Below are 112,199 nucleotides of genomic sequence, written 5' to 3' on the forward strand. Positions count from 1 at the left end.
TGCCGGCGCCGGTGAAGGCATTGGCCTCGTGGCCGAAAATTTCGCTTTCGAACAGGTTTTCCGGCAGGCCCCCGCAGTTCAAGGCGACGAACTGATGGGAGTGGCGTCGGCTGAAATCATGCAGGCAACGGGCAACCAGCTCCTTGCCAGTGCCAGTCTCACCTTCGATCAGCACGTTGGCCGACGTGTCGGCGACGTTGGCGATCAGCTCGCGCAGGTTCTGCATCGCCGGCGAGCGGCCAATGATGCGGCCTTCCAGCGAATCACGCTCGGCCAACTGGCGGCGCAGTGACCAGACCTCTCGCGCCAGCCCACGCTGCTCCAGGGCGCGACGGGCAACATCGACCAGGCGCTCGGGAGAGAAGGGTTTTTCCATGAAATCGTAGGCGCCGTTGCGCATGGCGCCGACGGCCATGGAAATATCGCCATGCCCGGTAATCAGGACCACCGGCAGGCTTTTATCCAACGCCTTGAGGCGGGTCAGCAGCTCCAGACCATCGATGCCCGGCAGGCGAATATCGCTGATGACGATGCCGGCAAAGTTTTCGCCGATACGTTTGAGCGCTTCTTCGGCGCTGCCCACGCCGACGCTGTGGATGTCTTCCAGCGCCAGGGCCTGTTGGCAACCGAGCAGCACGTGGGGATCATCTTCGACGATCAGCACGGTCAGTTCTTGGGGATCAGTATTCATGTCGACTCAACTTTTTTAGCGCCCGCCAGCGGCAGGTTAAGGACAAAGGCAGTACCACCACCGGCCGGGTGTTCCACGGCCAGGCTGCCACCGGTCGCGGCTGCGAGGCTCGCGGACAGGGTCAGGCCCAGGCCCAGGCCTTGTTCGCCGGGCTTGGTGGTGAAGAAGGGTTCGAACAAATGCTTGCGTGCCTCAGGGGCGATGCCGTGACCATTGTCGCGTACCAGCAGGCGGTATTTGCCCTCGGTACTCTGGCCCTCCAACCACAATTGCGGCGCCGGTTGCGTCTGCATCGCGTCCAGAGCATTACCGATCAGGTTGACCAGAATCTGTTCCAGGCGTGTCTGGTCGATCTGCAACTGGGCGGGTGCGAAGTCGCGGTGCAAGGTCAGTGGCAAACCGTCCAGGCGTGCGCCCAGCACCTGGAACGCAGCGTCCACGGCCTTGCCCAGGCTGGCTTCGCCCTGGTCATCGCCGCGCCGGGCGAACGAGCGCAGGCTGGCGGTGATACGGCCCATGCGGTCGATCAGTTCGTTGATGGTCTTGAGGTTGGTGCTGGCGGTGTCCAGGGCGCCGCGCTCAAGGAAGCGCACGGTATTGCCGGACAGGGTGCGCAGCGCGGCCAGCGGCTGGTTCAACTCGTGGGCGATGCTGGTGGACATCTGGCCGATGGCGGCGAGTTTGCCGGCCTGCACCAGTTCGTCCTGGGCGCGGCGCAGGGTCTCTTCGGCCTGGCGCCGTTCGCGGATCTGGCCCTTGAGCCGTTCGTTACTGGCGCGCAGGTCGGCGGTGCGTTCGGCGATCCGCCGCTCCAGTTGGCTGTTGGCTTCCTGCAGGGCTTCCCGAGCGGCGAGGCGGGTGGCGATGACCTTGCGTCGCTCGTTCCAGGCAATCAGCAGGAAGGCGACAAGGCCGAAGGCAACTGCCACCAGGATGCCCTGATTGATCGCGGCACGGCGCAGATCATTGAGCGGGGTGAGCAGGGTGAAATTCCACGGCGTGTCGTTGAGCGGTCGGGTTTGCGCCAGGTAGCTGACGGCGTGCTGGTCGTTGACCACTTCCGAATTGGCCGGGAAGGTCAGTTTCTCGGTGCCTTCGTTCAGGCGCTCGCGGGCCAGGGGTTGCAGTTCATTGAGCGTCGCCCAGTAATATTGCAGGCTGTGGGCCAGGCGATCCTTGGTGTCATCGCTCAGCGGGCGTACAGCCTTGAGGCGGCGCGCCGGGTCACTGGACAGAATGATGATGCCGTTCTCGTCGCTCACGAACGCCTCGAGACGGGCGCGCTGCCAGCGTTCTTCGAGGGCTTCGAGGCGCACCTTGACCACGGCGACGCCGATGATCTTGCCGTGCTCTTCCAGGCCATGGGCCAGGTAATAGCCGGGTTCGCCGTTGGTGCTGCCGATACCGTAGAAACGGCCGGGCTGGCCGCGTACGGCATTCTGGAAATAGGCGCGAAAAGACAGGTCCTCACCCTGGTAACTGTCGGCATCGCGCCAGTTACTGGTGGCCAGCACGCGGCCGGTGGTGTCCATCACGTAGATGGCGCGGCTGCGACTGCGACGATTCAGGCCCTCAAGGTAGTCGTTGACCGTTTTGCGGGTTTCCTGGTTCGGCTCGGCCAGCAATTGCGACACGCTGGACTCCAGCTCCAGCAGGCTGGGCAGGTAGGTGTATTTGCTCAGTTCACTTTCGACGGTGCGGGCGTGCAACTCCAACTGGCGTTCGCCGTTGTCGCTGAGGGTGCGGATGCCATAGTACTCGCTGACCCAAAAGCCGATATAACCCAGGCCGATCATCAGGGCGATGATCAACGGCGGAAGGAACAGTTGGCGTATCAGACGAGGCTTCACGGCAAGTGATGGCGGCGCGGCGCGATATTGATTGGGGTCGCATTTCATCACAGATGCCTTGGGTCAACCAGAGCTGCCAGCCTGTGCGATCCAGTGTGGGAGGGGGCTTGCCCCCGATAGCAGTGTGTCAGTCGATACATCTGTCACTGATCCACCGCTATCGGGGGCAAGCCCCCTCCCACATTGGCCATATTCCTACAGTGGGAGCTGTTTAGTACTTAGTGCTGCAGGATTTTCTCAAGGAAGTGCTGTGCGCGTTCGGAGCGTGCGCTGATGTCGCCGAAGAACTCTTCTTTCGGGCAGTCTTCGATGATCTTGCCGGCATCCATGAAAATCACGCGGTCGGCCACTTTGCGGGCGAAGCCCATTTCGTGGGTCACGCACATCATGGTCATGCCTTCATGGGCCAGTTGCACCATCACGTCGAGCACTTCGTTGACCATTTCCGGGTCCAGCGCCGAGGTCGGCTCGTCGAACAGCATGACGATCGGGTCCATGGCCAGGGCGCGGGCAATCGCCACACGTTGCTGCTGGCCGCCGGAGAGCTGGCCAGGGTGCTTGTGGGCGTGTGCCGACAAGCCCACGCGGTCGAGCAGTTGCAGGCCCTTCTTGGTGGCTTCTTCCTTGCTGCGGCCCAGCACCTTGATCTGCGCGATGGTCAGGTTTTCAGTGATAGTCAGGTGCGGGAACAGCTCGAAGTGCTGGAACACCATGCCAACGCGTGAACGCAGTTTTGGCAGGTTGGTCTTCGGGTCGGCGATGGAGGTGCCATCGACCACAATGTCGCCCTTCTGGAACGGTTCCAGCGCGTTGACGCACTTGATCAGGGTGGACTTGCCCGAGCCGGAGGGCCCGCACACCACGATCACTTCGCCTTTTTTAACCTCGGTGCTGCAATCGGTCAGCACCTGGAAGTCGCCATACCACTTGTTGATGTTCTTGATAGAGATCATACGGCAAACCTTTTTTGCAGACGCTTGACCAGCAGCGAGGCGGAAAAGCTGATGATGAAGTAGACGACACCGGCAAAGATCAGGAACTCATTGGAGCGGCCGATGATGTCGCCGTTGGAGCGGGCGGAGTTGAGGAAGTCCACCAGGCCCACGGTGTAGACCAGGGAGGTGTCCTGGAACAGGATGATCGACTGTTGCAGCAGCAACGGCGTCATCTTGCGGAACGCCTGGGGCAGGATGATCAGGCGCATGGTCTGGCCGTAGGTCATGCCCATCGCTTGTGCCGCTGCCATCTGGCCCTTGGGGATCGACTGCACGCCGGCCCGCACGATTTCGCAGAAGTACGCAGCCTCGAACATCATGAATGCCACGACGCAGGAAGTGAACGCACCGATCGGCGTGTCTTCGCCGGTGATCCAGCGCAGTACGAACGGCACCGCCAGGTAGAACCAGGTGATCACCAGCAGCAGCGGGATCGAGCGGAAGTAGTTCACATAGGCGCCGGCCACACGCGACAGCAGTTTATTGGACGACAAGCGCATCAGGGCCAGGATGGTCCCGATGATGATGCCGCCGACCACGCCCATGACCATCAGCTTCAAGGTCATGACCATGCCGTTCCACAGGCCCGGGATGGCGGGGATGATGCCGCTGAAATCGAAGTCCATTATTTACCCCCCACGGAGATCAGGCCGGGCACTGCGACTTTCTTCTCCACTACGCGCATCAGCAGCATCAGGCTCATGTTCAGGGTGAAGTAGATCAGCGTGGCCAGGGTGAAGGCTTCAAACAGGTTGGCCGAAAACTCGGCGGTCTGTTTGGTTTGCGCCAGCAGTTCCATCAAGCCGATCAAGGACGCCACGGAGGAGTTCTTGAACACGTTGAGGAATTCGGAGGTAAGCGGTGGAATGATGATGCGATACGCCTGGGGCAGCAGCACGTTCCAGTAGATCTGCGGCAGCTTGAAGCCCATGGCGCGCGCGGCGGATTCCTGGCCACGTGGCAGCGCCTGGATGCCTGTACGTACTTGCTCACACACACGGGCGGCGGTGAACAGGCCCAGGCACACCACAACGCTCAGGTAGGCCGAGGTGGTCGGGTTCAGGTCTTGTTTGTACCAGTCCTGCAGGTTTTGCGGCAGCATGTCCGGTACCAGGAAGTACCAGATGAACAGCTGAACCAGCAGCGGCACGTTACGAAACAGTTCTACGTAGCAGGTCGCAATGCCCGACACGAGGCGGTTTGGCACCGTGCGCATGACCCCCAGAATGGAGCCCAGCAGCAAGGCGATAATCCATGCCACGATGGCGATGGCGATGGTCCAGCCCAGCCCGGAGAGGTACCAGTCGAGATAAGTCTCGCTGCCCACGCCGGTGGACTTGAAGAACACGCCCCAGTCCCAGTTGTAATTCATTAGGGTCTCCCCTCGAGATCGATCGATGTACAAGCACCCGCTTGGGAAGATCCTTTTCCGCCCGACAATGAATGCCAGGCACACGCGATCGGCTCGAAAACCGCCAGGTCGAGTGTTCCAAGTTGAAGCTAGCAGGTAATTACAGACGCCTGAGGGAGGGTTGGCTCCCTCAGGAGATAAGCTTAGTCAGGTATCAGATTTTTACTTCTGGCGCTGGTTTGTCGCTTGGGTTGGCGATCAGCTCCTTGACCTTGTCGCTCATCGGGAAGTTCAGGTTCAGGCCCTTCGGTGGGATTGGGCTTTCGAACCATTTGGCGTAGATCTTGTTGATCTCGCCGGACTTGTACAGGGCGACAATGGCGTCATCCACGGCTTTCTTGAAGTCCGGGTCGCCTTTGCGAACCATGCAAGCATAGGCTTCGAAGGACTGCGGAGTGCCGGTGATAACCCAGTCATCCGGCTTCTTGGCCTTGGCTTCTTCGCCGGCCAGCAGCGCGTCGTCCATCATGAACGCAACGGCACGGCCGCTTTCGAGCATCTGGAAGGATTCGCCGTGGTCTTTGGCAGAGATAACGTTCATGCCCATCTGCTTGTCGGCGTTCATCGCCTTGATGATGCGCTCGGACGTGGTGCCGGCGGTGGTCACGACGTTCTTGCCTTTGAGGTCGGCAAAGTCAGCGTAGGACGGCTTGCCTTCCTTGTCTTTCTTGACCAGCAGGCGGGTGCCGATTTCGAAGATGTTGACGGTGAAGTCGACTTGCTGGGCGCGTTCGGCGTTGTTGGTGGTGGAGCCGCACTCCAGATCCGCGGTGCCGTTCTGGATCAACGGGATACGGGTTTGCGAGGTCACCAGGTTGTATTTGGCTTTCAGGTCGGGTTTGTTCAGGTCTTTTTTCAGTTGTTCAACGACGGCCAACTGAATGTCGTGGGAGTAGCCCACGGGTTTGCCCGAACCATCCGCAATGTAGGAAAACGGAATAGAGCTGTCGCGGTGAGCGAGAGTGATGGTGCCGGAGTCGTTGATTTTCTTCAGCGTGCCGGTGAGTTCTGCGGCGAAAACTGGAGTGCTGATCAGAGCAGCAGCGATAGCTGCGCCCAGGATATGGGGAACGATACGCATCAATACTTCCTCGACATTTGTTTTTTTTATGAAGCCAGGTGAACGGCTCTCTTGTATAGCGAATGCCCGTGACGGCTCCTAAGGCGCCTCAGGTAATCGTCAGAGAGTGTAGAGCATGAGTCGTGCCATACCGAAAATAAAAGGGTAACTACATGATTTATATGGAGATTAACTTTTTGTTTCGGCGATATTTTCAGGCGGAGGTCCGGCAAACCGAATAGGGTGGAGGGGTGTGTTCGGAAAACCGAATAGTCCGTAGGGGCGAGCTTGCTCGCGAAAAACGCAAAAACGCCGCGTTTATGCTGAATAAACGCGGCGCTCTCAGGTTTTTCGCGAGCAAGCTCGCTCCTACAATTGGGCGGTCAGGCCGCTTCGATCTTGCTGCGGCTCTGCTCGACCTTGGACAGGTAACGCTGCAGGTTTTCCTGCTCCTGAGGTGTGGTGAACAGGCCAAGCTTGGTACGGCGCCACAGCACGTCCTGCGGTTGGGTCACCCACTCTTCGGCGCACAGGTAGTCGACTTCGCGGGTATACAGGCCGCCACCCAGGTGGTCACCGAGGTCGGCCAGCGATTGCACGCCTTCCAATAGGCGCCAGGTGCGGCTGCCATAAGTGGTGGACCAGCGACGGGCGATCTCGCTCGGCACCCAGTCGAACTTGTTGCGGATGGCTTCGGCCAGCGCTTCAGGCGTGCTCATGTTTTCGCCGCCGGGCAGGCTGGCGGTGGCGGTCCAGCTTGGGCGCATCTGGGTAAAGTACGGCGCCAGTTGGGCCATGGCCGATTCGGCCAGCTTGCGATAGGTGGTCAGCTTGCCGCCGAATACCGACAGGATCGGCGCTTCGCCGGAGCCGCCGGACAGCGACAGGGTGTAGTCACGCGTAATGGCCGATGGGTTGTCCGACTCGTCATTGCACAGTGGGCGCACGCCGGAATACGTGTGGACGATATCCTCGCGGCTCAGCTGCTTCTTGAAGTGCGCGTTGACCACTTTGAGCATGTAGTCGGTTTCACCTTCGGTAATCGCTACTTTAGCCGGGTCGCCCGTGTATTCGCGGTCGGTGGTGCCGATGATGGTCAGGTGGTTCAGGTACGGAATGGTGAAGACGATGCGTTGGTCTTCGTTCTGCAGGATATGCGCGTGGGCGCCCTCGTACAGTCTTGGCACGATCAGGTGGCTGCCCTGGATCAAGCGGATGCCGTAAGGCGAATCCAGCTTCAGGTCGTCCCTGATGAATTTGGCTACCCACGGGCCGGCGGCATTCACCAGCGCGCGTGCGCGGATCGAGAACAGGCTGCCGTCGGCACGTTCCATGTTCATTTCCCACATGCCGTTGCTGCGCTTGGCGCTGACGCAACGGGTCTGCGTGTGGATGTGCGCGCCTTTTTCGCGGGCAGCCATGGCGTTGAGTACCACCAGGCGGGCGTCGTCGACCCAGCAGTCGGAGTATTCAAAGCCCTTGGTGATTTCGCTTTTGAGCGGGCTGTCGGCGCCGAACTTGAGGCTTTTGGAACCTGCCAGCTTTTCGCGCTTGCCCAAGTGGTCATAAAGGAACAGACCGGCACGAATCATCCACGCCGGGCGCAGGTGCGGGCGGTGTGGCAGTACGAAGCGCATTTGCTTGACGATGTGCGGAGCCTTGGCCAGCAGTACTTCACGCTCGGCGAGGGCTTCACGCACCAGGCGAAATTCGTAATGTTCCAGATAACGCAGGCCACCGTGGATCAGCTTGCTGCTGGCCGAAGACGTGTGGCTGGCCAAGTCATCCTTTTCGCAAAGGAATACCGACAAACCGCGCCCGGCTGCGTCTGCTGCAATGCCGACGCCGTTGATCCCGCCGCCAATTACGGCAACGTCATAGACTTCGGCAAGCGGTGGAGCAGGCAAGGTGGAAGGGTTCATCGGCTAGCCTCGCGATCTTTTCGTCTTGGAATTCGAACATTAATGTTCATTTGCGAAAATGGTAGCTTATAAATGCGGGCACAGCCAGCTGACTTCGATTGAAAAAACTCATCGAAGGGCAGGAAAAGGAAAATTTGTGAACATGAGTCGGGGGAAGACTCAAGAGGTTGAGTGCTGGATAGATCGCCATCGGGAGCAAGCCCCCTCCCACTTTGGTATGTGTTCACAGCTCAAAATGTGGGAGGGGGATTGCTCCCGATGGCGGCAGTGCAGGCGCTACACGACCTCGAGCCGCACCTTATGCTCATTCAACACTTGCACCAATGCGGGCACTGGCTGTTGATCAGTCACTAGGCAATCCACCAGGCTGATCGGCCCCAGGCGAATCATGGCATTGCGCCCGAATTTGCTGGAGTCCGCCGCCAGGATCACCTGCCGCGCATTGGCGATGATGGCCTGGGAAACCCGCACCTCCTGATAATCGAAGTCCAGCAGGCTGCCGTCCTCGTCGATCCCGCTGATACCGACCAGGGCAAAGTCGACCTTGAACTGATTGATGAAATCGACACTGGCCTGGCCCACCACGCCGCCGTCGCGGCGCACGTTGCCGCCGGTCAGCAACACATCGAAGTCGTCCTTGGCACTGAGCATGGTGGCGACGTTGAGGTTATTGGTGATGATTTTCAGGTGGCTGTGATTGAGCAGCGCACGAGCGATGGATTCGGTGGTGGTGCCGATGTTGATGAACAGCGAGGCATGATCGGGAATCTGAGCGGCGATCGCTTCGCCGATGCGTTGCTTCTCGTCACGCATCTGATCGGCCCGCATGGCGTACGCGGTGTTCTCGACACTGGAGTCATAGGCCGCGCCGCCGTGGTAGCGGCGCAGCAGATTGGCGTCCGCCAGTTGGTTGATATCGCGGCGGATGGTTTGCGGGGTGACAACGAATAGCTGCGCCATTTCCTCGATACTGACGTAGCCGCGTTCGCGGACCAGTTCGAGGATTTGTTGTTGGCGGGGAGGCAGATTCATGGGGCGTCCTTTGGGCTGCCATACAAAAGTGGCCCATGATGACGCAGGAATCCGCTCCCTGCCAGTTACAACCTTATTCAGCGCCTTCGTGCGGTTCCCAGTCACGGGTGCGGCTCACCGCTTTTTGCCAGCCGGCGTAGAGTTTCTCTTTGGCCGCTTCATCCAGCTGTGGTTCGAACTCGCGCTCGATCACCGCCTTGCCACGCAACTCCTCCAGGCTGCCCCAGAAGCCACACGCCAGGCCAGCCAGGTAGGCGGCGCCGAGGGCAGTAGTCTCGCGCATTTGTGGGCGTTCGACCTGAGTGCCGAGGATGTCGGCCTGAAATTGCATCAGGAAGTTGTTGGCGACCGCACCACCGTCCACGCGCAGGGCCTTGAGACGTTCGCCCGAGTCCTGCTGCATGGCGTCGAGTACGTCGCGGGTCTGGTAGGCAATCGACTCCAGCGCCGCACGAATGATGTGGTCCACGCGTACGCCTCGTGTCAGGCCGAACAGCGCGCCACGGGCATACGGGTCCCAGTACGGTGCGCCCAGGCCGGTAAAGGCGGGTACCAGATACACGCCGTTGCTGTCCTTGACCTTGCCGGCGAAGTATTCGGTGTCGTGGGCGTCGTTGATGATTTTCAGTTCGTCACGCAGCCATTGCACAGTGGAGCCACCATTGAATACCGCGCCTTCCAGAGCGTAAGCCACTTCACCGCGGGGGCCGCAGGCGATGGTGGTGAGCATGCCGTGCTTGGATTTCACCGCCTTGTCGCCGGTGTTCATCAGCAGGAAGCAACCGGTGCCATAGGTGTTCTTGGCCTGGCCGGCTTCGACGCACATCTGGCCGAACAGCGCGGCCTGTTGGTCACCGGCAATACCGCCAATGGCGATGCCACTTTTGGTGCGGCCGTAGATTTCGGAGGACGACTTCACTTCGGGGAGCATTTCCCGCGGGATGTCGAGAATCTCCAGCATCTTCGCATCCCACTCCAGTGTGTGGATGTTAAAGAGCATGGTGCGCGACGCGTTGGTGTAGTCGGTGACGTGGGTCTTGCCGCCGGTAAATTTCCAGATCAGCCAGCTGTCGACGGTGCCGAACAACAGCTCGCCATTGCGCGCACGTTCGCGGCTGCCTTCGACGTTGTCGAGGATCCACTTGAGCTTGGTGCCGGAGAAGTACGGGTCGGTAACCAGACCGGTAGTGTCGCTGATGTACTGCTCATGGCCGTCTCGCTTGAGTTGCTGGCAAATTTCGGTGCTGCGTCGGCACTGCCAGACGATGGCGTTGTAGATCGGGCGACCGGTGATTTTATCCCAGACCACGGTGGTTTCACGCTGGTTGGTGATACCGATGGCGGCAACCTGATCATGGTGCAAACCGGCCTGGGCCAGCGCCTCTACCATCACCGCGCTTTGGGTGGCGAAGATTTCCATCGGGTCATGCTCAACCCAGCCGGCCTGCGGGTAGTGTTGGACGAATTCACGTTGCGCGGTGCACACCACGTTGGCGTCGCGATCGAAGATGATCGCCCGCGAACTGGTGGTGCCCTGATCGAGGGCAATGATGTAGTTCTTATTCTGAAGGTCGGTCATGTCAATTGCCTTGAACGAAATAAGGAAGTCAGAAATCAGCCTGGGCCGTGAAGGGCAGGGGACCAGGCTGGCGCTTTCAGGAAATACGAGTCTTGCCGTCGACAGCCGTGTCAGGTGTTTCAGCTATAGCAGGTGCTGCGCTCGGCAGGTGGCGAGCGATCAGCCCGCGATAGGCGGCAGCACCGAGGCAAGCACCGACAATCGGGGCGAATATCGGTACCAGGAAGTAAGGAATATCGCGACCGCCAGTAAAGGCCATTTCACCCCAACCGGCGAAAAAGGTCATCAGCTTGGGCCCGAAGTCCCGTGCCGGGTTCATCGCAAAGCCGGTCAGCGGGCCCATGGCGCTACCAATCACGGCGATCAATAAACCGATCAGCAGCGGGGCCAGCGGGCCGCGAGGCAGGCCGTTGTTGTCGTCGGTGAGGGCCATGATCACGCCCATCAATATTGCGGTGATGACCATTTCCACCAGGAATGCCTGGGCCGTGCTCAGCAATGCATGGGGGTAGGTGGAGAACACCGACGCCAGTTCCAGGCTGGCCTGGGAGCCACGGACCATCTGGTGGGTTTGTTCGTAATCGAAAAAAAGATTGCTGTAGAGCGTGTACACCAGTGCGGCGGAGCAGAATGCGCCGGCGACCTGGGCGAGAATATAGAAGGGCAGTTTGCGTTTTTCGAAGTCGGCAAAAAGGCACAGGGCGATACTTACCGCCGGGTTGAGGTGAGCCCCGGATATACCGGCACTCAGGTAGATCGCCATGCTGACACCGATCCCCCAGATGATGCTGATTTCCCATAACCCAAAGCTCGCACCCGCGACCTTGAGCGCAGCGACGCAACCGGTACCGAAGAAGATCAGCAGCGCAGTGCCCAGGAACTCGGCCATGCATTGGCTCGAAAGTGAAGGCTGTTGAAGAGCAGTTGTCATGGAAAACCTCAGTTGTTGTTCTTGTCTGGCGCACTGCCTCAACGGGCGGTTGCGCGATTTTCACCGTGACGAGGATCCCCATCCTTAGCCGCGGCTTACTGCTGGAGCACTGATGGACTATTCCTACAGTATTCGGAAACGAAAAAATATAGACAAGAATGACCGCTGTCAAAGGTCGAAAGTGAACCATTGGTCACTTTCGAACTATTGGTCTGGTGAATGATCACGCCCTTTATACCGAGCTTGTGACCCAGCAGTGCTTGGACTAGAGCGTTTTGCCGGCGCTTGGCCTAGAATTGGGCACCTGTTTTCCCTGCCGGAGACGCCATGACGCCCGCACTGGATTTGTTGAAAAAAGTTCGCGCCGAACATCGCATTCACAGTTATGAACATGACCCCAAGGCGGCGTCGTATGGTCTGGAAGCTGCGGAGAAATTGGGCCTCGACCCGGCGCAGGTGTTCAAGACGTTATTGGCGAGCAGCGAGAAGGGCGAATTGTTGGTGGCGGTGGTGCCGGTCGTCGGAAGTCTGGACTTGAAGGCGCTTGCCCATGCGGCTGGCGTAAAAAAGGTCGAAATGGCAGACCCGGCGGCAGCGCAGCGGTCTACTGGCTATCTGTTGGGCGGTATCAGCCCGCTGGGGCAAAAGAAGCGCTTGCGCACGTTTATCGACGAAACTGCGCAACCCTTTGCAACGATTTTTGTCAGTGCCGGGAGGCGAGGGCTGGAGGTGGAATTGCCCGCCGCGGTGCTGGCTGAACATACCCAAGCCAAATTCGCGGCCATCGGTCGGGCCTGATGATCAGCCGTGTGGAGATCTAATGGGGGAGGGGGCTTGCCCACTCCCACATGTATAACCGCTTACGCCTGGAACAGCACCAGATGCTCGGCCGCCACTCGAATCCCCACGTCCGTCCCCACCTGTTGATCAACATGGCTGGGGAAAATCGATTCCAGCTGAGCGCCCGTTGGCAGTTGCAACCGGTACAAGGTCGAGGCGCCCTGGAACGTCTTGCCGACGATCCGGGCTTTCAATGCGCTGTCCGGCGCGTAGACGATGTCGTCCGGGCGTAGCAATACATCCACCGCGCCACCTGTGGGCCAGGTATAGGCGCGATTGCCGCGCAGGTCTCCCAGTTCGGTGCTCACTGACTCCGGTGAGTTCAAGCGACCTCGAATGAAGTAACCCTGCCCGATAAAGCTGGCGACATAGGGCGTCTGCGGTTCGTGGTAAAGGTTGTAGGGCGTGTCCCATTGCTCCAGACGACCTTCCTTGAACACGCCGACATGGTCGCTGACCGCGAAGGCTTCTTCCTGGTCGTGGGTCACCAGGATCGCACTGGTGCCGCGTGCCTTGAGGATGTCGCGCACTTCATGGCTGAGCTTGCGGCGCAATTCGCCATCGAGGTTGGAAAAGGGTTCATCCAATAGCAACAGTTGCGGCTCTGGCGCCAGGGCGCGGGCGAGCGCGACGCGTTGTTGCTGGCCACCGGAAAGCTCATGAGGGAAGCGCTTGCCCAGATTCTTGAGGTTGACCAGTTCCAGCAGCTCGGCGACCACACGATCCTTTTGCGGATGTTTGCGAATACCAAAGACGATGTTGTCTGCCACGCTCAAATGCGGGAACAGTGCGTAGTCCTGGAACACCATGCCAATACGCCGTTTCTCCGGTGCCAGGGTAAAACCTGCACTGGAGATGACTTCGCCCGCCAAGCTGATTTCGCCTTCGTGTACCGGTTCAAAGCCGGCAATGGCGCGCAAGGTGGTGGTCTTGCCGCAACCGGACGAGCCAAGCAGGCAACCGATGTCGCCAGCGTTGAGGTGCAGGTTGAGGTTCTGCACCACCCGTTGATCTTGATAGCCGCATGCCAGATTGCGCAGGTTCAGCAGTAATGGCTGGCTCATGCGTGGTGGTACGACGGTGGGACGAGAAACTCGAGCAAGGCTTTTTGCGCATGGAGGCGGTTTTCGGCCTGGTCCCAGGCGACAGAGCGTGGGTCATCGAGCAGGTCGAGGCTGATTTCCTCACCTCGGTGAGCAGGCAGGCAGTGCATGAACAGTACGTCCGGCGCTGCGGTATCGAGCAGGGCACGTGTCACCTGGAAAGGTGCGAACTGGGCCAGGCGCTTGGCCGTTTCGTCTTCCTGGCCCATAGAGGTCCAGACGTCGGTGCTGACCAGGTGTGCGCCGACCACCGCATCCTTCGGATCACGCAGCAACTGCACGCGGCCATCGGCCTTGGCCATGAACTCGGCGCTCGGCTCGTAGCCTTCAGGGCAAGCGATACGCAGGTGGAAGTCGAACTGGATCGCCGCTTCTATATAGCTGTTGCACATGTTGTTGCCGTCACCGATCCAGGCCACGGTCTTGCCCTGGATCGAACCGCGGTGTTCGAGGAAGGTTTGCATGTCGGCCAGCAACTGGCAGGGGTGCAGGTCGTCGGACAGCCCGTTGATCACCGGCACGCGCGAGTTGGCGGCAAATTCGGTCAGGGTGCTGTGGGCGAAGGTACGGATCATTACGGCATCGAGCATCCGCGACATGACAATGGCGCAATCGCTGATCGGCTCGCCACGGCCCAGTTGGGTATCACGCGGGGACAGGAAGATCGCCTGGCCACCCAGCTGGATCATGCCGGCTTCGAAAGACAGGCGTGTACGAGTCGAAGACTTCTCGAAGATCATCCCCAGTACACGGTTTTTCAAGGGCTCAAACAGTACGCCGCGGTTACGCAGGTCTTTAAGCTCAATGCCTCGACGGATCACGCTGACCAGCTCTTCGGGCGTGCAATCCATCAGGGAGAGAAAGTGCCTTGCGCTCATCATTAACTACCTTTTTGCAACAGACCGCAGATACTCAAAGCCTTGTTTATTGTGACAACGGGCGAGACCTGCGGCGAAAGCCGCACGGGGCGACGAAATAGGGGAAGGCGCGATATTGACATTAAATGTCGCGTCTTACCAATAGGGCTACGGTTTTTAAGAGTGTTCAAGCAGGGCGCTGACGCGCGTTTGAAGACGATTTCCTGACAGCAGCGGGCCATTTGTACACTGGCGCCGAGACCTTTTGCAATGCGCGGGGGCGGGCCCAGGCCAGGTTGTGTCGGTTTTAGTCGGTGCGCGGGAGGCTTCTGAAACATTTGCTCATGGTTAGCCATGCCTTTGCCTATGCCCGTCGATTCACAGCGCGAAGGTTGCTGGCGCCCTGGGCGGTCGCGGGCCATAGTTGGCCAAAGCCCTTATAAAGAGACTGGCCATGACCAAGACTCTCCATCACCGTGCCTGCCACCTGTGCGAAGCCATCTGCGGCCTGACCCTGGAAACGACTCAAGCCGAAGACGGTCGCCTGGCGATCACCTCGATCAAGGGCGACCCCCTGGACAGCTTCAGCCGCGGACACATCTGCCCCAAGGCGGTAGCGCTGCAGGATATCCAGAATGACCCGGACCGCCTCCACCAGCCCATGCTGCGGGTTGGTAACGAATGGCAGCCGATCTCATGGGAAAGTGCCTTTGCGCTTGTAGCCGAACGCCTTGCGGGTATCCAGGCCCGGCATGGCCAGAACGCGGTGGCGGTTTACCAAGGCAACCCCAGCGTGCACAACTATGGGCTGATGACGCACAGCAATTATTTTCTTGGCCTTTTGAAGACGCGCAACCGGTTCTCTGCAACCTCCGTCGACCAGTTGCCCCACCATCTGACCAGTCACCTGATGTACGGCCATGGCTTGCTGCTGCCGATCCCGGACATCGACCACACCGACTTCATGCTGATTCTGGGTGGCAACCCGCTGGCGTCCAATGGCAGCATCATGACCGTGCCCGATGTGGAGAAACGCCTCAAAGCCATCCAGGCACGGGGCGGTAAAGTGGTGGTGGTCGACCCTCGACGCAGCGAGACGGCGGCGATTGCCGATCAGCATTTGTTCGTACGCCCCGGCGGTGATGCGGCGTTGTTGTTCGGGGTGCTCAACACCCTGTTTGCTGAAGGGCTGACCCGCGCCAGCCATTTGCCGGTTGAAGGCCTGGACGACGTACGCCGGGAGATCGCCAACTTTAGCGCCGAGGCCATGAGCCGCCAATGTGCAGTGCCTGCCGAGCAGATCCGTCAATTGGCGCGAGATTTTGCGGCCGCCGATAAAGCGGTGTGCTACGGACGCATGGGCGTCTCGACCCAGGCGTTCGGCACGTTGTGTCATTGGCTGGTGCAGTTGATCAACCTGGTGACCGGCAACCTGGATCGGGTGGGAGGTGCGTTGTGCACCACACCAGCGGTGGACCTGGTGGCGTCGACTGGCGGTGGGCATTTCAATCGCTGGCAGAGCCGCGTGTCCGGGCGTCCCGAGTACGGCGGGGAACTGCCGGTGTCAGCCTTGGCCGAAGAAATGCTCACCGAAGGTGAAGGGCAAATCCGTGCCCTGGTGACGGTGGCCGGCAACCCGGTCCTGTCGACGCCCAATGGCCGTCAACTGGAGCAGGCGCTGGATGGGTTGGAGTTCATGGTCAGTGTCGATCTCTACATCAACGAAACCACGCGTTATGCCGACCTGATCCTGCCGTCCACATCGGCATTGGAAAATGACCACTACGACACCACCTTCAACATGTTCGCGGTGCGCAACGTCACGCGCTTCAACCGCGCGATCCTGCCCAAACCCGCAGGCGCGCTGCACGATTGGGAAATTTTCGTCGGCTTGGCCAAAGCCTTTGCGGCGCAGACCGGCGTGTCACTCAAACCCACAATGCCGCCCGCGCAAATGATCGATTTCGGGCTGCGCGCCGGCACTTATGGTGATGCGTCTGTACATAAGCTGTCGGTGGCGATGCTGGCCGATCACCCCCACGGCGTAGACCTGGGCCCGCTCCAGCCAAACCTGGGCGCGCGGCTGAAAACCGCCGATGGCAAGGTGCAGGCGGCACCGCCGGTGATCCTGGCGGACCTGTCGCGTTTTGCCGCGCAACCGGTGCCTGCGGTGGACGAACTGCTGCTGATTGGTCGCCGTCATGTGCGCAGCAATAATTCGTGGATGCATAACTATCACCGGCTGGTGAAGGGCAAGCCGCGCCATCAACTGTTGATGCACCCCGACGATCTGGCCAGTCGGCAGTTGAGCGATGGCCAGCGAGTGCGAGTGAGTTCGCGCATCGGCATGATCGAAGTGGAAGTCGTGGCCAGCACGGACATGATGCCGGGTGTGGTCAGCCTGCCTCACGGTTGGGGTCATGATCGTCCGGGCGTGCAGATGAGCATCGCAAGCGGCCAGCCGGGTGCGAGTGCGAATGACTTGACCGACGAGCGGCAACTGGATGAGTTATCGGGTAATGCGGCGCTCAATGGGGTGCCGGTGCAAGTGGCGGCTGCGTGAGGTGCCCGAGCACTGCGCTGGGATTTTGCGTTACAATGCGCCACCGTGCCGACCTGTGAGTCGCAAAGTTCCAGCCGAGGTGTTCCATGGATATCATCGAAACGATCAAAGACCAGATTGCCAACAACACCATTCTGCTCTACATGAAGGGCGCGCCTAACGCTCCTCAGTGCGGTTTTTCCGCAAAAGCCTCCCAGGCCATCATGGCGTGTGGCGAGAAGTTCGCCTACGTGGATATCCTGCAGAATCCGGAAATTCGCGCCAACCTGCCTAAATACGCTAACTGGCCGACTTTCCCGCAACTGTGGGTAGCCGGTGAGCTGGTTGGCGGCAGCGATATCATCACTGAAATGGCAGCCGATGGTTCGCTGCAAGCGCTGATCAAAGACGCAGCGGAAAAAGCGGCAGCCAAGACTGAAGCTTGATTGACCTGCATTAAAAAGCCCCGCTTCTCTGACGAGAGCGGGGCTTTTTTGTATGTAGGGGTTATTCACCCATCTGCGATTGCAGGTAGTTCTCCAGGCTGACCTTGTCTATCAGGCCCAACTGGGTTTCCAGCCAGTCGATATGCTCTTCCTGGTCTTCCAGGATGTCTTCCAGCAGCTCACGGCTGCCGAAATCGCCTTTGGTCTCACAGTGGGCAATCGCTGCCTTGATGTCGCTGTGGCTTTTGCGCTCATAGCCCAGGTCACTGCCGATCATTTCCTGAGTGTGCTCGCCGATGTTCAGCTTGCCCAGGTCCTGCACGTTCGGCAGACCTTCCAGGAACAGGATGCGCTTGATCAGCGCGTCGGCGTCCTTCATGGCCTTGATCGATTCTTTGTATTCACGCTTGCCGAGCTTTTCCAGGCCCCAATCGTCGTACATGCGCGCATGCAGGAAGTACTGATTGATCGCGACCAGTTCATTGGCAAGGATTTTGTTGAGTTGCTGGATGACTGAGATGTCGCCTTTCATGACTGGGGTCCTGCCCTGTAATAGCTGTGTATAAGGGGGAGTCTGAGCGGTGAAAATCCCAGTGTCAAACCTAAGTTATTGAATAATAAATGAAAATTAATCGGAATAAGAATGTTTGTGTTCCGCGTCTTGGCGCTAACTAATTGAATTACAGGCATAAAAAAACCGGACACAAGGTCCGGCTCTTTAAAACATGCCTATCAGGCGTGTGTAAATTCTGTCGAGTAGGGGATCGCGGCCTGGGCTGTTTGCAGCTGCGTCAGGGTTTCCCGTACCACTTGCTTGGCGAGGCAGGCGCATTTGCCGCACTGGCTGGCAACGCCCGTGGTTTCACGCACTTCTTTGTAGCTGCAGCAACCTTCGTAGATCGCTTCGCGGATTTGTCCGTCGGTGACGCCAGTGCAGAGGCAGACATACATAAGTGAGAACCGTCGCGGGTTTATGGCTTAAGTGCGATGGATCTTAATGTTAACGAGAATGATTGTCAAAATAGTTTCAGCAGCAATCCGAGAGGAATTGCCCGTGCGCTGACGAACGGTTTTTTCGGTGTATGATGGTCGGTCTTCACGAAGCGTAATTGCGTCATATTTCTGTCTGCTTCCACAGGCAGACTCGACCGGTCCTTTTACTTCAATCGTCACCCCCTATATCAGGAGATATCCAATGAGCGTACTCGTCGGTAAACAAGCCCCGGATTTTGACGTTCCAGCCGTCCTCGGCAATGGCGAAATCGTAGACAGCTTCAAACTGTCTGAAGCCATCAAAGGCAAATACGGCCTGGTATTCTTCTACCCGCTGGACTTCACTTTCGTCTGCCCTTCGGAGCTGATCGCCCTGGACCACCGCATGGACGATTTCAAGGCGCGCAACGTAGAAGTGGTTGCCGTGTCCATCGACTCCCATTTCACCCACAACGCCTGGCGCAACACCGCCATCAACGACGGCGGCATCGGCAAAGTCAAATACACCATGGCTGCCGACATGAAGCACGACATCGCCAAGGCCTACGACGTTGAGTCTGAAGGCGGCGTCGCTTTCCGTGGCGCGTTCCTGATCGACGACAAGGGCGTCGTGCGTTCGCAGATCATCAACGACCTGCCGCTGGGCCGTAACATGGAAGAGCTGATCCGCCTGGTTGACGCCCTGCAATTCCACGAAGAGCACGGTGAAGTCTGCCCTGCCAACTGGAAAAAAGGCGACAAAGGCATGAACGCTTCGCCAGAAGGCGTTGCCGCTTACCTGACCGAGAACGCCGGCAAGCTGTAAGCCTGCGTCAAGGTACAAAAAAACCGGCCTGAAAAGGCCGGTTTTTTTATGGGAGGGGCGGTGCAGGCTCAGTCGTTGAAGTCTTCCCAGCCACCCATCTGTTTCCAGCGGTTGACGATGCCACAGAACAGGTCGGCGGTCTTTTCGGTGTCGTAGCGCGCCGAGTGGGCTTCACGACCATCAAAGTCGATACCCGCTGCCTGGCAGGCTTTGGCCAGTACGGTCTGGCCATACGCCAGGCCTGCAAGGGTGGCAGTGTCGAAGCTTGAGAACGGGTGAAACGGGTTGCGCTTCATGTCCAGGCGCGCCACGGCGGCATTCAGGAAGCCCAGGTCGAAGCTGCTGTTATGGCCGACCAGGATCGCGCGTTTGCAGCCATTGGCCTTCAGCGCCTTGCGCACGCCACGGAAGATATCGGTCAGTGCTGCTTCTTCACTGACGGCCATGCGCAGCGGGTGGTCGAGCTTGATCCCGGTGAACTCCAGGGCCGCGGCTTCGATATTGGCGCCTTCGAACGGCTCGACACGGAAGAAGTGGGTGTGTTCCGGGAACACGAAACCCTGTTCGTCCATGCCGATGGTGGTTGCGGCAATTTCCAGCAGGGCGTCGGTGGCGCAGTTGAAGCCACCGGTTTCTACGTCGATGACAACCGGCAGATAACCGCGAAAACGCTCGGCCATCGGGTGGCGCGAGCCGCCGCCACTGTGCTCTTGTTCGTCATCGTAATGGTCTTCACTCACTTGCTTTCCTCCAGCAGGCGCCAGCGCAGTGTTTCACCGGCGCGCAGCGGGATAACGGTCAGCTCGCCAAACGGCAGGCTGGCGGGGGCGGTCCAATCTTCACGGACCAGGGTAATGCGGTCGGTATTCGTCGGCAGGCCGTAGAAACGCGGACCATTGAGGCTGGCAAAACCTTCGAGTTTGTCCAGGGCATTGCGCTGTTCGAATGCTTCGGCATACAGCTCGATGGCGGCAAACGCCGTGTAGCATCCGGCACAACCGCATGCGGCTTCCTTGGCGTGCTGGGCGTGGGGCGCCGAGTCGGTGCCCAGGAAGAACTTCGGGCTGCCGCTGGTGGCGGCATCCAGCAGTGCCACCTGGTGAGTGTTGCGCTTGAGGATCGGCAGGCAATAGAAGTGCGGCCGAATTCCGCCCACCAACATGTGGTTGCGGTTGTAGAGCAGGTGGTGAGCGGTGATGGTCGCGCCAACGTTAGCCGAAGCTTCGGTGACGAACTGCACGGCATCGGCGGTGGTGATGTGCTCGAACACTACCTTTAAAGTCGGGAACAACTCGACCACACGACGCATGTGTTCGTCGATAAAGATTTTCTCGCGATCGAACACGTCCACATCGCCACGGGTCACTTCCCCATGGATCAGCAACGGCATACCAACTTCGGCCATGGCTTCGATCGCCGGCAGGATCTTGTCGATACTGGTCACGCCGGAATCAGAGTTGGTGGTCGCGCCGGCCGGATAGAGCTTGGCAGCGTGGACGAAGCCGCTAGCCTTAGCCTGGCGAATCTCTTCAGGCTGGGTGCGGTCGGTCAGGTAGAGCACCATCAACGGTTCAAAGCGGCTGCCGGCCGGTCGTGCAGCGAGAATACGCTGCCGATAGGCGTCGGCTTCTGCGGCATTGCGCACCGGAGGTACCAGGTTAGGCATGATGATGGCACGGCCAAACGTGCGCGCCACATCGGCCACGGTTTGGGGTAACGCAGCACCATCGCGAAGATGAATATGCCAGTCGTCGGGACGCAGCAGGGTCAGGCGGTCGGACATTGGGGATTCCAGGCGGGTCAATCTGGTGGGAATGCTACCGGAAAAGACTCTTGCAGGCACTCGCTATCAAGTTTTGCCGGATGCGACCGATATCCCCGGGTATGCCTTAACGATGTATGACGCTTTGAAGTGTTGTAGAAACCAGTGGAGCCTCCCGTGCGCCAGCATTATCTAGCCCTGCTCAGTGTGTTCGCCAGCCTGCCCGCTATGGCCCTCACGTTCCAGACCCGTCTGGAGAATATTGAGTGGAAGGTAGAGGGCGACCAGTTCGAGTGCCGCCTGACGCAGCCGATCACCGACTTTGGTTCCGGGGAGTTCGTGCGCCGGGCCGGCGAGCAGGCGACGTTTCGCCTGAAAGCCTATAACGGTGCGTTTGGCGCAGGCTCGGCAACCTTGTTGGCCGCCGCTGCGCCCTGGCAGCCGGGCCGAGGCGATATCAACCTCGGGGCGGTACGTGTCGGCAGTGGCGACGTACTGTTCAATAGCTCCCAGGCCCAGGCCGGGCGCCTGTTCACTGGATTGCTTGAGGGGCGCAGCCCGACCGTACGGCATTACGCGCGCGAGGGCGGGTACTCGGAGGTGCGTCTGCTGCCGGTGAGGTTCAGCAAGGCTTATAGCGACTATCAGTCGTGCACTGCCAAGCTGTTGCCCATGAATTACGATCAGGTCAAGCAGACTGAAGTCGGATTCCCCGGTGGCGGCATTGAGCTGGACGCTGCCGCCAGGAAGAAGCTGTCTGTGATTCTTGCGTTCATGAAGGCCGACCCTACCGTCAATCATGTCGAGTTGAACGGCCACTCGGATAACAGTGGCAATCGCCTGACCAATCGCGACGTCTCGCGCCGCCGCGCCCTGGCGGTGATGGATTACTTCAAGGCCAATGGCATTCAGGAATCGCAGATCACCCTGCGTTTCCACGGCGAGAGCTACCCTCTGGCACCCAACACCAGTGCCGCCAACCGCGCCCGCAACCGCCGTGTGAATATCCAGCTTGAGCGGGTCGCTGCCCCCGAGAAACCGGCATCCCAAGCCACGGTACCGAGCAACCCGGCGGCTACCTCGTAGGTGAGACCATCGGTCGCCCACTCGACATAATCTGTCGCTTTATCTTCATTTGCTGTCGCGCCCCTGTAATTTCGCGGTTTTGATCGGTAGAATCGTTGCCTTTCCGTACAACCCCGTGGAGTGATGGCATGGCCGACGTAAACAAGGTCGTTCTCGCGTATTCCGGCGGCCTGGACACTTCGGTGATCCTCAAGTGGCTGCAGGATACTTATAACTGTGAGGTGGTGACCTTCACCGCTGACCTGGGTCAGGGCGAAGAGGTCGAACCTGCACGTGCCAAGGCGCAAGCCATGGGCGTGAAAGAGATCTACATTGACGACCTGCGCGAAGAGTTCGTCCGCGATTTCGTATTCCCGATGTTTCGCGCCAACACTGTCTACGAAGGTGAGTACCTGCTGGGTACCTCCATCGCACGTCCGCTGATCGCCAAACGTCTGATCGAGATCGCCAACGAAACCGGCGCTGATGCCATTTCCCACGGCGCCACTGGCAAGGGCAACGACCAGGTGCGTTTCGAACTGGGTGCCTATGCACTCAAGCCAGGGGTAAAAGTGATCGCCCCTTGGCGTGAATGGGACCTGCTCTCCCGTGAAAAGCTGATGGATTACGCTGAAAAGCACGCGATCCCGATCGAGCGTCATGGCAAGAAGAAGTCGCCGTACTCGATGGACGCCAACCTGCTGCACATCTCCTATGAGGGCGGCGTGCTGGAAGACACCTGGACCGAGCACGAAGAAGACATGTGGAAATGGACCGTCTCCCCGGAGAACGCTCCAGACAAGCCACAGTATCTGGAACTGACTTACCGCAACGGCGACATCGTCGCGTTGGACGGCGTTGAAATGTCTCCGGCCACCGTGCTGGCGACCCTCAACCGTATCGGTGGCCAGCATGGTATCGGCCGTCTCGACATCGTCGAGAACCGCTATGTGGGCATGAAGTCCCGCGGCTGCTATGAAACCCCGGGCGGCACCATCATGCTGCGTGCTCACCGTGCCATCGAATCCATCACCCTGGACCGTGAAGTCGCCCACCTTAAAGACGAGCTGATGCCCAAGTACGCCAGCCTGATCTACACCGGTTACTGGTGGAGCCCTGAGCGTCTGATGCTGCAACAGATGATCGACGCCTCCCAGGCCCACGTGAACGGCGTTGTGCGCCTGAAACTCTACAAGGGCAACGTGATCGTCACGGGTCGTAAATCCGATGAGTCGCTGTTCGACTCCAACATTGCGACGTTTGAAGAAGACGGTGGCGCCTATAACCAGGCGGATGCGGCGGGCTTCATCAAGCTGAACGCCCTGCGTATGCGGATTGCTGCCAACAAGGGGCGCTCGTTGTTCTGAGTGTTGCCTCGGTTGTGAAAAATGGCCCCTTATCCAAGGGGCCATTTTTTTTGCTTGTTTATTATTGGATGAACATAAATAGGGCAATGATGTTTATCAGTGTTTAGCGGGTGCTTGAGTGTGTTTTTTCTGAAACTTTACTGGTTGTTTTACTTTTTTGCGTTTTGTTTTTAACGCTGAATGATTTTTTACATCTGCTGAGGAACTATGTCTGACAGAAAATTCACTCATGTAACTGCAATAGCGAGGTTATTCGTTGAATTTTCTGTAGGAATTATGGAAATCTATAAATATGTTAAATGGAACTAATACAGACGGGCTTTACTTGTCGTTCTGCGTGCAGCCAGGCTCCAGGCAAGGGGTATTTCCTGAAAGTCTTGTGCGGTGCGTTTACCTTCATAGGCTTATGCCAAGGACATTTCACTCAAAATATGTGCGCGTCGAGAAAAGTCTGAAAGCATCCATAAAGCCCTATACATCTAAGTTTGCGATTTTTTGTAGGCTAATTCCTATCTTCCTGTGGGTTGGGTCTCTCCCTGCCGTTGCTCGGGGTGGAATGCTATGCCAACTAGTAATCGACTAGGCTATTGTGTTTGCTCTAAATAATTCGAACAGCGAAATTGGACTTTCTCATGAATAAAGTGCTGATCGTGGATGATCATCCCGTCATTCGTCTTGCTGTGCGCATGCTAATGGAGCGTCATGGTTATGAGGTCGTTGCCGAGACCGATAACGGTGTCGATGCGTTGCAACTTGCACGGGAACACATGCCGGATATTGTGATACTGGATATCGGAATCCCCAAGCTCGACGGCCTGGAGGTGATTTGCCGGTTGGCTTCAACCAAGCAAGCCATATCGTTCAAGGTGCTGGTGCTGACGTCCCAGGCCCCTGGCCATTTTTCCATGCGCTGCATGCAGGCAGGGGCGGCCGGCTATGTCTGCAAGCAGCAGGATCTTACCGAGTTGTTGAGCGCCATCAAGGCGGTGCTCTCCGGCTACAGCTACTTCCCGAACCAGGCGCTCAATTCAGTGCGTTCAACCATGGGCAACGCCAGCGAAGCTGAAATGGTTGAACGCTTGTCGGGGCGAGAGATGATGGTGCTGCAGCAACTGGCACGTGGCAAAACCAACAAGGAGATTGCCGACGGCATGTTCCTCAGTAACAAAACCGTCAGTACCTACAAGACTCGCCTGCTACTCAAGCTCAATGCCCGCTCCCTTGTGGACCTGATCGAGTTGGCCCAGCGCAACGGCTTGGTGTAGGAGGACGTTGCACCGCTCAAAACCCGTGTATCCGGCAGAAAAAAGCCTCCGTCAGGGAGGCTTCCGGTCGTTCACGCATCGATCACAGATCGAAGTCGTAATCGGCCAGCTGTTTTTGCAAGCGTCGCTCTTCCAGAAGATTGTCGATAGTGCGACGTTTGCTCAAATTGGTCTTGGCTACCTCTACAGGTGTCTCTACCGCGTCCTCATCCGACTCAGCGAGGTCGTCTTCCACTTCCAGTTGTTCTTTGCCAGCGCTCATAAGATTAACTCCGGGCTAAGACTGCCATTGGGGCTCCTTATAGCGATAATCTGCGAACGGGTAAAAAAGATTTTTTCAATCGACTGATCAAAAAAATCAATGGTCGCTCAATCGTCGGACGTCTTGTCCTTGTATTCACACAGATCTTCGATGCGACAGCTGCCGCAGCGGGGCTTGCGAGCCTGGCAAACGTAGCGCCCATGCAGGATCAGCCAATGATGGGAGTCGAGCAAATACGGCTTGGGCACGAACTTCATCAGTTGCTTTTCCACCTCGACCACATTTTTGCCCCGCGCAATGCCGGTTCGGTTACTGACCCGGAAGATGTGCGTATCCACAGCCATGGTCAACTGCCGGAATGCGGTATTGAGTACCACGTTGGCCGTTTTGCGGCCCACCCCTGGCAAGGCTTCCAGGGCTTCGCGCGTTTTCGGGACTTCACCACCATGCAGCTCTACCAGCAGGCGGCACGTTTCGATCACATTCTTGGCCTTGCTGTTATACAGGCCGATGGTCTTGATGTACTCGGACAAACCTTCCACACCCAGGGCGTAAATCGCGGCCGGGGTATTGGCCACGGGATACAGCTTCGCCGTGGCCTTGTTGACACCGACGTCCGTGGATTGGGCTGACAGGATCACCGCAATCAGTAATTCGAAAGGGGAGGAGTAGGCCAGTTCGGTTTTCGGTTCCGGATTGTCTTCATGAAACCTGCGGAAGATTTCCAGGCGTTTTGCGGCATTCATAGGGGCGGACGTTTCCTTGCTGGCGGTCGACGTGATGTTAGCAATGCAAAGCGCAGGTTCAGGCGTCGGTGTTGGCCTCGGCATCCTGCAGCGTCTGCTCGGCGGCGTTCAACGCAGCGCTCAAGGCTGCCAGTTGCTGCTCGCCAGCCTGCTCGGCCTGGGCCTTTTTCAACTCGGCTCGGCGCATGGCCAGTTGGATTTTTGCACGCTTGAGGTCGGCGCTCTTGGGGGGCGTTGTCGGCGGCGCACTGTTGGCCTCCAGCGCGGCAAGCGCCTGTTCGCAAGCCTCGAACTGCCGTTGCAGCATAATCAATTGCGACTGTTGCTCAAAGGTCGGGGGATGCCCAAACGCCTTCAACGATTTGTGCAATTGAGCGCGACTCATGGTGACGCTGATTTTGGCCTGCTTGATCGCGGCGTCCTGAGCGGCCTGATGATTATTGACCTGTGTCGTTTCCACCGCAGCTGCGCGTTTGGCCCGTGTCAGGCGTTCGGCGAGCTTGCAGGCTTCCTCACGTTGCAGGCGGGCGTTGCGTTGTTCGAAACGCCGTCGCGCCCGATCACGTTTGAGGTCGCGTTCACGCCGCTCGTCATCGGTGCCTGCCAAGCCGCCCACGATAGGCAGTACGTCAGCGAGCGCACGCATCTCGATACAGTCGACGGGGCAGGGGGCGACACAGAGGTCGCAACCGGTGCACTCGTCGGTAATCACGGTGTGCATCAGCTTGGCGGCGCCCACAATGGCGTCCACCGGGCAAGCCTGGATGCATTTGGTACAACCGATGCATTCGGCCTCACGGATATAGGCAATCTGCGCGGGCGCTTCCCCGCGGCTGGTGTCCAGGTCCAGCACTGGCAGGTGCAGCAGTTGCGCAAGCCCGGCGATAGTTTCCTGCCCACCGGGCGGGCACTTGTTGATGGCCTCGCCCCTGGCGATGCCTTCTGCATAAGGCTTGCAACCCGGGTGCCCGCACTTGCCGCATTGAGTCTGCGGCAGCAGCGCGTCGATACGTTGAATGAGGTTCATGCTGTGATCATAGCGTTGACGCCCGGCCCAGGGAGGTGGGCAAGCTGAAAAGCCCCGCCGTGGCAACAGCGGGGCATTTTGCAGGAATTACTTGATGCGTTGGCCCGGCTTGGCGCCGCTGTCGGGGCTCAGCAGGTAGATTTCTTCGCCGCCAGGGCCCGCCGCCATCACCATGCCTTCGGAAATGCCAAACTTCATTTTCCGTGGCTTGAGGTTGGCGATCATCATGGTCAGGCGCCCATCGAGCTTGGACGGGTCCGGGTAAGCGCTCTTGATCCCGGAGAACACGTTGCGCTGTTCGTCACCGATATCCAATGTCAGGCGCAGCAACTTGTCGGCGCCCTCCACGGCTTCGGCCTTGATAATCAGTGCTACGCGCAGGTCCACGGCGGCAAAGGCGTCGAAATCGATTTCCGGAGAAATCGGGTCCTTGGCCAGTTCGCCATTGCCCGCAGGCGCAGATTGGCCGGTATCGGTCTGGCTGGCGACCAGGTCTTCCTTCGAAGCATCGGTCATGGCCTGGACTTTCACCGGGTCAATGCGGGTCATCAAGGGCTTGAACGCGTTCAACTGATGATTACCGAGCAAGGTGGCGTGATCGTTCCAGGTCAGCGGCGCCACATTCAGGAACGCCTCGGCATCGGCGGCCAGCAATGGCAGCACCGGCTTGAGGAAGATCACCAACTGGCGGAACAGATTGACGCCGGTGGCGCAGATAGCCTGAACCTCAGCTTCCTTGCCTTCCTGCTTGTTCAGCGACCACGGGGCCTTGTCGGCGATCCAGGCGTTGGCACGGTCGGCCAGGCCCATGATTTCGCGCATGGCGCGGGCGAAGTCGCGGGCCTCATAGGCGTCGGCGATGCTTGGTGCGGCGGCCAGGAAGGCGTCGGTCAGTTCCGGTGCGGCGTTCTCGGCTACCAGTACACCGGCGTTGCCCTTGTGGATAAACCCGGCGCAACGGCTGGCGATGTTGACGACTTTACCCACCAGATCCGAGTTGACCTTCTGTACGAAGTCTTCCAGGTTCAGGTCCAGGTCGTCGACACCCCGGCCCAGCTTGGATGCGTAGTAGTAGCGCAGGTATTCAGGCGACAGGTGGTCCAGGTAGGTGCGCGCCTTGATAAAGGTGCCACGGGACTTGGACATTTTCTGCCCGTTCACCGTCAGGTAGCCGTGCACGGCAATGCCGGTCGGCTTGCGGTAGCCCGAGCCTTCAAGCATCGCCGGCCAGAACAGCGCGTGGAAGTTGACGATGTCCTTGCCGATGAAGTGGTACAGCTCGGCAGTGGAGTCCTTGCCCCAGAACGCGTCGAAGTCCAGCTCCGGGGTGCGGTCGCACAGGTTCTTGAAGCTGGCCATGTAGCCGATCGGCGCGTCCAGCCATACATAGAAGTACTTGCCCGGCTCGCCCGGGATCTCGAAGCCGAAGTATGGCGCGTCGCGGGAGATGTCCCACTGCTGCAGGCCACTGTCGAGCCATTCGGAGAGTTTGTTGGCCACGGCGTCCTGCAAGGTACCGCTGCGCGTCCAGGTTTGCAGCATTTGCTGGAAATCCGGGAGCTTGAAGAAGAAGTGCTGCGAGTCCTTGAGCACCGGAGTGGCACCGGAGATCGCCGACTTGGGATCCTTCAGGTCGGTCGGTGCGTAGGTCGCGCCGCATTTTTCGCAGTTGTCGCCGTACTGGTCTTCGGTGCCGCATTTGGGGCAGGTGCCCTTGATGAAGCGGTCGGCCAGGAACATCTTCTTTTCCGGGTCGAAATACTGGGTCACCGAACGTTGGTCGATGTGCCCGGCTTCCTTCAACCGCAGGTAGATCTGGCTCGACAACTCGCGGTTTTCGTCGGAGTGGGTCGAATGGAAGTTGTCGAAGTCCACCAGGAACTCGGCAAAGTCGGCGCTGTGTTCAGCCTGCACGTTGGCGATCAGTTGTTCCGGGGTGATACCTTCCTTTTCGGCGCGCAACATGATGGCCGAACCGTGGGCGTCGTCCGCGCAGACATAAATGCATTGATTGCCGCGATGCTTCTGGAAGCGCACCCACATATCGGTCTGGATGTACTCAAGCATATGGCCAAGATGGATGGAACCATTGGCATAGGGCAGGGCGCTGGTGACGAGGATCTTGCGTGGCTCGGACATGGGGCTCGGCTACTTGATGAAACGGAGGTCGGCCACTATAAAGCGCCGGGAAATTTATTTCACCCCGTGACGCTGTTTCAGAATCTTCCGGAACCTCGAAAGCGTGCCGTTCAACCGCCGGAACGGTTAGGATAGCCGCCTGTTTCAGTCAGTCTTTTTTCGGGAGTAGCCCATGAGCGCCGTCAATCGCGCAGCGGTGGAAGCCGTTCTTCGCCAGTACACCGACCCTTATTTGAACCAGGACCCGGTCAGTGCCGGTTGTGTGCGCAGCATCGAGGTCCAGGGCGACCAGGTGTCGGTACAGATGCAACTGGGCTATGCCGCAGGCTTGTTCAAACGCGGCTGGGCGCAGATGCTCCAAATGGCCATTGAGGGCATCGACGGCGTGGGTTCGGCCAAGGTCGATATCCAATGCGTGATCGCCCCGCACAAGGCCCAGGCGCAGATCCCGGGCCTGGCCAACGTCAAGAACGTGGTGGCGGTGGCCTCCGGCAAGGGTGGCGTGGGCAAATCCACCACCGCGGCCAACCTGGCCCTGGCCCTGGCCCGCGAAGGCGCGCGGGTGGGGATTCTCGACGCCGATATCTACGGCCCAAGCCAAGGCGTGATGTTCGGCATCGCCGAAGGCACGCGGCCGAAGGTCAAGGATCAGAAATGGTTTGTACCCATCGAGTCGCTCGGTGTGGAAGTGATGTCCATGGCCTTTCTTACCGATGACAACACGCCGATGGTCTGGCGCGGGCCGATGGTTTCCGGGGCGTTGCTGCAATTGGTCACACAGACCGCCTGGGGCGACCTCGATTACCTGGTGATCGACATGCCGCCAGGCACCGGCGACATCCAGCTGACCCTGGCGCAAAAAGTGCCGGTGGCCGGTGCGGTGATCGTCACCACGCCTCAGGACCTCGCGCTGCTGGACGCCAGGAAAGGCGTCGAGATGTTCCGCAAGGTCAATATCCCGGTGCTCGGCGTCGTGGAAAACATGGCGGTGCACATCTGCTCCAACTGTGGTCACGCCGAGCATCTGTTCGGTGAAGGTGGGGGCGAAAAGCTCGCGACCCAATACGGTGTCGAGCTGCTCGCTTCGTTGCCGCTGGCGATGGGCATTCGTGAACAGGCAGATGGTGGCAAACCAACCGTGGCGTCCGAACCGGACGGGCAGGTCGCGATGATCTACCAGGAACTGGCCCGGCATGTCGGCGCGAGAATTGTCTTGCAGGAAGCTGCTGCGCCGGCGATGCCGACCATTACTGTCAGTGACGACTGATGCCTTTCAACAGTAAGCGGTGGGGGGCAATGAGGCTTATTGCCCTTTTCCGCAATTGTGCGTGTAAGCATTTGCTTACCTTTGCGTAAGCGATCGGTTTTTTTATCATGCATGGACGTCTCGATTTTTTTGAGACTTTTTTCATCTCATTGAAAAACAAGACTTATTTATCTGTGTTTAGGTGTCAGAGCGTGCCAGTCGATCGAACCGGGTCGCGTTGAACTTATCTTCGAACCCTCTAACATCAGCCCTGTGTCCACGGATTGACACAGCCATCAAGGAACGATGGTTTGAAGGAACGTCGCAGGATGCGATTCATCAGGATGATGAAAAGGAATACAGGGACTAGGGAAAAAATGTGGGCGGGTCATACCGCCCCTTTTTTCGCCTGTAGAAAAGTAAAACGCTCCCATCATAAACGCAAAAAGGCCCGCAAGGGGCCTTTTGGGGGCGGCGACGCTATCAGCGTTCGAGGTCTGCAATCTTACCTTTTTTGCCATCCCACTCCGCTGCATCGGGCATCGGGTCTTTGCGCTCGGTGATATTCGGCCAGATTTCCGCCAACTCGACGTTCAGCTGAATAAACTCCTGCATCTCCGCAGGCACTTCGTCCTCGGAGAAAATCGCGACGGCCGGGCATTCTGGTTCACACAGGGCGCAGTCGATGCACTCATCCGGGTGAATAACCAGGAAGTTCGGGCCTTCGTAGAAGCAGTCCACCGGACACACTTCTACGCAGTCGGTGTACTTGCACTTGATGCAGTTGTCGGTGACGACGAAGGTCATTTCTAATTTTCTCCTCAGGCGGCGGCAGCGAAACCCCTTGTGGTGGGGTTCGCGAGGTTTGAGAGCGATAGTCTGCGGACCAGGCTAAAAGCCCGCAGCATCCCAAACCGCGCGAGATTCTATCAGCTTGCAAGCGTCTGCGTTATATCCGAGTCTTCAGTGCATATAACATTTCGAGCGCTTTACGCGGCGTCAAGTCATCCAGATCAAGCTTTGCCAACTCATCCAGCACCGGATGGGGCAGGCTGGCGAACATATCGCTCTGGTGCGGCGCGGCGGGTTTCTTGCTGGCCTTGGCAGGGCTGGCGACCACGGTTTCATGGGGCAGGGCTGTGGTTTCCAGGCGGCTGAGGTGTTCGCGGGCGCGAGTAATCACGTCATTCGGCACGCCGGCCAACTGTGCTACGGCCAAGCCATAGCTCTGGCTCGCCGGCCCTGGCAGCACATGGTGCAGGAACACGATGCGCTCATTGTGCTCGGTGGCATTGAGATGCACGTTGGCCACCAGTGGCTCGCTTTCCGGCAACACCGTGAGTTCGAAGTAGTGCGTGGCAAACAGTGTATAAGCGCGCAAATGCGCCAGGCGTTCGGCCGCCGCCCAAGCCAGGGACAGGCCGTCGAAGGTGCTGGTGCCGCGACCCACTTCGTCCATCAGCACGAGACTGCGCTCGGTAGCGTTGTGCAGGATGTTGGCGGTCTCGCTCATTTCCACCATAAAGGTCGAACGGCCACCCGCCAGGTCATCACTGGAGCCGATCCGCGTGAAGATGCGGTCCACCAGGGACAGCTCGCAACTGGCCGCCGGCACAAAACTGCCGATATGGGCCAACAACACAATCAACGCGGTCTGGCGCATATAGGTGGATTTACCACCCATGTTCGGACCGGTGATCACCAACATGCGGGTATCGTCGTCCAGCGACAGGTCGTTGGCGACGAACGGCGTGGTCAATACCTGCTCCACCACCGGGTGGCGACCTTGCACAATGCGCATGCATGGCTCGCTGACAAACCGTGGGCAGTTCAGGTCAAGGTTCAGCGCTCGTTCGGCGAGGTTGCTCAGTACATCCAGCTCCGCCAGGGCGGCCGCAGTGTCCTGCAATGGCGCCAAACGGCTGATCAAATCCTCGAGCAAGGCTTCGTAAAGCATCTTTTCCCGGGCCAGGGCGCGGCTTTTGGCTGACAGCGCCTTGTCTTCGAACTCCTTGAGCTCTGGGGTGATAAAACGCTCGGCACCCTTGAGCGTCTGGCGGCGTTGATAATCGATAGGCGCCGACTCCGCTTGCTTGCTCGGCAACTCAATAAAGTAGCCATGCACGCGGTTGTAGCCCACCTTCAGGTTAGCCAGACCGGTGCGGGCTTTTTCGCGGGCTTCCAGGTCGATCAGGAACTGGCCGGCGTTTTCGCTCAGGGACTGCAGCTCATCCAGCTCGCTGTCGTAGCCGGTTTTCAACACGCCGCCATCACGGATGATCGCGGGCGGGTTGTCGATGATGGCTTTTTCCAGCAGCGCCGCGAGGTCCGGGTAAGTGCCGGCAGTCACCGCCAGCTGTTGCAAGTGAGGCGTGTCCAACTCAGTCATTGCCAGTTGCAACTGCGGCAGGGCGCTCAAGGCATCACGAAGGCGCGCCAGGTCGCGGGGTCGTGCATTGCGCAGGCCGATCCGCGCCAGGATACGCTCGATATCACCGATTTCTTTGAGTTGCGGCTGCAGCTTTTCAAAGCGATAGCCATCGAGCAGGCAGGTAATAGAGGTTTGACGCGCTTGCAGCACGGTCAAGTCCCGCAGCGGACGGTTCAGCCAACGAGTCAGCAAGCGACTGCCCATCGCGGTCTGGCAGCGGTCGACCACCGATTGCAGGGTGTTATCGCGCCCGCCGGCCAGGTTGGTATCCAATTCCAGGTTGCGACGGCTGGCGCCATCGAGCACCACGGTATCGTCCAGGCGTTCATGACGCAGACTGCGCAAGTGGGGCAGGGCGGTGCGCTGGGTTTCCTTCGCGTAGCTGAGCAGGCAGCCAGCAGCGCCGATGGCCAGGGTCAGCGTTTCACAGCCAAAACCTTTAAGGTCCTGCACCGAGAACTGCTGGCACAGACTTTTCAGCGCCGAATCACGCTCGAAATCCCACGGCGCACGACGCTTGGTCCCACGACGTTTCTCCGCCGGTAAGTCCTTGGGCCAATCATCCGGGATCAACAACTCCACCGGGTTGATACGCTCCAGCTCCGCCAGCAGGTTCTCCCAGCCCTTGATCTCCAGCACGCTGAAGTTGCCGCTGGTGATATCCAGCACCGACAGGCCGAACAGACGCTCATCGCCCAACACCGCAGCGATCAGGTTATCGCGACGCTCATCCAGCAGTGCCTCATCACTCACCGTGCCCGGCGTAATAATGCGCACCACCTGACGTTCCACCGGCCCTTTACTGGTAGCCGGGTCGCCGATCTGCTCACAGATCACCACCGACTCGCCCAGCTTCACCAGCTTGACCAGGTAGCCTTCCAACGAGTGATAAGGAATCCCACACATCGGAATCGACTGCCCCGCCGACTGCCCGCGCGCGGTCAGGGTAATGTCCAGCAGCTTGGCGGCCTTCTTCGCATCTTCATAGAAGATCTCGTAGAAGTCGCCCATGCGATAGAACATCAACTGATCAGGGTGCTGGTTTTTCAGGCGCCAGTACTGCTGCATCATCGGGGTGTGGGAGGACAGGTCTGAAGTGTTTTTACTCATTGGGTAGTAGGCAAATTCGTTGAAAGTGATGGGGCAAAGGGGGCGCTTGGCCCAGCATTTTTTGCGATGGGGGCAAGGTTAACACGCGAGGTCGGCCCTTCGCAGGTCGCAAACGGCCAGGTAAAACGCGAAAGCGGCGTCGCCTCAAGAAGCTCCCTCGCCACAGGTTAGCGGTTTAATCAGGCATTGCAGCAGCGTTAAACAATCCGGTCAGTGCCTGGAAGATGATGAGCTGACTTTTCATATCTCAATGCAGGATGCAGATCGTGAATACGACCAAGCTATTTGGATCTACGCCCACTGGCCGGAAACAACCCTCTGATCACCCCAAGAAACGCCGCAAACAAGTTGATTGAAGTCGCCGTAGTGATGGCAATCAATACATTGTCCGAGAACGGCGCTTTACCCGAGTAATACGTCGACCAGCCATTCCACACCAGCAGGACCGCCCAGAAGATCACGCCGCAGGCAGCAAACCAAAACGCACGCCCCGCATACTTCTTGCGCAGTTGCCGCTCGGCTTTCTGGTCTTTGAGGTTCTGGCTTCTTTCATCGTCGGTGCCTATGGCTTGCTCGCCACCGGCCTGGGAGTCCTGGTCAGGCCCTGCCACGGGGGGCAGGGTGAGTTCCAGGTTGTCGAGTTCTTCACTCACGGATACGGCTCTTTGGGTGAATGAGTGCTGCCATGTCTTCCCAGTCTATGGCGGAGCCGTCGGCGCCCTTGAGGGCCCAGGCTGTGCCGTCCTCGTGGGACAGGTTGGACAGTTGGGTGCCGGACCATTTGCCGTATTTGTTAATGATCCGGTCAATCAAACGATGGGTATAGGTATCGCTCTCCGGAACCCTCGGTGTAACGAAGACAATGTCTTCGGCGTCGGGCTTCAGGTTGCTGAGCAGTGAGGTCACCGGGCGATTACCGTAGGATTTCAGCTCATGGTAAAGCGACGGAATGACCGGGCCATATTGCCAGCGGGCGAAGTGGTCATCCATCAGGGGCTGGTCTCGCTCGCGCAAATGCCAGGACTGTGTATAGAACAGCAGTTTCTGCAGCTTCATCGGGGTCAGGCCCGAAACCTTGCCTTCCTTCGCGCGTTCAATGAAGGCGTTAGCAACAGCTAGCGCTGAATAAGCCATGAGCACCTCCGTCGTTGCTGGCTAGGTGATTGACGAGTTTTATACATAGCCCCTGAATTGTCGATAAGCAAGGGAGGCTGTTCATTTGCCGCGTCTTACCTCAGGCGCTCGCAATAATAGTGAGTATTTAACTGTCTGGATATACAGTATTTTGTTTCAGGCTAAACAAAATTGGATGTTTAATGCATAAATATGCAAATTAGCATTTGCCAACCTTAAAAACTCCCGTCACTATCCGCGTTATGCAAAAACGCAATGTTTCTATCGTTTTAAGAGAGCTGCTGGATCGCGACCGGATCTCCCCCACGGAGCTTCATCGGCGCACCGGCGTGCCTCAATCCACACTGTCCCGGATCCTCAGCGGCAAGATCGTTGATCCGTCGGATAAACACATCTCCCGTATCGCCGAGTATTTTCGCGTGAGCACCGACCAACTGCGCGGGCGCGCTGCGGTGGGAGCCTTGCGCGATGACGGGCGCGACCCGATGCATTCGGAACTCAAGGACATAAGCCTGTGGGACGACGACACCCCCGTCAATGATGACGAGGTGTCGATCCCCTTTCTGCGCGAGGTTGAATTGGCTGCTGGATCAGGAAGATTCGTCATCGAGGAAAGCGAGAAGGCCAGCCTGCGGTTCGGCAAGCGCAGTCTGCGGCATAACGGCGTGCAGTTCGACCAGGCCAAGTGCGTGACGGTACGCGGCAACAGCATGTTGCCGGTACTGCGCGACGGCGCCACGGTTGGCGTGAACGCCGGTAAAAGCGGCATTGGCGATATCGTCGATGGTGATCTGTATGCCATCAATCACAACGGCCAGCTGCGAGTTAAACAGCTCTACCGCCTGCCTTCCGGGATTCGCCTGCGCAGTTTCAACCGTGATGAGCATCCGGATGAGGACTACAGCTTCCAGGATATCCAGGATGAGCAGATCAGCATCCTCGGTCATGTTTTCTGGTGGGGCATGTACGCCCGCTAACCCCCTCGCGTAAGACGAAACCCGCCCATGAGCGGGTTTTTTTTCGCCCCGAAAAAACCGGCAAACCCCATGCTGGCAAGGCCTTAAATGCATTTGTGCATTTCCATAGCAAAAATAAATGCATTGATGCATTGACTGTATATGCATACATGCATATTCTCCATCTCAAGCCAGCCAACAAGGCCTGGTGGAGGTGGCAAGGATGCTGCCAAGGAAGACAAGGAAGGCACGCAACATCGGCAAGGACGCCATCGAAGCGATGGCAGGGATGCCAGGCAATACCGGCAAGGATGCCGACGCTCTTTAGTTTCAACGCTTCAAAAACAGGCAGCGATGAACCGGCCTTGACGGTTCAGAGGGTTGGCAACTGACCCGGGTGTGCAGCGTAAAGCACCAGAAGCAGTTATCCGGCAGACAGGGATCGTGGTCGGAAAAACATCGAGGAAAGGACCGTACCGCGCCAGTAGCGCCGAAAGTCCGAGGACAGCATTACTGAAAAGCCCGGGCAACCGGGCTTTTTGGAATGCCTACCTATCGAAGCATCTGTAAATGAAATATGGATTATTAAATGCTCAGCCAGGAGGCGTGACATGACAAATGAACAGCAAGCGTTAGCGGAAATGCCTATCTGGCTGGTCATCGTATTGGCCGTGATCGGCGGCGTATCCGGCGAGATGTGGCGCGCCGATAAGGAAGGGGCTCGCGGTTGGTCGCTGATCCGACGCCTGGCCCTGCGTTCCGGGGCGTGCATGGTCTGCGGGGTTTCGGCTCTGATGCTGTGCTACGCAGCGGGGATGTCGATCTGGACCGCCGGCGCCATTGGTTGCCTGACCGCCATGGCCGGTGCCGACGTGGCTATCGGCCTTTATGAGCGGTGGGCGGCCAAGCGCATCGGGATCAACCAAGGCTCCCGCCAGGACCCGCAGTAATCGTTGCAAGGACGCTACATAAAATGACGCTTATCGAAAAGCCATCCCAACTGCCCCAGGCCGTGGGCGCTGCGCTGCATGCAGCCTTCCCGGACCTCAAGGTCGGCAGTCATCAGGACTTCCAGGGCGACACTGAAAAAACCGGTGTGCAGGTCACAGTCGAAGGCAATGGCCCGGGCATTCGCTCTCGCGAAGGGCGCAAGGCTCACGTGCTGAGCATTTCACTCAGGGCCATGGTCGCCCCCGGGGCATTGCCGTTCGATGCCTGCGACCTGGCCAGCCAACTCATGGACCTTGTGCTGGATAACCGTTGGGACCTGCCCCAGGCACAGTGCGATTTGCCCGCAAATATCGTCGCCGCTCCGGCTGTGCGCAGCACCCTTGATGCGGACTACGACACCTGGACGGTTTCCTTCACTCAAACCCTCTATCTGGGGCCGCCGTTACTTGAAGATCCTACAGGCCAGCCGCTGTTTGCCTGCACCTGGGACGTCTCCAACATCGACGACCCGGCCCAATACAAACCACTGGCGGAGTAGCCCATGTTCGACGCGCTGTTACGCATGCAATTGGGACCGATCGTCGAACGCCTGGCAGAGATGGAGACCCAACTCGAAGACCTTTACCGCCGCGCTGAAAGCTTCTGCCGGATTGGCATTTGCCAGCAGGTCGACGCGGCGAGCAACACTTGCAAGGTCAGCCACGGTGATTTGCTGACCCCGGCGATCCGCTTTTTCAACCCCAGCGCCGGTGCGCAAACGGAAACCCGCATTCCAACGGTGGGCGAGCAATGCCTGTTGCTTAACTACGGTGGCGGGGAGGGCGGCGTGCAGTCAGTGGCGCTGTTCGGCCTCAACAGTGATCGCTTTCCGCCAGTCTCCAGCGTTGCGACGCTGACCAGGCGTCGCCATCAAGACGGCACCCAAAGCGACTACGACGACGCCAGCCATACTTTCAACTGGGCCAACGGCCCAACCACCGTCAGCGGCTCCCGTGAACAGGTCGACATTAAAGTCGGCGCTGCCAGCCTGACCATGAATGCCCAGAGCATCACTTTGCAAATCGGCGGCACCAGCCTGTTGCTGGATGCTGGCGGAGCTCACTTCAGCGGCCCGGTAGTGGACCATCAAGGACGCGTCATCAGCCCCCGATAAGGACATCCCATGCTCGGAATCGAGAGGAACACCGGCGCAGCCGTCGATGACTGGCTGCAATTTGTGCAGCGCGCCACCCGAGCGCTGACCACCCCCGTGGGCACCCGGCAAAAGCGTCCGTTGTATGGCTCGCTGATCCCGCAGTTGCTCGGGCAAAACCTCGGCGACGACCTGCTGATTCTCGCCCAGAGCCATGCCGCCCAGGCGTTCTACAACACCCATAACGGCATCAGCGATTTTGACCCCCAGGTCATCGTCGCCACTCGCCAAGGCGCCGGCCTGCTGCTGCGGTTTGCCGGTACCTGGAAAAACCGCCAACAAACCTTCGAGGTCGTGACATGAGCATGTTGATCCCCGGCCAGAACCAACTGGCGGAACCGACCATCATCAAGGTGGATGAGTTCGAACCGTTGCTGGCCGAGTTCAAGACGTTTGTCATCGACTACGTCGCCACCCGCGCGCCGCAAAGTGCGCTCAAACTCAAGGCCAGCCTCGACAACGAAAGCGAACTGCTGACCCTGGCCCTGGAAGCTTTTTGCGTGCGTCTGCAAACCCACGAGCGCAAATACAACGCCCGTATCAAGCAGATGCTGGCGTGGTGGGCTACCGGCAGCAACCTGGATGCGCGCCTGGCCGACATGGGCCTGGAACGCCAAGTGCTCGACCCTGGCGACCCGGCGGCTTTCCCGCCCGTGCCGCCCACCCTGGAAAGCGACGACGACGCTCGCCTGCGTTACTACCTGGCGCCCCATGCTCCGGCGGCCGGCTCGCGGATGCAGTATCGCCGCGAAGTGTTCACCCTTGGCGAGCGCCCGGCGGTGAAAGTGCAAAGCGCGACGCCGGGAGTGGTGAGCGTCATCTACACCTTCGATCCGGATGGCTATGCAGCCCAGGTCAAGGACGGCAACGCCCGACGCACCGCACCGGGTGAAGTCATGGTCACTGTGCTTTCCCGCGAGGGCGACGGCACGCCGTCCGCGGACTTGCTTGACGGTGTACGTCGACATTTCGCACGGCCGGATGTAAGGCCGGAAACCGATCTTGTCAGCGTCCAAGGCGCACAGATTCAACCCTACAAAATTCGCGTGGTGGCCAAGATCAACGCCGGCCCGGATTCGGGGTTGACCCAAGTAGCGGCGCAGAAACTGCTGCAAGACTACGCAGAGTCCTGCCATCGCCTGGAGGGGCGGGTTGACCCCAGCTGGATCGACTACGCCATCCACAGTGCCGGCGCTGCGCAACTGCAGATCCTGGAACCGCTGGCGCCCATCGTCAGCACCGCGTTCCAGGCCCCGTATTGCACGGGCGTCGAGGTGGAGGTGCGCACGCTATGAGTGAATCCAAAGCGAGTTTGCTACCGGCCAACAGTTCACCGCTGGAAAAGGCGCTGGACCAGGGTTTCGGCACATTGCTCGAGCGCGTCACACCGCCGTTTCCAGCGTTGATGAACCCGCTGCAAACCCCCAGCGAATTCCTGCCTTACCTGGCCGCCGACCGCGGCGTCAGTGAATGGGATGCCGAGGCCAGCGAGGCGGAAAAGCGCCTGACCGTGGCCTTGTCCTGGCAAATCCAGCGCCAGGCCGGTACGCCCAAGGCGCTGAGTCATGCGGTGGAGTCATTGGGCTTCACTCCCAACATCAGCGCCTGGTATCAGCAGCGCCCCTTGGGTGTGCCTTACACCTTCGACGTACAGGCGATCATCGGGCGCAGTTGGTCCAGCGGCGATCACAACCGGCTGATCCGGCGTATCAATGCGGCCAAGAGTGAGCGCGATCAGGCGACGATCACCATCGTGCATGAAACCGAAGGTCAGCTTGCATTCACGCAAGTGCTCGACGCCCCTTTAAGCGACGGCGAGTTTTATCTAAACGGCGCGTTGCCGGAATTGGCGCTGGTTGCTCGGCTTAACAGTGCCGGGGTTGCCCAGCACTACACCATTAACGACTACGACCTCAGGGCGCAGCCATGACAGATGAAATCACGCGCCTGGTGCGCTTCACTTCCAAAGGTTTGGATGAAGTGCTGCAGGCAAAGAACCAGGGCCTCAAAGGCGAAATTACCCACATCGGCGCCGGCACTAGCCGCTACAACCCCGACGGCACGGAAGTGGCCTTGCGTGACGAGCGCCAACGGGTGGCCATCGTCGATTACGAAGACCTGGGCGAGCGCCAACTCAGGATGGCCGCGCTGTTTGATGGCGACGGCGAGTATGAGATTGGCGAGTTCGGTTTTTACCTCGCAAGCGGGACTTTGCTGGCGGTGTATTCCGTGGCGGGGAAGTTGCTGACGTATAAGGCGGCGGCGGCTCGGGTGCTGCAGAAGTTTACGTTGGATGTTTCGCCGTTGCCGACGGATAGCGTGACGATTGTGGTGGGTAGCGACAATTTGAATGTGCTACTGACTGATGAAATTGCGGCCTTATCAGCTGCGAGCATAGACAATATGGCACGCGGTGTAGGGGTTCTATTTCGAGTGATGGAAGTCGAAAGAAAATAGAGCGTTTTCAATTTATTTTACATGACGCTATCCAGGCGTTTAGGAGCATTCATTTGAGTACCGAACAGCAACTTGCTGCCGTTGTAAGCGCGGCAAATAACTTGACTAACGTCATTACCGGAAAAGTCGGAGAAATTGACAAGGCGATAGTCGATGCCCGCCAGGCGTACGACGCTCAATTGTCGGAGTTGAAAAATAGACTCCCAAGATTGGCGGTCACCAAGAACTTCAATTTGTCCCCGAATGCCGATGGAACACTGATTGAAAATTGGGGGATTCACGCTGAAGTGACGCCGACTAAGCTGCGAACTATCACCACTGCCTCTCAAGCGGCCGGACGCCCGCAAGCTGATGTGGATTTCTTGCTTCAGGTGCAGGCAGATGTGCGTGAGCAATATCCAAATTTTGAAATCAGGGCCAGCGACTATTGGCGCACGTTGGTACATCTGTGGCAAATGAAGTGGTCGGTGTCAGACGCTAGTCCTTGGCTCGCGTTCCCTTACACTGTCGATATGGCGCTCGCGAATGGCTCTGGTGCAGTACCGCAGAACTCCTACCTTACCGTTGGTGCCTTCGTACGTCTTTTGGAGGGTAACGTGTCTGGAGCATGGAGTAATGGCGTTGAAAAAGGCAAATGGCGCTGGTGCTCCAGTGTTATTTCTCCTACAGAGTTGTTTGGAACTTATTACCATCTGCACCCGATGCGCACCTCGTCAACTGGCGTTGTTGAGGTGATGCTCGCAGGGGCATGCACAGGCGTTGTAACCAACCCAGGTGATTGGGGAACGATGTTGGCCCTAGGCTGAGGAGAGAATATGAAACCACTATTTATACCTGCTGAACTTCATCCGATTATCAAGTGGGAAATGATTCGTAAGGCAAGGGATCAAGACTTGTCGGCGAGTGATTATGCAGCAATGCCAGACTATCCGATGCTCGACACCCATAAGCTCTTGTTCGCTGAGTATCGTCAAAAACTGCGTGATATTCCAGATCAGGGAGAAAACCCTGATGCAGTGCTCTGGCCATCCAAACCAGATTTCCTGAAATAACTGATAACCGCGAAAGCGGTTTTTTTTCGCCTCCCCAAAGCCCCTCCTCAACAGGGGCTTTTGTATTTTCCACCCGGAGATTTTTCACCCATGCCCACCCGCCAAACCTACACCGTCCTCATCCCATTCCCCATCGGCAACGGCCATTGGTCCACCGCTGGCGAGGAATTGGAACTGCTCGACGTCGAAGCATCCGCCCTGCGCACCGCTGGCCGCCTGGAACTGACCAGCGTCCTCAACTCCACCCCCAAGAAGGCTGAATAACCATGGCAGAAGTCCTGAACTTCGAGCACAACGGCATCACTGTGAATGCCACTGAATCCCCCGAGGCCATGGGTGGCCTTGGCGATAACGTGATCGGCCTGGTCGGCACTGCCCCCAACGCCCACGCATCGATCCCGAAAAACGCCCCGTTCCGTATCAACAGCTTCACCACCCAGGCGCTGCTGGACCCCACCGGCACCGAGTCGGGCACCTTGTTCCAGGCGGTGTATCAGATCCTCAAAGTGGTCAAGGTGCCGGTCTATGTGGTCATCGTCGAAGAAGGCGCCACCCCGGCCGATACGATCAACAATGTGATCGGCGGCAACGACCCGGTCACCGGTCGCAAGCTGGGCCTGGCGGCCCTGAGCAGCGTGCCTGAAGACCTGACCATCATCGGCGCTCCAGGCTTTACCGGCACCAAGGCCGTGGCCGGTGAGTTTGCCTCCTTCGGCAAGCGTATCAAGGCGCGTGTGGTACTGGATGGCAAGGACGCTTCGGTGGCCGATCAAGTGACCTACAGCGGCGAGCTGGGCGGTGCCGACCTCGGTTTCGACCGTTGCCTGCTGGTGCACAACATGCCGTCGGTGTACTCCAAGGCCGCGAAGAAAAACGTATTCCTGTCGCCATCCTCGTTGGCCATCGCCGCACTGGCCAAGGTCAAACAGTGGGAAAGCCCGGGCAACCAGGTGACCTTCGCCGAAGACGTTTCCCGCGTGGTCGAGTACAACATCCTCGATACCTCCACCGAAGGGGACCTGCTCAACCGCTACGGCGTGAGCTACTACGCCCGCACCATCCTCGGCGGTTTCTCGCTGCTGGGTAACCGCTCCATCACCGGCAAGTTCATCAGCTACGTCGGCCTGGAAGATGCTATCAGCCGCAAGCTGGTCAAGGCCGGCCAGAAAGCCATGGCCAAGAACCTCACCAAGTCCTTCATGGACCAGGAGGTCAAGCGCATCAACGACTGGCTGCAAACCCTGGTGGCCGACGAGACCATCCCTGGCGGCAGCGTATACCTGCACCCGGAATTGAACAGCGTCGAGAAGTACAAGAACGGCACCTGGTTCATCGTTATCGACTACGGCCGCTACGCGCCGAACGAACACATGGTTTATCAACTCAACGCCCGCGATGAAATCATCGAGCAGTTCCTGGAGGACGTTCTCTAATGTTTACCAACCGAGTCAGACAGGCCATTGCGGCCACCCTTCAAGGCCTGCCGTTGTCCGCAACCGTGGAAGAGTTCACCCCGCCGAAGATCGAGTTCGACATGGAGCCCATGTCCGGCGGTCGCTTTATCGCCGAGGAAATGGCCAAGAGCGGCAAGGTGCTCAATGCCAAGCTGGTGCTGCAAGGTGCCGGTCCGGAAATCATGCTGGCCCTGGGCGTGCGCATGGGCGACGACATCCTGCTGAACGTGCGTGAAGCCGGCCAGGACCAGGACGGGAAGACCTACTTCACCTACCACACCGTCGGCGGCAAGCTCAAATCCCTGGAGGAGGCGAAGCTGAAAATGGGCGACAAGGCTACCACCACGCTGGAACTGTCCTGCCGTACCTACAACCGTCTGGAAAATGGCGTTTCGGTGATCGACATCGACGTGCGCACCCAGAAGTTCGTGCTCAACGGCGTCGACATTCTGGGCGATGCGCGCCGCGCCGTGCTGATGCCGTAAGGATAACTGCAATCGAAGCGGGCACGGTCAATGTGGGAGCCGGGCTTGCCCGCGATGCAGGCGACTCGGTGCGTCTGGAGCACCGAGTTGATGCTATCGCAGGCAAGCCAGCTCCCACAGAGACCGCGCTCAGATTGGGATTCCCGTGCTTTTCAATACCGTTCTACAAGGAATTGCCCCATGGCCTGGATGCCACCGTTGCACATCCTGCTGGCTCCGATCACCGCCGACACCGGCGCGACGATCCAGCAGGTTCAGCTAAAACCGTTGTTCTACGCCGCGCAAAAAGACGCGCTGGCCCGGGCCGGTGATGACGAGGACGATCAGTTTTTCGAACTGGCGAAACTCGCCACTGGCCTGTCGGAAAAAGAGCTCGACCAGCTCAAGCGCCCTGACTACGTGAGCATTGCCCAGTACGTACACGAGATGTCGACGCGCCCGACGTCGTTCTTCCTGAATGCGGATGAAGCGACACCCCACGACCAACCCGTCCAGTTGCTATTGCCCCTGAACGCAGCCGGCCGAACCCTGACCGAACTGCCCCTGGAAATGCCTGCCCTGCGCGCCACCAAGGTGATGAAAAAACTCGCCACCAACAAAGAGCGCGCCGAGTTCATCACCGCCCATTGCACCGGCCTGATGATCCCTGACCTGGCCGGCTTGACCGTGCCCGACTGGACGGAACTGCAGGAGCGTATCGACGATTTTTTAAATCAACCGGCGGACTTCTTTCGCAGCGCGACATCGAAGTAATCCTCGATGTGGTGCCGCTGATCTACTCGGTCAATGAGGCGGAGATCCTCGACTGGGACGCCGGAAAAGCATTGCGCCGCTACGACATTGCGATCACTCGCCTTGGCGTTAAACAGGAGTAAGCGGGATGCAAGAAACTCAATTTGGGACCAGGCTCGTCCAGGAGGACAAGCGTTGGCTGCTTGGCGATGCGGACCTGGGCAATGTGCTGGCGCCGTTTTCCGCAGACCTCGCCGCGCCTGTCAGCCTTGAATCGGTACCACAGTCGGCGCCGTTATTGTTGCCGCAGCCGCAGCCGCAGCCGCAACCGCAGCCGCAACCGCAACCGCAACCGCAACTCCAACCCCAGCCGCAACCACTGCCGGAGCTGACCTCGGCGCTGATCACCGTCAGTGTGGACATCAACGCTCTGGCCCAAGAGCAAATTCGGTTGCGCGAATCGCTGGAAACGCTCACCAGCACGCTGTTCATTAGCGCCAATTCGCTGGCAACCAAGACGGCAGAGGTCCGCGCGGGAGTCGCAGAAAGCAAGCAGGACAAGCCTGCGTCTGCTAATCCGTCCTGGGGGGAAAAAAGTGTTGAACTGGCCACGGATGCCGTCAAGTTCGTCGGCAAGGAAGTGTTCACCGGTTTGTGGGATAAAGCCAAAGACCGTCTTTCAGGCAAGGCGATTGATGCGGTGGCTGCCAGGTATCCGAAGGGTGCCAAGTGGCTCAAGGACGATAACGGCAAGGGTGCTGAAAAAGGCAAGGACTGTTGCTGCACGGGAGCACTGCCTGCGCAGATTCGCGGCCCGCTTGATAGCGCTGCCGCACAGTTGCCAGAGAGTGTCGGTGAGACCGCCAGGAAAGAAGAGAAGGCACGCCCCAAAGATAATCCCAGGAGGCCGCGCGGCAAGCGTAACAAGGCCCGTCAAATAAAATCGCGCGAGGTCAAAATCCCAGAGGTCAGAAGGCGGACGGATCTCAAATCGCAGCCTACTGTCACGCCAGCCCCTGCTGCGCCGCCAGTCAATATCATGGGCCAGCCGCAGCTAGCGTTCGACAGCAAACGGGTGAGCGAGACTACACGCAGTATTTCCGGCAACTCATTGACCTCTTACGCAGCCGCTTCGGCAGACCGAGTCGCAGCACAGGGTGGGCCCAAGGGTTTGGCCCCTGGACTGTCGGGGACGCTCGCAAAGCTTGAATCGTCCGCCGTACGCCGCCTTGGCCCGCTGAAGTATGTCGACACCGCCGTGGATGTGATCCAGGGCGTACGCAATGGCGACGCCAAGGCCGTCGGTGCTGGCCTTAGCACCGCTGGCGGCGCCTGGGCGGGAGCATCCGCCGGCGCCGCGCTCGGCACTCTGGTTTTCCCTGGCATTGGCACCGCAGTCGGTGGCGCCATCGGTGGCTTGCTCGGCAGCGAAGCCGGCAGTTGGCTTGGGGACAAGTTGTTCGGTTCAGGCGATCGTCTACCTGCGCCGAACGCGCTGAGTAAAGAGCTCAACAGCGCGCGAACGGACAACGTCCAGGTCACGCTCTCACCGAGCATCCAGATCACCGGCGTTAATCCGGCGGACGCCCAGCAAGTGGTCAATCAGGTGATCCAGGCCCTGCAGTTTCAATGCGTGCCGATGGTCACCGATTCCCTGGGCATCCGGCGCAACGCGGCACTGGCCGATCCTTCAGGAGGTGATTGATGCGACAACAAATGGTGCTGGGCGACTTTATTTTTGGCTTATCCCGAGGGTTCGCCTATTCCACACTGGCCCGCAACAGCGACGGCGGCTGGAGTGATCTGGCGATCATTGCCAGCAAGCCGCAGTCGCGTCAGAGCGGCCAGAAGCTGGAAAAACTCATCTTCAGCGGCACGGCCATGTACGCCATTGGCATGCAGCGCCTGGACGAATTGCGCGCTCTGCAAAATGCGCGAGCGCCGTTGCCGCTGGTCGACGGCATCGGCCGTAACTGGGGCCAGTGGCGGATCAATGCAGTGATGGAAAACCAGAGCAACGTGATCGATGACGGCACCGCCATGGTCATGACCTGGACCCTTGAACTGGAGGAATTCGTCAATGCGTAGAGTACGAAGTATCGCCGGTGACTCGGTCAACCTGCTGCTCTACCGCGAACTGGGGCGTTGCGATGACGCGGCGGAAGAAACCCTCTGGCGCTTGAACCCTGAACTGGCTGAATACGGCCCGGTACTGCCGGCAGGCGTATGGGTGGTCGTGCCTGAGATGCAAGCCCGGCCGGTTGCTGTACGGCCCGTTCTGGCCTGGGATTAAGGAGGCTGCATGGCACAGGGATTTACCCCGATCGTAGAGTTCTACGGCGCCAACGCGGCGCTGCTCAATCAACGCCTGATGCACTGGAGCCACACCGACGCCGCGGGTATCCAGACTGACCGCCTGGAACTGACCCTTAATATAGAAGGGTTGGAGGGCTTGCCCAGCCTCAGTGGCAAGATTGGCCTGCGCGTCGGTTACCAGGAAACCGGCTTGGTGGAAAAAGGCGAGTTTGTTGTCACCCAACGCACCCCAGTGTTGTTTCCGATGCGCCTGATGATCGTGGCGACCGCCGCGCCCTTCAGCGAGGCGGATAAAAGCGGCTATCGCCAGCGCCGCTCCGCCAGCCATGGGCCGACTACCTTGGGGGCATTGTTTCGCCAAGTGGTCAGCCGCCATGGTTTTTCACCGCGAGTGGCACCGACACTGGACGGCATTGCAATTGCGCACATCGACCAGTCCAACGAAAGCGACATGGCCTTCATCACCCGCCTGGCCAAGCGTTACAACGCGGTCACCAAGCCGTTTAACGAGCTTTACGTGCTGGCCGAAGCGGGGCAGGCCAAGTCCCTTACCGGCCAGTTGCTGCCCGAAGTGAAGCTGTCTGTGACACACGACAACCGCCCGGGAGACCAGGCCTTTATCACCGCCAAGCTCGACGAAAAATCGCGCTCCAAGTACATGGGCAGCCGCGTCAGCTGGTGGGATTCCGGGGCTGGCAAGCAGCGCATGGTCCAGGTCGGGATTGCCCCGTTCAAGACCGTGCGCCAGCGCTGCCAGAACGAAGCCGAAGCCCGCGCCGTGGCCGAAGGCGAACTGCGCCGGGTGGGCCGTGAAGGTTTGAAGCTGCAGATCGATTGCCCCGGTAACCCTTTGCTCGCTGCCGAAGGCTTGCTGGTGCTGGATGAAACCTGGCCTTCGTATATGCAGGGGCGCTGGTCGATTACTCAAGTGACCCACGTTGGCGACCCGGCGACGGGATATCGCAGCTCGATCATGGCCAGTGGACTGGCGTCTTGATCGTCACTACTGCGCGCCGTTGAAGCTCCCCATTACCGACCTGAAGCGATACAGGAACCAAGATGCCTATGAACGACGAAGAATTGGCCGCGATCAACCGCTTGATCGCCGCCCTGCAAACCCAGACCGATGGCCAGGTGGCGCTCAACGCGGCCATTCGACTGTTGGCCCAGAGCAACCAGGCGTTGGTCGACCTGATCAAGAGCCGAGAGCCGGACCCGAATGCGCCGCCTTATCTGGATGGCAAACCGGCCCCCTGATCCCGTCTCGACCTGCCTTGCACGCAGCAACACAGCCGTTGCACCCCACAGCCCGCCTTCGCGGGTTTTTTATTGTTCATGGAGAACATTCGATGTCGATTCTTACCCAAGGTACCCAGATTTTTGCCCTCGTCCCGCCGGTCTCCGGCACCGGGCCCTACACCGTGCTGGAAGTCGAGCACGCCACTTCGTTCGAACCGGGCGGTGCCCCGGCCGAGCAGATTGAAGACACCAGCCTCAATGCCGAAGAGCGCAGCTACAAGAAAGGTTTGCGTACCCCTGGCACGGCGAGCCTGGGCCTGAACGCCGACCCGACCAACGCCAGCCATATCCGCCTGCACCAGCTCTCCGAGGCCAAGGGCGATACCGGCGTGAAGTGGGCGGTGGGCTGGTCCGACGGCAAGGACGTGCTGCCAACCGTCAACGCCAAGGGCGATGGCTTTGAGCTGCCGGCAACCCGCACCTGGTTCACATTCGACGGCTACGTCTCGGACTTCCCGTTCAACTTCGCACTGAACGCAGTCGTGACCACCACCGTCACCATCCAACGCACCGGCGCCAGCGCCTGGATCAAGAAAGTCTGAGAGACGCCATGAACCTCAAACAACTGAAAGCCAAGGGCGGCATCGTCGATGCCCAGCCGGTGAAGAAAGACATCAGCTGGACGCACCTGGACAGCAAAACCGGCAAGCAAGTGACTGACACATTCACGGTGCACATCCGTCGCCAGTCGTTCGGTGTGATCGAACGTCTGTTCAGCCAGGGCGAGTCGGCACAGAGCCGCAACGCCAGCTACCTCGCGGCCTCAGTGTCGTTGGGGGCCGAGGGTGATGAAGCCCTGAGTTACGACGATGCGTTCGGTCTTGAGCCGTCATTGGGGTTTGTGATCCTCAATGCAGTCAATGAGGTCAATGGCACCCAGGGTGGTGGCGCAAAGAGCTGACGGCCGCCGATGAGTTCTGGCACGAACTGGTGCTGAACGGAGTGGGCGGCCGCACGATCGCCGAAGCCAAGGAACGCATGACCTACCACGAAGCCCTGGCCTGGGGACGCTATATCGACCGATATGGCTCCCTGCACGCCGGTAGGCGGCTGGAGGCGGGCAGCGCGTTGGTGGCGCTGCAGACCCACCGGCTGGGCGGCGGCACGGCCGAGATGATTGACTTCATGCCCCACGAGCTGCGCCGGGGTGTGTCGCTTGAACGTGCGATGAACGAGTGGCGTTAAGGACGACGCCACTTTCCTTGAAACCCGTTTCGACGGGTTTTATCCATGACCCGGAGAAACCTATGGCAACTGCTTCCCAGGGTAATCTGACGCTCAACCTCGGCAGCCTGGAGCAGGCCCTGGCGAAGGCGTCGCGGATTACCGAAAACAGCATGCGCGAGATGCAGCAGAAGATCGAGGACGCCAGTAAAAAGGTCAGCGCCTCTGCCGCAGCTGCGCTACAGGTCACGTCCGGCCAGTTCAAGGGCTTTCGAAGGGCCTATGACCCGGCCACGGATGCGGCGGAAAAATTTATCCAGAAAAATGCGCAACTGGTGCAAGTGCTCAAGCAGAGCCAGGGTGCGCAGAATGATTTTGTTGGCGCGCTGGATGCGCAGTCCAGTTACACCGAGCGGGCGGGGCTGAAGTTTCCAGTGGGTGGGCCGTACGCAGAGGCTGTACCGACGCCTTCGGGTGACGACGCGACGATGGCATTTCTGGACGACGCAAAGACCCGGCAGGTAAAGAGCAACTTCGCCGAAATGACGCAGTTGCTTGATGACTGGCGCCAGGGGGCGAGCAGCGCATTCGAAGAGTATTCGACCAAGGCAGGCACGGCGGCCGAGCAGTCGAAGGCAGTGTTTAGCAGTGCTTTCGAAAAGATGGACCAGGCGGTGCTGACGTTCGCAACCACGGGCAAATTCAATTTTTCGGATTTCGCCACGTCAGTGCTCAAGGACATGGCCACGATGGCGGCGAAGACCGCGGCATCCAGTGCGCTGAGTTCGTTGTTCGGGCTGGCCAGTTCGGCAGTGGGCGCCTGGTTGGGCAGCAGCACGCCCACTCCGACAACCACCAGTGTCGGTGCTAACAGCTACACCTTTAACCCCCAGCTCAACACGGCGGGTATTCATTACAACGCGAAAGGGAGCGCCTGGAACTACGGTGTTCAAGCCTTCGCCAACGGCGGCACCTTCACCAATTCCGTCGCCTCAGGCCCAACCCTGGCCCCCATGGCCCTGTTCGGCGAAGCCGGCCCCGAAGCCATCATGCCTCTGAGTCGTGGCTCCGACGGCTCCCTCGGTGTGCGCGCACTGGGCGGCGGTCAGTCAGGCAGCACCAGCAGCAACCAGGTGGTGATCCAGCAAACCATCAACGTTGCCGACGGCCAGGGCTCAGGCACCGACACCAACGCCCAGAACGTTGCCCGCGCCTACGCCGGCTCTGCCCGTCAGGGCGCCGCCGAGCAGATCGCCCGCGACCTCAAGCCGGGCGGGCAAATCTGGTCGGCCATCAATGGCCGCTGATCATCAACGGCTTACGCCTGGAGAAAACATGAGCACAGAAACTTTCACATGGGTGCCCAAGGTGGAGCCCGTCGGCAGCGTCGAGTTTCGTCTTAAGACGGCCAAATTCGGCGATGGCTACCAGCAAACGGCAGCGGACGGGATCAACAACAAGACCCAGTCCTGGCCACTGACGTTCGTGGGTGATGAAGCGCGCATCAAAGCGATCGTTGCTTTCCTTGATCGCCATGCCGGCGCCAAGGCGTTCAACTGGACCGCACCACTGGCAGCGCCTGCGTTGTATCGCTGCAAGGGTTACCAGCCAACGCCCATGGGCGCCGGGCTCTACTCCCTGACGGCAACGTTCGAGCAAGCCTTCCACCCCTAGCGCGCCTCCACCCCGCCGTAGTGCGGGGTTTTCTTTGCCCGGAGAATCATATGTCCATCACTGCAGATATCCAGACCCTGGAGCCCGGGGCCTGGGTGGAGCTTTTCGAGCTCGATGCCACCCCCCTGGGTGCCGAGTTGTACCGATTTCACGGTTACCCTAAGGAGTCATCGATCTTCTGGCAGGGCCACGAATATTCACCCTGGCCGATCCAGGCCGAGGGCTTCGAGATGTCGGGGCAGGGCACCCAACCGACGCCGACACTGGCCGTAGGCAACGTCGGCGGTTTCATCACGGCGCTGGTGCTGTATTTCGAAGACCTGGTAGGCGCGCGCCTGATCCGCCATCGGACTTTGGCCAAGTACCTCGACGGCCAGCCCGAAGCTGACCCGGAAGAGGAACTGCCGCCAGACATCTGGTACGTCGAGCGCAAGGTTGCCGAAAGCAGTGAGACGGTGAAGTTCGAACTGGCCAGCGCGCTGGACTTCAACGGCGTGCAACTGCCCCGTCGACAGATCGTTGCCAACGTATGTTGGTGGCTCAGCTGCGGCGGTTATCGCGGCCCCTATTGCGGCTACAACGGCGGCCCGGTGGCGGATGCCAATGACGTGATTGTCACCGACGCGGCCAAGGATAAATGCGGTGGGCGGCTGACCAGCTGCAAGCTGCGTTTCGGCGAGAACAACCCACTTCCCTACGGCTCATTCCCGGCAGCCGGACTATTGCGGAGCTGAGCATGAACAAGACCAATCTGGCGGCGATTGCCCGGCACGCCGTGGCCGCGTATCCCCATGAGTGCTGCGGCCTGCTGATTCGTGAAGGGCGCAAGCGTGTGTATGTGCCGTGTCGAAATACGGCGAGCACACCCAGCGAACACTTTCGCCTGGCACCCGAGGACTACGCTGGCGCCGAAGAGCGGGGCGAGATTCTCGCGGTGGTGCACAGCCATCCGGATTGTCCGGCGACACCCAGTGAAGCAGACCGCGTGGCGTGCGAAGCCTCCGGGTTGCCCTGGCACATTGTTGAGGTACGCACCGACGACGACGGACAGGTGCGTACCGGTGAATGGGCCAGTTGCACGCCAAACGGCTACCAGGCGCCCCTGATCGGTCGTGCCTTCGCCCACGGCGTGCATGACTGCCTGAGCATCATCCTCGACTACTACCGCCGCGAGCTGGGCATCGAGCTTGGCGACTATCAGCGTGAAGACGGTTGGTGGGACAAGGGCGGCAACCTCTACCTGGACAACCTGCCGGCCGCCGGTTTCGTGCAGGTCAGCCAACTGCAACAGGGCGATATCGTGCTGATGCAGATCCGGTCGCCAGTGCCCAACCATGCCGCGATCTACCTGGCCGACGGCGTGCTGCAAAGCGAACCCGAGCATTACCCGGCCCCAGGTTCCATCCTGCACCACCTGTATGGTCGCGACAGCAAGCGCGATACCTACGGCGGCTATTGGGGCGAGGTGACGGTCAGCTATTGGCGACATGGCCTGCGGGCCAAACACTAACCACATCGGCGGATCATTCGCCTGGAGGATGCCATGCATCATGAAAAAGTCAGGACGGTGCGCCTCTACGGCAGCCTGGGCGCGAGCTTCGGGCGTGTGCATCGGCTGGCGGTGAGCAATGCTTCGGAAGCGATCCATGCGCTGTGCATTCTGGTGCCGGGGTTCGAGCGTTTCTTGATGGAGTCCAAGGACCGGGGCGTGACGTATTCGATTTTCCTGGGCCGCGACAACATTGGCCAGGATCGCCTCAAGGCACCTCCAGGCGCTGCGGATATCCGTATCGCACCGGTGCTGATGGGCAGCAAGCGCGCAGGGTCGATGCAAACCATTATTGGTGTGGCGCTGATTGTGGCTGCGTCGTACTTCTCTGGCGGTCTGGCCTCGGGCAGTTCCTCTGCCTTGATCGGCGCTTCATCCACCACCGGTTGGACCTTCGCCGCGAGCATGGGGATTTCCATGGCCATGGGTGGCGTCGCGCAGTTGATGTCACCCATGGCCAAAGGCCTGGGAACCATGGACCGTCCGGAAAACCGTGCGAGTTACAGCTTCAATGGGCCGGTCAATACAAGCATTCAAGGCAGCCCGGTGGGCCTGCTTTATGGTCAGTTGACGGTAGGCAGCGCGGTAATCAGCGCAGGCATTTATGCACAGGACCAACTATGAGGAAGATTGCGGTGACTCCCGATTCCCCAACGTGCGTGCCAGCCATACAACAAGCCGCCACTGAAAAGGTGCGCACGGTTCGCTTGTACGGCGTGCTGGGTGCGCGCTTTGGCAGAGTGCATCGATTGGCGGTCAGTAGCGTTTCAGAAGCCATCCGGGCCCTGAGCATTCTCCTGCCTGGCTTTGAACGTTTCCTGATGGAATCCAAAGACAACGGGCTGACCTATTCGGTGTTCATGGGCAAGCAAAACATTCCCCAGGAGCGCCTCGGTGCCCCTGTCGGCAATGACGACATCCGCCTGGCGCCAGTGCTGATCGGCAGCAAGCGCGCAGGCGCCCTGCAGACCATTGTCGGTGCGGTGCTGATCGTCGTTGGCGCAATTATCACGGGCGGCACCTTTGGTGCCGGCGCACCGTTTGGTTCGAGCCTGATCATGATGGGCGCCTCCATGGTAATGGGCGGGGTAATGCAAATGTTGTCACCCGTGCCCAAGGGCCTGGCGGCGCAAGATGGCCCCAACAACCGCGCCAGCTACAGCTTCAACGGACCGGTCAACACCAGCGCCCAGGGCAACCCGGTAGGCCTGCTTTACGGCCAACTGATCGTCGGCAGCTCGGTGATCAGCGCCGGGATCTACACCCAGGATCAACTCTAACGTTCCTGCTCTTCAACCAGCCCGCCGAGTGCGGGCTTTATTTCGCCTGAAGGAAAGCCATGACTGACCTCACTCTCGCTGGCAGCAAAGGCGGCGCGTCCAAGCCCCGTCCCTCCGTGGAGGCGCCAGACAGCCTGCAAAGTACGGCCTATGCCCGTATCCTCGATCTCGTCAGCGAAGGCGAGATTGTCGGTTTGAAAAACGATAAGCGCTCGGTGTTTCTCGACGAGACCCCGCTGGCCAACGCCGATGGCAGCCTCAACTTCAGTGGCGTGACCCTCGACACCCGCAATGGCAGCCAGGACCAGTCACATATCCCTGGCTTCCCGGCAGTGGAAAACGAAAGCCCGGTGTCCATCGAGCTGCGCAGCGATCAGCCCTGGACCAAGTCCTACTCCAACCTGCAATTGTCGGCAGTGCGGATACGCCTGGCGGTTACGCGGCTGTCGCAGACCAACACCAGCAACGGCGACACCAACGGTTATACCGTGCAGTACGCCATTGACCTGTCTACCGACGGCGGTGCGTTTACAGAGGTGCTGGCCGCCGCGTTCAGCGGTAAAACCACCACCAAGTACGAACGTTCCCACCGCGTTGAATTGCCCCCTGCCAAAGTGGGCTGGGCCCTGCGCGTGCGGCGGATCACACCGAACTCCACCAGTGGCGCGATTGCCGATACCACTACCGTCGAGTCTTCCACTGAGGTGATTGATGCCAAGCTGCGCTACCCGGGCTCGGCGTTGATCGGCCTGCAATTCGATGCCGCGCAATTCCAGTCGATCCCCTCGCGCTCTTTCGAACTGCGTGGGCGAATCATCAAGGTGCCGAGTAACTACGACCCGCAAACCCGTGTTTACAGCGGCGTGTGGGACGGCACGTTCAAATCCGCCTGGACCGACAATCCGGCATGGATTTACTACGATCTGCTGTTGCACCAACGCTATGGCCTGGGCCACCTGCTCAACGCCGGCCAAGTGGACAAATGGGAGCTGTACCGCATCGGCCAGTACTGCGACCAGCCGGTGTCCGACGGCAAGGGCGGCACCGAACCGCGCTTCACCTGCAACCTGTACCTGTCGGTGCGCGCCGACGCCTTGAAGGTGCTGCAAGACCTGGCGACCACCTTCCGTGGCATGTCCTACTGGGGCGCGGGTTCGGTGATGGCGGTGGCGGATATGCCGGAGGACCCGGTCTACACCTACTCCAACGCCAACGTCATCGGCGGCCAATTCATCTACGGCGGCTCGGCGAAAAAGACCCGCTACACCGTCGCCCTGGTCAGCTGGAATGACCCGACGGATTTCTATCGCCAGAAGGTGCAGTACGTCGACGACGCCGAAGGCATCGCGCGCTACGGCATCCAGCAAACCGAAATCAGTGCCACCGGTTGTACCTCCCAGGCGCAAGCCCAGCGCATCGGCAAATGGGCGTTGCTGACCAACCGCCTGGAAACCGAAAGCGTGACCTTCTCGGTCGGCCTGGACGGCACCCTGGCGCGGCCCGGCCAGATCATCCGCGTGGCCGACAACGACCGCGCCGGCCGCCGCATTGGCGGGCGCCTGCGTGCTGCCACACTCGACACCCTGACCCTGGATGCCGAAGTCACCGCCACTGCTGGCGACACCATCACCCTGGTGATGCCCAACGGCAAGGCGGTGTCCCGAGCGGTCAAATCCGTCAGCGCCGCAGGTGCGGATGAACAGTTGGTAGTGCTGCAAACCAAGCTCGACGAACTCCCGCCGGCCCAATCGATCTGGGCCATCGACTCCGCGACCCTGGCTTTGCAACAGTTTCGCGTACTGTCGATTTCCGAAGACTTTTCGGATGACGAAATCAAATACAGCCTCAGCGCGGTCAAGCACGTACCGAGCAAATTTGCCGCCATCGACAACGGCGCCAAAATCGACAGCCCGCCGATCACCGTGATCCCGCCGAGCGTGCAAGCAGCACCTACCGGGGTAACGGTCAGTAATGACCATTTCGTCGAGCAAGGCAGCGCGGTCAATGTCATGACCATCGAGTGGCAGCGGGCGGCCAATGCCATTGCCTATGAGGCTTACTGGCGCAAGAACGACGGTGAGTGGGTCTACGCTGGCCGCACGGGCGGCAGTTCTATCGAGGTGTCCGGCATTTATGCCGGGCGTTATGTGGCCAAGGTGCGGGCGATCAACGCGCTGGATATCGGCTCCCTGTATAGCGAGTCTGTAGAGACTGTACTTAACGGCAAGACCACACTGCCGCCGACCGTGGCCGCGCTGACGACGGAGTCGTTGGTGTTTGCGATCAAGGTCAAATGGCAGATTCCGCAGGGTGTAAGCACCGCGGATTTGCAACGCACGGAGATCTGGTACGGGAAAACCGCTGATTTGGCGATGGCAACCAAGTTGGGGGATTACGCCTATCCGCAGACCGATTTGACCATGATGGGGCTGGCGGCGGGGACATCGTTGTTTTTCTGGGCACGGTTGGTGGATCGCACGGGCAATATCGGGCCGTGGTTTCCAAGCGGGTCGGGCGTCAACGGGCAAGCGAGTTCGGATGCGTCGCCGATTCTGGATCTGATCGCAGGGCAAATCAGCGAGACGGAACTGGGCAAGCACTTGCTCGACCGTATCGAGTTGATTGATGGATCTGGCTCGGGTTCGGTCAACGACCGATTGGACAATACCCGTAAAGAACTGCAAGCACTGGTTGATCAAGTCACGGATGCGTTGCTGTACGACGCGGCCAGGGCATATGCCAGTGGCGAGTTTGTACGCCAGGAGAGTCATCTTTACCAGGCTATCCAGGCAGTACCGGCTAACAGCCCACCGCCTAACGCGGCTTATTGGCTGGACATTGGCTCCCTGGTGCAAACCAGCAATGCACTGGCGTTGCAGATCCAGCAGAACAAAACGGCGATTGAGACGGTGGACGGCAAGGTCACCAGTACTGCCCAGAAAACCGACGGGGTGTATGCCCAGGTCAACCCGAAGATGGCAGGTGACGAGCAAACCTCATTCGCGGGCGATGACGTTTCCATGGCTGGCACTTGGTCGGTGATGTCGGCGATTGCCGAGGGTGATATTGCCCAGGCGATGAAGACGGATGCGTTGGAGGTGAGGGTCAATCAGAACCGAGCCAGTATTACCACCGTAGACAGCGCTTCTGCTTCCCGGGATGAAGCCCTTGCCCAGCGGGTTACGCGGCTGGATGCAAGGGTCAGTCAGAACCAGGCCAGTATCACCAACGTAGACAGCGCTTCTGCCTCCCGAGATGAAGCCCTTGGCCAGCGGGTTACGCAGCTGGATGCAAAGGTCAATAACAACTCGGCATCGATCGATACGCGACTGACGACCTTGGCCACTGCGGATAAAACGCTGGCCCAAAGCATTGAAACGGTACAGACCAAAGTTAACCAACAGTCAGTGAGTATCCAGACCAATGCCTCGGCGATTGCGGATACCAATGGGAAGTTGGCGGCGAATTGGTCAGTGCGGATGCAAGTTGCTGCGGGTGGTGGTTATAAGTTCGCCGGTATTGGGTTGGGCATCGAGAATGGTCCAGGTGGGTTGCAAAGTCAGTTTCTGATTTCGGCGGATCAGTTTGCGATTTATAACGAAAATACCCCGGGTAAGCCGACAACGCCCTTCGCAGTCAGGGGGACTGAGACGTTTATCGATAGTGCATTCATTCAGAACGGCACGATCACTAACGCCAAAATTGGTCAGGTTATTCAGTCCAATGATTATCAGCCGGGTGTCCGTGGTTGGAAGCTTGACAAGGCGGGGGGGTTGGAACTTAACGGGGTAGGGGGCGGTGGCCGGATGACCATCAGCAATCAATTGGTTCAAGTGTTTGATGCTAACCAGGTATTGCGTGTTCGATTCGGGATCTGGGGTTAATCACCAACCCATCAACAGGAGAGAGGCTATGGCAGCAGGATTTCAAGCGTTCAATGCACAGGGCGGAGTGCTGGTCGATGTAAATACTCGGCTTGCCCGGGTCATTGGCAGAATAAGCAGCGGCACGGGAGCAGGTTCGTTGGTGGTCGATGCATTTGCCCAAGGTCGTCCTTGGTATATGGTCACACTTGAGGCCGGCATCAATGTTACTGATGGGCCCCAATGCCGTATTTCGCAGAACACCTTGATGTGGAGTGCCTCTGTCAATCCAGGGCTTATTACGTACGGTATTTCATGATGGCTATTGGCTTTCAAGTTTTAAACGATGACCGTAGTGTCCTCCTTGATCAAAACTTTAAAACCTACGGTTTTGTGAGTAAGACAACTCAGGTGAGTACTGCCACCAGCAGTAACCCGGCGTGGGGGCAGTACTTGGATGTCTGGATACCGGATGCCGAGGAAATTGTGGCTGTACGCGCCCAGAATGAAGCTCACTCAGTGTGCCTGGCGAATGTATCGCGCAGTGGCGGCGGTTACATCCAGCGTTACGTCACGGATGGTTCAACGATCGTCAACTTGGATGTATATCGTTTCCGGCCGGGCGTGTCTGCGGGAGGTGCCTTTGGCATGCAGATATTCAATGACCATGGCGAGTTGGTGTATGACGCGACGACGCCTCAGTTAATTGTAAGAGACGTATTGGTCGGAACGGATAATTTTGAGGCGGTGGTCGGCGATCATAATTATGAAGCAGGCAAGAAATATGCAGTTGTGTTTGGAGGCCGATGTGGGCGAAGTTGGCGCACCACGCAATTTACAGGTGGCGGTGGGAACTTTAGGATTAATGAGTATGCGAGCACCAACTTCTTCACTCACGGCCCAGGTAAAATAAATTTCAAGGTCAAATATTATTATTATTTTGGTTATACCAAGCAGCATCAGGTGAAAGAGTTTAATTATCGAGCTGAAGCCTACAGCTACCTCGTAGTAGACGTAAGCGGGATATGACTACGAGAGATAACAAGATAAGGATATTGCTGAGCTTGAAATGGATTTTCAATTTGGAGGTGAAGGATGTCACGACAAGAAATTGATCTCGGTACGCGCCCCAGCGGCGTAGGGGGTGATACTCCGCGTAGCGCTAACTTTAAAATCAACGCAATGACTCAAGAGCTATATAGCCGGATGGATGCACTTGGCTCGGCGGCTTCCGGCATATTGACGACAAGCGCCGATGACCATACTCCAGGCCGAGTCGTTCGCGTGGGCGACTTCGGCGTGGGTGCCTACAATCCCCTCCCGGAAGCAGACCTTGATGGTGTGCGCAAAGCGGGCACCTATTATTCAATATCCGGCTTGCATACCCCCACAGGCCAAAACGGTTGGTTGACCGTCAATGAGGCCGGCGCCGGCTATACCATGCAAGAGTACTTCGTCGTCAACGACGCTTCGAGGTGGGTTCGTGTGGAGGTTGTGGGTGTTTGGCAACCCTGGCAAAAAGTCCTCACCGACGGCCCGGGCCTGGCTTCCACCCAGCAACGGCTGGGTCTCAAGTCGCGTGCCTTCCAGGCCGATGGTGAGCGCCTGCTGGGGCAGAACACTACGGAGGCGGGGAGGGCCAGTGGTTCGCTGGTTTCCTCGCTGACCATCCACACCACCATCCCCTATACCGAGAGCGAGTCGCCGTTGATTCGTTGTGTGGGCTGCATAAACGGTTACACGTCGCCGTTTACGCTCGACCTGTCCTGGTACTACTACCAGGGCGCGTTCAGTTCCGGCGTTGCGCTGTTGAATGCAGCATCCCCGGCCATCGGCAGCGTGCAAAGCGGATCCGCTTTGAAAGTCAGCGTGTACCGCCGTCCAGAGACCGGCCTGATGTCGATTTACATCGGTTTTCCCGGCGTGGTCTACCTGCCCCGGTTTGCGATGTACTCAATTCAGACTGGCACCCTTGAAGTGCCTGCCGCCTTTGCATCGAACTGGATCACAGAAGCGGACATCGCACCGCCTACCAGCGGCATGAACATGGGCGCGCTGAATGTCATCACCACTCTGAACACGGCCAACTGCGCAAAACAGGCTGATGGCTCGATAAAGGCGATTTGAAAATGAGAGCAGTCATTGAACTAAGCGGGGCCGAGGGCGCCTGCACGGTTGTGCCGTTCAGCAATCAAAAAGTCACCTCCAAGCGAAAGGCTCAAGGTGTCTATGAAGTGCGCGGTACGTTGGGTCTTATCCCGCTGGCGCCTGAAGGAAGTGGGTGGGGCTACAGCATGGGAGTGGGTGAGAAAGAGGTTTCGGCAGTTGTCACGTACTCCCGAAAAATCATGACCGTTAAATTGCAAAAAGATGGGCAACCCCACGAGTTGGTGGGGGCCGTCTCTTTGCATTGTGAAATCGCTGATTCGGCTCCGGTGGTCGTGCCAGTTTTTTGAATAGTTGACTGGCGTTTCCGGTGCCCGCCTTTGTGCGGGCTTTTTATTGAAATGACTATGGAGAGTCCACATGGCACGACAGGAAATCAATATTGGTGCGGCACCCACTGGCGTCGGCGGTGACACACCGCGCAGCGCCAGTATCAAGATCAACGCAATGACCCAGGAGCTGTTCGCCCGCCAGGCTCAGTTGGGCACTGCAGCCACTCAAAACGTGGTGAGCGGCAGCGACGACTTCACCCCAGGGCGGGTGTCAATGATGGGTCATGCGGGCTGGGGTGCCGAGCCCATTTCGAAACAGCCCACCGACGATGCCAACGAACTGCCGCGTGTCAGTGGGTTGTTTCAGTTTGGTAATGGGGGCGCCAACCTCCCCAATCCTTATGTGCAGATCCTGCAGATTGCCAACTCGGGTGGCTATATCTGGCAAACCGCGAAAGCCATGCTGGATGAGTCGGTTTTCACCCGTGGTCGACGGGCTGATGGCCAGTGGACGCCGTGGCGCGCCGAAATCAATACCTCGGTTTTCGCTCTGGGGACTGCGCCAGGCGCGACGCCGGGAGAATTGATGGGGCTATCGGCGGCGCAAACCGCTTCGCCCAACAAAGCCAATACCGGCCTGTACAGCTACTACCTGCACCCCGACGGTGTGCCGGGCTTTGGTGCGATCAGTGTGCTGTCCCAGGCGTGGGGCCATGACCCGCAATGGCGTGCGCAGTTGTCGATGGCGGTATCGGGGGACGGTATTCACTTCCGCCAGTTCAGTGTCAACCCAGGCGCGGCTGCGCCCAACTGGCGCAGCATTCTTCATAACGGCAACGCGATTTCCGGGGTACTCAACGCTGGCCCTTCGGGTGCCCTGCCGATTAATTCGGGGCTCATCGAGCGCGGTGGTTCGCTTGATAATTGGTACTTCCGCTTTGCCGGCGGTTTGCAAATCTGTCAGCAGCGCTTCACCGGCTACACCGCTGGTGTCACGCGCAACGTTGCATGGCTGGCGGCTTTCGCGGATACGCCTGTGGCGGTGTTCCCCAACATTTACCCGTCGATTGACTGGGACATGTCGGCCAGGTGCTACGGCAATAGTGGTTCCTACTTTTTTATGTCTGACCGGACGCTGAACAATATCGTGACAGTGACGGCAATCGGGAGATGGCACGCATGATTATTCACCATGTTCCTTTTCGGCCTCTTGGCACCGCGACTCCCACGACAGCCTTTGTCGAAGGTGAAATATTGATCCTGAATGACCAGAGGATTGACCTTTCGCTGATCCCTGACGGGATGACCCTGCCGATGTCCGCCATCGGGCATGAATTGTTCGCAGGGCCCGTCAGCCGTCGTAATGGCGAGATCGAATTGACCTTGAAGCTGGCCGTCAACGCGGATGCGCCAGCTTACATGTGGCAGAACGGCAGGCTCCAGGTATCGGCCGGGCCGGTTCCCTTTCCGGTCGAGCCGATTGATCTGCCCACTCACTTAGCCAAACCCGCGGAGGACTTGAGCGATGTTTGATTTGTCGAAACTTGAAAAAAACCAGACGCCCCAAGACCTCCAGGCACAGGCGGACTCGCGTGAGGCCCTCGCTTATCTGGCGTCTACCGACTGGTACAGTTTGCGGTTTCTTGAAGAGAACACGCCCGTACCCGCAGAGATTCTGGCGGCCAGGGCGGTGGCCCGTGGCAAGGTCATCCCATGACGCTCGCGCAACTTCAGCAAGTCTTCCCACGCGCCCGCTCTCTAGCGGGCGTTTTCATATCCTCACTCAACTTGGTAATGCTGAATCGGCAAATCAACACTCCCCAACGCGCCGCAGCCTTCCTCGCTCAAATCGGTCACGAGTCCGGTGAGCTGCACTACGTGCGCGAGCTGGGCAGTGATCAATACCTGAGCAAATACGACACCGGCGTCTTGGCGGCGCGCCTGGGCAACACCCCCGAAGCGGACGCAGATGGACAAAAGTATCGTGGCAGAGGGCTGATCCAGATAACCGGCCGTCGTAATTACCTTGCGTGCAGCCAGGCACTGTTCGGCGATGATCGCCTGCTGCTCCAGCCGCAACTGCTGGAACAACCGCAATGGGCCTGCGAATCCGCCGCCTGGTTCTGGCAAAGCAACGGCCTCAACGAGCTCGCCGACAAAGACCAGTTCACCACCATCACCCGGCGCATCAACGGTGGGCTCAACGGTCTGGACGACCGTTTGCAGTTGTGGGCGCGGGCGAAGGCGGTGCTATGCGTTTCCTAGGTGCGTTTCGCTTGGTGGGTGTGTGCCTGCTCATGGCGCTTGTTTGGCAGGTGCAGGCGTGGCGATACAGGGCGCAGTTGGAGCTGCAATCGGTGGTCCACGCGCAAGCGCTCAGCCAACAAAGCCAGGCAATCCTTCGCCAGCAACAGGCCGAACAGACCAAGCGCCTGGCCCTTGAACAACAGCTCTCGACTAGCGACCACCAACACATTCAGGAATTGAACGATGCCCAGCGTAACCAAGCGGCTCTGCGCGATCGCCTGGCCACTGCTGATGTGCGGCGGTCAGTCCTTCTCGACAGCGCCGCCACTGGCTGTACAGTGCCTGCCTCCACCACCGCCGGCAGCCTGGTTCATGCAGCCCCGCGAGCCCGACTTGACCCGGCGCATGCTCAGCGAATTATCCGCATCACCGACGACGGCGACAGCGCCCTGATCGCCTTGCGCGCTTGCCAGGCCTATGTGCAGGCCGTCGCGCGTTAGCCTCTTGATGCACTCTGTATCTTGCATGGCCGATAGGCTCCTGTAGGGTAGGCGAACCCCCGCCCACTCCTGGAGACGACCGTGAAGGAAATCACTCAACTGGCTGCTGAACTGGGTCGCCGTTTGCAGGTGCTCAGTGCCCACGTCACCACTGCCGAGTCCTGTACCGGCGGCGGCATTGCCGAAGCCATCACGCGGATCCCGGGCAGTTCGGCCTGGTTCGAGGCGGGCTATGTCACCTATTCCAATCGCCAGAAGACCCGGCAGTTGAACGTGCCGGAAAAACTCTTCTCCAAAGTAGGCGCCGTCAGCCAGGAAGTGGTGGAGGCGATGGTCCGCGGCGCGCAGGAAAAAAGCCTGGCGCGGTTTGCCGTGGCGGTCAGCGGTGTGGCCGGCCCCGATGGCGGCTCGCCAGACAAGCCGGTGGGCACCGTTTGGCTGGCCTTTGCAGTGGGCGATGAGGTGACAGCCGAGCTTGCGCACTTCCCCGGCAACCGCGACGAGGTGCGCCGACAAACGGTAAAAGCCGCACTGGAGGGCTTGTTGCGACGAGCTGCAGCAGAAATCGAGAATCAGGGGTAGGCGATCACCGATCTTTGTGGAACAATACTGTCTACTTATACAGGTGTTGGCCGTCAGGCCTTATTGATTACGTGAGGACTTTAATGGACGACAACAAGAAGAAAGCCTTGGCTGCGGCCCTGGGTCAGATCGAACGTCAATTCGGCAAGGGTGCCGTAATGCGTATGGGCGATCACGACCGTCAGGCGATCCCGGCTATTTCCACTGGCTCTCTGGGTCTGGACATCGCGCTCGGCATTGGCGGCCTGCCAAAAGGCCGTATCGTTGAAATCTACGGTCCTGAATCTTCCGGTAAAACCACCCTGACCCTGTCGGTGATTGCCCAGGCGCAAAAGATGGGCGCCACCTGCGCGTTCGTCGACGCCGAGCACGCCCTGGATCCTGAGTACGCCGGCAAGCTGGGCGTCAACGTCGATGACCTGCTGGTTTCCCAGCCGGACACCGGCGAGCAAGCCCTGGAAATCACCGACATGCTGGTGCGCTCCAACGCCATTGACGTGATCGTGGTCGACTCCGTGGCTGCTCTGGTACCCAAGGCTGAAATCGAAGGCGAAATGGGCGACATGCACGTGGGCCTGCAAGCCCGCCTGATGTCCCAGGCGCTGCGTAAAATCACCGGTAACATCAAGAACGCCAACTGCCTGGTGATCTTCATCAACCAGATCCGCATGAAGATCGGCGTGATGTTCGGCAGCCCGGAAACCACCACCGGTGGTAACGCGCTGAAGTTCTACGCTTCGGTCCGTCTGGATATCCGCCGTACTGGCGCGGTGAAGGAAGGTGACGAGGTTGTCGGTAGCGAAACTCGCGTCAAGGTTGTGAAGAACAAAGTGGCCCCGCCATTCCGTCAGGCTGAGTTCCAGATTCTCTACGGCAAGGGTATCTACCTGAACGGCGAGATGATCGACCTGGGTGTACTGCACGGTTTCGTCGAAAAGTCCGGTGCCTGGTATGCCTACAACGGCAGCAAGATCGGTCAGGGCAAGGCCAACTCGGCCAAGTTCCTGGCGGACAACCCGGATATCGCTGCCACGCTTGAGAAGCAGATTCGCGACAAGCTGCTGACCCCGGCGCCGGACGTGAAAGCTGCCGCTAACCGCGAGCCGGTTGACGAGATGGAAGAAGCCGACACTGACATCTGAAGCAAACGATGACCGTTGTACTGGATACACTCGTTGCCGTTCGGCGCACTGCAATGGACCTGCTCGCTCGCCGCGAGCATGGCCGAGTCGAGCTGACGCGTAAATTGCGTCAGCGCGGCGCAGAGCCTGAGATGATCGAAACAGCCCTCGACCGTTTGACAGAAGAAGGGCTGTTGTCGGAAGCCCGTTACCTTGAAAGTTTTGTGTCCTACCGAGCGCGCTCCGGTTACGGCCCTGCGCGGATTCGTGAAGAGCTGAGCCAGCGTGGTCTGCAACGTGCCGATATCGACCTTGCCCTGCGTGAGTGCGGTATCAACTGGCAGTCGCAGTTGGAAGACACTTGGCGCCGCAAGTTTGCGGGGCACCTTCCGATTGACGTCAGGGAGCGTGCGAAGCAAGGGCGCTTTCTGAGCTATCGCGGGTTTTCGATGGACATGATCAGCCGCTTGTTGAGCGGCCGCGATATGGACGACTGAACGCCCCAAAACGAAAAGGCCCACTATGAAAATAGTGGGCCTTTTTTTTCGCCTGCAAAAAACTACGCCGGCAGTGACGTCACACGTTGCTGCGTCTTGCCTTGGGCCTGTGCCCAGTTTTCCGGCAGGTTGATGTAATCCACCAATTCACGCAGTCGCCCCTGGTCGCGGCCATTGAAGTTGAACATCAGGCGGGTCAAGTGACTGAACCTTGGTTCGTCATGGTCTTCGCCTGTATAGGCGAGCTGTTGAAACTCGCCACTGAGCCGCAGGCTGGCAAACTCTTGCTGCAAATGGGCCAGAGCACGCTCACTGAGAGGATGGTTCATGCGCACCACAAACTCGCGTTTCAACCAACGGGTGGAGTGGAAGTTGGCATAGAACTGGTTGATTTCATCCACTGCTTCTTCGGCGCTGTAGACCAGGCGTATCAGCTTGAGGTCAGTAGGCAGAATGTAGCGGTTGGCTTCCAACTGGCTGCGGATAAAGTCCAGGGCACCTTGCCAGAACCCACCGCCCGGCGCATCCAGCAACACTACTGGCACCAGCGGGCTCTTGCCAGTCTGGATCAGGGTCAGTACTTCCAAAGCCTCGTCCAGGGTGCCGAAACCGCCTGGGCACAACACCAGCGCATCGGCTTCCTTGACGAAGAACAGCTTGCGGGTAAAGAAGAAGTGGAATGACAGCAGGTTTTCGGTGCCATCGATGGTGGGGTTGGCGTGCTGTTCAAAGGGTAGCGTGATATTGAACCCCAGGCTGTGCGCCAGGCCCGCGCCTTCGTGGGCTGCCGCCATGATGCCGCCGCCACCGCCGGTGATCACCATCAGGTCGGAGCGCGCCAATGCTGCACCCACCTCTCGTGCCAGTGCATACAGTGGGCTTTCCACAGGTGTACGTGCCGAGCCGAACACCGTCACCTTGCGCCGGTCCTTGAATTGTTCGAGTACGCGAAATGCATGGTCCAATTCACGAATGGCGCGCAGGGTGATCTTGGCATTCCAGCGATCCCGGTCGTCCTGGGCCATGCGCAGAACGGTAAGGATCATGTCGCGATAAAGGGGGATATTCGGGCTGTTGGGGGCGATCAACTGGATTTGCGCGTCGACCTGCTGCGTGAGGTCGGTCCCGTTTTCTTCAAAATGACGAAGCAACTGATCATTGGATTCATAAGGCATTCAACTTCTCCTTCTTTACAGGGCCTGGATAGTCGACGAGAGCGTCGTCGGGGCCACGACACTGCATGTGTCGTTGCATGCCACAGGAGGGCAGGCCGCGTATGCCCTGAAAGTGTTACAGAACAGCATTGAAGTAGCTGTGGGCGGGCGTATGGGATGGCTTGATCATGGGCCGAAAAACCCTTGGCTGGCAACCGCTTATTGGTTACTCATCGCGTAGTTTAGTCGTTGGCAGGAGCTGGAGCGGGGGAGTGCGCGCCGCTGGACAGCAGCGCGCGACGGTCAAATCGTGCTTACTTTTTCTTCTTCGCCGCAGCCGGTGCCGGGCAATCCGCTTCAACGAACTTGACCGATGCCACAGGGCGGTTGCTTTTGTTCTCGGTGATTTCATAGCGCATCACTGCGCCCTTGGCCATCAGCTCGCGGTAGCCTGGGTTGGTGCAGACGCTGCGGCCGAGCTGGAAATACACAGCCTTGGGGTTGGCACGCATCTGTTCGGCACGATCAGGCTGAACGCTGAGGTGATCAATCAGCTGCATACCTTCAACGGTGTAGGCCACTTCCAGGGTCTTTTCATCAATTTCCCGGGGCAGGTCCTTGTTGCTTTCGGCCGCGACGCTTTGCAGTTTCCTGTTCATTTGAGCCTCCAGCAGCGAGGCCGCGTGGGCGCCCATAGGCAAGACCAACGCTATGGCGAGGGATGGGGCAACAAGGCGCAGCATGGAACGCAGCATGAAACTCTCCTGATTCGGTTACTGGTGCATAGACCAGCCACTGCGCTGTGCGTTCAGTGGCGCGCAATTATAGGTGAGCCCTTGCCACTACAGCCAGGCGTATCGCTGGTAAACTGCGGGACTTCTGCTTTTCACGAGTTTCTTCCGTGCCGATTCCCTTTTCTTCGCCGCGTGCCCGATGAGCCACGCCGTTTCCCGTTTGCGTGCTCAGCGTCTGGCGCGTGCCGTCAGGCCGTTTCTTAATCGTGGTTCCCGAGCTGAGCGTTGCCCCGGCTGTCGGGTAATTCCCGAGTACTGCTTATGTGCCTGGCGGCCCCAGGTACAAGCCAAGTCGGCCATGTGCCTGTTGATGCATGACGTTGAGCCGATGAAACCCAGCAACACGGGTTGGCTGATCGCTGATGTCATACACGACACCACTGCATTCGCATGGTCGCGCACCGAAGTCGACCCCGATTTGCTCAGATTGTTGGCCGATCCGCAGTGGCAGCCATATATTGTCTTCCCCGGTGAATTCGTGGCACCAGAACGGGTGGTCAGTGAAGTGCGCATGGAGGAGGGCAAGCGCCCGCTGTTTATCTTGCTGGACGGCACCTGGAGCGAAGCGCGCAAGATGTTTCGCAAAAGCCCCTACTTGGAGCACTTGCCGGTACTGAGCCTGGCGCCAGAGCAGTTGTCACGCTACAAACTGCGGCGTTCCAAGCGTGATGACCATTTCTGCACCGCCGAGGTGGCGGCACTTTGTCTGGAGTTGGCCGAAGACGTGGCCGCCAGCGAAGTGTTGGATGCCTATCTCGATGTATTCAGCACCCATTACCTGGCTGCCAAGTTCCAAATGCCGCTGGACCCGATGGACGCTGTGCATACTCGCCTTGCACCCTACATCCCGGCGGTATAACCAGACGACGTTTGCATGATGGCACCGTAAACCTGCAACCCGCTAAAATGCCCGCGGGCGTAGTGCTTGACCCTCCAGGCTACGCTGGTCATGCTGGGCGCCGATTGGGGCGCAACCGTGAATGCCTGACGTCGTTTCAAGTGCTTTTGACGTTGAGCAGGCCCTGTGGCGATAGCTGCCAGGCCGTCGCCTTGTGTATTGGTGAGCCCTGAACCATCAGGGCTGCCATAAAAAACAGGATCATTTAACCAATGGCCACATACGAAATCCTGATAGCCGATGACCATCCGCTGTTTCGCAGCGCTCTGCATCAGGCAGTCACCCTGGGGCTTGGCCCTGATGTTCGCCTGGTCGAAGTGGCCAGCATCGCCGAACTGGAAGCTCGCCTCACCGAAAAATCCGACTGGGACCTGGTGCTGCTTGACCTGAACATGCCCGGTGCCTACGGCTTTTCCGGGCTGGTGCTGCTGCGCGGGCAATACCCGCAGATCCCCGTGGTGATGGTCTCGGCCCAGGAGGAAGCCGACGTGGTGGTGCGCTCCAAGGAGTTTGGCGCCAGTGGCTTCATTCCCAAGTCCAGCGCGATGGAAGATATCCAGAAAGCCGTGCGCGCGGTATTGGACGGCGATGTGTCCTGGCCGCCCCAGGCGTTTGAACAAATCAACGTGTCCGACGAAGCCAAGGCCGCCCGTGATGGCCTGGCCAGTCTCACACCCCAGCAGTTTCGGGTGCTGACCATGGTCTGCGAGGGTTTGCTGAACAAGCAGATTGCCTACGAATTGAGCGTGTCGGAAGCGACCATCAAGGCCCATGTAACGGCGATTTTCCGTAAGCTGGGAGTGCGTACCCGGACCCAGGCGGCGTTGCTCTTGCAACAACTTGAGTCAATCTCGCAACATTAAGTTACAGCCGCTTCACGCTTTTTTGACTTTGCGTGATCTAGCTTCCCCACTTCTTTGGTTCAGTTGCCTACATCTATGTCGCCTTTCAAGGGTCAAACCGGTATCAAACGTATCTTCAATGCAGGGGGCTATTCCCTGGATGGTCTGCGCGCAGCTTTCACCGGCGAGGCGGCGTTCCGTCAGTTGGTGTTGTTGAACGTCATCCTGATCCCTTTGAGCTTTTTCCTGCAGGTCAGCCGGGTCGAGCGGGCACTGCTGATTGCGGTGTGCCTGCTGGCGCTGATTGTCGAATTACTCAACTCTGCGGTAGAAGCGGCCATTGACCGTATTTCCCTGGACCGCCATCCGCTGTCGAAGAACGCCAAGGACATGGGCAGCGCCGCGCAATTTGTGGCACTGACCATGATCACCCTGGTGTGGGCGGTGATCCTGATCTAACGATCAGGCAATACTCGGCAGTACGATCTCGTCGCTGCGCTGCACCCCGGCGGTGAAAGCGCGGCACAGTTCGAGAAACTCGCGCATCGCCGAGGTCTGGTATTTCTGCTTATGCCAGATGAAGTAGAACTGCCGGGCCAGGTCCAGATCCGGGGTTTCCACCGGTACCAGGCTGCCGCGGCGGAACGCGTCGCGCAGCGCCAGCCGCGAAATGCAGCCGATCCCCAACCCCGACTCCACTGCCCGCTTGATCGCCTCGGTGTGTTCCAGTTCCAGACGGATATTCAGCGCGCTGCGATGATGGCGCATGGCCTGGTCAAACGTCAGGCGCGTGCCCGAGCCTTGTTCGCGCAGGATCCACGCCTCGTGGGTCAACTCATCCATGCTGGCCACGCCACGTTTGGCCAGATGATGCTGGGGCGCACAAAACACCACGAGCTCGTCTTCTACCCAGGTTTGCACCTCGATGTCCGGATGGCTGCAGTCACCTTCGATTAGACCCAGGTCAATTTCGTAGTGCGCTACCTGATGCACGATATGTGCAGTGTTCTGCACATGGAGTTTCACCTGGCTTTCGGGATGCTGCTGCATAAAGCTGCCAATCAGCAGCGTCGCCAAGTAATTGCCGATAGTCAGGGTCGCGCCGACCGCCAAGGAGCCGAAGCCGGACTTGCCGTTGAGCAGGTCCTCGATCTCTTTGGCCTGGTCCAGCAGTGCAACCGCCTGGGGCAATAGCTGGTGACCGAGGGCGTTGAGACTCAGGCGTTTGCCGGCGCGGTCGAACAATTGGCAGCTGGATTGACGCTCCAGCTCGGTAATCGACGTGCTGGCGGCGGATTGAGATAAGGCCAGAAGGCCAGCAGCGCGCGAGACGCTTTCCTGCTGGGCGACGGCGACGAAAACTTGCAGTTGACGGAGAGTAAATCGCATATCGATATAACCGATAACCCTTATCTTAATAATCCAGTTAACAGATATTGTCGCCGCCATTAGAATGCTGTGCAATTGCGCATCCTTACCTTTGGCGCAGACCCATTTCCAGGAGTCCCCCGTACATGAGCAACATGAACCACGAGCGTGTCCTCAGTGTTCATCACTGGAACGACACTCTGTTCAGCTTCAAGTGCACCCGCGATCCGGGCCTGCGCTTCGAGAACGGTCAGTTCGTGATGATCGGCCTGCAACAGCCCAACGGCCGCCCGCTCATGCGCGCTTACTCGATTGCCAGCCCGAACTGGGAAGAGCATCTGGAATTCTTCAGCATCAAGGTGCCGGATGGCCCGCTGACTTCCCAATTGCAGCACTTGAAGGAAGGCGACGAGATCATCATCAGCAAAAAACCGACGGGCACCCTGGTGCTTGACGATTTGAAGCCGGGCAAACACCTGTACCTGCTCAGCACCGGCACTGGCCTCGCGCCGTTCATGAGCGTGATCCAGGACCCGGAGACCTACGAGCGTTTCGAAAAAGTCATCCTGTGCCACGGCGTGCGCTACGTCAACGAAGTCGCCTACCGCGAATTCATCACCGAGCACCTGCCGCAGAACGAATTCTTCGGCGAGGCCCTGCGTGACAAGTTGATCTACTACCCGACCGTGACCCGCGAGCCGTTCGAAAACGAAGGCCGCCTGACCGACCTGATGCGCAGTGGCAAGCTGTTCAGCGACATCGGCCTGCCACCGATCAACCCCGAAGACGACCGCGCCATGCTGTGCGGCAGCCCAAGCATGTTGGATGAGACCAGCGAAGTGCTGAACAGCTTCGGCCTGAAGGTTTCGCCACGGATGCGTGAGCCGGGCGATTACCTGATCGAGCGTGCGTTCGTCGAGAAGTAATACAGCGTCAGTAAGCAGATCAAAATGTGGGAGGGGGCTTGCCCCCGATGGCGGAGTGTCAGTCACTGCATCTGGTGACTGACCCACTGCTATCGGGAGCAAGCCCCCTCCCACATTCGGTCTCCGGTTTATCCGGCGGGAACCACTTCCAGCACACAAATCATCCCGGGTTCCGGGTAGTGCCAGCGCACATCCACATCCCAGAATTGCGCACCGTATTCCCGTTCCGACGTAGGAACCTGATACGCCGGCCGCGGATCCTGCGCCAAACACTGCTCAATCAGTTCCACCAACGGCTCGCCGAGGCGTTGAGCGTGGCCTTGCGCCTGTTGCAGCGCCGTCTTCAGCCACTGCACCGCAATCAGTTGCGGCGCGCTGCTGGCAATGGTGTTGGTAGCGCTGTCGACAATGTCGGCATAGGGCACATATGGCTTGATATCCAGCACCGGCGTGCCATCGAGCAAGTCGATCCCGGAAATCCACAGTCGCCCCGGTTCCACCTTGTCCAGCTTGACCACCGATTGGCCAATGCCATTAGGTCGGTGGGTGGCACGGGTGGCAAACACGCCCATGGACGTATTGCCGCCCAGGCGTGGCGGGCGCACTTTCAGGCGTGGCTTGTCTTCCAGGGCCTGATGAAACAGGAACAGCAACCACACATGGCTGACCTGTTCCAGCCCCTGCACCGCCTCGCCCTGGTCGAACGGCGCCACCAACTCCAGCACGCCACGGGCAGCCGGTGCCAGTTGCGGTTGGCGCGGGATGGCGAACTTCTCCTTGAAGCAGGAGCGTACGAAACCGACGGGCGAGACCTGGTAACTCATGGCTTAGGCACGGACCCGCAAGGTCAGGCCCTTGAGGAAGTTACGCAGCAACTGATCACCACAGGTGCGGTAGTTGGTATGGCCGAACTTGCGGAACAGCGCGCTCAGCTCTGGCTTGGACACCGGGAACTCCGCTGCCTTGAGGATGGCATGCATGTCGTCTTCCTTCAGTTCGAAGGCCACGCGCAGCTTTTTCAGGATGATGTTGTTGGTCACCGGCGTTTCGATCGGCTGCGGTGGACGGCTTTCGTCCTTGCCGCGCTTGAAGATGACCAGGCCATCGAGGAAGTGAGCCATGACTTCATCCGGGCAGAACACGAAGCCTTCTTCCTCATCTTTCTTGAGGTAGGTCAGCAGGTCTTCCTTGGTCACGTCCATGCCGCCGAGCTTGATGATCTCGACCATCTTGTTGTCGCTGATGTCGAGCATGTAGCGCACGCTGCGCAGTACGTCGTTGTGAATCATGGTGAGCAATCCTGCTATTGAACTGATGACGCCGCCCAATCAGGCGGTGTCGTGAAAAGGGGAACGGCTTAGAACTTCTCTTTGCCGGACAGGTAGCGCCATTGGCCCACTGGCACCTTGCCAATGGACACGCCGCCGATGCGGATACGGCGGATGGCGATGACTTTCAGGCCAACAGCTTCGCAGAACAGCGCGATAACGCCGGGTTGCGGGTTTTTCATCGCAAAGCGCAGGCGGTTTTCGTTCTGCCAGCTGGCTTTCACAGCGGGCAGTTCCTTACCTTTGTAGGTCAGGCCGTGGTTCAGGCGGTTGAGGCCGTGGGCAACCATGTCGCCTTCGACTTCTACTACGTATTCCTGCTCGATCTTGGCGGCGTCGGCGGTCAACTTGCGCAGAATCTTCCAGTCCTGGGTGAACACCAGCAAGCCGCTGGCCTTGGCTTGCAAGTCGGCGCTGGCGGTCAGGCGCAGGAAATGCCCCTTGAGCGGGCGCTTGCTGAAGCGGTGTTCTTCAGACAAGGTCTCGGCGCTGATCGTGGCCATGGCGGTTTCAGCGTCCATGCCTGCCGGCGCGTGCAACAGAATGGTCACCGGCTCTGGTGGGGTGGCTTTGGCCTCTGGGTCCAGCTCGACTTTTTCGGTTGTGACCTTGAACTGCGGCTCGTCGATCACTTCGCCGTCCACCGAGACCCAGCCGCCTTCGATAAACAGCTCAGCCTCCCGACGGGAGCAACCGACCAGTTCGATAAGGCGTTTGGAGAGGCGTATAGGGTCAGTCATGACAAGGGCCGTAACAAAAGGGGGCGGCTATTGTACCTGCCTGGCGCCGGTTAATCCCGAGCCCATTTCATTTAGCCCTGGCGCGCCTGTTGTTGCAGCTGGCGCAAACGCATATGCAGCAACGGGTAAGGCTGCCCAAGGCCATCATGCTCCGTGCGTCCGATCACCTCGAAGCCCTGCTTGAGGTAAAAGCCCAGCGCCTGGGGGTTCTGCTCGTTGACGTCCAGTTCCTCGGCGTTCAGGTGTTCGGTGGCATAGCCCAGCAATTGCCGGCCCAGGCCCTGGCCACGGTGTTGCGGGTCGATAAACAGCATTTCCACCTTGCCGGCCACCACCCCGGCGAACCCGGTGATGCGCTGGCGCGAGTCCTTGGTGCAGATCAGCATCACCGCATCCAGGTAGCGGGTCAGCACCAGGTTTTTCAACCGGTCGATATAGCTGTCCGGCAGGAAGTCGTGGGTGGCGCGTACTGAGGCTTCCCAGATCTGCGCCAGGCGCGGGTAGTCGCTGGATTTAGGCGTATAGATGACCGAATGCTGTCGCATGACCGCTGCCTCTTGGCGTTATTTGCGCTGATGAGCAAAACGATAGACCTAAAAAAGCCCCGCATCTTGTCAGAGGCGGGGCTTTTTCAAAATATTACGCAAACACGCTTCAGTCGCGCTTTTCAGCCCACAAGTCGTACTCGTCGGCGTCGGTCACGGTGCACCAGACCTTGTCGCCCGGCTTCAAGCCGCTGGCATCGTCAATAAACACGTTGCCGTCGATTTCCGGTGCATCGAAGAAGCAGCGGCCAACGGCGCCTTGCTCGTCGACTTCGTCGATCAGCACTTCGATTTCCTTGCCGATGCGCAGTTGCAGACGCGCCGAGCTGATCGCCTGCTGGTGCGCCATGAAGCGCTCCCAACGATCTTGCTTGACGTCGTCCGGCACCACGGCCAGGTCCAGCAGGTTGGCCGGAGCGCCTTCCACTGGCGAGTACTGGAAGCAGCCGACGCGGTCCAGCTGCGCTTCGGTCAGCCAGTCGAGCAGGTACTGGAAGTCTTCTTCGGTCTCGCCGGGGAAGCCGACGATGAAAGTGGAACGGATGATCAGCTCCGGGCAGATCTCGCGCCAGTTCTTGATACGCGCCAGGGTCTTGTCTTCGAACGCCGGGCGCTTCATTGCCTTGAGCACTTTCGGGCTGGCGTGCTGGAATGGGATGTCCAGGTACGGCAGGATCTTGCCGGCGGCCATCAACGGGATCAGCTCGTCCACGTGCGGGTACGGGTAAACGTAGTGCAGGCGCACCCACACGCCCAGGCTGCTGAGGGCTTCGCAGAGTTCGGTCATGCGGGTTTTCACCGGCGCGCCGTTCCAGAAGCCAGTGCGGTATTTCACGTCGACGCCGTAGGCGCTGGTGTCCTGGGAGATCACCAGCAGCTCCTTGACGCCGGATTTGACCAGGCGCTGGGCCTCGTCAAGCACATCACCCACCGGGCGGCTCACCAGTTTGCCGCGCATCGACGGGATGATGCAGAAGCTGCAGCTGTGGTTGCAGCCCTCGGATATCTTCAGGTACGCGTAGTGGCGTGGGGTCAGTTTGATGCCTTGAGGCGGCACCAGGTCGATCAGCGGGTTGTGATCCTGGCGTGGCGGCACCACTTCGTGCACGGCGTTGACCACCTGCTCGTACTGCTGCGGGCCGGTCACCGCCAGCACACTCGGGTGCACGTTACGGATATTGCCTTCTTCCACGCCCATGCAGCCGGTCACGATGACCTTGCCGTTTTCCTTGATGGCTTCGCCGATCACTTCCAAAGACTCGGCCTTGGCCGAATCAATGAAGCCGCAGGTGTTGACCACCACCACATCGGCGTCCTGGTAAGTGGACACGACGTCATAGCCTTCCATACGCAGTTGCGTGAGGATGCGCTCGGAGTCGACCAGAGCCTTCGGGCAACCCAGGGAAACAAAGCCAACCTTGGGGTTGGCTTTTGCGATGGTGGTGGACATGTCTAACCTCGGTATTGAATGACGCGGCCGGTCGTGCACGACAAGGCAACGGATGGGCGCTTGGTGCGCCTCTGATCAAAAAGTGCGCAATTCTATCGGCGGGCAGCGCACTTGACCAGCTTTATGCAGGGAAATGCGACGAGTGCTGCGCTGGATAATTCGCAGAGTGCTTACAACGCTTTCAAGCGCGTACGTCTTGTTCTGTACGGTGCGAGACGACTTTAGACATGCCCACACCTAATGCCTGAAGTACTTTCAGGAGGGTGGAGAGCTTTGGATCGCCGCCCACAGCGATGGACCTGTAGAGATTAGCCCTATTGAGCCCTGTGTTTTGCGACAAGCTAAGCATTCCGCCACGGGCTTCCGCGACTCGGCGGACAGCAACAAGGAAGGCGTCCTCACCACCCGCTTCATCGATTTCCTCAAGAGCTACAGAGAGATACTCGAGAGCAAACGCCTCGTCGTCTTGGAGCATTTCAAGAACGCTATCTTCATGAGAGCGAGTCCGACTGGTCATTTTTGCTGCCCCTTATAAGACGTCCAGAGAGCCTTGGCCTGATTGATGTCGTTTTGCTGTCTGGCCTTTGAGCCTCCGCCTAGCAGAAACACAATTTTTCGATCCTGGATTGCGTAATAGACGCGAAATCCAGGCCCGAAGTCGAGCTTCATCTCAAAGACTCCATCACCTACTGGCTCGGTAACGCCAAAGTGACCCAACGAAGCGCGGTCCACTCTGGCAGTGATTCTTGCTTTTGAACGTGTGTCTTGCACGGTGTCTAGCCAAGCTTGGTAGATATCCACGCCATTGACTGACAGCACATGTTTCACTTCGTACATGAGCAATGTACCTTAAAAGAGACAGGGCGATGATTGAGTTTTTATATGGACTGAAGGTGGCATGCCGGATCGTAATTTATTGATCGGCCAAGCTGATTAAGTAGTTTCTGAGGCAACCCTGCTGAGCCCGGCCAACATATACGGTTGGCCGCGATGTCATCAATGCAGGCAAAAAGGCGCCAAAATGCCGCCTCAGTCATTGCTGACTACATAAAGCGACGTCTCAGCTACTGGAACAGCGAAATGCGACGAGTGCTGCGCTATGCTTCGCGCCGTTGCGCACGGGTAATGCCCTTGGGTCAATAAAACGTCTGTTTCGAGAAGTAAAACAGCGCATGCTAGGGTCAGCTTAGTCGTGCTGTTTATAAAAGACCTTGGGTCAAAGGGCAGGAGTGGTTGATGGGTCAGGCAAGTAGTCAGGCAGCAGGTGCCGAGCATTCAAACGCCAAGCCGATTGGCATGCTGGTGGCAGCGGTCGGGGTGGTTTATGGCGATATCGGGACCAGCCCGCTCTACACCCTTAAAGAGGTGTTCAACGGTGGTTATGGGGTGCAGGTCAACCATGACGGCGTCTTGGGGATTCTGGCGCTGATCTTCTGGTCGCTGATCTGGGTGGTGTCGATCAAGTACATGTTGTTCGTGCTACGTGCCGACAACCAGGGCGAGGGCGGCATCATGGCTCTCACCGCGTTGGCGCGGCGGGCTGCTGGGGAGCGCGCTAAATTGCGCAGTTTCCTGGTGGTGTGCGGCCTGTGTGGCGCGGCACTCTTTTATGGCGACAGCATGATCACCCCGGCGATTTCGGTATTGTCGGCCATTGAAGGCCTGGAGCTGGCGTTCGACGGCCTGGAAAAATGGGTGGTGCCCATTGCGTTGATCGTGCTGGTGGCGCTGTTTCTGATCCAGAAACACGGCACCGATCGTATCGGCAAGCTGTTCGGTCCGGTGATGGTCACCTGGTTCCTGGTGCTGGGCGGTCTCGGGGTGTACGGCATTCTGCAGCAGCCTGAAGTATTGAATGCGCTGAACCCTGCATGGGGCGTGCGCTTCTTTATGGTTCACCCCGGCATCGGCGTGGCGATTCTTGGCGCGGTGGTGCTGGCCTTGACCGGCGCCGAAGCGTTGTACGCCGACATGGGCCACTTCGGGCGCAAGCCCATCGCCCGTGCCTGGTTCATCCTGGTGCTGCCGGCGCTGGTGCTCAACTATTTCGGCCAGGGCGCGATGCTGCTGGGCGATCCGGAGGCTGCGCGCAACCCGTTTTACCTGCTGGCACCGAGCTGGGCGCTGATCCCGCTGGTGGGTTTGTCCACCCTGGCGACCGTAATCGCGTCCCAGGCAGTCATTTCCGGTGCGTTCTCGTTGACCCGCCAGGCGATCCAGTTGGGTTACATCCCGCGTATGCACATCCAGCACACTTCGAGTGCCGAGCAAGGCCAGATCTACATCGGCGCCGTGAACTGGTCGTTGATGGTGGGCGTGATCCTGCTGGTGCTGGGCTTCGAATCTTCCGGTGCCCTGGCGTCGGCCTACGGCGTAGCGGTGACCGGCACCATGCTGATGACCACCATCCTGGTGTCGGCGGTCATGCTGTTGCTGTGGAAGTGGCCGCCGGTGCTGGCGGTGCCGGTGTTGCTCTGCTGCTTGCTGGTGGACGGTCTGTTTTTCGCCGCCAACGTGCCCAAGGTGATCCAGGGCGGCGCGTTCCCGGTACTGGCGGGGATCGTGTTGTTCGTGTTGATGACCACCTGGAAGCGCGGCAAGCAATTGCTGGTCGAGCGCCTCGACGAGGGTGGGCTGCCATTGCCGATTTTTATCAGCAGCATCCGCGTGCAGCCGCCTCATCGCGTGCAGGGCACGGCGGTGTTCCTGACCGCGCGCCCGGATGCGGTGCCCCACGCGCTGTTGCATAACCTGCTGCACAACCAGGTGCTGCATGAGCAGGTGGTGCTGCTGACGGTGGTCTACGAAGACATTCCGCGGGTGCCTGCCGCACGGCGTTTCGAGGTGGACTCCTACGGCGAAGGCTTCTTTCGCGTGATCCTGCATTTCGGGTTCACCGATGAACCGGACGTGCCCGAAGCGCTGAAACTGTGCCATCTGGATGATCTGGATTTCAGCCCGATGCGCACCACCTATTTCCTCAGCCGCGAGACCGTGATCGCCTCGCGCATCAAGGGCATGGCGCGCTGGCGCGAAACCTTGTTCGCCTTCATGTTGAAGAACGCCAACGGTAACCTGCGCTTCTTCAAGCTGCCGGTAAACCGTGTGATCGAGCTGGGCACCCAGGTCGAAATGTAAGGCGCTGCATAACGGGAGCCGGCAATCGGCTCCCGCTTTCCTTTCTGAACCCTGTGCAATCGGTGGTTGTCGACTAGGCTCTAAACACTGTTGAACAGTGCCCATAGAACCCAGAAGAGGTGCGCCATGAGTCAGCTGCTCGAACCCTATACCCTGCGCCAATTGACCCTGCTCAACCGCATCGCGGTCTCGCCGATGTGCCAATACTCCAGCGACGACGGCCTGGCCAATGACTGGCACCTGGTGCATCTCGGCAGCCGAGCCGTGGGGGGCGCGGGGCTGATTTTCACCGAAGCCACCGCCGTGACGGCTGATGGGCGTATCACCGCCCAGGACCTGGGCCTGTGGAACGACGCCCAGATCGAGCCGCTGCGGCGTATCACGCGCTTTATCGCGGCCCAGGGCGCGGTGGCGGGTATTCAACTGGCCCATGCCGGGCGCAAGGCCAGCACCCATCGGCCCTGGATCGGCAAGCATGGCAGCGTCAAGCCGGAGGAGGGCGGGTGGGTGCCGGTGGGCCCTTCGCCGATTGCCTTCGACCCCAATCACACCCAGCCCAAGCAATTGGACGAAGGGCAGATCCAGCAAGTAATCGCCGACTTTGTCGCTGCCGCCAAGCGTGCCTTGACCGCAGGTTTTGAAGTGGTGGAAATCCATGCTGCCCATGGCTACCTGCTGCACCAGTTTCTCTCGCCCATCAGCAACCAGCGTCAGGACCACTACGGCGGCTCGTTCGAAAACCGCATTCGCCTGGTGCTGGAGGTGACCAAGGCCGTACGTGCGGCCTGGCCTCAGGAGTTGCCACTGTTTGTGCGGGTATCGGCTACCGACTGGGTCGAAGACGGATGGAACCCGGATGAAACCGTGGAATTGGCGCGCCGCCTGAAAGACTTGGGTGTTGACCTGATCGATGTGTCCTCCGGGGGCACCGCCGCCAATGCCGAGATCCCCACCGGCCCTGGCTACCAGACGCGCTTCGCCGAGCGCGTGCGCAAGGAGTCGGGCATCGCCACCGGCACGGTTGGCATGATTACCGAACCGGCCCAGGCCGAGCACATCCTGCGCACCTGCCAGGCCGACATCATCTTCCTGGCCCGTGAACTGCTGCGCGACCCGTACTGGCCGCTGCATGCCGACGATGACCTGGGCGGGCGCAAGGCTATCTGGCCGGCGCAGTACCAGCGGGCAACCCATCGGGACCAGCCGATTCATGAGTCGGATCTGCGCGATTGATCCCGCGCACAGTTAGGTCGAACCCACCCTGATACGGTGGGTTTTTTCTTGCGGTTGCCAGAACTCGCGTCCTGTATCGACCACGGCGTAAGCAAGCGCTGTAGGGTTTTATTACCGAGGCCATTTTTTTAAGTGAATACTCTAAAAAAATCCCACGTGCCACAAGATAGTTTCTAAGCTTAGGGTAAGCCTGGTTCCTAGCCCAGGGAGGTAGGCTGCTTGACCACGAAAGCGTTGTGCTTCGGGGGGAGTTTGGAAATGGGCACCAGGAGTATTTGACTGATATCAGGAGTAGTGGTCCATGGCCAAATCCTATGGCGTAGCGGGTGCAATGGCGTCTTTTCTGAGCCGCCGGATGTCATTGCGGGGTCGAAGGTTGAGTTCGGATGAAATGGAGTTGCTGGCCCAGTACCGGGCGCTGACCGAGAGTGATCAGGTGGCGATGCGGTATCTGATTGGCGCGATGAAAAGCGTATCGCGGTTCTAAGCCACCTGCGATCATTCCCACGCTGCGACGTGGGAATGATCAGGCTGTTAATTTCAGGTGTACTTGCGCTGCTCCGGTGCGGGCGGGAAGTACTGATACAGCCAGGTTTCGCTCAGGGTGCGGTCTTGGGTGCGAATAAACAGGCGCAGCTCCACCGGCTCCACACTGTCGCTGGTGGGGTACCAGTCGAACAGAATGCGATAGCCCTTGATGTTATCCAGCACCAGCACGCTGAAATCCTTCACCTCACCATGGGAGCAGGTCACCACCGGCTCGATGCCGGTGCCCGCTGGCAGGCGATCCAGCCCGCCGCCTTTGAAGTCTACGGCGAAACGCCGCGCCCACACCTTCGGGTAATGCTCGCCGGGTGCCCAGCCTTCGGTAAAACCACCCATGCCTGACCGGGTCGCGTCGACCTGCGCCAGCGGCGTGCTCACCGGTGGCAGTGCGCTCCAGTACAACTTGTAGCCATAGTTGAGCGAATCACCCGCGGTAACGGGCTTTTTCGGGGTCCAGAAGGCGACGATATTGTCCAGGGTTTCGCCGGTGGTGGGGATTTCCAGCAGGTCGATCGAGCCTTCGCCCCACGCGGTGGTAGGTTCAACCCACAGGCTTGGGCGCTTGCTGTACCAGTCGACGGTGTCCTGGTAGCTGGCGAACTCATGGTCGGTCTGCACAAGGCCGAAGCCTTTGGGGTCGGTGTCGGCGAACGCGTTGAATTGCAGCTTGGCCGGGTTGTTCAGCGGGCGGCAGATCCACTCGCCATTGCCGCGCCACATGGCCAGGCGGTCCGAATCGTGGATTTGCGGGTGGATGGTGTCGCACATGCGCCGCTCATGGGTGCCGCAGCTGAACATGCTGGTCATGGGGGCGATGCCCAATTGTTCGATGGCAGTGCGTGCATTGATGTGCGCGTCGATTGCCATCACCACCTGGTTGGCCTGGCAGTCGATATCGAAGCGGTAGGCGCCGGTGGCGCTTGGCGAGTCAAGCAGGGCGTAGACCACAAAGCGGGTGGCATTCTTGTCCGGAGTTTCGAACCAGAACTGCGTGAAGTCGGGGAATTCCTCGCGTTTTTTCGCGTAGGTATCAATCGCCAGGCCGCGGGCCGACAGGCCATATTGGCCGGTGGAGTCAACCGCGCGAAAGTAGCTGGCGCCGAGAAACGACAGCACGTCATGGCGGTCCAGCTCCGGCGCCTTGAACAGCTTGAAGCCGGAAAAACCCAGGTCGCCGGTCAGTTGCTGGGTGTCCACCGTGGTTTTTTCATAGTTGAACAGTGAAGGGCGGAAATGAACTTCGCGAGCCTCGCGGGTCTTGGGGTCGACACTGTGCATGCGCACCGGCGTCTTGAAGCCCATGCCGACATGGAAGAATTGCACGTCCAGTTGGCCGTTCAACTCTTTCCACAACGAATGGTTACCGTCGTAGCCAATGGCGTTGAAATTCTGCGGGGTCATGGTGGCCAGGGTTGGCGGCAGCACCTGCTTAGTGTCTTGATAGCCACGGGTGGCCAGTTGCTTGGCTTGCGCCTTGAGCGCTTCGAAATCGAACGCCACGGCCTCGCCGTCGGCGGCACGGTTCCCGGCCCAAGCCTGCGCGGCCAGCAGGCCGCTGGCCGACAAACCGGTGTAAGCCGCAATGGCCATGGATGCTTTGAGCAAATTCCTGCGGTGCATAGAGACAACCTGTCGTGAGCAAATCCCGCGCCGTTCCTGGCACGTAGCGGATCAGAAATAACGGTTCGGACATGCCTTCGGCCAAACGCAACGGACAATAAACAGACGCCGGATAGCTTAAGCGGTTCGATGAACAAGGCAAATTGATTGATGGCGGGATGATGGCCTTGCATATGCAACAAGACGTTTCCTGGTTGGCATACCCGCGTTACATCTGGAAGCACTCTAGATCGCGGCTTTTTGGCACTTCGTCTTACGCTGGGGGCCTATTGGTCCTATGAACCCAAGTGTCTGGAGGCTACGAATGAATACCCGCGGATTGCTCGATCAGTTGCTCAAGTCCGGCCAGGATATGTTGCAAAACAAGGCTGGCGGCCAACGCAAATCCAACGACAAAAGCGCCCTTGGCGGTTTACTCGGCGGTAGCGGGCTGGGCAGCATGCTCGGCGGTGCCGGCGGCGGCGCCCTGGCGGCCGGAGCCATGGGCTTGCTGCTGGGCAACAAAAAAGCGCGCAAATTCGGCGGCAAGGCCCTGACCTACGGTGGCCTGGCCGCATTGGGTGTGATTGCCTATAAAGCCTACGGCAACTGGCAAGCCCAGCAAGCCAGCGCCCCCCAAGGCGAACCACAAACCATCGACCGCCTGCCTCCGGCCCAGGTTGAACAACACAGCCAGGGCATTCTCAAGGCACTGGTGGCCGCCGCAAAGGCAGACGGTCATGTGGATGAGCGCGAGCGCGCGTTGATCGAAGGCGAATTCACCAAGCTGGACAACGACCAGGAACTGCAACACTGGCTGCACGCCGAACTCAACAAGCCCCTGGATCCCGCAGACGTCGCCCGCGCCGCCAGCACCCCGGAAATGGCCGCCGAAATGTACATCGCCAGCGTAATGCTGGTGGATGAGGAAAATTTCATGGAAAAAGCCTACCTGGATGAACTGGCCCGCCAACTGAAACTTGAACCCGGCTTAAAGCTGGAGTTGGAAAAGCAAGTGCGGCTCAACGCATAAGTAAGGCTATCGACGCAGCTCTGCCCTGCTAACCACGATGCGAAGCGAGCCGCTCTTGATCTGCTTTTGATCTTGATCTTAGGCGCCCCGTCAAACCACGCTGGCCGGAATTCGACAGGGATTTGGGGGGTAACCCGGCAGGGATGCCGGTTTAGCCGCCCCGCGCCATGGACGGCGCGTGGCGGCGGCCTCCCAAATCCATGGCGGATTACGGGCACACCGAGCCTAAGCGAGGTGCCGAGTGGTGGGGCAAGAGCCCTTTTGGTTACTTTTGGCTGGGCCGGCATTCCGGGCTCTTTTCCAAAAGTGACCCGCTGTAAAAGCGGAACCAATAGCAACCGTTACCGCAGCAATGGATATGTACTCGGTCTGATCCAAGATCCCGGTCGACTACAAGACCGCCATCGGGAGCAAGCCCCCCTCCCACATTTGAACTGCGGCCCATCAGTTGGATCTCCCTAGGCACACGTACCACCCATCCCACTTACGCATTCTGTGGATCCCCCCTCAAAAGCGTTGATAAACCCGAGCATCCGCTCAGCTATACTCCCCTCCATTTGAATGCCCCTGCGAGGAATTACTGTGAAGAACTGGACCCTGCGCCAAAGGATTTTGGCGAGCTTTGCGGTAATTATCGCCATCATGCTGCTGATGGTGGTGCTCTCCTATTCGCGCCTGCTCAAGATCGAAGCCAGCGAAAACTCCGTGCGCGACGACGCCGTGCCCGGCGTGTTTTTCAGTTCGATGATCCGCAGTGCCTGGGTCGACAGCTACCTGCAAACCCAGGAACTGGTCGGGATCCACGAGAACCAGGGCATTTCCGAGGAAGACAAGCAGGACTACAAGTCATTCGAAGCGCGGCTTGAGCAGCACATGGCCAGTTACGCGGGCACGATCAATATCACCCAGGATCGCACCGAATTCGATGCCTTCGAAAAACTGCACCAGAACTACAACGCCATTCTTGCCCAGGTCCTGGCGGCTCATCAGAGCAACAACCCGGCCGAGGCGCTGAGGCTGTTCAACGAGCAACTGACCCCCGCCTGGACCGCAGGCCGCATGAAGCTCAACGACATCATCAATGAGAACAAACAGGTCGCCGACAATGCCACCGCTGCCATCGATGATGCCGTAGCAGCGGCAAAGGTCAGCATGGGCGTCTCGCTGCTGCTGGCGATTCTCGCCGCGGCGCTGTGCGGCCTGTTGCTGATGCGCGCGATCATGGCGCCGATGCAGCGTATCGTGCAGATCCTCGAAGTCATGCGTACCGGCGACCTGAGCAAGCGCCTGAACCTGGAGCGCAAGGACGAATTCAACGCGGTCGAAACCGGCTTCAACGACATGATGACCGAGCTGACTGCCCTGGTGTCCCAGGCGCAGCGTTCGTCGGTGCAGGTCACCACCTCGGTCACCGAGATCGCCGCGACCTCCAAGCAGCAACAGGCCACCGCCACGGAAACCGCAGCCACCACCACGGAAATCGGCGCCACCTCCCGCGAGATTGCGGCCACGTCCAAGGACCTGGTGCGTACCATGACCGAAGTGTCCACCGCCGCCGACCAGGCCTCGGTGGCCGCCGGTTCCGGCCAGCAGGGCCTGGCACGCATGGAAGAGACCATGCACTCGGTGATGGGCGCCGCCGACCTGGTCAACGCCAAGCTGGCGATCCTCAATGAGAAGGCCGGCAACATCAACCAGGTGGTGGTGACCATCGTCAAGGTGGCTGACCAGACCAATCTGTTGTCTCTCAATGCCGCCATCGAGGCGGAGAAAGCTGGTGAGTACGGTCGCGGCTTTGCCGTGGTGGCCACCGAAGTGCGCCGCCTGGCCGACCAGACTGCCGTGGCAACCTACGACATCGAGCAAATGGTGCGTGAGATCCAGTCAGCGGTGTCGGCGGGCGTGATGGGCATGGACAAGTTCTCCGAGGAAGTCCGCCGGGGTATGTTCGAAGTGCAGCAAGTGGGCGAGCAACTGTCGCAGATCATCCACCAGGTACAGGCCCTGGCGCCGCGGGTGTTGATGGTCAACGAAGGCATGCAGGCCCAGGCCACCGGCGCCGAACAGATCAACCACGCGCTGGTGCAATTGGGCGATGCCAGCAGCCAGACCGTCGAATCCCTGCGTCAGGCCAGCTTTGCCATTGATGAGCTGAGCCAGGTCGCGGTGGGTCTGCGCAGTGGCGTGTCGCGTTTCAAAGTCTGATGAGCGATCTCGCGGCTAAACGCGTCGCCGTCCCGGCAGCGAAAACGGCGTTGTTCCTGGTGTTTCGCATCGGCAACGAACGCTTTGCCCTCAAGGCCACCGAAGTGGCGGAGGTGCTGCCGCGCCTGCCGCTCAAACCCATCGCCCATGCACCACTGTGGGTGGCGGGTATCTTTGCGCATCGCGGCGCGCTGGTGCCGGTAATCGATGTCAGTGCCCTGACGTTCGGCACCCCGGCCCAGGCTCGCACCAGCACGCGGCTGGTGCTGGTCAACTACCAGCCGCAACCCTGGAGTGAAGCGCGTGGGCTGGGGCTGATCCTGGAGCAGGCCACCGATACCCTGCGTTGCGACCCCGCCGAGTTCCAGCCTTATGGCGTGGACAACCAGCAGGCGCCCTACCTGGGGCCGGTACGCGAGGATGCACAGGGCTTGATGCAGTGGATTGGCATTGCCGAGCTGCTGAGCGCTGAAGTACGCGCCTTGTTGTTTTGCGCCGAGTTGAGCCTATGAGCAGTGACCCGCGTTTTTCGGCGTTCTTGAAAGAACGCATCGGCCTGGACGTTGCCTCGGTGGGCGAGGCGATCATCGAGCGTGCGGTGCGCCAGCGCTGCCAAGCCTCCCAGGCGCAGTCGACGGAGGCCTACTGGCAGCTCCTGCAACATTCCCACGACGAGCAGCAGGCACTGATCGAAGCGGTGATCGTTCCCGAGACCTGGTTTTTCCGCTATCCCGAATCCTTCGCGACCTTGGCTCGCCTGGCCCTGCTGCGCCTGGCCGAGATCAAGCAGATGCGCGCGCTGCGCATCCTCAGCCTGCCGTGTTCGACTGGCGAAGAGCCCTATTCGATTGCCATGGCCTTGTTGGATGCGGGCCTGGCGCCCCATCAGTTCAAGGTTCAGGGGATGGACGTCAGCCCGCTGTCGGTGGAACGTGCCCGGCGCGGTGTGTACGGCAAGAACTCGTTTCGCGGGGCCGATCTCGAATTTCGCGACCGCCACTTCACAGAAGAAACGGGCGGTTACCGCATCGCCGACCGGGTGCGCGAGCAAGTGCGTCTGCAAGTGGGCAACTTGCTCGACCCGACACTGCTGGCCAACGAGCCGACCTACGATTTTGTGTTCTGCCGCAACCTATTGATCTACTTCGACCAGCCGACCCAGAAGCAAGTCTTTGATGTGCTCAAGGAACTGACTCATGTGGACGGTGTGCTGTTTATCGGCCCGGCCGAGGGCAGCCTGCTGGGGCGCCATGGCATGCGTTCGATTGGCGTGCCGCAATCCTTTGCCTTCAGTCGACACATAGAGCAGACCCCGCCGCCGGTATTCGTGCCGATGCCTGCGCCAGCACCGCAGCGCAGTGCAGCACCGATACCACTCAAGCCGCGTCCGTTCAGCACGGTCAGCACTCAGGTGCCGCCGGTCAAGGTGCCCCACACCGACGCAGGGGATTTGCTCGGCCAGATCGCGACCCTGGCCAATGAAGGCAAAAGTGCCGAGGCCCGGGCCGCCTGTGAGCGTTATTTAAGCAGCCACCCGCCGGTTGCCCAGGTGTTCTACTGGTTGGGGTTGCTCAGCGATGTGGCGGGCAGCGCCCTGGAAGCCCAGGGGTATTACCGAAAAGCCTTGTACTTGGAACCGCAGCATTCGCAGGCCTTGATGCATCTGGCTGCGTTGCTCGAGTCCCAGGGCGACAGTGCGGGAGCGCGCCGGCTACAAGCCCGCGCCGCTCGTAGCGAGCGAGCACACAGTGAGTCCGAACGATGAACAGCCCTGACGCGCTCGACACCGCAGGCCTGGACCTGACGCTGACCGATACCCAAGCCATCGATGACTGCTGGAACCGTATCGGCATTCATGGCGACAGGTCCTGCCCACTGCTGGACGAGCATATTCACTGCCGCAACTGCTCGGTGTATTCCGCCGCCGCCACGCGCCTGCTCGACCGCTATGCCCTGCAGCAGGATGATCAGCGCCCGCAGGCCGCCGCCGAAGCGGGTAGCGAGGTGGTCACCCGTTCGCTGTTGATGTTCCGCCTCGGTGAAGAATGGCTCGGTATCGCCACCCGCTGCCTGGTGGAAGTGGCGCCATTGCAACCGATCCACTCCTTGCCGCACCAGCGTTCCCGTGCGCTGCTGGGGGTGGCCAACGTGCGGGGTGCGCTGGTGGCGTGCCTGTCGCTGGTGGAACTGCTGGGCCTGGACAGCACCAGCAGCGTGCCCAGTGGCGGGCGGATCATGCCGCGCATGTTGATCATTGCCGCCCAGGACGGTCCGATCGTCGTGCCGGTGGATGAGGTGGATGGCATTCATGCCATCGATGAGCGCACCTTGAACGCGGCCTCGGCCTCCGGTACCCAGGCCAGCGCACGCTATACCCAAGGTGTGTTGCAGTTCAAAGGCCGCAGCCTGCGCTGGCTGGACGAAACGCAATTGTTGTCCGCCGTGACCCGGAGCCTCGCATGACCCCCGATCAGATGCGTGATGCCTCGCTGTTGGAGCTGTTCAGCCTGGAGGCCGATGCGCAAACCCAGGTATTGAGCGCCGGCCTGCTGGCCCTGGAGCGCAACCCGACGCAGGCGGATCAACTTGAAGCCTGTATGCGCGCCGCACATTCGCTCAAGGGAGCGGCGCGGATTGTTGGCGTGGATGCCGGGGTCAGCGTGGCCCACGTCATGGAGGACTGCCTGGTCAGCGCCCAGGAAGGTCGTCTGTACCTGCAACCGGAACATATTGATGCGTTGTTGCAAGGCACTGACCTGCTGATGCGTATCGCCACGCCAGGCAACAGCGTGGGGCCGTTGGATATCCAGGCGTACGTGGCGTTGATGGAGCGTCTGCTTGACCCGGCGCAGCCACCCGCTACGCCTGCGCCAAAAGCTGAGCCCGAGCCTGCTCCGGCGCCTATCGTTGAAGCATTGCCGCAAGAGCCAGAGGTTGCACCGCCCGTCAGCAGTGAGCCACCGCGTCAGAACAAGCGCATCACCGAGGGTGGCGAGCGCGTGCTGCGGGTCACCGCCGAGCGCTTGAACAGCCTGTTGGACCTGTCGAGCAAGTCCCTGGTGGAAACCCAGCGGCTCAAGCCTCACCTGGCCAGTATGCAACGCCTCAAGCGCATTCAAAGCAACAGCCTGCGCGCCCTCGATACCCTGGACGGTCACCTCAAGCACCTGGATTTGAATCTTGAGACTCAGGAAGCCCTGGCCGATACCCGCCGCTTGTTGAGCGAAGCTCAGGCACTGCTGGCGGATAAAAACGCGGAACTTGACGAGTACGCCTGGCAGGCAGGCCAGCGCGCCCAGGTGCTATACGACACCGCGCTGGCCTGCCGCATGCGACCGTTTGCCGACGTGCTGGCGGGGCAGGTGCGCATGGTGCGTGACCTCGGTCGCAGCCTGGGCAAGCAAGTGCGCCTGGAAATCGAAGGCGAAAAGACCCAGGTCGATCGAGACGTCCTGGAAAAACTTGAAGCACCGCTCACTCATTTACTGCGCAATGCTGTCGACCACGGCATCGAAACGCCCGAGCAGCGGCTGCTGGCAGGCAAACCGGCGGAAGGCCTGATCCGCCTGCGTGCGTCCCATCAAGCCGGGTTGCTGGTACTGGAATTGAGCGACGACGGCAACGGTGTCGACCTGGAGCGGCTGCGCGGCACCATTGTCGAACGTAATCTGTCGCCGGTGGAAACTGCCCTGCGCCTGAGCGAAGAGGAATTGCTGACGTTCCTGTTCCTGCCGGGGTTCAGCTTGCGCGACAAGGTCACCGAGGTGTCCGGTCGTGGCGTTGGCCTGGATGCGGTGCAGCACATGGTTCGCCAACTGCGTGGCGCGGTGGTACTGGAGCAGACGGCGGGGCAGGGCAGTCGCTTCCATCTGGAAGTGCCGTTGACCTTGTCGGTGGTGCGCAGCCTGGTGGTGGACGTGGGCGAAGAAGCCTATGCCTTCCCCCTGGCCCACATTGAACGCATGTGTGACCTGGCTCCCGACGACATTGTGCAACTGGAAGGCCGCCAGCATTTCTGGCTCGAGGGCCGGCATGTGGGCCTGGTTGCCGCCAGCCAGTTGCTGCAGCGCCCACCGGGGCAGAGTCCTTCGCAAACCCTGAAAGTCGTGGTGATCCGCGAGCGCGATGCCGTGTACGGGATTGCCGTGGAGCGCTTTATCGGTGAACGCACCCTGGTGGTGTTGCCGCTGGATGATCGTCTGGGCAAGGTCCAGGATATTTCCGCAGGGGCCTTGCTCGATGACGGCTCGGTGGTGTTGATCGTCGATGTCGAAGACATGTTGCGTTCGGTGGATAAATTGCTCAACACCGGCCGCCTGGAACGTATCGCCCGGCGCAGCCAGCAGGCCACCGAAGCACCGCGCAAGCGCGTGCTGGTGGTAGACGACTCGCTGACCGTACGCGAGCTGCAACGCAAATTATTACTCAATCGTGGTTATGAAGTCGCTGTTGCGGTCGATGGCATGGATGGCTGGAACGCATTGCGCTCCGAGGACTTCGACCTGCTTATCACTGATATTGATATGCCTCGCATGGACGGTATTGAATTGGTCACACTTTTGCGTCGTGACAGTCGCCTGCAATCGTTGCCGGTGATGGTGGTTTCCTACAAGGATCGTGAAGAAGACCGACGTCGTGGACTCGACGCGGGCGCCGACTATTATTTAGCCAAAGCCAGTTTCCATGACGACGCCTTGCTCGACGCCGTGGTTGAACTGATTGGAGGCGCCCGGGCATGAGGATTGCGATCGTCAATGACATGCCCCTGGCGATAGAGGCCTTGCGCCGCGCCTTGAGCTTTGAGCCCGCCCACGAGGTGGTGTGGGTGGCCAGCAATGGCCTGGAAGCGGTGCGGCGCTGTGCCGAGCTGACCCCGGACCTGATCCTGATGGACCTGATAATGCCGGTAATGGATGGGGTGGAGGCTACCCGGCAGATCATGGCCGACACGCCTTGCCCTATCGTGATCGTTACTGTCGACCGCCAGGCCAACGTCAGCCGCGTATTCGAAGCCATGGGCCACGGAGCGCTGGATGTGGTGGATACCCCGGCGCTGGGCGTAGGCAACCCCAAGGATGCGGCGGCACCGCTATTGCGCAAGATCCTCAATATCGGTTGGTTGATCGGCCAGCGCGGCACGCGCGTGCGTGCCGAACCCCCACCGCAACGGGTCACCGGCAAGCGTCAACGGCTAGTGGCCATTGGTTCTTCAGCGGGTGGGCCGGCGGCCCTTGAGGTTCTGCTCAAGGGCTTGCCGCGGGATTTTCCCGCCGCCATCGTGCTGGTGCAGCATGTGGACCAGGTCTTCGCCGCCGGCATGGCCGAGTGGCTGAGCAGCGCCTCCGGCCTGCCCGTGCGCCTGGCCTGTGAGGGCGAGCCGCCCCAGGCCGGCGTGGTATTGCTGGCCGGCACCAACCACCATATTCGCTTGTTGAAAAATGGCACGCTAGCCTATACCGCAGAGCCGGTGAACGAGATTTACCGGCCCTCCATCGACGTGTTTTTCGAAAGCGTCGCCAGTTACTGGACCGGTGACGCCGTCGGCGTACTACTGACCGGCATGGGGCGCGACGGGGCTCAAGGCCTCAAGCTGATGCGCGAACAAGGATATTTGACCATCGCCCAGGATCAGCAGAGCTCGGCGGTGTACGGCATGCCCAAAGCGGCGGCGGCGATTGATGCTGCTGTTGAAATTCGCCCACTGGATAGAATTGCGCCCCGATTGCTGGAGGTCTTTGCAAAATGATCGAAAATCTCCCGCCGTGCTGGCTTGCAGGTAGTAATTCAGGTGACTGCACATGAATGATTTACAGCTCGACGACTTCAAGACCGATGAGAACGCCGCCATGGTGCTGCTGGTCGACGATCAGGCCATGATCGGCGAAGCCGTGCGGCGCGGCCTGGCCCATGAAGAAAACATCGACTTCCACTTTTGCGCCGACCCGCACCAGGCGATTGCCCAGGCGATCCGCATCAAGCCGACGGTGATCCTGCAGGACCTGGTAATGCCCGGCCTCGACGGCCTGACCTTGGTGCGTGAATACCGCAATCACCCGGCGACCGCGAATATCCCGATCATCGTGCTGTCCACCAAGGAAGACCCGCTGATCAAGAGTGCGGCCTTCGCGGCCGGCGCCAACGATTACCTGGTCAAGCTGCCCGACAACATCGAACTGGTGGCGCGTATCCGCTATCACTCGCGGTCCTACATGACCCTGTTGCAGCGCGACGCGGCCTACCGTGCGCTACGGGTCAGCCAGCAACAGTTGCTGGATACCAACCTGGTGCTGCAACGCCTGATGAACTCCGACGGCCTGACCGGGCTGTCCAACCGCCGCCACTTCGACGAATACCTGGAATTGGAGTGGCGCCGTGCCATGCGCGACCAGACCCAACTGTCGCTGCTGATGATCGACGTGGATTTCTTCAAGACCTACAACGACAGCTTCGGCCATGTCGAAGGCGATGAAGCCTTGCGCAAAGTCGCCGCCGCTATCCGCGACGCCAGCAGCCGCCCTTCGGACTTGCCGGCGCGCTACGGCGGAGAAGAATTTGCCCTGGTCCTGCCCAACACCTCGCCGGGCGGTGCGCGCCTGGTGGCAGAAAAACTGCGTATGGCGGTGGCGGCCCTGAAAATCCCGCACATTGCCCCGGCAGAAGGGGCGAGCCTGACCATCAGCATTGGCCTGTCGACCTTGACGCCGGTGCAGGGCACGGACTGCCGGCAGTTGATCATGGCGGCGGACAAGGGGCTGTATACGGCCAAGCATAATGGGCGTAATCAGGTTGGTATCGAGTAATCCCAAGCGCCGCGCACCCTATGTGGGAGCTGGCTTGCCTGCAATAGCGGCGCATCTGTCACAGAAGTACCGACTGATACACCGATATCGCAGGCAAGCCAGCTCCCACATTTGATCGCTATCTGGCTATGGATCCTGTACAAACCCCCGCCTTTTCGGCCAAGCGGGCTGCCGTTCCCAGCCGTTTGCCGTTATACTCGCCGGCTTTCAAAAGTTCGCCAACGAGTGCTGCCCGCCATGGAAATCAACCCGATCCTTAACACCATCAAGGACCTGTCCGAGCGCTCCGAAACTATTCGGGGGTATCTTTGACTACGATCAAAAGCATGAGCGTCTGACCGAGGTCAACCGCGAGCTTGAAGATCCGAGTGTCTGGAACAAACCTGAATACGCCCAGGAACTGGGGCGCGAGCGCGCTGCGCTGGCGCAGATCGTCGACACCCTCGACGAGCTGAACACCGGTCTGGCCGATTGCCGTGACCTGCTGGACATGGCTGTCGAAGAAAATGATGAAGGCGCAGTGGGCGATGTCGTCGCCGAGCTGGCCCGTCTCGAGGAAAACCTCGCCAAGCTCGAATTCCGCCGCATGTTCAGCCATGAAATGGACCCGAACAACGCCTACCTGGACATCCAGGCCGGTTCCGGCGGCACCGAGGCCCAGGACTGGGCCAACATCCTGCTGCGCATGTACCTGCGCTGGGCCGACAAGCGCGGTTTCGACGCGACCATCATGGAACTGTCCGCCGGTGAAGTCGCCGGTATCAAGGGCGCGACCGTGCATATCAAGGGTGAATACGCCTTTGGCTGGCTGCGTACCGAAATCGGTGTGCACCGCCTGGTGCGCAAGAGCCCGTTCGACTCCGGCAACCGTCGTCACACTTCGTTCTCCGCCGTTTTCGTCTCGCCAGAGATCGACGACAAGGTGGAAATCGAGATCAACCCAGCCGACCTGCGCATCGACACCTACCGTTCCTCCGGTGCCGGTGGTCAGCACGTAAACACCACTGACTCGGCCGTACGTATTACCCACGTACCGACCAACACCGTGGTCAGTTGCCAGAACGAACGTTCCCAGCACGCCAACAAGGATACCGCCATGAAAATGCTGCGGGCCAAGTTGTACGAGCAGGAAATGCAGAAGCGCAACGCCGCTTCCCAGGCGCTGGAAGACACCAAGTCGGATATCGGCTGGGGTCACCAGATCCGTTCGTATGTACTCGACGCGTCGCGGATCAAGGATCTGCGCACCAACATCGAACGCAGCGACTGCGACAAGGTACTCGACGGTGATATCGACGAATACCTGGAAGCCAGCCTGAAATCCGGCCTGTAACACCCCTGTAGGAGCGAGCTTGCTCGCGATCCCCAGCCGAAGGCTGGGGAAAACGTACCTGTGATGGAATTTCAAAAGACATGAGCGACCAACAACTCGACCCGCAAGCCCTGCAACAGGAAGAAAACTCCCTGATCGCCCTGCGCAAGGAAAAGCTTGCTGCCGAGCGCGCCAAGGGTAACGCCTTCCCCAACGACTTCCGCCGCGACAACTACTGCGATGCCTTGCAGAAACAGTACGCGGACAAGACCAAGGAAGAGCTGGCAGAAGCGGCGATCCCGGTCAAGGTGGCAGGTCGCATCATGCTCAACCGTGGCTCGTTCATGGTGATTCAGGACATGACCGGGCGTATCCAGGTTTACGTCAACCGTAAAACCCTCTCGGAAGAAACCCTGGCCTCGGTGAAAACCTGGGACATGGGTGACATCATCGCCGCAGAAGGCACCCTGGCCCGTTCCGGCAAGGGCGACCTGTACGTCGAAATGACCAGCGTGCGCCTGCTGACCAAGTCCTTGCGCCCTCTGCCGGACAAGCACCACGGCCTGACCGACACCGAGCAGCGCTATCGCCAGCGTTACGTTGACCTGATCGTCAACGAAGACGTGCGCCAGACCTTCCGTGTGCGTTCGCAAGTCATTGCCCACATCCGCAGCTTCCTGATGCAGCGTGACTTCCTGGAAGTGGAAACGCCGATGCTGCAAACCATCCCCGGTGGTGCCGCAGCCAAGCCATTTGAAACCCACCACAACGCGCTGGACATGGAAATGTTCCTGCGTATCGCGCCGGAGCTGTACCTCAAGCGTCTGGTGGTCGGCGGGTTTGAGAAGGTGTTCGAGATCAACCGCAACTTCCGTAACGAAGGCGTCTCGACCCGTCACAACCCTGAATTCACCATGTTGGAGTTCTACCAGGCCTACGCCGACTACGAAGACAACATGGACCTGACCGAAGAACTGTTCCGTGAACTGGCGCAGCTTGTTCTGGGGACTACCGACGTGCCGTACGGCGACAAGGTGTTCCACTTCGGCGAGCCGTTCGTGCGTCTGTCGGTGTTCGACTCGATCCTCAAGTACAACCCTGAGCTGACCGCTGACGATCTGAACGACATCGACAAGGCTCGCGCCATCGCCAAGAAAGCCGGCGCCAAGGTGTTGGGCTTTGAAGGCCTGGGCAAATTGCAGGTGATGATTTTCGAAGAGCTGGTCGAGCACAAGCTGGAGCAGCCACACTTCATTACCCAGTACCCGTTCGAAGTGTCGCCGCTGGCGCGTCGCAACGACGACAACCCGAACGTCACTGACCGTTTCGAACTGTTCATCGGCGGCCGCGAAATCGCCAACGCCTACTCCGAGCTTAACGACGCGGAAGATCAGGCCGAGCGCTTCATGGCTCAGGTGGCCGACAAGGACGCCGGTGATGACGAAGCCATGCACTACGACGCCGACTTCGTACGTGCCCTGGAGTACGGCATGCCGCCGACTGCCGGTGAAGGCATCGGCATCGACCGGCTGGTGATGTTGTTGACCAACTCGCCATCGATCCGCGATGTGATCCTGTTCCCGCACATGCGGCCACAAGCGTAACCGTTGCGAAATCCGAAGCCGCCTTTTATAAGGCGGCTTTTTTATGTGGCGTATTCCAGTGTCACTTTTAAAGGAAGAAGTGTGGTGAACCGCGTAATGGCTCAAGAAGGTGCCGCCGGCATTGCTGCTGCCGTGGCTGAAAGCGTTCAGTACCAGGGCCGCAAGGCCAGCCGCCGCGGCAGCGAACAACGCCGCCAGGACATTCTCGATGCGGCCATGCGCATCGTGGTGCGCGAAGGGGTGCGTGCCGTACGCCATCGAGCCGTCGCGGCGGAGGCGGGTGTGCCGTTGTCGGCCACCACCTACTATTTCAAGGATATCGATGACCTGCTCACCGACACCTTCGCCCAATACGTCGAGCGCAGCGCGGCCTTCATGGGCAAACTGTGGGTGCGTAACGAGGGCTTGTTGCGCGAGATGGTTGCCTATGGCGATGGCAGCCCGCAGTCGCGCGCGCAACTGGCCGATGACATTGCCCGGCTGACCGCCGATTACGTGCTGCGCCAACTGACCAACCGCCGCGAATACCTGATGGCCGAGCAGGCGTTTCGACAGGAGGCCCTGCTGAACCCGCGACTGGCTGAACTGGTGCGCTCCCATCAACAGATTCTGTTGCAGGGCACCGGGCAGTTTTTTCAAGTGTTGGGCTCCCGTGAGCCGCAGCAGGATGCCAAGGTGTTGACGGCTATCATCAGTCGGATGGAATATCAGGGCCTGTTGGGCGGCGCAGAGCCTCTGACCGGTGAAGAGATGCTTGAAATCCTCAAGCGTTACATGCACCTGGTATTGGCCTCGGTCTGACAGCATTCGAGCAAAGCCTGACAACGCTCAACGTTTAAAGAGGAAAACACCGGGTGGACGATTACCAGCAGACGATACGCAGCTTGTCCGATCGCATTGTGCTGGCGCAGACACCGATCCGGGTTCTCGACGCAGTAAAGTGGGACGAGAACATCCGCCAGGGATTCCTCAAGGCCAAGGGCAAAGCCATGCCTGCCGTGGACCGCGATTACTACCTGAACCGGCCCCTGTCTTTCGATTCCAGTGCGGTGAAGCTGGAGTTCCAGAACATCGAGCGCGACATCACCCGCCGCCTGGGCCAGTTCAGCCCGGTGGGGCAGATCATGCGGCGCATGTGCCGCGAATACCGCATGGTGGTGCGTATGCTTGAAGCGCGCGGCACCGAGGACTTTGGCCTGATATCCCAGGAACTGTACGGCGCTGCCTCCGATGCGTTCCACGCCGGCGACCCGACCCTGGCAGACCTGGGGCTGATGCTGTCGGACTACCTGAACAATATCGATGGCCGGGGCGATCTGAAGGACGAAGCCAAGACCCTCACCGCCAAGGATGCGGTGAGCCTGCTGCAAACGCGTCTGAACAAGGTGTTTGGCGAGGCAGAAGAGACCATCCGCGTGTTCGAGTCCGACGGTATCGTCGCGGATGCGGCGGCGGGCGCCGACTATATCAAGATCCGCGCCGACGCGATGTTCAACGACCGCGACGTGCGCGCCCTGGAAGTGCATGAAGGGCTGGTGCATGTGGGCACCACGCTCAATGGCCAGAACCAGCCAATCTGCACGTTCCTGTCCAAGGGTCCGCCGTCGTCCACCGTGACCCAGGAGGGCCTGGCGATCCTGATGGAAATCATCACGTTTGCCTCCTATCCCAGCCGCTTGCGTAAATTGACCAACCGTACCCGCGCCATCCATATGGTGGAGGAGGGCGCCGACTTCCTGCAGGTGTTCGAGTTCTTCCGTGAGCAAGGCTTTGAAATGGCCGAAAGCTATGGCAACGCCAGCCGGGTGTTCCGTGGTTCAGTGCCGACCGGTCTGCCGTTTACCAAGGATTTGTCCTACCTCAAGGGCTTTATCATGGTCTACAACTACATCCAGCTCGCCGTGCGCAAAGGCAAGTTGGAACAAGTGCCGCTGCTGTTCTGTGGCAAGACCACCCTGGAAGACATGCGTACCCTGCGCCAACTGGTAGACGAGGGGCTGGTGGTACCGCCCAAGTACCTGCCGGAGCAGTTTCGCGATATGAACGCGCTGGCGGCGTGGATGTGTTTTTCCAACTTCCTCAACCACTTGAGCCTGGATCGGATCGAGGCGGATTACTCCAATATCCTTTAGGTATTTCATTGAAGCAACCGGGTCACCGTGTGGGAGGGGGCTTGCCCCCTCCCACCATTGGATCTTCACAAGACTTCAGGTTTCAACTCACCTACGAGGTTTCAACGGATGAGAATCCTCGGCATTTTATGCCTGCTACTCACATTGAACGGCTGCAGCTCCTTGCTGTTCTATCCCGAGCCTGGCCTGCCCTTCACGCCGGAAAAAGCCCGCCTGCAATACCGCGACGTCACTATCACCACTGCTGACGGCCTCAAGCTCCACGCCTGGTGGTTGCCAGCTAAACCCGGCGTACCTCTGAAGGGAACGGTGCTGCACCTGCACGGCAACGGCGGTAATCTCGCCTGGCACCTGGGCGGCAGTTGGTGGTTGCCGGAGCAAGGCTATCAAGTGCTGTTGCTCGATTATCGCGGCTATGGGCTTTCGCAAGGCAAACCGTCCTTGCCGGCGATCTATCAGGATATAGACGCAGCATTCAGCTGGCTCGACAAAGCTCCTGAAACCCAGGGGCAACCATTGATTGTGCTCGGCCAAAGCCTGGGCGGCGCGCTGGCGGTGCATTACCTGGCGGCCCATCCGGCGCGTCAACCCCAGCTCAAGGCGCTGATACTGGATGGCGTACCCGCCAGTTATCGTGACGTAGGACAATTCGCCCTGAGCACGTCCTGGTTAACCTGGCCGTTGCAGGTGCCCCTGTCGTGGCTGGTGCCCGACGCCGACAGTGCAATCAATGCCATGCCCCAACTGACCGGTGTGCCAAAACTGTTGTTCCACAGCCTGGATGATCCCATCGTGCCAGTGGCCAATGGCATCCGCCTGTATCAAGTGGCCCCTGCGCCAAGGGTGTTGCAACTGACCCGTGGCGGCCATGTGCAGACGTTTGCCGACAAGACCTGGCAAACCGTCATGCTGCGTTACCTGGACGACCCGCAGCACTTCAACGGCCTGCGCCGGCTGGGCGAGATTCCGAATTATCCAATTCCTAAAGTTGATTCATCAGAGAGCCCGCAATGAGTGAAGAACGCAACATGATCCCGCTGATCCTCACCGGCATCGGCACTATCATCGGTACCGTTGGGTGCTTGTGGTATTACGGCTACCTGCACTTCGCCAAGCCGCAAGACGCGTTGCTGCTCAGCGACTTCACCATGCTCAAAACCGTGCCGGGGGAGGATTACAAAATTTCCCTGACCCCTGCCGCGCAGGTGGCGCAGTGCGTTGACGGCGTGTTGGTGATGTTTGATACCGAGCAAAAAGGCTTGAGCGGCGTGCTGGTGAACAACAAGAAGCAGGCCGTGCGTTGCATGGGGCAGGAAACTCCGCAACTGCAGCAGTGAGTCCTAACACCACCGTTGTATGAAAACGTCCTTCAAGTCTCCTGATTAGTCAGGCGAGGTCTGTCCGAATCTATATAGCCTGGAACCATCTGTACTCGCTTGCCACAGATCGTGGACTGATCAGCTTGTCTGATCAGTGCATTGTATTAACTAATCTGGAGTACGAGTTTATGGACGGTATCGGCGGTTCACTTTCAGTTGGCGCGGGCTATTCAGTTGGCTCCGAGGCACCCTCGCAGGGCCTGGATCAGCTAATTCAGGACATCCGGGATAAAATTCAAGCCAAGCGCGGCGAAGGTTCGCAGGGTTCGGGCGGGGCCCAGGGGGCTGGAGGCGGGGAGAGCCTTGAAGAACTGCTCGAAAAGCTGAAGAAGTTGTTGGAAGAAAGAGCCGCCCTGGAGGCAAAAGACCCAGGTGGCACATCTGGCCAAGGCCGGATTCAGGTGGGCGGCGGCGACAGCCCGGGCTCTATCGCGTTTTAATCCCCTGCCTTTGAAAGCCTGCCAGTGATTTGGGGGGGGGCATGAGTGTGGCCGGCCCACGGCGTGCCGGTGCCACCACAGTATCTCCTCAAGAAGTCGCCTGGAACTGAATTGCGTAAACCGCCACAAACGGTGGTGTGACTTCTTTACAGCGGGGCTGGGACGGTGGTGATAAATATTGATGCGATACGCAATATGCTGGCGATGGTCAGGGCGCATCAGGCGTTAGAACGACAAGATGCGCTGGAGCAGGCGCGTAACAAGTCGGCAGGCAGTTCGGCGCAGGGTTGCAAAGACCCCGGCATGATAAAACCGCCTGATGAAGACACAGATCGCCCAATCAATTTTTCCTAGCCAAAAAAACCCACCGCGAGGTGGGTTTTTTTATCCGGCAACAATCAATCAGTTAGCAACGGAAGACCGTGGCTTGACTGGCTGGTTGTCGTTGGAGATGGTCACTTCAACGCGACGGTTCATGGCACGGCCCGAAACGCTGCCGTTGTCGGCAACTGGATATTCCTTGCCGTAGCCCTGGGTCACGATGCGCGAAATATCCACGCCTTGTTGAGCCAGTGCACGTTGCACGGAAGCTGCGCGACGCTCCGACAGGCTCTGGTTGTACGAGTCGGAACCCGTGCTATCGGTGTAGCCTTCAACGATCACTTTACGATCCGGGTTATCGCGCAGGAACTGCGCCAGCTTGGTGATGTTCACCAGGCCGCTGGATTTCAGGTCGGACTTGTTGGTGGCGAACAGTACGTCACCGAAAGTCACCAGGGTGCCGCGATCGGTTTGCTTGGCGTTCAAGCTGTTTTGCAGTTGCTTGATTTGCGCGTCGCGGGCGTCCAGCAGGGCGCGGGCACGTTCGTCGCCGGCATTTTTCAGCTTGGCTTCGGATTCGCGCAGGACGATGGTGTCCTTGGCAACTTCAACACGCTGGTTGGTCAGGTAAGCGAGTTGGTCGACTTTCTTCTCGTCTTCGTTGTCGCGGTATGCCTTGTCAGCCTTGTCCAGCCATTCGCTGGCGTCTTTGGTTTCCAGGGCTGCCAGTTTGGTGGCTTGCGGGTTGGTTTGCAGGGCCGAGAAGTTAGTCCGTGCATTTTCCAGGTTCGCGTTCGGCGGGGTGGAGCAGGCCGCCAAGGCAACGCTCATCGCTAGCAGGGCAGGGATCATCAATTGTTTACGCATAGTCGTGTCGTCCTTTCAATTCGATATCAGGTGCGATGCAATCAAGGGGCAGTGGCTTACTTCTGCATGATTGCAGCTGGGCGCATGCCTTCCTTACGCAGTTCTTCAACAGCCTTCTGGGAATCCTTCACAGCCTGTTGAGCCTTGGCAGCCTGGGCTTTACGCTCGGCGACGCGGGCGTCCCATTCGGCTTGTTCAGCCAGCTGACGAGCTTTCTCGTAGTTCTTGTCGTGCATCGCGATTTCAGCTTCTTTGAGCTTGTCCTGAGCCGACTTCATTTCCACGGCTGCAAACTCGGTACCGCCAGCGCTCACGGCGCTGTTAACGGCCGATTGGGTCACGGCGTACTGCTCGGTTGGAGGGTTGCCGGCGCAGCCTGCCAGAACGAAGCTGGTGCCGATTGCCAGCGCGGCCAATTTGAGCCCGCGCAGGTGGTTAAACGAGGATTTGGCGGTGCTGGTGTTCATCGTCTTCAACTCCATTGGATAACTCCTGAAAAACATCAAAATCCATCGTGGCGTATCGGTTGCGGGCCCGGCGGTAAAGCTCATGAGGCCAGTTCAAACGACCGTTCCACAAGTGATGGCTACTGGCTGTGACCTGAGGCTTTTTTCAAAAGTTCAGCGGATATGGCGAATTGCCTGAAAAAATATCTGACTGAGTGGTCAGTGTTCAAAAGATGGAACTTTCGCAGCCCGCAACGGTACTCCGCGCCTGTAAAAAGCCCGGAATACCTGGGTTGGATTGACGTCAATAAAATGTTTTTCAGTGCTTCTGTTCGTCAGCGCTGGCGGACAAATCATGTAAATAGCGGCGGGACAACGTCAGAAACCGGGGTGTGAGCCCCACGTCTTCATACAGCGGGTCCCCCTCTTCATCGGTGGCAATCACTTGGTCGCCCTTGATATAGGGAAAGCTTTCTTCCAGCTCTTCAAGGGCGGCGCCGATCAGCTCGCCGAGCAGTTCTTCGACGTGGCGCTTGGGGTACATCTCGGCAATGGCGGCCAGCCTTGCGGCAGATTCCACATCCAGATGGATTGCGTACTCAGTCTTGGTCAGGCGACCCTTGGCGGTTTCTTCCCAATGCTGGGCCAGTTCTCGAATTTTCATGGCTACCTCAATAAGCCTGCGTTGGCAGGCGGTGATGAGTGACCAGCCGCCTGCGTGAATAACGCGACGGCTCATGCTTGAGACTAGCTTTAAGCCACAAGGTTTAAAGTCGTTTGCGTTCGGCCTTGTCAGAAACCGACGCCGACGGCACTCTGGAACACCTGCGCGTCCCGGATTTCTGGCTGGAGATTGGCTGATGAGTGATATCGATGCACGCTTGCGTGAGGATGTTCACCTGCTGGGTGAACTGTTGGGCAACACCATTCGAGAGCAGTACGGCGATGACTTTCTCGACAAGATCGAGCAAATCCGCAAAGGCGCCAAGGCTGACCGCCGCGGCGCCGTCTCGGACAAGGCGGCCGGCGACGAACTGAGTGCCAGCTTGAATCAGTTGCAAGAGGACGAGTTGCTGCCTGTTGCCCGGGCCTTCAACCAGTTCCTCAACCTGGCCAACATTGCCGAACAATATCAACTGATTCATCGGCGCGATGAATCGCAACCAGCGCCTTTTGAGTCCCGGGTGTTGCCGGAGTTGCTGGCGCGCCTGAAAAGCGAAGGGCACAGCCATGAATCCCTGGCCCGGCAGTTGGCACGGTTGGAGATCGAGCTGGTGCTCACCGCCCACCCCACCGAAGTGGCTCGCCGTACCCTGATCCAGAAATACGATGCCATCGCCGCGCAACTGGCCCTCCAGGACCACCGTGACCTTACCAGCGCCGAACGCGAGCAGATCCGCGAACGCTTGCAACGGCTGATCGCCGAAGCCTGGCACACCGAAGAAATCCGCCGCATCCGGCCCACCCCGGTGGACGAAGCCAAGTGGGGCTTTGCGGTGATCGAACATTCGCTGTGGCACGCCATTCCCAATTACCTGCGCAAGGCTGACCAGGCCCTGCACGCTGCTACCGGCTTGCGCCTGCCCCTGGAGGCTGCGCCGATTCGCTTTGCCTCGTGGATGGGCGGCGATCGTGACGGCAACCCCAATGTCACCGCGCCGGTTACCCGCGAGGTGCTGTTGTTGGCGCGCTGGATGGCAGCGGATTTGTACTTGCGCGACATCGATCAGCTGGCCTCCGAGCTGTCGATGCAACAGGCCAGCCCGGCGTTGCAAGCCAAGGTCGGCGACAGCGTCGAACCCTATCGCGCCTTGCTCAAGCAACTGCGCGAACGCCTGCGTGCCACGCGCCAGTGGGCTCACGCTTCGTTGACGGCCAGCACCCCGGCGCCTGCCGAAGTGTTGCAGAACAACCGCGACCTGCTGGACCCACTGGAGTTGTGCTACCAGTCCCTGCATGAATGCGGTATGGGCGTGATCGCCGATGGGCCGCTGCTCGACTGCTTGCGCCGTGGGGTGACCTTCGGGCTGTTCCTGGTGCGCCTGGATGTGCGTCAGGACTCCAGCCGTCACTCGGCGGCCATGACCGAAATCACCGATTACCTGGGCCTGGGGCGTTATGAGGACTGGGATGAGGATGCGCGTATCAGCTTCCTGACCCAGGAACTGACCAATCGGCGGCCATTGCTGCCGGGTTACTTCAAACCCTCGGCGGACACTGCCGAGGTATTGAATACCTGCAAGGAAATCGCCGCCGCACCGGCGGCGTCATTAGGTTCGTATGTCATCTCCATGGCGGGCGCCGCGTCGGATGTGCTGGCGGTGCAACTGCTGCTCAAAGAGTCGGGCGTACAACGGCCGATGCGCGTAGTGCCGTTGTTCGAGACCCTGGCCGACCTGGACAACGCCGGGCCGGTGATGGAGCGCCTGCTGCAACTGCCGGGTTACCGCGCGCGCTTGCAGGGCCCGCAGGAAGTGATGATCGGCTACTCCGACTCGGCCAAGGACGCAGGCACTACCGCCGCCGCCTGGGCGCAATACCGGGCGCAGGAGCGTCTGGTCGATATCTGCCGCGAACAGCAGGTGGAACTGCTGTTGTTCCATGGTCGTGGTGGCACCGTTGGCCGTGGCGGCGGCCCGGCTCACGCGGCGATCCTGTCGCAGCCACCGGGCTCGGTGGCAGGGCGTTTCCGCACCACGGAACAAGGCGAGATGATCCGCTTCAAATTCGGCCTGCCGGATATCGCCGAGCAGAACCTCAACCTGTATCTGGCCGCCGTGCTGGAAGCGACACTGCTGCCGCCACCACCACCGGAGCCTGCCTGGCGTCACTTGATGGACGAATTGGCGGCAGACGGTGTCAGTGCTTACCGCGCCGTGGTGCGGGAAAATCCGCAGTTCGTCGAGTATTTTCGCCAGTCCACGCCGGAGCAGGAGTTGGGCCGTTTGCCCCTGGGCAGCCGCCCGGCCAAGCGTCGCGCAGGCGGGATTGAAAGCTTGCGCGCGATCCCGTGGATCTTCGGCTGGACCCAGACGCGCCTGATGCTGCCTGCCTGGCTCGGCTGGGAGGCGGCATTGAGCAAGGCGCTGGAGCGGGGGGAAGGTGAGTTGCTGGCGCAGATGCGTGAACAGTGGCCGTTTTTCCGCACGCGCATCGACATGCTGGAAATGGTGCTGGCCAAGGCCGATGCCGATATCGCCCGTCTTTATGATGAGCGCCTGGTGCAGCCAGACCTGCTGCCATTGGGTGCGCATTTACGCGACCTATTGTCGCAGGCCTGTAATGTGGTGCTTGGCTTGACCGGCCAGTCGCAGTTGCTGGCCCATAGCCCTGACACCCTGGAGTTCATCCGCCTGCGCAACACCTACCTCGACCCGTTGCACCTGTTGCAGGCCGAGTTGCTGGCGCGGTCTCGTCGGCAAGAGGCGGCGCAAGACAGCCCTCTGGAACAGGCGCTGCTGGTGTCCGTGGCCGGTATTGCCGCCGGTTTGCGCAACACCGGTTGAGGTTTCTTGCGTGTTCTCAACGGCTTGCGGATCAACCACGACGACCGCCCTGAAAAGGGCGGTCGTTGTTTGAGGAGGCGGGTTGCGCTCAGGCACACCCTGTCGCTGACGTATGCCGGGTGCGGGTTTCTCCTACTTTTGGCGGCTTGTATGGTGAGGGCCCGCTGTGTATCTTGATCAGCCTTTGGCCGTTTGATCGGCCTGGACCCATATTTTTACGAGATTGGCCCCACGCGGCGAATCCGAGCGTCATCTCTATAAAAAATTGAGGAGCACATCGATGCGCGTCATTCTGCTGGGAGCTCCCGGGGCCGGTAAAGGTACTCAGGCAAAGTTCATCACTGAAAAATTCGGCATTCCACAAATCTCCACCGGCGACATGCTGCGTGCTGCTGTCAAAGCCGGCACCGAGCTGGGCCTGATCGCCAAGAGCGTGATGGACAGCGGCGGCCTGGTCTCCGATGATCTGATCATCAACCTGGTCAAGGAACGCATCAGCCAGGAAGATTGCAAGAACGGCTTCCTGTTCGACGGTTTCCCTCGCACCATTCCCCAGGCTGAAGCCTTGGTGAAGGCGGGTGTCGAGTTGGATGCGGTGGTTGAAATCGCCGTAGAAGACGAAGAAATCGTCCAGCGTATTGCCGGTCGCCGCGTTCACGAAGGCTCGGGCCGCGTTTACCACATCGTCTACAACCCGCCAAAAGTGGCAGGCAAGGACGATGTCACCGGTGAAGACCTGGTACAGCGTAAAGACGACACCGAAGAAACCGTGCGTCATCGCCTGTCGGTCTATCACTCCCAGACCAAGCCACTGGTGGACTTCTACCAGAAGTTGTCCGCTGCCCAAGGCAAGCCGAAGTACAGCCATATCCCTGGCGTGGGTTCGGTAGAAGCCATTACCGCCAAGGTGATGCAAGCACTGAGCTGATCCCGCCATCAGCTTTGCGTACAACGGCCCGCTTGCGGGCCGTTGTTGTTTATACTGGCGCACTTTTTTCCCGATTTGGACACCCACACCGATGAGCACCCTGCTGGCCCTGGACACCGCGACTGAAGCTTGCTCCGTTGCCTTGCTGCACGATGGCAAGGTAACGAGCCACTACGAGGTGATCCCGCGCCTGCACGCGCAGAAGTTGCTGCCGATGATCAAGCAGTTGCTCGAAGACGCCGGTATCACCCTGGCTGCCGTGGATGCCATCGCCTTTGGTCGCGGCCCCGGTGCCTTTACTGGTGTGCGCATTGCCATTGGCGTGGTGCAGGGCCTGGCGTTTGCGTTGGAGCGTCCGGTGTTACCGGTGTCCAACCTTGCCGTGCTGGCCCAGCGCGCACTGCGCGAACACGGCGCCATGCAAGTGGCTGCGGCGATTGATGCGCGGATGGATGAAGTCTATTGGGGCTGCTACCGCGAAACTGCCGGTGAAATGCGTCTGGTGGGCGTGGAGGCAGTGCAGCCGCCAGAAGCGGCAGGGTTGCCGGCTGATGCCAGCGGTGAGTGGTTCGGTGCCGGCACCGGCTGGGGTTATGGCGAACGCATCGACGTGCATTTGGTAGGGCAGGACGCTGCGATGTTGCCTCATGCCGAAGATCTGCTGGCGTTGGCACGTTTTGCATTCGAACGCGGTGAGGCGATCCCGGCGGATCAAGCGGCACCGGTTTACCTGCGCGACAAAGTGGCGCAGACAAAGGCCGAGCGCGGGATTATTTGACGCCAAAAATGTGGGCATTCGGTGGCAAATTTCGCCAATCGTCAGAATTTGTCGCGGTTTTTAAACCTTTTACAAATTATGTGTTCTAGTTATCACCAGAGCATTTGCGCACTACGGAAAGTGCCGCTAAATTGCCATCATTGATACCGAGTCTGCATGTATGCGTATAGACGGCTTCTCCTCACAGTCCTACCCTCTCAAACGTAAGCCACGCAAGGCGAACGTGACGGTAGACGAGTCCGTGGAGGATTCGCCGGACTTCATTGAAGTCCACGCTGATTCGCCCTCCAGCGCCAAGGGGGCCGGGAGCGCACGTATCAGCGGCGTTCCTGCCCGCCAGCAAGACATGGTCTTCCCCCGCTCCATGAGCAAAAGCGTTGCCACCGCCCTGGCCAGTTACCTGACCACCGCCGGCTTTGTCGAATGGGATATGGAAGTGCTGGGTCTCGACATTCATATCTGATGGGTTTGCCTTATTACATTGGTTGCCCGTCCTGGAGTGAAAACGCCTGGCGCGAGTACCTGTACCCGGTGGAGGCGCGTTCCAGCGATTACCTCGGGCTCTATTCTCAAGTCTTCAATGCGGTTGAAGGCAATACCACGTTTTATGCTCGACCTTCGGCCGCTACCGTGCAGCGCTGGGCCGAGATCATGCCGGCTGACTTTCGCTTCACCGCCAAATTCCCAGGGGATATCAGCCACGCGGGTGACTTGCGCGAGCAATTGCCCGCGGCAGAGAGTTTTGTCAGTTTGATGAGCCCTTTGGGTGAGCGCGTTTCACCGCTGTGGCTGCAGCTCTCAAAAGCGTTTACCCCGCAGCGCCTAGCCGAACTGGCCGGTTTCCTCGATGGCATTGATCGTCCATTGGCCGTGGAGGTCCGGCACGAGCAGTTCTTCGCCAAGGGAGACGCTGAGCGTATGCTCAACCGCCTGTTGCGCGATCGTGGCGTCGAGCGCATCTGCCTCGACCCTCGCGCCCTGTTCAGTTGTACGTCAATCTCGGCGGCAGTGCTGCACGCCCAATCCAAAAAGCCCAGGGTGCCACCGCGCCCGGCGGCGCTGACCCAGTTTCCCCAGGTGCGCTTCATCGGGCATCCGGAGCTGGAGGCCAATGACCCGTTCCTGATCCCATGGGTGGAAAAGATCGCCACTTGGATCGAAGAGGGACGCACGCCGTACATATTCCTGCACACCTCGGACAACCGCCTCGCGGCACAACTGGCGTTGCGCTTTCATGCACAGCTGATGGCGCGCCTGCCCGGCCTGCCGCCGCTGCCCACCCTGCATCGAGAGCCCGTTGCGCAGCAACTGGGGTTACTCTAGGGGGCGTTCTCAATTAGTTTCCCCGGCGGGGAAACTAATTGAGAACGCCCCCTAGACATCCGATTTTTCAAGGATTGAGCCGTGGGTTCGATAAAAGTGCTGGGCCTGCTGTTGCTGCTGGCGGGCGCTTTCGCGCTGGGCGTCTGGCGTGGCTGGGTGCCGATGCCGGCTGAGTGGAACCCCTGGGCACCCCTGGATGTGCGCGCCAGTCCCAACCTGCTCACGCGCTACAAGCTCAGCCGTTTGCAGGATGATCCGGCGCTGTGTGACCAAGTCTTGAAAACCTCCGGCCTGCGGGTCAGCCGTCAGGCGGATACCGCTGCCGATGCGGCGTGCCCGTTGCGCAATGTCCTGCGTGTGCAGGGCGCTGAGGTGGCTCTGAGCAGCAGCTTTCTGGCCAGTTGCCCCCTGGCTGTGGCGTTCGCGTTGTTCGAGCGTCACAGCCTGCAACCGGCGGCCCAGGCAGTGTTCGGCCAGGCGGTGAGTCGGGTCGAGCATTTGGGCAGCTTTGCCTGCCGTAATGTTTACAACCGTGTCGACGGGCGCCTGAGCCAACATGCCTCGGCCAATGCCTTGGATATCTCCGGTTTTCGTCTGGCGGACGGGCGCAGCATCAGCGTGTTGAAGGATTGGCCGGGGGAGGGCGACAGTGCGCGTTTCCTGCGCTTGGTGCGCGATGGTGCTTGTGATGATTTCAACGTGGTGCTGAGCCCGGATTACAACGCTGCTCACCGCAACCATTTTCACCTGGATATGGGGCGATGGTGGGTGTGTCGCTGAGGCTTAAGCGGCCAGGCGCAGGTTGTGGGTCACCAGTGGGCGCGCCCAGTAGTAGTCGAAATCCAGCGCCTTCTGTTGCACCATCAATTCTTCTTCGGGGTATGGCTCGGCAGCCGGTGGCAACAGGTCCAGTTCGAACTCGGCAATCGGCAAGTGCAGTGTGCGTGGCTCGGGGGCCGGGCCGGGCTCTGGTAGTGGTTGGCCGGCGTTCAGCACAATCGGGCGGACCCAACCGCTGTCGAAGTCCTGCTGGCGCTGCTGGGCGACGAGTTCTTCTTCCGGGAAGGGTATCGGCGCCGGTGGCAGCAACTCGGTTTCGAATTCGGCAATCGGCAGGAACAGCGGCTCAGGCGGGGCGATCTCGGTGTCTTTCACGTCACACTCACGCTGGGTGAGGATCTGCGAGAGCATGTCGGCGCCTTCGCCGGGTTCGACCGAAGGGTCGGCAGGTGCAGGCGCCTTGGCGGCCAGTGCCTGCGGCGTTTCACCGAGCTGTTCGGCCAGCGCCCGGGCGAAGAAGTCCTGCCACACATGACTCACCCCGGCCAGCGCTTGAGTATTGCGCAGGCCGTAGTGGTTGTGGGTCGGCAGTACACCGATGGTTAGGGGAAGAATGTCTGACATTTTTCTCGGTCGACGCTCAGCTCTGGCAAAATACATGACTGCTGTTTTTATCGGCCGCTGTTTGCCGATCCTTAATATTTTTGAGCGTAGCGATTGATGAACGAACAACCAGCGGCCAGCCGCATCCAGGTCGAGGCGTTGGCCGACAGTTTCCAGGCCTGCGCCGAGCAGTGGGCTTCGCTGCTGGGCTTGCCTTTACAGGTGGCGGATGCGGATTTTTCCCTGCAAGTGGGCGAGCAGGGCCTGCAATTGCAGCAGCTTGGGCCCGATGCGCCGGGGCCGGTGCGGGTCGACTTTGTCGAAGGCGGCGCGGCACATCGGCGTTTATATGGCGGTGGCAGTGGGCAAATGATCGCCAAGGCCGTGGGCATCGCCCAAGGCGTACGGCCCAAGGTGCTGGACGCCACGGCCGGGTTGGGCAAGGACGCGTTCGTATTGGCCAGCCTGGGGTGCGAGATGAGCCTGATCGAACGCCAGCCGTTGATCGGTGCCTTGCTCGAAGACGGCCTGGCACGCGCTGCGCAGGATTTTGAAGTGGCACCGATTGTGGCGCGCATGAAGCTGCTCAAGGGCAACTCCATCGATGTGATGCTCAATTGGGAGGGCGAGCCGCCCCAGGTGATCTACCTGGACCCGATGTTTCCACACCGTGAGAAAACCGCCCTGGTGAAGAAGGAAATGCGCCTGTTTCGACCGTTGGTGGGCGATGATCCGGATGCACCGGCCTTGCTCGCTGCCGCCCTGGCTTTGGCCAGCCACCGTGTGGTGGTCAAGCGCCCGCGCAAGGCGCCGTGCATTGACGGGCCCAAGCCGAGTCATGCGTTGGATGGCAAGTCCAGCCGCTACGACATTTATCCCAAGAAAGCGCTCAAGCCATAAGCTGCAAGCAACAGCACTCATATTCGTGATGCTGCGAGATCCAAATGTGGGAGGGGGCTTGCTCCCGATGGTTACGGTCGGTTGCTGCACCCTACGCTGTTGTCGAGACCGGGCTGCGATAGGCCCGCATAAACAACTTCACCACGTCCTGCACATGTTCTTCTGCCTCTTCTGCGCTCAGTTGCCCGCCGCAGCCGTACAACAGGCGAAAGTTCGCCGTGCCCTTGAGCAGGCAAAAGAAGTGCTCCGCCGCTTTGAAGGGGTTGTCGATGTGTAAGGCACCGCTCTGGTCGATCTTGCCGAGCAGGCGCTCCATGCCTTGCAACATGCGCATGGGGCCGGCTTCGAAGAAGATCCGCGAGAGCTTCACGTCCTGATTGCCGGTGGTCATCATCAGGCGATGCAGGTTCACCGACTCCTCGCTGTTGATCAGCCGATGAAAGCCCCGTGCGATGTTCAGCAATACCGTCTCTACGGGCACGCCTGTGGGGAGCTCGAAATACATCACCGGCAATTGCTCTTCACATTTGGCCACTACCGCCGCGGTGAACAACGTCTCTTTATCGGTGAAGTGGCTGTAGACGGTGAGTTTCGAGACGCCCGCCGCAAGCGCGACGGCATCCATGCTGGTGTTCGCGTAGCCATTGCCCAGGAACAGGGATTTCGCGGCTTCGAGGATTGCCTGGCGTTTTGCCATGTCCTTGGGACGCCCGGGGCTGGCGGTGTTCACAGGATTGTCGGACATTTTCACCTTTAATACTGGACTGGCGAGTTTGGTATTAATAACATACCGGCCAGTATAATTATTCCAAGCTCCATTTGCGAAAGGTCCTTCAGCATGCGCAGCGCGTTCCTGCCCCTTGCTTTGCCTGTCAGCCTGGTCTTTTTATTGGCCGCCTGCGGCCATGAAGAAGCGACCCAGGCCACCGTCCGCCCCGCCATGGTGGTGCAACCGCAGCCCTCGGCACAGGCAATGGACAGCTACCCCGGTGAAGTACGTGCCCGTTATGAGCCGGACCTGGCCTTTCGCATCGGCGGCAAAGTCAGCAAGCGGCTGGTGGAAGAGGGCGAGCGGGTCAAGGCCAACCAGCCATTGGCTGAACTTGACCCCCAGGATGTGCGCCTGCAACTGGAAGCCAGCCGTGCCCAAGTGGCCGGCGCTGAGGCCAATCTGAACCTGGTGCGCGCTGAGCGCGATCGCTACAAGACCCTGATGGACCGTCAGATGGTCAGCCGCTCGCAGTACGACAACGCCGAAAACCTCTACCGAGCAGGTGAAGCGCGCCTGAAGCAGATCAAGGCCGAGTTCGACGTGTCGAGCAACCAGGCCGGTTATGCCGTGCTGCGCGCGCCCCAGGACGGCGTGGTCGCCAAGCGTGCTGTCGAAGTCGGCCAAGTGGTCTCGGCGGGGCAGACCGTGTTCACCCTGGCCACCGATGGTGAGCGCGAAGTGCTGATCAGCCTGCCCGAGCAAGGCTTCGGCCGCTTCAAGGTCGGCCAGCCGGTGTCGGTAGAGTTGTGGAGCCAGCCCGAACAGCGCTTCGCCGGACGCATCCGTGAACTGTCACCCGCAGCCGACCCGAAATCCCGCACCTTCGCCGCCCGTGTAGCCTTCACCGGCGGTAAAGTCCCTGCCGAACTGGGCCAGAGCGCGCGCGTATTCATACAAACCGACGGCGTCATTGCGCTCTCGGTACCGCTGTCTGCCCTCAGCGCAGAGAACGGCGCGTCCTTCGTCTGGCGGGTAAAGCCGGACAACACCCTTGAGCGTACGACGGTGCGCATTGGTGCGTTCGGTGAAAAAAACGTGCCGGTGCTCGAAGGCTTGGCTCCCACCGACTGGGTGGTCGCCGCAGGCGTGCATGTGCTGCATGAGGGCCAGCAAGTGCGCCCTGTGGATCGCTCCAACCGTGTCGTGAATCTGGCGGCCAAGGAGTAATCCCGATGGGTTTCAATCTTTCCGAATGGGCGCTGCGTAATCGCCAGATCGTACTGTTTTTGATGATCCTGCTGGCCGTGGTCGGCACCTTGTCCTACACCAAGCTGGGGCAAAGCGAGGACCCGCCCTTTACCTTCAAGGCCATGGTGATCAAGACCAACTGGCCCGGCGCCACGGCCCAGGAGGTGTCGCGCCAAGTTACCGAACGCATCGAGAAAAAATTGATGGAGACCGGTGAGTACGAGCGCATTGTGTCTTTCTCGCGCCCTGGCGAATCCCAGGTCACTTTCATCGCCCGCGACTCGATGCGTTCGGCGCAAATTCCTGAGTTGTGGTACCAGGTGCGCAAGAAAATCAGCGACATCCGCCAAACCTTGCCACCGGATATCCAGGGGCCATTTTTCAACGACGAGTTCGGCACCACCTTCGGCAATATCTACGCCCTGACCGGCGATGGTTTTGACTATGCGGTGCTCAAGGACTACGCCGACCGCATCCAGATTCAGCTGCAACGGGTGCCGGACGTGGGCAAGGTCGAGTTGCTTGGCCTGCAGGACGAGAAGATCTGGATCGAACTGTCCAACCTCAAGCTTGCCACCCTGGGTTTGCCGTTGGCCGCAGTACAGCAGGCGTTGCAGGAACAAAATGCCGTATCGACCGCCGGCTTTTTTGAAACCCCGAGCGAGCGTGTGCAGTTGCGCGTGTCGGGCAACTTCAAAACCGTGGAGCAGATTCGCGACTTCCCGATTCGAGTGGGCGATCGCACCTTTCGTATCGGAGACGTGGCCGATATCCATCGGGGCTTCAACGACCCACCGGCACCGCGCATGCGTTATATGGGCGCGGACGCCATCGGCCTGGCCGTGGCCATGCGCGACGGTGGGGATATTCTGGTACTGGGCAAAGCTCTTGAGAATGAATTCGCACGCCTGCAAAAGAACCTTCCTGCGGGCATGGAGCTGCGCAAGGTGTCGGACCAACCGGCAGCGGTGAAGACCAGCGTCGGCGAATTCGTCCAGGTGCTCGCCGAGGCATTGGCCATTGTATTGCTGGTGAGTTTTTTCTCCCTCGGTGTGCGCACCGGCATGGTGGTCGCCCTGGCGATCCCGCTGGTACTGGCGATGACATTTGCCAGCATGTATTACCTGGGCATCGGCCTGCACAAGATTTCCCTTGGCGCTCTGGTGCTGGCCCTGGGTTTGCTGGTGGATGACGCGATCATCGCTGTGGAAATGATGGCGATCAAAATGGAGCAGGGCTACGACCGGCTCAAGGCTGCGAGCTTCGCCTGGACCAGCACAGCATTCCCCATGCTCACCGGTACCTTGATCACGGCGGCGGGTTTTTTGCCGATTGCCACTGCGCAGTCGAGCACCGGTGAATACACCCGCTCGATCTTCCAGGTGGTGACCATTGCCTTATTGGCCTCCTGGGTGGCTGCCGTGGTCTTTGTACCGTATCTCGGGGAAAAGCTGCTGCCGGACCTGGCGAAAATTCACGCGGCCAAGCACGGCACCGACGGCCCGGATCCCTACGGCACGCCTTTCTACCAGCGTGTAAGACGTTTGGTGGAGTGGTGTATACGTCGGCGCAAGACGGTCATCGTGTTGACCCTGCTGTTGTTTATCGGCTCGGTCGCGTTGTTCCGCTTTGTACCGCAGCAGTTCTTCCCTGCTTCCGGGCGCCTGGAACTGATGGTCGACCTGAAACTGGCCGAAGGCGCCTCCCTGAGCAACACCGCCGAGCAGGTCAAGCGTCTGGAGGTATTGCTCAAGGCGCACGCGGGTATCGAAAACTATGTGGCCTACGTGGGCACCGGCTCGCCGCGGTTCTACCTGCCGCTGGACCAGCAACTGCCGGCCGCCAGCTTCGCGCAGTTCGTGGTGTTGGCCAACACCATCGAGGAGCGTGAAAGCCTGCGC

120 protein-coding genes (2 of these 120 running past the window's edge) are annotated in these 112,199 nt (G+C 59.5%); 80 read left to right on the forward strand and 40 right to left on the reverse strand.

Annotated features, from left to right (window positions below; genetic code table 11):
- The 10 genes from J1G33_RS02290 to J1G33_RS02335 all read right to left on the reverse strand — a co-directional run.
- Positions 1-691 carry the 5' portion of a sigma-54 dependent transcriptional regulator gene (locus tag J1G33_RS02290; protein WP_032877540.1) on the reverse strand. Its footprint begins 647 nt before the window's first position, so 691 of the gene's 1,338 nt are visible here — the first part of the coding sequence; its start codon is at positions 689-691; the stop codon falls past the left edge of the window.
- Positions 688-2,589 (reverse strand): sensor histidine kinase, encoded by a 1,902-nt coding sequence (locus J1G33_RS02295; protein ID WP_032877539.1) that lies wholly within the window; start codon positions 2,587-2,589, stop codon positions 688-690. Before J1G33_RS02295 ends, J1G33_RS02290 begins: the two co-directional genes overlap by 4 nt.
- Before the next feature lie 170 nt (positions 2,590-2,759).
- Positions 2,760-3,494: an amino acid ABC transporter ATP-binding protein gene (locus J1G33_RS02300; protein WP_003188952.1), complete on the reverse strand. Its 735-nt coding sequence runs from the start codon at positions 3,492-3,494 to the stop codon at positions 2,760-2,762.
- Positions 3,491-4,162, reverse strand: coding sequence for an ABC transporter permease subunit (locus J1G33_RS02305; RefSeq protein ID WP_003188954.1), 672 nt, complete (start codon positions 4,160-4,162; stop codon positions 3,491-3,493). Before J1G33_RS02305 ends, J1G33_RS02300 begins: the two co-directional genes overlap by 4 nt.
- The gene (locus J1G33_RS02310; protein ID WP_003188956.1) at positions 4,162-4,908 is read right to left on the reverse strand and encodes an amino acid ABC transporter permease; all 747 of its coding nucleotides are present in this window, start codon (positions 4,906-4,908) and stop codon (positions 4,162-4,164) included. Before J1G33_RS02310 ends, J1G33_RS02305 begins: the two co-directional genes overlap by 1 nt.
- A 193-nt stretch (positions 4,909-5,101) precedes the next feature.
- Complete coding sequence (locus J1G33_RS02315) at positions 5,102-6,028, reverse strand: glutamate/aspartate ABC transporter substrate-binding protein (RefSeq protein ID WP_005785249.1); 927 nt, start codon at positions 6,026-6,028, stop codon at positions 5,102-5,104.
- A gap of 362 nt (positions 6,029-6,390) precedes the next feature.
- Positions 6,391-7,929: a glycerol-3-phosphate dehydrogenase gene (gene glpD, locus J1G33_RS02320; protein ID WP_078820410.1), complete on the reverse strand. Its 1,539-nt coding sequence runs from the start codon at positions 7,927-7,929 to the stop codon at positions 6,391-6,393.
- 276 nt (positions 7,930-8,205) lie between these two features.
- Positions 8,206-8,961 (reverse strand): DeoR/GlpR family transcriptional regulator, encoded by a 756-nt coding sequence (locus J1G33_RS02325; protein WP_003188962.1) that lies wholly within the window; start codon positions 8,959-8,961, stop codon positions 8,206-8,208.
- A 73-nt stretch (positions 8,962-9,034) separates the two neighbouring features.
- Positions 9,035-10,540: a glycerol kinase GlpK gene (gene glpK / locus J1G33_RS02330; RefSeq protein ID WP_005785253.1), complete on the reverse strand. Its 1,506-nt coding sequence runs from the start codon at positions 10,538-10,540 to the stop codon at positions 9,035-9,037.
- Between the two features lie 76 nt (positions 10,541-10,616).
- Positions 10,617-11,471: an MIP/aquaporin family protein gene (locus tag J1G33_RS02335; RefSeq protein WP_032877537.1), complete on the reverse strand. Its 855-nt coding sequence runs from the start codon at positions 11,469-11,471 to the stop codon at positions 10,617-10,619.
- Positions 11,472-11,798: 327 nt separating this feature from the next.
- Between J1G33_RS02335 and ybaK the strand changes: the two genes are divergently transcribed.
- On the forward strand, positions 11,799-12,269 hold the full coding sequence (gene ybaK, locus J1G33_RS02340) for a Cys-tRNA(Pro) deacylase (protein ID WP_005785257.1): 471 nt from the start codon (positions 11,799-11,801) through the stop codon (positions 12,267-12,269).
- 62 nt (positions 12,270-12,331) lie between these two features.
- Here the strand turns inward: ybaK and J1G33_RS02345 are convergent, their stop codons facing one another.
- Complete coding sequence (locus J1G33_RS02345; protein WP_078820412.1) at positions 12,332-13,375, reverse strand: ABC transporter ATP-binding protein; 1,044 nt, start codon at positions 13,373-13,375, stop codon at positions 12,332-12,334.
- Positions 13,372-14,292, reverse strand: a complete 921-nt coding sequence (gene argF / locus J1G33_RS02350; protein WP_057701405.1) for an ornithine carbamoyltransferase — start codon at positions 14,290-14,292, stop codon at positions 13,372-13,374. Before argF ends, J1G33_RS02345 begins: the two co-directional genes overlap by 4 nt.
- 433 nt (positions 14,293-14,725) lie before the next feature.
- Between argF and J1G33_RS02355 the strand changes: the two genes are divergently transcribed.
- Positions 14,726-16,834 (forward strand): molybdopterin oxidoreductase family protein, encoded by a 2,109-nt coding sequence (locus J1G33_RS02355; RefSeq protein ID WP_032877531.1) that lies wholly within the window; start codon positions 14,726-14,728, stop codon positions 16,832-16,834.
- An 86-nt stretch (positions 16,835-16,920) separates the two neighbouring features.
- On the forward strand, positions 16,921-17,259 hold the full coding sequence (gene grxD / locus J1G33_RS02360) for a Grx4 family monothiol glutaredoxin (protein WP_005785264.1): 339 nt from the start codon (positions 16,921-16,923) through the stop codon (positions 17,257-17,259).
- Positions 17,260-17,320: 61 nt separating this feature from the next.
- On the opposite strand, the gene bfr is transcribed toward grxD, so the two are convergent.
- Complete coding sequence (gene bfr, locus J1G33_RS02365; RefSeq protein WP_223017643.1) at positions 17,321-17,791, reverse strand: bacterioferritin; 471 nt, start codon at positions 17,789-17,791, stop codon at positions 17,321-17,323.
- A gap of 200 nt (positions 17,792-17,991) precedes the next feature.
- On the reverse strand, positions 17,992-18,210 hold the full coding sequence (locus tag J1G33_RS02370) for a bacterioferritin-associated ferredoxin (RefSeq protein WP_005785268.1): 219 nt from the start codon (positions 18,208-18,210) through the stop codon (positions 17,992-17,994).
- Positions 18,211-18,454: 244 nt separating this feature from the next.
- On the opposite strand from J1G33_RS02370, the gene J1G33_RS02375 reads away from it, so the two are divergent.
- Positions 18,455-19,057, forward strand: a complete 603-nt coding sequence (locus J1G33_RS02375; protein ID WP_003172097.1) for a peroxiredoxin — start codon at positions 18,455-18,457, stop codon at positions 19,055-19,057.
- A 68-nt stretch (positions 19,058-19,125) separates the two neighbouring features.
- Here the strand turns inward: J1G33_RS02375 and rnt are convergent, their stop codons facing one another.
- Positions 19,126-19,797 (reverse strand): ribonuclease T, encoded by a 672-nt coding sequence (rnt, locus tag J1G33_RS02380; RefSeq protein ID WP_005785271.1) that lies wholly within the window; start codon positions 19,795-19,797, stop codon positions 19,126-19,128.
- Positions 19,794-20,840 (reverse strand): dihydroorotase, encoded by a 1,047-nt coding sequence (gene pyrC, locus J1G33_RS02385; protein ID WP_223017644.1) that lies wholly within the window; start codon positions 20,838-20,840, stop codon positions 19,794-19,796. Before pyrC ends, rnt begins: the two co-directional genes overlap by 4 nt.
- Before the next feature lie 156 nt (positions 20,841-20,996).
- Between pyrC and J1G33_RS02390 the strand changes: the two genes are divergently transcribed.
- The 3 genes from J1G33_RS02390 to J1G33_RS02400 all read left to right on the forward strand — a co-directional run bounded on the left by J1G33_RS02390 (position 20,997) and on the right by J1G33_RS02400 (position 24,516).
- The gene (locus J1G33_RS02390) at positions 20,997-21,905 is read left to right on the forward strand and encodes an OmpA family protein (protein ID WP_032877528.1); all 909 of its coding nucleotides are present in this window, start codon (positions 20,997-20,999) and stop codon (positions 21,903-21,905) included.
- Between the two features lie 128 nt (positions 21,906-22,033).
- Complete coding sequence (locus J1G33_RS02395; RefSeq protein ID WP_005785276.1) at positions 22,034-23,251, forward strand: argininosuccinate synthase; 1,218 nt, start codon at positions 22,034-22,036, stop codon at positions 23,249-23,251.
- 632 nt (positions 23,252-23,883) lie between these two features.
- Complete coding sequence (locus J1G33_RS02400; protein WP_005785278.1) at positions 23,884-24,516, forward strand: response regulator transcription factor; 633 nt, start codon at positions 23,884-23,886, stop codon at positions 24,514-24,516.
- A gap of 82 nt (positions 24,517-24,598) precedes the next feature.
- Here J1G33_RS02400 and J1G33_RS02405 read toward each other — a convergent pair whose 3' ends face one another.
- The 4 genes from J1G33_RS02405 to metG all read right to left on the reverse strand — a co-directional run bounded on the left by J1G33_RS02405 (position 24,599) and on the right by metG (position 28,690).
- Positions 24,599-24,778 (reverse strand): hypothetical protein, encoded by a 180-nt coding sequence (locus tag J1G33_RS02405; protein WP_005785279.1) that lies wholly within the window; start codon positions 24,776-24,778, stop codon positions 24,599-24,601.
- A gap of 107 nt (positions 24,779-24,885) precedes the next feature.
- A complete protein-coding gene (gene nth, locus J1G33_RS02410; protein WP_032877527.1) occupies positions 24,886-25,524 on the reverse strand; it encodes an endonuclease III in 639 nt (212 codons plus the stop codon).
- Between the two features lie 58 nt (positions 25,525-25,582).
- Complete coding sequence (gene rsxB / locus J1G33_RS02415; RefSeq protein WP_032877526.1) at positions 25,583-26,551, reverse strand: electron transport complex subunit RsxB; 969 nt, start codon at positions 26,549-26,551, stop codon at positions 25,583-25,585.
- An 87-nt stretch (positions 26,552-26,638) separates the two neighbouring features.
- Positions 26,639-28,690, reverse strand: a complete 2,052-nt coding sequence (gene metG / locus J1G33_RS02420) for a methionine--tRNA ligase (protein ID WP_078820415.1) — start codon at positions 28,688-28,690, stop codon at positions 26,639-26,641.
- A gap of 172 nt (positions 28,691-28,862) precedes the next feature.
- Here metG and apbC point away from each other — a divergent pair, with 172 nt between their 5' ends.
- Entirely contained in the window at positions 28,863-29,957 is a 1,095-nt protein-coding gene (apbC, locus tag J1G33_RS02425) for an iron-sulfur cluster carrier protein ApbC (RefSeq protein WP_032877523.1), read from the forward strand.
- A 462-nt stretch (positions 29,958-30,419) separates the two neighbouring features.
- On the opposite strand, the gene fdxA is transcribed toward apbC, so the two are convergent.
- The 4 genes from fdxA to J1G33_RS02445 form a co-directional block, all read right to left on the reverse strand.
- On the reverse strand, positions 30,420-30,743 hold the full coding sequence (fdxA, locus tag J1G33_RS02430) for a ferredoxin FdxA (RefSeq protein WP_003208688.1): 324 nt from the start codon (positions 30,741-30,743) through the stop codon (positions 30,420-30,422).
- Positions 30,744-30,885: 142 nt separating this feature from the next.
- On the reverse strand, positions 30,886-33,477 hold the full coding sequence (gene mutS / locus J1G33_RS02435; RefSeq protein WP_032877521.1) for a DNA mismatch repair protein MutS: 2,592 nt from the start codon (positions 33,475-33,477) through the stop codon (positions 30,886-30,888).
- 281 nt (positions 33,478-33,758) lie between these two features.
- Positions 33,759-34,130 (reverse strand): hypothetical protein, encoded by a 372-nt coding sequence (locus J1G33_RS02440; protein ID WP_032877520.1) that lies wholly within the window; start codon positions 34,128-34,130, stop codon positions 33,759-33,761.
- Positions 34,123-34,611, reverse strand: a complete 489-nt coding sequence (locus J1G33_RS02445) for a type II toxin-antitoxin system antitoxin SocA domain-containing protein (RefSeq protein WP_032877518.1) — start codon at positions 34,609-34,611, stop codon at positions 34,123-34,125. The genes J1G33_RS02440 and J1G33_RS02445 overlap by 8 nt, the downstream gene beginning before the upstream one ends.
- A gap of 233 nt (positions 34,612-34,844) precedes the next feature.
- Here J1G33_RS02445 and J1G33_RS02450 point away from each other — a divergent pair, with 233 nt between their 5' ends.
- The 41 genes from J1G33_RS02450 to recX all read left to right on the forward strand — a co-directional run bounded on the left by J1G33_RS02450 (position 34,845) and on the right by recX (position 64,420).
- Positions 34,845-35,588 carry an XRE family transcriptional regulator gene (locus tag J1G33_RS02450; protein WP_177327421.1) on the forward strand — a complete coding sequence of 248 codons (744 nt, stop codon included), beginning with the start codon at positions 34,845-34,847 and terminating at the stop codon, positions 35,586-35,588.
- Positions 35,589-36,178: 590 nt separating this feature from the next.
- Positions 36,179-36,517 carry a phage holin family protein gene (locus tag J1G33_RS02455; protein ID WP_005785384.1) on the forward strand — a complete coding sequence of 113 codons (339 nt, stop codon included), beginning with the start codon at positions 36,179-36,181 and terminating at the stop codon, positions 36,515-36,517.
- A gap of 23 nt (positions 36,518-36,540) precedes the next feature.
- Entirely contained in the window at positions 36,541-37,056 is a 516-nt protein-coding gene (locus J1G33_RS02460; RefSeq protein ID WP_078820417.1) for a hypothetical protein, read from the forward strand.
- A gap of 3 nt (positions 37,057-37,059) precedes the next feature.
- Positions 37,060-37,671 (forward strand): phage baseplate assembly protein V, encoded by a 612-nt coding sequence (locus tag J1G33_RS02465; protein ID WP_060767087.1) that lies wholly within the window; start codon positions 37,060-37,062, stop codon positions 37,669-37,671.
- 9 nt (positions 37,672-37,680) lie between these two features.
- Entirely contained in the window at positions 37,681-38,013 is a 333-nt protein-coding gene (locus J1G33_RS02470) for a phage baseplate protein (RefSeq protein ID WP_148852484.1), read from the forward strand.
- A complete protein-coding gene (locus tag J1G33_RS02475) occupies positions 38,010-39,005 on the forward strand; it encodes a baseplate J/gp47 family protein (RefSeq protein WP_148852483.1) in 996 nt (331 codons plus the stop codon). Before J1G33_RS02470 ends, J1G33_RS02475 begins: the two co-directional genes overlap by 4 nt.
- Entirely contained in the window at positions 39,002-39,640 is a 639-nt protein-coding gene (locus J1G33_RS02480) for a phage tail protein I (RefSeq protein ID WP_223017645.1), read from the forward strand. Before J1G33_RS02475 ends, J1G33_RS02480 begins: the two co-directional genes overlap by 4 nt.
- Positions 39,637-40,167: a hypothetical protein gene (locus J1G33_RS02485; RefSeq protein ID WP_103733417.1), complete on the forward strand. Its 531-nt coding sequence runs from the start codon at positions 39,637-39,639 to the stop codon at positions 40,165-40,167. The genes J1G33_RS02480 and J1G33_RS02485 overlap by 4 nt, the downstream gene beginning before the upstream one ends.
- 53 nt (positions 40,168-40,220) lie before the next feature.
- Positions 40,221-40,973, forward strand: coding sequence for a hypothetical protein (locus J1G33_RS02490; RefSeq protein WP_005785395.1), 753 nt, complete (start codon positions 40,221-40,223; stop codon positions 40,971-40,973).
- A gap of 9 nt (positions 40,974-40,982) precedes the next feature.
- A complete protein-coding gene (locus tag J1G33_RS02495) occupies positions 40,983-41,219 on the forward strand; it encodes a tail fiber assembly protein (RefSeq protein ID WP_005785396.1) in 237 nt (78 codons plus the stop codon).
- 90 nt (positions 41,220-41,309) lie between these two features.
- A complete protein-coding gene (locus J1G33_RS02500) occupies positions 41,310-41,483 on the forward strand; it encodes a hypothetical protein (protein ID WP_003189022.1) in 174 nt (57 codons plus the stop codon).
- A gap of 2 nt (positions 41,484-41,485) precedes the next feature.
- The gene (locus tag J1G33_RS02505; RefSeq protein ID WP_032877508.1) at positions 41,486-42,652 is read left to right on the forward strand and encodes a tail protein; all 1,167 of its coding nucleotides are present in this window, start codon (positions 41,486-41,488) and stop codon (positions 42,650-42,652) included.
- Positions 42,652-43,158: a phage major tail tube protein gene (locus tag J1G33_RS02510; protein ID WP_005785401.1), complete on the forward strand. Its 507-nt coding sequence runs from the start codon at positions 42,652-42,654 to the stop codon at positions 43,156-43,158. The genes J1G33_RS02505 and J1G33_RS02510 overlap by 1 nt, the downstream gene beginning before the upstream one ends.
- Positions 43,159-43,338: 180 nt before the next feature.
- The gene (locus tag J1G33_RS02515) at positions 43,339-43,911 is read left to right on the forward strand and encodes a phage tail assembly protein (RefSeq protein WP_032877507.1); all 573 of its coding nucleotides are present in this window, start codon (positions 43,339-43,341) and stop codon (positions 43,909-43,911) included.
- A 127-nt stretch (positions 43,912-44,038) separates the two neighbouring features.
- Complete coding sequence (locus tag J1G33_RS02520) at positions 44,039-45,595, forward strand: tail tape measure protein (RefSeq protein ID WP_223017646.1); 1,557 nt, start codon at positions 44,039-44,041, stop codon at positions 45,593-45,595.
- Positions 45,595-45,978, forward strand: coding sequence for a phage tail protein (locus J1G33_RS02525; RefSeq protein ID WP_223017647.1), 384 nt, complete (start codon positions 45,595-45,597; stop codon positions 45,976-45,978). Before J1G33_RS02520 ends, J1G33_RS02525 begins: the two co-directional genes overlap by 1 nt.
- Positions 45,971-46,183, forward strand: coding sequence for a tail protein X (locus tag J1G33_RS02530; protein WP_223017648.1), 213 nt, complete (start codon positions 45,971-45,973; stop codon positions 46,181-46,183). The genes J1G33_RS02525 and J1G33_RS02530 overlap by 8 nt, the downstream gene beginning before the upstream one ends.
- 9 nt (positions 46,184-46,192) lie before the next feature.
- The gene (locus tag J1G33_RS02535) at positions 46,193-47,203 is read left to right on the forward strand and encodes a contractile injection system protein, VgrG/Pvc8 family (RefSeq protein ID WP_103733419.1); all 1,011 of its coding nucleotides are present in this window, start codon (positions 46,193-46,195) and stop codon (positions 47,201-47,203) included.
- A 62-nt stretch (positions 47,204-47,265) separates the two neighbouring features.
- Entirely contained in the window at positions 47,266-47,463 is a 198-nt protein-coding gene (locus J1G33_RS02540) for a hypothetical protein (RefSeq protein ID WP_228391189.1), read from the forward strand.
- 92 nt (positions 47,464-47,555) lie between these two features.
- Positions 47,556-48,047 carry a phage tail tube protein gene (locus J1G33_RS02545; RefSeq protein ID WP_005785416.1) on the forward strand — a complete coding sequence of 164 codons (492 nt, stop codon included), beginning with the start codon at positions 47,556-47,558 and terminating at the stop codon, positions 48,045-48,047.
- 8 nt (positions 48,048-48,055) lie between these two features.
- Positions 48,056-48,406: a phage tail assembly chaperone family protein, TAC gene (locus J1G33_RS02550; RefSeq protein WP_005785418.1), complete on the forward strand. Its 351-nt coding sequence runs from the start codon at positions 48,056-48,058 to the stop codon at positions 48,404-48,406.
- A gap of 29 nt (positions 48,407-48,435) precedes the next feature.
- Entirely contained in the window at positions 48,436-48,690 is a 255-nt protein-coding gene (locus J1G33_RS02555) for a hypothetical protein (RefSeq protein WP_032803291.1), read from the forward strand.
- A gap of 62 nt (positions 48,691-48,752) precedes the next feature.
- Entirely contained in the window at positions 48,753-49,976 is a 1,224-nt protein-coding gene (locus J1G33_RS02560) for a phage tail tape measure C-terminal domain-containing protein (RefSeq protein WP_223017649.1), read from the forward strand.
- 28 nt (positions 49,977-50,004) lie between these two features.
- Positions 50,005-50,343 (forward strand): phage tail protein, encoded by a 339-nt coding sequence (locus J1G33_RS02565; RefSeq protein WP_005785426.1) that lies wholly within the window; start codon positions 50,005-50,007, stop codon positions 50,341-50,343.
- Between the two features lie 50 nt (positions 50,344-50,393).
- Positions 50,394-51,077 carry a phage minor tail protein L gene (locus J1G33_RS02570; protein ID WP_223017650.1) on the forward strand — a complete coding sequence of 228 codons (684 nt, stop codon included), beginning with the start codon at positions 50,394-50,396 and terminating at the stop codon, positions 51,075-51,077.
- A gap of 2 nt (positions 51,078-51,079) precedes the next feature.
- Positions 51,080-51,853 (forward strand): Mov34/MPN/PAD-1 family protein, encoded by a 774-nt coding sequence (locus tag J1G33_RS02575; RefSeq protein WP_005785430.1) that lies wholly within the window; start codon positions 51,080-51,082, stop codon positions 51,851-51,853.
- 33 nt (positions 51,854-51,886) lie between these two features.
- Positions 51,887-52,516, forward strand: a complete 630-nt coding sequence (locus J1G33_RS02580) for a tail assembly protein (protein WP_005785432.1) — start codon at positions 51,887-51,889, stop codon at positions 52,514-52,516.
- On the forward strand, positions 52,513-53,172 hold the full coding sequence (locus J1G33_RS02585) for a tail assembly protein (RefSeq protein WP_228309406.1): 660 nt from the start codon (positions 52,513-52,515) through the stop codon (positions 53,170-53,172). The genes J1G33_RS02580 and J1G33_RS02585 overlap by 4 nt, the downstream gene beginning before the upstream one ends.
- Positions 53,173-53,231: 59 nt before the next feature.
- Positions 53,232-57,056 (forward strand): phage tail protein, encoded by a 3,825-nt coding sequence (locus tag J1G33_RS02590; protein ID WP_223017651.1) that lies wholly within the window; start codon positions 53,232-53,234, stop codon positions 57,054-57,056.
- Between the two features lie 28 nt (positions 57,057-57,084).
- Positions 57,085-57,354: a hypothetical protein gene (locus tag J1G33_RS02595; RefSeq protein ID WP_146097855.1), complete on the forward strand. Its 270-nt coding sequence runs from the start codon at positions 57,085-57,087 to the stop codon at positions 57,352-57,354.
- A complete protein-coding gene (locus tag J1G33_RS02600; protein WP_146097856.1) occupies positions 57,354-58,064 on the forward strand; it encodes a hypothetical protein in 711 nt (236 codons plus the stop codon). The genes J1G33_RS02595 and J1G33_RS02600 overlap by 1 nt, the downstream gene beginning before the upstream one ends.
- Positions 58,065-58,130: 66 nt before the next feature.
- A complete protein-coding gene (locus tag J1G33_RS02605) occupies positions 58,131-59,162 on the forward strand; it encodes a pyocin knob domain-containing protein (RefSeq protein WP_146097857.1) in 1,032 nt (343 codons plus the stop codon).
- A gap of 2 nt (positions 59,163-59,164) precedes the next feature.
- A complete protein-coding gene (locus tag J1G33_RS02610) occupies positions 59,165-59,491 on the forward strand; it encodes a hypothetical protein (RefSeq protein WP_223017652.1) in 327 nt (108 codons plus the stop codon).
- Positions 59,492-59,561: 70 nt separating this feature from the next.
- Positions 59,562-60,656, forward strand: a complete 1,095-nt coding sequence (locus J1G33_RS02615) for a hypothetical protein (protein ID WP_005785442.1) — start codon at positions 59,562-59,564, stop codon at positions 60,654-60,656.
- Positions 60,653-61,006, forward strand: coding sequence for a hypothetical protein (locus J1G33_RS02620; RefSeq protein ID WP_103733424.1), 354 nt, complete (start codon positions 60,653-60,655; stop codon positions 61,004-61,006). The genes J1G33_RS02615 and J1G33_RS02620 overlap by 4 nt, the downstream gene beginning before the upstream one ends.
- Entirely contained in the window at positions 60,999-61,190 is a 192-nt protein-coding gene (locus tag J1G33_RS02625; RefSeq protein ID WP_103733425.1) for a hypothetical protein, read from the forward strand. The genes J1G33_RS02620 and J1G33_RS02625 overlap by 8 nt, the downstream gene beginning before the upstream one ends.
- On the forward strand, positions 61,187-61,738 hold the full coding sequence (locus J1G33_RS02630; RefSeq protein ID WP_223017653.1) for a glycoside hydrolase family 19 protein: 552 nt from the start codon (positions 61,187-61,189) through the stop codon (positions 61,736-61,738). The genes J1G33_RS02625 and J1G33_RS02630 overlap by 4 nt, the downstream gene beginning before the upstream one ends.
- Positions 61,726-62,220 (forward strand): lysis system i-spanin subunit Rz, encoded by a 495-nt coding sequence (locus tag J1G33_RS02635; RefSeq protein ID WP_223017654.1) that lies wholly within the window; start codon positions 61,726-61,728, stop codon positions 62,218-62,220. The genes J1G33_RS02630 and J1G33_RS02635 overlap by 13 nt, the downstream gene beginning before the upstream one ends.
- 81 nt (positions 62,221-62,301) lie before the next feature.
- Complete coding sequence (locus tag J1G33_RS02640) at positions 62,302-62,802, forward strand: CinA family protein (protein ID WP_223017655.1); 501 nt, start codon at positions 62,302-62,304, stop codon at positions 62,800-62,802.
- Positions 62,803-62,885: 83 nt separating this feature from the next.
- A complete protein-coding gene (recA, locus tag J1G33_RS02645; RefSeq protein ID WP_005785454.1) occupies positions 62,886-63,944 on the forward strand; it encodes a recombinase RecA in 1,059 nt (352 codons plus the stop codon).
- A gap of 8 nt (positions 63,945-63,952) precedes the next feature.
- The gene (gene recX, locus J1G33_RS02650; protein ID WP_103733428.1) at positions 63,953-64,420 is read left to right on the forward strand and encodes a recombination regulator RecX; all 468 of its coding nucleotides are present in this window, start codon (positions 63,953-63,955) and stop codon (positions 64,418-64,420) included.
- 62 nt (positions 64,421-64,482) lie between these two features.
- On the opposite strand, the gene J1G33_RS02655 is transcribed toward recX, so the two are convergent.
- On the reverse strand, positions 64,483-65,595 hold the full coding sequence (locus J1G33_RS02655) for a TIGR00730 family Rossman fold protein (protein ID WP_032877501.1): 1,113 nt from the start codon (positions 65,593-65,595) through the stop codon (positions 64,483-64,485).
- A gap of 293 nt (positions 65,596-65,888) precedes the next feature.
- A complete protein-coding gene (locus J1G33_RS02660; protein WP_103733429.1) occupies positions 65,889-66,329 on the reverse strand; it encodes a PA3611 family quorum-sensing-regulated virulence factor in 441 nt (146 codons plus the stop codon).
- 178 nt (positions 66,330-66,507) lie between these two features.
- On the opposite strand from J1G33_RS02660, the gene J1G33_RS02665 reads away from it, so the two are divergent.
- The 3 genes from J1G33_RS02665 (at position 66,508) to J1G33_RS02675 (ending at position 68,567) form a co-directional block, all read left to right on the forward strand.
- A complete protein-coding gene (locus J1G33_RS02665) occupies positions 66,508-67,227 on the forward strand; it encodes a tRNA-uridine aminocarboxypropyltransferase (protein ID WP_032877499.1) in 720 nt (239 codons plus the stop codon).
- A gap of 251 nt (positions 67,228-67,478) precedes the next feature.
- Positions 67,479-68,129, forward strand: a complete 651-nt coding sequence (gene erdR, locus J1G33_RS02670; protein WP_032877498.1) for a response regulator transcription factor ErdR — start codon at positions 67,479-67,481, stop codon at positions 68,127-68,129.
- Positions 68,130-68,204: 75 nt separating this feature from the next.
- Positions 68,205-68,567 (forward strand): diacylglycerol kinase, encoded by a 363-nt coding sequence (locus J1G33_RS02675; protein WP_003189051.1) that lies wholly within the window; start codon positions 68,205-68,207, stop codon positions 68,565-68,567.
- Between the two features lie 3 nt (positions 68,568-68,570).
- On the opposite strand, the gene J1G33_RS02680 is transcribed toward J1G33_RS02675, so the two are convergent.
- Entirely contained in the window at positions 68,571-69,497 is a 927-nt protein-coding gene (locus J1G33_RS02680; RefSeq protein ID WP_010212678.1) for a LysR family transcriptional regulator, read from the reverse strand.
- Between the two features lie 125 nt (positions 69,498-69,622).
- Here J1G33_RS02680 and fpr point away from each other — a divergent pair, with 125 nt between their 5' ends.
- Positions 69,623-70,402: a ferredoxin-NADP reductase gene (gene fpr / locus J1G33_RS02685; protein WP_003189055.1), complete on the forward strand. Its 780-nt coding sequence runs from the start codon at positions 69,623-69,625 to the stop codon at positions 70,400-70,402.
- 128 nt (positions 70,403-70,530) lie between these two features.
- Here the strand turns inward: fpr and tsaA are convergent, their stop codons facing one another.
- The 7 genes from tsaA to J1G33_RS02720 all read right to left on the reverse strand — a co-directional run bounded on the left by tsaA (position 70,531) and on the right by J1G33_RS02720 (position 75,302).
- Positions 70,531-71,226: a tRNA (N6-threonylcarbamoyladenosine(37)-N6)-methyltransferase TrmO gene (gene tsaA / locus J1G33_RS02690; protein WP_103733430.1), complete on the reverse strand. Its 696-nt coding sequence runs from the start codon at positions 71,224-71,226 to the stop codon at positions 70,531-70,533.
- Between the two features lie 3 nt (positions 71,227-71,229).
- Positions 71,230-71,691, reverse strand: coding sequence for a DUF1456 family protein (locus J1G33_RS02695; protein WP_005785469.1), 462 nt, complete (start codon positions 71,689-71,691; stop codon positions 71,230-71,232).
- Positions 71,692-71,759: 68 nt separating this feature from the next.
- The gene (locus tag J1G33_RS02700) at positions 71,760-72,470 is read right to left on the reverse strand and encodes an rRNA pseudouridine synthase (protein WP_005785471.1); all 711 of its coding nucleotides are present in this window, start codon (positions 72,468-72,470) and stop codon (positions 71,760-71,762) included.
- Positions 72,471-72,541: 71 nt separating this feature from the next.
- Positions 72,542-73,015 carry a GNAT family N-acetyltransferase gene (locus tag J1G33_RS02705; protein WP_032877496.1) on the reverse strand — a complete coding sequence of 158 codons (474 nt, stop codon included), beginning with the start codon at positions 73,013-73,015 and terminating at the stop codon, positions 72,542-72,544.
- Between the two features lie 109 nt (positions 73,016-73,124).
- A complete protein-coding gene (rimO, locus tag J1G33_RS02710) occupies positions 73,125-74,453 on the reverse strand; it encodes a 30S ribosomal protein S12 methylthiotransferase RimO (protein ID WP_169855583.1) in 1,329 nt (442 codons plus the stop codon).
- A 193-nt stretch (positions 74,454-74,646) separates the two neighbouring features.
- A complete protein-coding gene (locus J1G33_RS02715; RefSeq protein WP_032877495.1) occupies positions 74,647-74,982 on the reverse strand; it encodes an addiction module antidote protein in 336 nt (111 codons plus the stop codon).
- Positions 74,979-75,302: a type II toxin-antitoxin system RelE/ParE family toxin gene (locus J1G33_RS02720; protein ID WP_032877494.1), complete on the reverse strand. Its 324-nt coding sequence runs from the start codon at positions 75,300-75,302 to the stop codon at positions 74,979-74,981. The genes J1G33_RS02715 and J1G33_RS02720 overlap by 4 nt, the downstream gene beginning before the upstream one ends.
- A gap of 399 nt (positions 75,303-75,701) precedes the next feature.
- On the opposite strand from J1G33_RS02720, the gene J1G33_RS02725 reads away from it, so the two are divergent.
- The 3 genes from J1G33_RS02725 (at position 75,702) to J1G33_RS02735 (ending at position 79,323) form a co-directional block, all read left to right on the forward strand.
- Positions 75,702-77,603: a potassium transporter Kup gene (locus J1G33_RS02725; RefSeq protein ID WP_005785476.1), complete on the forward strand. Its 1,902-nt coding sequence runs from the start codon at positions 75,702-75,704 to the stop codon at positions 77,601-77,603.
- Positions 77,604-77,729: 126 nt separating this feature from the next.
- Positions 77,730-78,836 (forward strand): NADH:flavin oxidoreductase/NADH oxidase, encoded by a 1,107-nt coding sequence (locus tag J1G33_RS02730; RefSeq protein ID WP_005785478.1) that lies wholly within the window; start codon positions 77,730-77,732, stop codon positions 78,834-78,836.
- A gap of 301 nt (positions 78,837-79,137) precedes the next feature.
- Entirely contained in the window at positions 79,138-79,323 is a 186-nt protein-coding gene (locus J1G33_RS02735) for a hypothetical protein (RefSeq protein WP_005785481.1), read from the forward strand.
- Positions 79,324-79,376: 53 nt separating this feature from the next.
- Here the strand turns inward: J1G33_RS02735 and J1G33_RS02740 are convergent, their stop codons facing one another.
- The gene (locus tag J1G33_RS02740) at positions 79,377-81,002 is read right to left on the reverse strand and encodes a glucan biosynthesis protein D (RefSeq protein ID WP_223017656.1); all 1,626 of its coding nucleotides are present in this window, start codon (positions 81,000-81,002) and stop codon (positions 79,377-79,379) included.
- A 304-nt stretch (positions 81,003-81,306) separates the two neighbouring features.
- On the opposite strand from J1G33_RS02740, the gene J1G33_RS02745 reads away from it, so the two are divergent.
- The 15 genes from J1G33_RS02745 (at position 81,307) to J1G33_RS02815 (ending at position 97,886) form a co-directional block, all read left to right on the forward strand.
- Positions 81,307-82,014 (forward strand): tellurite resistance TerB family protein, encoded by a 708-nt coding sequence (locus tag J1G33_RS02745; protein WP_223017657.1) that lies wholly within the window; start codon positions 81,307-81,309, stop codon positions 82,012-82,014.
- Between the two features lie 582 nt (positions 82,015-82,596).
- Positions 82,597-84,219: a methyl-accepting chemotaxis protein gene (locus J1G33_RS02750; protein ID WP_005785487.1), complete on the forward strand. Its 1,623-nt coding sequence runs from the start codon at positions 82,597-82,599 to the stop codon at positions 84,217-84,219.
- On the forward strand, positions 84,219-84,731 hold the full coding sequence (locus tag J1G33_RS02755; protein ID WP_005785488.1) for a chemotaxis protein CheW: 513 nt from the start codon (positions 84,219-84,221) through the stop codon (positions 84,729-84,731). The genes J1G33_RS02750 and J1G33_RS02755 overlap by 1 nt, the downstream gene beginning before the upstream one ends.
- Entirely contained in the window at positions 84,728-85,984 is a 1,257-nt protein-coding gene (locus tag J1G33_RS02760) for a protein-glutamate O-methyltransferase CheR (protein WP_032877489.1), read from the forward strand. Before J1G33_RS02755 ends, J1G33_RS02760 begins: the two co-directional genes overlap by 4 nt.
- Positions 85,981-86,682 carry a chemotaxis protein CheW gene (locus tag J1G33_RS02765; RefSeq protein ID WP_032877488.1) on the forward strand — a complete coding sequence of 234 codons (702 nt, stop codon included), beginning with the start codon at positions 85,981-85,983 and terminating at the stop codon, positions 86,680-86,682. The genes J1G33_RS02760 and J1G33_RS02765 overlap by 4 nt, the downstream gene beginning before the upstream one ends.
- Positions 86,679-88,958, forward strand: a complete 2,280-nt coding sequence (locus J1G33_RS02770) for a hybrid sensor histidine kinase/response regulator (protein ID WP_223017658.1) — start codon at positions 86,679-86,681, stop codon at positions 88,956-88,958. The genes J1G33_RS02765 and J1G33_RS02770 overlap by 4 nt, the downstream gene beginning before the upstream one ends.
- Entirely contained in the window at positions 88,955-89,965 is a 1,011-nt protein-coding gene (locus tag J1G33_RS02775; RefSeq protein ID WP_078820447.1) for a chemotaxis response regulator protein-glutamate methylesterase, read from the forward strand. The genes J1G33_RS02770 and J1G33_RS02775 overlap by 4 nt, the downstream gene beginning before the upstream one ends.
- Positions 89,966-90,017: 52 nt before the next feature.
- Complete coding sequence (locus J1G33_RS02780) at positions 90,018-91,019, forward strand: PleD family two-component system response regulator (RefSeq protein WP_032877485.1); 1,002 nt, start codon at positions 90,018-90,020, stop codon at positions 91,017-91,019.
- A 237-nt stretch (positions 91,020-91,256) separates the two neighbouring features.
- A protein-coding gene (gene prfB, locus J1G33_RS02785; protein WP_098465888.1) for a peptide chain release factor 2 occupies positions 91,257-92,352 on the forward strand; the annotation gives its coding sequence in 2 pieces (ribosomal slippage) (positions 91,257-91,328 and positions 91,330-92,352; 1,095 coding nt in all).
- An 80-nt stretch (positions 92,353-92,432) separates the two neighbouring features.
- On the forward strand, positions 92,433-93,935 hold the full coding sequence (lysS, locus tag J1G33_RS02790; protein WP_005785507.1) for a lysine--tRNA ligase: 1,503 nt from the start codon (positions 92,433-92,435) through the stop codon (positions 93,933-93,935).
- Between the two features lie 84 nt (positions 93,936-94,019).
- Positions 94,020-94,736, forward strand: coding sequence for a TetR family transcriptional regulator (locus J1G33_RS02795; protein ID WP_078820451.1), 717 nt, complete (start codon positions 94,020-94,022; stop codon positions 94,734-94,736).
- A gap of 53 nt (positions 94,737-94,789) precedes the next feature.
- Positions 94,790-96,067 (forward strand): flavohemoglobin expression-modulating QEGLA motif protein, encoded by a 1,278-nt coding sequence (locus J1G33_RS02800; RefSeq protein ID WP_005785511.1) that lies wholly within the window; start codon positions 94,790-94,792, stop codon positions 96,065-96,067.
- A gap of 108 nt (positions 96,068-96,175) precedes the next feature.
- A complete protein-coding gene (locus tag J1G33_RS02805; RefSeq protein WP_032877483.1) occupies positions 96,176-97,081 on the forward strand; it encodes an alpha/beta hydrolase in 906 nt (301 codons plus the stop codon).
- A complete protein-coding gene (locus tag J1G33_RS02810; RefSeq protein WP_017529735.1) occupies positions 97,078-97,404 on the forward strand; it encodes a hypothetical protein in 327 nt (108 codons plus the stop codon). Before J1G33_RS02805 ends, J1G33_RS02810 begins: the two co-directional genes overlap by 4 nt.
- A gap of 125 nt (positions 97,405-97,529) precedes the next feature.
- Complete coding sequence (locus tag J1G33_RS02815) at positions 97,530-97,886, forward strand: hypothetical protein (protein ID WP_177464400.1); 357 nt, start codon at positions 97,530-97,532, stop codon at positions 97,884-97,886.
- Between the two features lie 402 nt (positions 97,887-98,288).
- On the opposite strand, the gene J1G33_RS02820 is transcribed toward J1G33_RS02815, so the two are convergent.
- The 3 genes from J1G33_RS02820 to J1G33_RS02830 form a co-directional block, all read right to left on the reverse strand.
- Positions 98,289-99,074 (reverse strand): OmpA family protein, encoded by a 786-nt coding sequence (locus J1G33_RS02820; protein WP_005785517.1) that lies wholly within the window; start codon positions 99,072-99,074, stop codon positions 98,289-98,291.
- Positions 99,075-99,130: 56 nt separating this feature from the next.
- Positions 99,131-99,556 carry a DUF4398 domain-containing protein gene (locus tag J1G33_RS02825; protein WP_005785519.1) on the reverse strand — a complete coding sequence of 142 codons (426 nt, stop codon included), beginning with the start codon at positions 99,554-99,556 and terminating at the stop codon, positions 99,131-99,133.
- A gap of 283 nt (positions 99,557-99,839) precedes the next feature.
- Complete coding sequence (locus J1G33_RS02830) at positions 99,840-100,184, reverse strand: hypothetical protein (RefSeq protein ID WP_005785520.1); 345 nt, start codon at positions 100,182-100,184, stop codon at positions 99,840-99,842.
- A gap of 196 nt (positions 100,185-100,380) precedes the next feature.
- Between J1G33_RS02830 and ppc the strand changes: the two genes are divergently transcribed.
- From ppc to J1G33_RS02860, 6 genes are all read left to right on the forward strand, one after another.
- Positions 100,381-103,026 carry a phosphoenolpyruvate carboxylase gene (ppc, locus tag J1G33_RS02835; RefSeq protein WP_223017659.1) on the forward strand — a complete coding sequence of 882 codons (2,646 nt, stop codon included), beginning with the start codon at positions 100,381-100,383 and terminating at the stop codon, positions 103,024-103,026.
- 280 nt (positions 103,027-103,306) lie between these two features.
- Positions 103,307-103,954: an adenylate kinase gene (gene adk, locus J1G33_RS02840; RefSeq protein ID WP_005785523.1), complete on the forward strand. Its 648-nt coding sequence runs from the start codon at positions 103,307-103,309 to the stop codon at positions 103,952-103,954.
- 91 nt (positions 103,955-104,045) lie between these two features.
- On the forward strand, positions 104,046-104,732 hold the full coding sequence (gene tsaB, locus J1G33_RS02845) for a tRNA (adenosine(37)-N6)-threonylcarbamoyltransferase complex dimerization subunit type 1 TsaB (RefSeq protein ID WP_223017660.1): 687 nt from the start codon (positions 104,046-104,048) through the stop codon (positions 104,730-104,732).
- Between the two features lie 160 nt (positions 104,733-104,892).
- Entirely contained in the window at positions 104,893-105,195 is a 303-nt protein-coding gene (locus J1G33_RS02850) for a hypothetical protein (protein WP_032877477.1), read from the forward strand.
- On the forward strand, positions 105,195-106,055 hold the full coding sequence (locus J1G33_RS02855; RefSeq protein ID WP_223017661.1) for a DUF72 domain-containing protein: 861 nt from the start codon (positions 105,195-105,197) through the stop codon (positions 106,053-106,055). The genes J1G33_RS02850 and J1G33_RS02855 overlap by 1 nt, the downstream gene beginning before the upstream one ends.
- A gap of 81 nt (positions 106,056-106,136) precedes the next feature.
- The gene (locus tag J1G33_RS02860) at positions 106,137-106,835 is read left to right on the forward strand and encodes an extensin family protein (RefSeq protein WP_223017662.1); all 699 of its coding nucleotides are present in this window, start codon (positions 106,137-106,139) and stop codon (positions 106,833-106,835) included.
- A gap of 3 nt (positions 106,836-106,838) precedes the next feature.
- Here the strand turns inward: J1G33_RS02860 and J1G33_RS02865 are convergent, their stop codons facing one another.
- Positions 106,839-107,459 (reverse strand): energy transducer TonB, encoded by a 621-nt coding sequence (locus J1G33_RS02865; protein ID WP_223017663.1) that lies wholly within the window; start codon positions 107,457-107,459, stop codon positions 106,839-106,841.
- 96 nt (positions 107,460-107,555) lie between these two features.
- Between J1G33_RS02865 and J1G33_RS02870 the strand changes: the two genes are divergently transcribed.
- Positions 107,556-108,338: a class I SAM-dependent methyltransferase gene (locus J1G33_RS02870; protein ID WP_032877472.1), complete on the forward strand. Its 783-nt coding sequence runs from the start codon at positions 107,556-107,558 to the stop codon at positions 108,336-108,338.
- 91 nt (positions 108,339-108,429) lie between these two features.
- Here the strand turns inward: J1G33_RS02870 and J1G33_RS02875 are convergent, their stop codons facing one another.
- The gene (locus tag J1G33_RS02875; RefSeq protein WP_223017664.1) at positions 108,430-109,083 is read right to left on the reverse strand and encodes a TetR/AcrR family transcriptional regulator; all 654 of its coding nucleotides are present in this window, start codon (positions 109,081-109,083) and stop codon (positions 108,430-108,432) included.
- Positions 109,084-109,176: 93 nt separating this feature from the next.
- Between J1G33_RS02875 and J1G33_RS02880 the strand changes: the two genes are divergently transcribed.
- A complete protein-coding gene (locus J1G33_RS02880) occupies positions 109,177-110,277 on the forward strand; it encodes an efflux RND transporter periplasmic adaptor subunit (RefSeq protein ID WP_032877470.1) in 1,101 nt (366 codons plus the stop codon).
- A 5-nt stretch (positions 110,278-110,282) separates the two neighbouring features.
- Positions 110,283-112,199, forward strand: the 5' portion of a protein-coding gene (locus J1G33_RS02885; protein WP_223017665.1) for an efflux RND transporter permease subunit. It continues 1,149 nt past the right edge of the window; 1,917 of the gene's 3,066 nt are visible here — the first part of the coding sequence; its start codon is at positions 110,283-110,285; the stop codon falls past the right edge of the window.

Origin of the sequence: Pseudomonas sp. P867, assembly GCF_019891455.1 — a bacterium.
GTDB lineage: Bacteria > Pseudomonadota > Gammaproteobacteria > Pseudomonadales > Pseudomonadaceae > Aquipseudomonas > Aquipseudomonas synxantha_A.

Coding starts and splice junctions, on each gene's coding strand:
- rsxB (WP_032877526.1), bottom strand. CDS start 26,551: ATGAACCTCATTCAACGTATCGACGCGCTGCTGCCGCAGACTCAATGC.
- J1G33_RS02335 (WP_032877537.1), bottom strand. CDS start 11,471: ATGACAACTGCTCTTCAACAGCCTTCACTTTCGAGCCAATGCATGGCC.
- tsaA (WP_103733430.1), bottom strand. CDS start 71,226: ATGAGTTACCAGGTCTCGCCCGTCGGTTTCGTACGCTCCTGCTTCAAG.
- erdR (WP_032877498.1), top strand. CDS start 67,479: ATGGCCACATACGAAATCCTGATAGCCGATGACCATCCGCTGTTTCGC.
- J1G33_RS02455 (WP_005785384.1), top strand. CDS start 36,179: ATGACAAATGAACAGCAAGCGTTAGCGGAAATGCCTATCTGGCTGGTC.
- J1G33_RS02445 (WP_032877518.1), bottom strand. CDS start 34,611: ATGGCTTATTCAGCGCTAGCTGTTGCTAACGCCTTCATTGAACGCGCG.
- J1G33_RS02755 (WP_005785488.1), top strand. CDS start 84,219: ATGAGCGATCTCGCGGCTAAACGCGTCGCCGTCCCGGCAGCGAAAACG.
- J1G33_RS02610 (WP_223017652.1), top strand. CDS start 59,165: ATGAGAGCAGTCATTGAACTAAGCGGGGCCGAGGGCGCCTGCACGGTT.
- J1G33_RS02655 (WP_032877501.1), bottom strand. CDS start 65,595: ATGCCTTATGAATCCAATGATCAGTTGCTTCGTCATTTTGAAGAAAAC.
- J1G33_RS02695 (WP_005785469.1), bottom strand. CDS start 71,691: ATGATTCACAACGACGTACTGCGCAGCGTGCGCTACATGCTCGACATC.
- J1G33_RS02560 (WP_223017649.1), top strand. CDS start 48,753: ATGGCAACTGCTTCCCAGGGTAATCTGACGCTCAACCTCGGCAGCCTG.
- J1G33_RS02300 (WP_003188952.1), bottom strand. CDS start 3,494: ATGATCTCTATCAAGAACATCAACAAGTGGTATGGCGACTTCCAGGTG.
- J1G33_RS02465 (WP_060767087.1), top strand. CDS start 37,060: ATGTTCGACGCGCTGTTACGCATGCAATTGGGACCGATCGTCGAACGC.
- J1G33_RS02540 (WP_228391189.1), top strand. CDS start 47,266: ATGCCTATGAACGACGAAGAATTGGCCGCGATCAACCGCTTGATCGCC.
- J1G33_RS02575 (WP_005785430.1), top strand. CDS start 51,080: ATGAACAAGACCAATCTGGCGGCGATTGCCCGGCACGCCGTGGCCGCG.
- J1G33_RS02605 (WP_146097857.1), top strand. CDS start 58,131: ATGTCACGACAAGAAATTGATCTCGGTACGCGCCCCAGCGGCGTAGGG.
- J1G33_RS02310 (WP_003188956.1), bottom strand. CDS start 4,908: ATGAATTACAACTGGGACTGGGGCGTGTTCTTCAAGTCCACCGGCGTG.
- adk (WP_005785523.1), top strand. CDS start 103,307: ATGCGCGTCATTCTGCTGGGAGCTCCCGGGGCCGGTAAAGGTACTCAG.
- J1G33_RS02740 (WP_223017656.1), bottom strand. CDS start 81,002: ATGCACCGCAGGAATTTGCTCAAAGCATCCATGGCCATTGCGGCTTAC.
- J1G33_RS02760 (WP_032877489.1), top strand. CDS start 84,728: ATGAGCAGTGACCCGCGTTTTTCGGCGTTCTTGAAAGAACGCATCGGC.
- J1G33_RS02870 (WP_032877472.1), top strand. CDS start 107,556: ATGAACGAACAACCAGCGGCCAGCCGCATCCAGGTCGAGGCGTTGGCC.
- J1G33_RS02530 (WP_223017648.1), top strand. CDS start 45,971: ATGCGTAGAGTACGAAGTATCGCCGGTGACTCGGTCAACCTGCTGCTC.
- J1G33_RS02375 (WP_003172097.1), top strand. CDS start 18,455: ATGAGCGTACTCGTCGGTAAACAAGCCCCGGATTTTGACGTTCCAGCC.
- J1G33_RS02460 (WP_078820417.1), top strand. CDS start 36,541: ATGACGCTTATCGAAAAGCCATCCCAACTGCCCCAGGCCGTGGGCGCT.
- nth (WP_032877527.1), bottom strand. CDS start 25,524: ATGAATGCCGCAAAACGCCTGGAAATCTTCCGCAGGTTTCATGAAGAC.
- J1G33_RS02535 (WP_103733419.1), top strand. CDS start 46,193: ATGGCACAGGGATTTACCCCGATCGTAGAGTTCTACGGCGCCAACGCG.
- J1G33_RS02680 (WP_010212678.1), bottom strand. CDS start 69,497: ATGCGATTTACTCTCCGTCAACTGCAAGTTTTCGTCGCCGTCGCCCAG.
- J1G33_RS02500 (WP_003189022.1), top strand. CDS start 41,310: ATGCCCACCCGCCAAACCTACACCGTCCTCATCCCATTCCCCATCGGC.
- J1G33_RS02565 (WP_005785426.1), top strand. CDS start 50,005: ATGAGCACAGAAACTTTCACATGGGTGCCCAAGGTGGAGCCCGTCGGC.
- J1G33_RS02715 (WP_032877495.1), bottom strand. CDS start 74,982: ATGACCAGTCGGACTCGCTCTCATGAAGATAGCGTTCTTGAAATGCTC.
- J1G33_RS02485 (WP_103733417.1), top strand. CDS start 39,637: ATGACAGATGAAATCACGCGCCTGGTGCGCTTCACTTCCAAAGGTTTG.
- grxD (WP_005785264.1), top strand. CDS start 16,921: ATGGATATCATCGAAACGATCAAAGACCAGATTGCCAACAACACCATT.
- ybaK (WP_005785257.1), top strand. CDS start 11,799: ATGACGCCCGCACTGGATTTGTTGAAAAAAGTTCGCGCCGAACATCGC.
- pyrC (WP_223017644.1), bottom strand. CDS start 20,840: ATGTCCGACCGCCTGACCCTGCTGCGTCCCGACGACTGGCATATTCAT.
- J1G33_RS02830 (WP_005785520.1), bottom strand. CDS start 100,184: ATGAAAATTCGAGAACTGGCCCAGCATTGGGAAGAAACCGCCAAGGGT.
- J1G33_RS02355 (WP_032877531.1), top strand. CDS start 14,726: ATGACCAAGACTCTCCATCACCGTGCCTGCCACCTGTGCGAAGCCATC.
- J1G33_RS02370 (WP_005785268.1), bottom strand. CDS start 18,210: ATGTATGTCTGCCTCTGCACTGGCGTCACCGACGGACAAATCCGCGAA.
- bfr (WP_223017643.1), bottom strand. CDS start 17,791: ATGAAAGGCGACATCTCAGTCATCCAGCAACTCAACAAAATCCTTGCC.
- fdxA (WP_003208688.1), bottom strand. CDS start 30,743: ATGACCTTCGTCGTCACCGACAACTGCATCAAGTGCAAGTACACCGAC.
- J1G33_RS02550 (WP_005785418.1), top strand. CDS start 48,056: ATGAACCTCAAACAACTGAAAGCCAAGGGCGGCATCGTCGATGCCCAG.
- J1G33_RS02700 (WP_005785471.1), bottom strand. CDS start 72,470: ATGACTGACCCTATACGCCTCTCCAAACGCCTTATCGAACTGGTCGGT.
- J1G33_RS02875 (WP_223017664.1), bottom strand. CDS start 109,083: ATGTCCGACAATCCTGTGAACACCGCCAGCCCCGGGCGTCCCAAGGAC.
- tsaB (WP_223017660.1), top strand. CDS start 104,046: ATGAGCACCCTGCTGGCCCTGGACACCGCGACTGAAGCTTGCTCCGTT.
- metG (WP_078820415.1), bottom strand. CDS start 28,690: ATGTCCGAGCCACGCAAGATCCTCGTCACCAGCGCCCTGCCCTATGCC.
- J1G33_RS02405 (WP_005785279.1), bottom strand. CDS start 24,778: ATGAGCGCTGGCAAAGAACAACTGGAAGTGGAAGACGACCTCGCTGAG.
- J1G33_RS02880 (WP_032877470.1), top strand. CDS start 109,177: ATGCGCAGCGCGTTCCTGCCCCTTGCTTTGCCTGTCAGCCTGGTCTTT.
- J1G33_RS02345 (WP_078820412.1), bottom strand. CDS start 13,375: ATGAGCCAGCCATTACTGCTGAACCTGCGCAATCTGGCATGCGGCTAT.
- J1G33_RS02720 (WP_032877494.1), bottom strand. CDS start 75,302: ATGTACGAAGTGAAACATGTGCTGTCAGTCAATGGCGTGGATATCTAC.
- J1G33_RS02730 (WP_005785478.1), top strand. CDS start 77,730: ATGAGTCAGCTGCTCGAACCCTATACCCTGCGCCAATTGACCCTGCTC.
- J1G33_RS02725 (WP_005785476.1), top strand. CDS start 75,702: ATGGGTCAGGCAAGTAGTCAGGCAGCAGGTGCCGAGCATTCAAACGCC.
- J1G33_RS02590 (WP_223017651.1), top strand. CDS start 53,232: ATGACTGACCTCACTCTCGCTGGCAGCAAAGGCGGCGCGTCCAAGCCC.
- J1G33_RS02825 (WP_005785519.1), bottom strand. CDS start 99,556: ATGGAGTTGAAGACGATGAACACCAGCACCGCCAAATCCTCGTTTAAC.
- J1G33_RS02745 (WP_223017657.1), top strand. CDS start 81,307: ATGAATACCCGCGGATTGCTCGATCAGTTGCTCAAGTCCGGCCAGGAT.
- ppc (WP_223017659.1), top strand. CDS start 100,381: ATGAGTGATATCGATGCACGCTTGCGTGAGGATGTTCACCTGCTGGGT.
- J1G33_RS02705 (WP_032877496.1), bottom strand. CDS start 73,015: ATGCGACAGCATTCGGTCATCTATACGCCTAAATCCAGCGACTACCCG.
- J1G33_RS02675 (WP_003189051.1), top strand. CDS start 68,205: ATGTCGCCTTTCAAGGGTCAAACCGGTATCAAACGTATCTTCAATGCA.
- J1G33_RS02600 (WP_146097856.1), top strand. CDS start 57,354: ATGGCTATTGGCTTTCAAGTTTTAAACGATGACCGTAGTGTCCTCCTT.
- J1G33_RS02570 (WP_223017650.1), top strand. CDS start 50,394: ATGTCCATCACTGCAGATATCCAGACCCTGGAGCCCGGGGCCTGGGTG.
- apbC (WP_032877523.1), top strand. CDS start 28,863: ATGAGCGCCGTCAATCGCGCAGCGGTGGAAGCCGTTCTTCGCCAGTAC.
- J1G33_RS02325 (WP_003188962.1), bottom strand. CDS start 8,961: ATGAATCTGCCTCCCCGCCAACAACAAATCCTCGAACTGGTCCGCGAA.
- J1G33_RS02735 (WP_005785481.1), top strand. CDS start 79,138: ATGGCCAAATCCTATGGCGTAGCGGGTGCAATGGCGTCTTTTCTGAGC.
- mutS (WP_032877521.1), bottom strand. CDS start 33,477: ATGAGTAAAAACACTTCAGACCTGTCCTCCCACACCCCGATGATGCAG.
- J1G33_RS02620 (WP_103733424.1), top strand. CDS start 60,653: ATGATTATTCACCATGTTCCTTTTCGGCCTCTTGGCACCGCGACTCCC.
- J1G33_RS02510 (WP_005785401.1), top strand. CDS start 42,652: ATGTTTACCAACCGAGTCAGACAGGCCATTGCGGCCACCCTTCAAGGC.
- J1G33_RS02615 (WP_005785442.1), top strand. CDS start 59,562: ATGGCACGACAGGAAATCAATATTGGTGCGGCACCCACTGGCGTCGGC.
- J1G33_RS02630 (WP_223017653.1), top strand. CDS start 61,187: ATGACGCTCGCGCAACTTCAGCAAGTCTTCCCACGCGCCCGCTCTCTA.
- J1G33_RS02400 (WP_005785278.1), top strand. CDS start 23,884: ATGAATAAAGTGCTGATCGTGGATGATCATCCCGTCATTCGTCTTGCT.
- J1G33_RS02515 (WP_032877507.1), top strand. CDS start 43,339: ATGGCCTGGATGCCACCGTTGCACATCCTGCTGGCTCCGATCACCGCC.
- lysS (WP_005785507.1), top strand. CDS start 92,433: ATGAGCGACCAACAACTCGACCCGCAAGCCCTGCAACAGGAAGAAAAC.
- J1G33_RS02850 (WP_032877477.1), top strand. CDS start 104,893: ATGCGTATAGACGGCTTCTCCTCACAGTCCTACCCTCTCAAACGTAAG.
- J1G33_RS02865 (WP_223017663.1), bottom strand. CDS start 107,459: ATGTCAGACATTCTTCCCCTAACCATCGGTGTACTGCCGACCCACAAC.
- J1G33_RS02505 (WP_032877508.1), top strand. CDS start 41,486: ATGGCAGAAGTCCTGAACTTCGAGCACAACGGCATCACTGTGAATGCC.
- J1G33_RS02315 (WP_005785249.1), bottom strand. CDS start 6,028: ATGCGTATCGTTCCCCATATCCTGGGCGCAGCTATCGCTGCTGCTCTG.
- J1G33_RS02810 (WP_017529735.1), top strand. CDS start 97,078: ATGAGTGAAGAACGCAACATGATCCCGCTGATCCTCACCGGCATCGGC.
- J1G33_RS02545 (WP_005785416.1), top strand. CDS start 47,556: ATGTCGATTCTTACCCAAGGTACCCAGATTTTTGCCCTCGTCCCGCCG.
- J1G33_RS02295 (WP_032877539.1), bottom strand. CDS start 2,589: ATGAAATGCGACCCCAATCAATATCGCGCCGCGCCGCCATCACTTGCC.
- glpD (WP_078820410.1), bottom strand. CDS start 7,929: ATGAACCCTTCCACCTTGCCTGCTCCACCGCTTGCCGAAGTCTATGAC.
- recA (WP_005785454.1), top strand. CDS start 62,886: ATGGACGACAACAAGAAGAAAGCCTTGGCTGCGGCCCTGGGTCAGATC.
- J1G33_RS02480 (WP_223017645.1), top strand. CDS start 39,002: ATGAGTGAATCCAAAGCGAGTTTGCTACCGGCCAACAGTTCACCGCTG.
- J1G33_RS02595 (WP_146097855.1), top strand. CDS start 57,085: ATGGCAGCAGGATTTCAAGCGTTCAATGCACAGGGCGGAGTGCTGGTC.
- recX (WP_103733428.1), top strand. CDS start 63,953: ATGACCGTTGTACTGGATACACTCGTTGCCGTTCGGCGCACTGCAATG.
- J1G33_RS02660 (WP_103733429.1), bottom strand. CDS start 66,329: ATGCTGCGTTCCATGCTGCGCCTTGTTGCCCCATCCCTCGCCATAGCG.
- J1G33_RS02470 (WP_148852484.1), top strand. CDS start 37,681: ATGCTCGGAATCGAGAGGAACACCGGCGCAGCCGTCGATGACTGGCTG.
- J1G33_RS02585 (WP_228309406.1), top strand. CDS start 52,513: ATGAGGAAGATTGCGGTGACTCCCGATTCCCCAACGTGCGTGCCAGCC.
- J1G33_RS02805 (WP_032877483.1), top strand. CDS start 96,176: ATGAGAATCCTCGGCATTTTATGCCTGCTACTCACATTGAACGGCTGC.
- J1G33_RS02395 (WP_005785276.1), top strand. CDS start 22,034: ATGGCCGACGTAAACAAGGTCGTTCTCGCGTATTCCGGCGGCCTGGAC.
- J1G33_RS02665 (WP_032877499.1), top strand. CDS start 66,508: ATGAGCCACGCCGTTTCCCGTTTGCGTGCTCAGCGTCTGGCGCGTGCC.
- argF (WP_057701405.1), bottom strand. CDS start 14,292: ATGAGCGCAAGGCACTTTCTCTCCCTGATGGATTGCACGCCCGAAGAG.
- J1G33_RS02855 (WP_223017661.1), top strand. CDS start 105,195: ATGGGTTTGCCTTATTACATTGGTTGCCCGTCCTGGAGTGAAAACGCC.
- J1G33_RS02820 (WP_005785517.1), bottom strand. CDS start 99,074: ATGCGTAAACAATTGATGATCCCTGCCCTGCTAGCGATGAGCGTTGCC.
- J1G33_RS02625 (WP_103733425.1), top strand. CDS start 60,999: ATGTTTGATTTGTCGAAACTTGAAAAAAACCAGACGCCCCAAGACCTC.
- fpr (WP_003189055.1), top strand. CDS start 69,623: ATGAGCAACATGAACCACGAGCGTGTCCTCAGTGTTCATCACTGGAAC.
- glpK (WP_005785253.1), bottom strand. CDS start 10,540: ATGACCGACCTTCAGAATAAGAACTACATCATTGCCCTCGATCAGGGC.
- J1G33_RS02520 (WP_223017646.1), top strand. CDS start 44,039: ATGCAAGAAACTCAATTTGGGACCAGGCTCGTCCAGGAGGACAAGCGT.
- J1G33_RS02580 (WP_005785432.1), top strand. CDS start 51,887: ATGCATCATGAAAAAGTCAGGACGGTGCGCCTCTACGGCAGCCTGGGC.
- J1G33_RS02525 (WP_223017647.1), top strand. CDS start 45,595: ATGCGACAACAAATGGTGCTGGGCGACTTTATTTTTGGCTTATCCCGA.
- J1G33_RS02475 (WP_148852483.1), top strand. CDS start 38,010: ATGAGCATGTTGATCCCCGGCCAGAACCAACTGGCGGAACCGACCATC.
- J1G33_RS02780 (WP_032877485.1), top strand. CDS start 90,018: ATGAATGATTTACAGCTCGACGACTTCAAGACCGATGAGAACGCCGCC.
- J1G33_RS02770 (WP_223017658.1), top strand. CDS start 86,679: ATGACCCCCGATCAGATGCGTGATGCCTCGCTGTTGGAGCTGTTCAGC.
- J1G33_RS02305 (WP_003188954.1), bottom strand. CDS start 4,162: ATGGACTTCGATTTCAGCGGCATCATCCCCGCCATCCCGGGCCTGTGG.
- J1G33_RS02635 (WP_223017654.1), top strand. CDS start 61,726: ATGCGTTTCCTAGGTGCGTTTCGCTTGGTGGGTGTGTGCCTGCTCATG.
- J1G33_RS02775 (WP_078820447.1), top strand. CDS start 88,955: ATGAGGATTGCGATCGTCAATGACATGCCCCTGGCGATAGAGGCCTTG.
- J1G33_RS02495 (WP_005785396.1), top strand. CDS start 40,983: ATGAAACCACTATTTATACCTGCTGAACTTCATCCGATTATCAAGTGG.
- J1G33_RS02765 (WP_032877488.1), top strand. CDS start 85,981: ATGAACAGCCCTGACGCGCTCGACACCGCAGGCCTGGACCTGACGCTG.